Source organism: Niveispirillum sp. SYP-B3756 (assembly GCF_009495745.1).
Taxonomy (GTDB): Bacteria; Pseudomonadota; Alphaproteobacteria; order Azospirillales; family Azospirillaceae; genus Niveispirillum.
In genome coordinates, this window is record NZ_WIDQ01000017.1 from 1 (window position 1) to 95,773 (window position 95,773).

The 95,773-nt window shown below is 63.8% G+C and carries 91 protein-coding genes, 2 tRNA genes, 3 pseudogenes, 1 riboswitch and 1 other annotated feature; of the genes and pseudogenes, 42 read left to right on the top strand and 54 right to left on the bottom strand.

Annotation, left to right across the window (positions count from 1 at the left end; all coding sequences use genetic code 11):
- Positions 1-330 precede the first annotated feature (330 nt).
- Positions 331-525, bottom strand: a complete 195-nt coding sequence (locus GE253_RS21650) for a hypothetical protein (RefSeq protein ID WP_153206228.1) — start codon at positions 523-525, stop codon at positions 331-333.
- 14 nt (positions 526-539) lie between these two features.
- Between GE253_RS21650 and GE253_RS21655 the strand changes: the two genes are divergently transcribed.
- Entirely contained in the window at positions 540-1,679 is a 1,140-nt protein-coding gene (locus tag GE253_RS21655; RefSeq protein WP_153206229.1) for a glycerate kinase, read from the top strand.
- A gap of 13 nt (positions 1,680-1,692) precedes the next feature.
- Here GE253_RS21655 and hmpA read toward each other — a convergent pair whose 3' ends face one another.
- Positions 1,693-2,862 carry an NO-inducible flavohemoprotein gene (gene hmpA / locus GE253_RS21660; protein WP_153206230.1) on the bottom strand — a complete coding sequence of 390 codons (1,170 nt, stop codon included), beginning with the start codon at positions 2,860-2,862 and terminating at the stop codon, positions 1,693-1,695.
- A 231-nt stretch (positions 2,863-3,093) separates the two neighbouring features.
- Between hmpA and GE253_RS21665 the strand changes: the two genes are divergently transcribed.
- On the top strand, positions 3,094-3,525 hold the full coding sequence (locus GE253_RS21665) for an Rrf2 family transcriptional regulator (protein WP_348770926.1): 432 nt from the start codon (positions 3,094-3,096) through the stop codon (positions 3,523-3,525).
- A 14-nt stretch (positions 3,526-3,539) separates the two neighbouring features.
- On the opposite strand, the gene GE253_RS21670 is transcribed toward GE253_RS21665, so the two are convergent.
- Complete coding sequence (locus GE253_RS21670) at positions 3,540-4,448, bottom strand: LysR family transcriptional regulator (protein WP_348770927.1); 909 nt, start codon at positions 4,446-4,448, stop codon at positions 3,540-3,542.
- A gap of 278 nt (positions 4,449-4,726) precedes the next feature.
- Positions 4,727-4,811: transfer RNA gene (locus GE253_RS21675), tRNA-Leu, on the bottom strand.
- Positions 4,812-5,002: 191 nt separating this feature from the next.
- On the opposite strand from GE253_RS21675, the gene GE253_RS21680 reads away from it, so the two are divergent.
- Together GE253_RS21680 and GE253_RS21685 are read left to right on the top strand one after the other, a co-directional pair.
- The gene (locus GE253_RS21680) at positions 5,003-5,527 is read left to right on the top strand and encodes a disulfide bond formation protein B (protein ID WP_211101544.1); all 525 of its coding nucleotides are present in this window, start codon (positions 5,003-5,005) and stop codon (positions 5,525-5,527) included.
- Positions 5,524-6,159, top strand: coding sequence for a demethoxyubiquinone hydroxylase family protein (locus GE253_RS21685; protein ID WP_247878804.1), 636 nt, complete (start codon positions 5,524-5,526; stop codon positions 6,157-6,159). The genes GE253_RS21680 and GE253_RS21685 overlap by 4 nt, the downstream gene beginning before the upstream one ends.
- A gap of 23 nt (positions 6,160-6,182) precedes the next feature.
- Here the strand turns inward: GE253_RS21685 and GE253_RS21690 are convergent, their stop codons facing one another.
- The 7 genes from GE253_RS21690 to GE253_RS21720 form a co-directional block, all read right to left on the bottom strand.
- A complete protein-coding gene (locus GE253_RS21690; RefSeq protein ID WP_153206232.1) occupies positions 6,183-7,370 on the bottom strand; it encodes an ABC transporter permease in 1,188 nt (395 codons plus the stop codon).
- 13 nt (positions 7,371-7,383) lie between these two features.
- Positions 7,384-8,541, bottom strand: coding sequence for an FtsX-like permease family protein (locus GE253_RS21695; RefSeq protein WP_153206233.1), 1,158 nt, complete (start codon positions 8,539-8,541; stop codon positions 7,384-7,386).
- The gene (locus tag GE253_RS21700; RefSeq protein ID WP_153206234.1) at positions 8,538-9,227 is read right to left on the bottom strand and encodes an ABC transporter ATP-binding protein; all 690 of its coding nucleotides are present in this window, start codon (positions 9,225-9,227) and stop codon (positions 8,538-8,540) included. Before GE253_RS21700 ends, GE253_RS21695 begins: the two co-directional genes overlap by 4 nt.
- Before the next feature lie 52 nt (positions 9,228-9,279).
- Positions 9,280-10,308 (bottom strand): efflux RND transporter periplasmic adaptor subunit, encoded by a 1,029-nt coding sequence (locus tag GE253_RS21705; RefSeq protein WP_211101545.1) that lies wholly within the window; start codon positions 10,306-10,308, stop codon positions 9,280-9,282.
- 180 nt (positions 10,309-10,488) lie between these two features.
- The gene (locus tag GE253_RS26355) at positions 10,489-10,986 is read right to left on the bottom strand and encodes a GNAT family N-acetyltransferase (RefSeq protein ID WP_348770928.1); all 498 of its coding nucleotides are present in this window, start codon (positions 10,984-10,986) and stop codon (positions 10,489-10,491) included.
- A 121-nt stretch (positions 10,987-11,107) separates the two neighbouring features.
- Positions 11,108-12,712, bottom strand: coding sequence for an ABC transporter substrate-binding protein (locus tag GE253_RS21715; RefSeq protein ID WP_153206236.1), 1,605 nt, complete (start codon positions 12,710-12,712; stop codon positions 11,108-11,110).
- The gene (locus GE253_RS21720; RefSeq protein WP_153206237.1) at positions 12,709-13,173 is read right to left on the bottom strand and encodes a GNAT family N-acetyltransferase; all 465 of its coding nucleotides are present in this window, start codon (positions 13,171-13,173) and stop codon (positions 12,709-12,711) included. The genes GE253_RS21715 and GE253_RS21720 overlap by 4 nt, the downstream gene beginning before the upstream one ends.
- Before the next feature lie 213 nt (positions 13,174-13,386).
- Between GE253_RS21720 and GE253_RS21725 the strand changes: the two genes are divergently transcribed.
- Positions 13,387-14,055 (top strand): glutathione S-transferase family protein, encoded by a 669-nt coding sequence (locus tag GE253_RS21725; RefSeq protein ID WP_153206238.1) that lies wholly within the window; start codon positions 13,387-13,389, stop codon positions 14,053-14,055.
- A 15-nt stretch (positions 14,056-14,070) separates the two neighbouring features.
- On the opposite strand, the gene GE253_RS21730 is transcribed toward GE253_RS21725, so the two are convergent.
- The 3 genes from GE253_RS21730 to GE253_RS21740 form a co-directional block, all read right to left on the bottom strand.
- Positions 14,071-15,342 carry a DUF445 domain-containing protein gene (locus GE253_RS21730; protein WP_153206239.1) on the bottom strand — a complete coding sequence of 424 codons (1,272 nt, stop codon included), beginning with the start codon at positions 15,340-15,342 and terminating at the stop codon, positions 14,071-14,073.
- 183 nt (positions 15,343-15,525) lie between these two features.
- The gene (locus GE253_RS21735; RefSeq protein WP_153206240.1) at positions 15,526-17,340 is read right to left on the bottom strand and encodes a DUF885 domain-containing protein; all 1,815 of its coding nucleotides are present in this window, start codon (positions 17,338-17,340) and stop codon (positions 15,526-15,528) included.
- Positions 17,341-17,440: 100 nt separating this feature from the next.
- Positions 17,441-19,126, bottom strand: coding sequence for a HAMP domain-containing methyl-accepting chemotaxis protein (locus GE253_RS21740; RefSeq protein WP_153206241.1), 1,686 nt, complete (start codon positions 19,124-19,126; stop codon positions 17,441-17,443).
- A 791-nt stretch (positions 19,127-19,917) separates the two neighbouring features.
- Here GE253_RS21740 and GE253_RS21745 point away from each other — a divergent pair.
- Positions 19,918-20,460 carry a helix-turn-helix transcriptional regulator gene (locus GE253_RS21745; protein WP_153206242.1) on the top strand — a complete coding sequence of 181 codons (543 nt, stop codon included), beginning with the start codon at positions 19,918-19,920 and terminating at the stop codon, positions 20,458-20,460.
- 96 nt (positions 20,461-20,556) lie between these two features.
- On the opposite strand, the gene GE253_RS21750 is transcribed toward GE253_RS21745, so the two are convergent.
- The gene (locus GE253_RS21750) at positions 20,557-22,242 is read right to left on the bottom strand and encodes a methyl-accepting chemotaxis protein (protein ID WP_153206243.1); all 1,686 of its coding nucleotides are present in this window, start codon (positions 22,240-22,242) and stop codon (positions 20,557-20,559) included.
- Positions 22,243-22,562: 320 nt separating this feature from the next.
- On the opposite strand from GE253_RS21750, the gene GE253_RS21755 reads away from it, so the two are divergent.
- Positions 22,563-23,579, top strand: a complete 1,017-nt coding sequence (locus GE253_RS21755; protein WP_153206244.1) for an LLM class flavin-dependent oxidoreductase — start codon at positions 22,563-22,565, stop codon at positions 23,577-23,579.
- 4 nt (positions 23,580-23,583) lie between these two features.
- Here the strand turns inward: GE253_RS21755 and nadC are convergent, their stop codons facing one another.
- From nadC to GE253_RS21775, 4 genes are all read right to left on the bottom strand, one after another.
- The gene (nadC, locus tag GE253_RS21760) at positions 23,584-24,435 is read right to left on the bottom strand and encodes a carboxylating nicotinate-nucleotide diphosphorylase (protein ID WP_153206245.1); all 852 of its coding nucleotides are present in this window, start codon (positions 24,433-24,435) and stop codon (positions 23,584-23,586) included.
- A 24-nt stretch (positions 24,436-24,459) separates the two neighbouring features.
- Positions 24,460-26,085, bottom strand: a complete 1,626-nt coding sequence (locus GE253_RS21765; RefSeq protein ID WP_153206246.1) for an L-aspartate oxidase — start codon at positions 26,083-26,085, stop codon at positions 24,460-24,462.
- 208 nt (positions 26,086-26,293) lie between these two features.
- Entirely contained in the window at positions 26,294-27,307 is a 1,014-nt protein-coding gene (gene nadA, locus GE253_RS21770; protein ID WP_153206247.1) for a quinolinate synthase NadA, read from the bottom strand.
- A gap of 317 nt (positions 27,308-27,624) precedes the next feature.
- Positions 27,625-28,890 (bottom strand): Hsp70 family protein, encoded by a 1,266-nt coding sequence (locus GE253_RS21775; RefSeq protein WP_247878806.1) that lies wholly within the window; start codon positions 28,888-28,890, stop codon positions 27,625-27,627.
- A 202-nt stretch (positions 28,891-29,092) separates the two neighbouring features.
- Positions 29,093-29,171: riboswitch (SAM riboswitch) on the top strand.
- Between the two features lie 87 nt (positions 29,172-29,258).
- Here GE253_RS21775 and metZ point away from each other — a divergent pair.
- Positions 29,259-30,461 (top strand): O-succinylhomoserine sulfhydrylase, encoded by a 1,203-nt coding sequence (gene metZ, locus GE253_RS21780; protein WP_153206248.1) that lies wholly within the window; start codon positions 29,259-29,261, stop codon positions 30,459-30,461.
- 104 nt (positions 30,462-30,565) lie between these two features.
- Here the strand turns inward: metZ and GE253_RS21785 are convergent, their stop codons facing one another.
- From GE253_RS21785 to GE253_RS21820, 8 genes are all read right to left on the bottom strand, one after another.
- Positions 30,566-31,162, bottom strand: a complete 597-nt coding sequence (locus GE253_RS21785) for a hypothetical protein (protein WP_153206249.1) — start codon at positions 31,160-31,162, stop codon at positions 30,566-30,568.
- Positions 31,163-31,300: 138 nt separating this feature from the next.
- Positions 31,301-32,236 (bottom strand): hemolysin family protein, encoded by a 936-nt coding sequence (locus GE253_RS21790; RefSeq protein ID WP_153206250.1) that lies wholly within the window; start codon positions 32,234-32,236, stop codon positions 31,301-31,303.
- Between the two features lie 8 nt (positions 32,237-32,244).
- Complete coding sequence (ybeY, locus tag GE253_RS21795; RefSeq protein WP_153206251.1) at positions 32,245-32,946, bottom strand: rRNA maturation RNase YbeY; 702 nt, start codon at positions 32,944-32,946, stop codon at positions 32,245-32,247.
- Positions 32,943-33,971 (bottom strand): PhoH family protein, encoded by a 1,029-nt coding sequence (locus GE253_RS21800; RefSeq protein ID WP_173012771.1) that lies wholly within the window; start codon positions 33,969-33,971, stop codon positions 32,943-32,945. The genes ybeY and GE253_RS21800 overlap by 4 nt, the downstream gene beginning before the upstream one ends.
- Positions 33,968-35,353, bottom strand: coding sequence for a tRNA (N6-isopentenyl adenosine(37)-C2)-methylthiotransferase MiaB (miaB, locus tag GE253_RS21805; RefSeq protein WP_153206252.1), 1,386 nt, complete (start codon positions 35,351-35,353; stop codon positions 33,968-33,970). Before miaB ends, GE253_RS21800 begins: the two co-directional genes overlap by 4 nt.
- A gap of 152 nt (positions 35,354-35,505) precedes the next feature.
- Complete coding sequence (locus GE253_RS21810) at positions 35,506-36,111, bottom strand: hypothetical protein (RefSeq protein WP_153206253.1); 606 nt, start codon at positions 36,109-36,111, stop codon at positions 35,506-35,508.
- 113 nt (positions 36,112-36,224) lie between these two features.
- On the bottom strand, positions 36,225-36,455 hold the full coding sequence (locus tag GE253_RS21815; protein ID WP_153206254.1) for a hypothetical protein: 231 nt from the start codon (positions 36,453-36,455) through the stop codon (positions 36,225-36,227).
- Positions 36,456-36,602: 147 nt separating this feature from the next.
- A complete protein-coding gene (locus tag GE253_RS21820; RefSeq protein ID WP_153206255.1) occupies positions 36,603-37,133 on the bottom strand; it encodes an invasion associated locus B family protein in 531 nt (176 codons plus the stop codon).
- Positions 37,134-37,370: 237 nt separating this feature from the next.
- Between GE253_RS21820 and GE253_RS21825 the strand changes: the two genes are divergently transcribed.
- The 4 genes from GE253_RS21825 (at position 37,371) to thpR (ending at position 40,359) form a co-directional block, all read left to right on the top strand.
- Positions 37,371-37,946 carry a sigma-70 family RNA polymerase sigma factor gene (locus GE253_RS21825; RefSeq protein WP_247878807.1) on the top strand — a complete coding sequence of 192 codons (576 nt, stop codon included), beginning with the start codon at positions 37,371-37,373 and terminating at the stop codon, positions 37,944-37,946.
- Complete coding sequence (locus tag GE253_RS21830) at positions 37,943-38,650, top strand: ChrR family anti-sigma-E factor (protein WP_247878808.1); 708 nt, start codon at positions 37,943-37,945, stop codon at positions 38,648-38,650. Before GE253_RS21825 ends, GE253_RS21830 begins: the two co-directional genes overlap by 4 nt.
- A gap of 93 nt (positions 38,651-38,743) precedes the next feature.
- Positions 38,744-39,787, top strand: a complete 1,044-nt coding sequence (locus GE253_RS21835; protein WP_153206257.1) for an aldo/keto reductase — start codon at positions 38,744-38,746, stop codon at positions 39,785-39,787.
- A gap of 23 nt (positions 39,788-39,810) precedes the next feature.
- Positions 39,811-40,359 carry an RNA 2',3'-cyclic phosphodiesterase gene (gene thpR / locus GE253_RS21840; protein WP_153206258.1) on the top strand — a complete coding sequence of 183 codons (549 nt, stop codon included), beginning with the start codon at positions 39,811-39,813 and terminating at the stop codon, positions 40,357-40,359.
- A gap of 138 nt (positions 40,360-40,497) precedes the next feature.
- Here thpR and GE253_RS21845 read toward each other — a convergent pair whose 3' ends face one another.
- Positions 40,498-40,983: an Lrp/AsnC family transcriptional regulator gene (locus tag GE253_RS21845; RefSeq protein ID WP_153206259.1), complete on the bottom strand. Its 486-nt coding sequence runs from the start codon at positions 40,981-40,983 to the stop codon at positions 40,498-40,500.
- 141 nt (positions 40,984-41,124) lie between these two features.
- On the opposite strand from GE253_RS21845, the gene hppD reads away from it, so the two are divergent.
- Positions 41,125-42,243, top strand: a complete 1,119-nt coding sequence (gene hppD, locus GE253_RS21850) for a 4-hydroxyphenylpyruvate dioxygenase (protein WP_247878809.1) — start codon at positions 41,125-41,127, stop codon at positions 42,241-42,243.
- 108 nt (positions 42,244-42,351) lie between these two features.
- Here hppD and GE253_RS21855 read toward each other — a convergent pair whose 3' ends face one another.
- Positions 42,352-43,665: a UbiH/UbiF/VisC/COQ6 family ubiquinone biosynthesis hydroxylase gene (locus tag GE253_RS21855; RefSeq protein ID WP_153206260.1), complete on the bottom strand. Its 1,314-nt coding sequence runs from the start codon at positions 43,663-43,665 to the stop codon at positions 42,352-42,354.
- Between the two features lie 271 nt (positions 43,666-43,936).
- Between GE253_RS21855 and GE253_RS21860 the strand changes: the two genes are divergently transcribed.
- The 4 genes from GE253_RS21860 to GE253_RS21875 all read left to right on the top strand — a co-directional run bounded on the left by GE253_RS21860 (position 43,937) and on the right by GE253_RS21875 (position 49,404).
- A complete protein-coding gene (locus GE253_RS21860; RefSeq protein WP_153206261.1) occupies positions 43,937-44,275 on the top strand; it encodes a P-II family nitrogen regulator in 339 nt (112 codons plus the stop codon).
- Positions 44,276-45,035: 760 nt separating this feature from the next.
- Positions 45,036-46,247 (top strand): aminotransferase class I/II-fold pyridoxal phosphate-dependent enzyme, encoded by a 1,212-nt coding sequence (locus tag GE253_RS21865; protein ID WP_153206313.1) that lies wholly within the window; start codon positions 45,036-45,038, stop codon positions 46,245-46,247.
- A gap of 29 nt (positions 46,248-46,276) precedes the next feature.
- Positions 46,277-48,910 carry a DNA translocase FtsK gene (locus GE253_RS21870; protein WP_247878810.1) on the top strand — a complete coding sequence of 878 codons (2,634 nt, stop codon included), beginning with the start codon at positions 46,277-46,279 and terminating at the stop codon, positions 48,908-48,910.
- A 92-nt stretch (positions 48,911-49,002) separates the two neighbouring features.
- The gene (locus GE253_RS21875) at positions 49,003-49,404 is read left to right on the top strand and encodes a group II truncated hemoglobin (protein WP_153206262.1); all 402 of its coding nucleotides are present in this window, start codon (positions 49,003-49,005) and stop codon (positions 49,402-49,404) included.
- Positions 49,405-49,579: 175 nt separating this feature from the next.
- Here the strand turns inward: GE253_RS21875 and GE253_RS21880 are convergent, their stop codons facing one another.
- The 3 genes from GE253_RS21880 to GE253_RS21890 form a co-directional block, all read right to left on the bottom strand.
- On the bottom strand, positions 49,580-50,197 hold the full coding sequence (locus GE253_RS21880; protein ID WP_153206263.1) for a hypothetical protein: 618 nt from the start codon (positions 50,195-50,197) through the stop codon (positions 49,580-49,582).
- 135 nt (positions 50,198-50,332) lie between these two features.
- Positions 50,333-51,913 carry an MFS transporter gene (locus GE253_RS21885; protein WP_153206264.1) on the bottom strand — a complete coding sequence of 527 codons (1,581 nt, stop codon included), beginning with the start codon at positions 51,911-51,913 and terminating at the stop codon, positions 50,333-50,335.
- On the bottom strand, positions 51,910-53,103 hold the full coding sequence (locus GE253_RS21890; protein ID WP_153206265.1) for an HlyD family secretion protein: 1,194 nt from the start codon (positions 53,101-53,103) through the stop codon (positions 51,910-51,912). Before GE253_RS21890 ends, GE253_RS21885 begins: the two co-directional genes overlap by 4 nt.
- A gap of 161 nt (positions 53,104-53,264) precedes the next feature.
- On the opposite strand from GE253_RS21890, the gene GE253_RS21895 reads away from it, so the two are divergent.
- The 5 genes from GE253_RS21895 to GE253_RS21915 all read left to right on the top strand — a co-directional run bounded on the left by GE253_RS21895 (position 53,265) and on the right by GE253_RS21915 (position 56,758).
- Positions 53,265-53,729: a MarR family transcriptional regulator gene (locus GE253_RS21895; protein ID WP_153206266.1), complete on the top strand. Its 465-nt coding sequence runs from the start codon at positions 53,265-53,267 to the stop codon at positions 53,727-53,729.
- 41 nt (positions 53,730-53,770) lie between these two features.
- A complete protein-coding gene (locus GE253_RS21900) occupies positions 53,771-54,412 on the top strand; it encodes a LysE family translocator (RefSeq protein ID WP_153206267.1) in 642 nt (213 codons plus the stop codon).
- Positions 54,413-54,538: 126 nt separating this feature from the next.
- Positions 54,539-55,237 (top strand): carbonic anhydrase, encoded by a 699-nt coding sequence (locus GE253_RS21905; RefSeq protein WP_153206268.1) that lies wholly within the window; start codon positions 54,539-54,541, stop codon positions 55,235-55,237.
- A 53-nt stretch (positions 55,238-55,290) separates the two neighbouring features.
- Positions 55,291-55,932: an outer membrane lipoprotein carrier protein LolA gene (locus tag GE253_RS21910; protein WP_153206269.1), complete on the top strand. Its 642-nt coding sequence runs from the start codon at positions 55,291-55,293 to the stop codon at positions 55,930-55,932.
- A gap of 58 nt (positions 55,933-55,990) precedes the next feature.
- Positions 55,991-56,758, top strand: a complete 768-nt coding sequence (locus GE253_RS21915) for a gamma-glutamyl-gamma-aminobutyrate hydrolase family protein (protein WP_153206270.1) — start codon at positions 55,991-55,993, stop codon at positions 56,756-56,758.
- A gap of 56 nt (positions 56,759-56,814) precedes the next feature.
- Here the strand turns inward: GE253_RS21915 and GE253_RS21920 are convergent, their stop codons facing one another.
- From GE253_RS21920 to GE253_RS21935, 4 genes are read right to left on the bottom strand one after another with little or no spacing between them, the layout of a single operon-like run.
- Positions 56,815-58,908 (bottom strand): hypothetical protein, encoded by a 2,094-nt coding sequence (locus GE253_RS21920; protein ID WP_153206271.1) that lies wholly within the window; start codon positions 58,906-58,908, stop codon positions 56,815-56,817.
- Positions 58,905-61,673: a DUF4159 domain-containing protein gene (locus GE253_RS21925; RefSeq protein WP_153206272.1), complete on the bottom strand. Its 2,769-nt coding sequence runs from the start codon at positions 61,671-61,673 to the stop codon at positions 58,905-58,907. Before GE253_RS21925 ends, GE253_RS21920 begins: the two co-directional genes overlap by 4 nt.
- A 4-nt stretch (positions 61,674-61,677) precedes the next feature.
- The gene (locus GE253_RS21930) at positions 61,678-62,592 is read right to left on the bottom strand and encodes a DUF58 domain-containing protein (protein WP_153206273.1); all 915 of its coding nucleotides are present in this window, start codon (positions 62,590-62,592) and stop codon (positions 61,678-61,680) included.
- A gap of 13 nt (positions 62,593-62,605) precedes the next feature.
- Positions 62,606-63,622: a MoxR family ATPase gene (locus GE253_RS21935; RefSeq protein ID WP_247878811.1), complete on the bottom strand. Its 1,017-nt coding sequence runs from the start codon at positions 63,620-63,622 to the stop codon at positions 62,606-62,608.
- A gap of 149 nt (positions 63,623-63,771) precedes the next feature.
- On the opposite strand from GE253_RS21935, the gene GE253_RS21940 reads away from it, so the two are divergent.
- The 6 genes from GE253_RS21940 (at position 63,772) to GE253_RS21965 (ending at position 69,090) form a co-directional block, all read left to right on the top strand.
- Complete coding sequence (locus GE253_RS21940; protein ID WP_153206274.1) at positions 63,772-64,359, top strand: DUF1285 domain-containing protein; 588 nt, start codon at positions 63,772-63,774, stop codon at positions 64,357-64,359.
- Positions 64,311-64,979, top strand: a complete 669-nt coding sequence (locus GE253_RS21945; protein WP_153206275.1) for a CoA pyrophosphatase — start codon at positions 64,311-64,313, stop codon at positions 64,977-64,979. The genes GE253_RS21940 and GE253_RS21945 overlap by 49 nt, the downstream gene beginning before the upstream one ends.
- Before the next feature lie 77 nt (positions 64,980-65,056).
- A complete protein-coding gene (locus GE253_RS21950) occupies positions 65,057-66,754 on the top strand; it encodes an iron ABC transporter permease (RefSeq protein ID WP_153206276.1) in 1,698 nt (565 codons plus the stop codon).
- A gap of 152 nt (positions 66,755-66,906) precedes the next feature.
- Positions 66,907-67,797 carry an RluA family pseudouridine synthase gene (locus tag GE253_RS21955; protein WP_348770929.1) on the top strand — a complete coding sequence of 297 codons (891 nt, stop codon included), beginning with the start codon at positions 66,907-66,909 and terminating at the stop codon, positions 67,795-67,797.
- The gene (locus GE253_RS25940) at positions 67,754-68,164 is read left to right on the top strand and encodes a hypothetical protein (protein WP_173012769.1); all 411 of its coding nucleotides are present in this window, start codon (positions 67,754-67,756) and stop codon (positions 68,162-68,164) included. The genes GE253_RS21955 and GE253_RS25940 overlap by 44 nt, the downstream gene beginning before the upstream one ends.
- A complete protein-coding gene (locus GE253_RS21965; protein WP_153206278.1) occupies positions 68,158-69,090 on the top strand; it encodes an alpha/beta hydrolase in 933 nt (310 codons plus the stop codon). The genes GE253_RS25940 and GE253_RS21965 overlap by 7 nt, the downstream gene beginning before the upstream one ends.
- Here GE253_RS21965 and GE253_RS21970 read toward each other — a convergent pair whose 3' ends face one another.
- The 3 genes from GE253_RS21970 to secB all read right to left on the bottom strand — a co-directional run bounded on the left by GE253_RS21970 (position 69,091) and on the right by secB (position 71,526).
- Entirely contained in the window at positions 69,091-70,506 is a 1,416-nt protein-coding gene (locus tag GE253_RS21970) for a DegQ family serine endoprotease (protein ID WP_153206279.1), read from the bottom strand.
- Positions 70,507-70,574: 68 nt separating this feature from the next.
- Complete coding sequence (locus tag GE253_RS21975; protein ID WP_153206280.1) at positions 70,575-70,817, bottom strand: hypothetical protein; 243 nt, start codon at positions 70,815-70,817, stop codon at positions 70,575-70,577.
- A 208-nt stretch (positions 70,818-71,025) separates the two neighbouring features.
- The gene (secB, locus tag GE253_RS21980) at positions 71,026-71,526 is read right to left on the bottom strand and encodes a protein-export chaperone SecB (RefSeq protein ID WP_153206281.1); all 501 of its coding nucleotides are present in this window, start codon (positions 71,524-71,526) and stop codon (positions 71,026-71,028) included.
- 175 nt (positions 71,527-71,701) lie between these two features.
- Between secB and GE253_RS21985 the strand changes: the two genes are divergently transcribed.
- A complete protein-coding gene (locus tag GE253_RS21985) occupies positions 71,702-72,259 on the top strand; it encodes a hypothetical protein (RefSeq protein WP_153206282.1) in 558 nt (185 codons plus the stop codon).
- A gap of 54 nt (positions 72,260-72,313) precedes the next feature.
- Entirely contained in the window at positions 72,314-72,679 is a 366-nt protein-coding gene (locus GE253_RS21990) for a helix-turn-helix transcriptional regulator (protein WP_153206283.1), read from the top strand.
- Between the two features lie 179 nt (positions 72,680-72,858).
- On the opposite strand, the gene GE253_RS21995 is transcribed toward GE253_RS21990, so the two are convergent.
- Complete coding sequence (locus GE253_RS21995) at positions 72,859-73,941, bottom strand: porin (protein WP_153206284.1); 1,083 nt, start codon at positions 73,939-73,941, stop codon at positions 72,859-72,861.
- Positions 73,942-74,101: 160 nt separating this feature from the next.
- Between GE253_RS21995 and GE253_RS22000 the strand changes: the two genes are divergently transcribed.
- From GE253_RS22000 to GE253_RS22010, 3 genes are all read left to right on the top strand, one after another.
- Positions 74,102-74,830, top strand: coding sequence for a YggS family pyridoxal phosphate-dependent enzyme (locus GE253_RS22000; RefSeq protein WP_247878812.1), 729 nt, complete (start codon positions 74,102-74,104; stop codon positions 74,828-74,830).
- Complete coding sequence (locus tag GE253_RS22005; RefSeq protein WP_153206285.1) at positions 74,823-75,416, top strand: DUF4269 domain-containing protein; 594 nt, start codon at positions 74,823-74,825, stop codon at positions 75,414-75,416. Before GE253_RS22000 ends, GE253_RS22005 begins: the two co-directional genes overlap by 8 nt.
- Positions 75,417-75,479: 63 nt before the next feature.
- Positions 75,480-75,570 (top strand) — tRNA-Ser (locus tag GE253_RS22010).
- 81 nt (positions 75,571-75,651) lie between these two features.
- Here the strand turns inward: GE253_RS22010 and GE253_RS22015 are convergent.
- Entirely contained in the window at positions 75,652-75,951 is a 300-nt protein-coding gene (locus GE253_RS22015) for a tyrosine-type recombinase/integrase (protein WP_348770930.1), read from the bottom strand.
- Between the two features lie 53 nt (positions 75,952-76,004).
- Here GE253_RS22015 and GE253_RS22020 point away from each other — a divergent pair.
- The 7 genes and pseudogenes from GE253_RS22020 to GE253_RS22050 all read left to right on the top strand — a co-directional run.
- A pseudogene (locus tag GE253_RS22020) lies at positions 76,005-77,235 on the top strand (IS3 family transposase).
- Positions 76,286-76,404: a sequence feature (AL1L pseudoknot), on the top strand. (Overlaps the previous pseudogene by 119 nt.)
- A gap of 215 nt (positions 77,236-77,450) precedes the next feature.
- The gene (locus tag GE253_RS22025) at positions 77,451-77,879 is read left to right on the top strand and encodes a MerR family transcriptional regulator (RefSeq protein ID WP_153206287.1); all 429 of its coding nucleotides are present in this window, start codon (positions 77,451-77,453) and stop codon (positions 77,877-77,879) included.
- Positions 77,815-78,219 (top strand): carboxymuconolactone decarboxylase family protein, encoded by a 405-nt coding sequence (locus GE253_RS22030; protein WP_153206288.1) that lies wholly within the window; start codon positions 77,815-77,817, stop codon positions 78,217-78,219. Before GE253_RS22025 ends, GE253_RS22030 begins: the two co-directional genes overlap by 65 nt.
- Before the next feature lie 28 nt (positions 78,220-78,247).
- Positions 78,248-78,451, top strand: a complete 204-nt coding sequence (locus GE253_RS22035; RefSeq protein WP_173012770.1) for a hypothetical protein — start codon at positions 78,248-78,250, stop codon at positions 78,449-78,451.
- A gap of 78 nt (positions 78,452-78,529) precedes the next feature.
- Entirely contained in the window at positions 78,530-78,958 is a 429-nt protein-coding gene (locus GE253_RS22040) for a VOC family protein (RefSeq protein WP_153206290.1), read from the top strand.
- A gap of 77 nt (positions 78,959-79,035) precedes the next feature.
- Positions 79,036-79,563 carry a TetR/AcrR family transcriptional regulator gene (locus tag GE253_RS22045; protein WP_153206291.1) on the top strand — a complete coding sequence of 176 codons (528 nt, stop codon included), beginning with the start codon at positions 79,036-79,038 and terminating at the stop codon, positions 79,561-79,563.
- Positions 79,511-80,209: pseudogene (locus GE253_RS22050) on the top strand (IS3 family transposase); the annotation flags it as partial. The gene GE253_RS22045 and the pseudogene GE253_RS22050, both read left to right, overlap by 53 nt.
- A gap of 75 nt (positions 80,210-80,284) precedes the next feature.
- Here the strand turns inward: GE253_RS22050 and GE253_RS22055 are convergent.
- The 12 genes from GE253_RS22055 to GE253_RS22110 all read right to left on the bottom strand — a co-directional run bounded on the left by GE253_RS22055 (position 80,285) and on the right by GE253_RS22110 (position 92,424).
- Positions 80,285-81,973 (bottom strand): CHASE3 domain-containing protein, encoded by a 1,689-nt coding sequence (locus GE253_RS22055; protein WP_153206292.1) that lies wholly within the window; start codon positions 81,971-81,973, stop codon positions 80,285-80,287.
- Between the two features lie 406 nt (positions 81,974-82,379).
- On the bottom strand, positions 82,380-82,919 hold the full coding sequence (infC, locus tag GE253_RS22060; protein WP_348770931.1) for a translation initiation factor IF-3: 540 nt from the start codon (positions 82,917-82,919) through the stop codon (positions 82,380-82,382).
- Positions 82,920-83,059: 140 nt separating this feature from the next.
- The gene (thrS, locus tag GE253_RS22065) at positions 83,060-85,054 is read right to left on the bottom strand and encodes a threonine--tRNA ligase (protein ID WP_153206293.1); all 1,995 of its coding nucleotides are present in this window, start codon (positions 85,052-85,054) and stop codon (positions 83,060-83,062) included.
- Positions 85,055-85,309: 255 nt separating this feature from the next.
- Positions 85,310-85,759, bottom strand: coding sequence for a (deoxy)nucleoside triphosphate pyrophosphohydrolase (locus GE253_RS22070; RefSeq protein ID WP_269912460.1), 450 nt, complete (start codon positions 85,757-85,759; stop codon positions 85,310-85,312).
- Positions 85,756-87,000: a bifunctional glutamate N-acetyltransferase/amino-acid acetyltransferase ArgJ gene (gene argJ, locus GE253_RS22075; RefSeq protein WP_348770932.1), complete on the bottom strand. Its 1,245-nt coding sequence runs from the start codon at positions 86,998-87,000 to the stop codon at positions 85,756-85,758. The genes GE253_RS22070 and argJ overlap by 4 nt, the downstream gene beginning before the upstream one ends.
- A 108-nt stretch (positions 87,001-87,108) precedes the next feature.
- Complete coding sequence (locus tag GE253_RS22080; RefSeq protein WP_153206295.1) at positions 87,109-87,783, bottom strand: hypothetical protein; 675 nt, start codon at positions 87,781-87,783, stop codon at positions 87,109-87,111.
- On the bottom strand, positions 87,784-88,461 hold the full coding sequence (locus GE253_RS22085; protein ID WP_153206296.1) for a hypothetical protein: 678 nt from the start codon (positions 88,459-88,461) through the stop codon (positions 87,784-87,786).
- Positions 88,462-88,788, bottom strand: coding sequence for a hypothetical protein (locus GE253_RS22090; RefSeq protein ID WP_153206297.1), 327 nt, complete (start codon positions 88,786-88,788; stop codon positions 88,462-88,464). It abuts the gene before it with no gap.
- Between the two features lie 39 nt (positions 88,789-88,827).
- Complete coding sequence (locus tag GE253_RS22095) at positions 88,828-89,106, bottom strand: hypothetical protein (RefSeq protein ID WP_153206298.1); 279 nt, start codon at positions 89,104-89,106, stop codon at positions 88,828-88,830.
- A 33-nt stretch (positions 89,107-89,139) separates the two neighbouring features.
- On the bottom strand, positions 89,140-89,835 hold the full coding sequence (locus GE253_RS22100; protein ID WP_153206299.1) for a hypothetical protein: 696 nt from the start codon (positions 89,833-89,835) through the stop codon (positions 89,140-89,142).
- Positions 89,786-91,156, bottom strand: coding sequence for a glycosyl hydrolase 108 family protein (locus GE253_RS22105; RefSeq protein WP_153206300.1), 1,371 nt, complete (start codon positions 91,154-91,156; stop codon positions 89,786-89,788). Before GE253_RS22105 ends, GE253_RS22100 begins: the two co-directional genes overlap by 50 nt.
- A 248-nt stretch (positions 91,157-91,404) precedes the next feature.
- A complete protein-coding gene (locus tag GE253_RS22110; RefSeq protein ID WP_153206301.1) occupies positions 91,405-92,424 on the bottom strand; it encodes a hypothetical protein in 1,020 nt (339 codons plus the stop codon).
- 383 nt (positions 92,425-92,807) lie between these two features.
- Between GE253_RS22110 and aceA the strand changes: the two genes are divergently transcribed.
- Both aceA and GE253_RS22120 read left to right on the top strand, forming a co-directional pair.
- Positions 92,808-94,097 (top strand): isocitrate lyase, encoded by a 1,290-nt coding sequence (aceA, locus tag GE253_RS22115; protein WP_153206302.1) that lies wholly within the window; start codon positions 92,808-92,810, stop codon positions 94,095-94,097.
- Between the two features lie 570 nt (positions 94,098-94,667).
- The gene (locus GE253_RS22120; RefSeq protein ID WP_173012772.1) at positions 94,668-95,522 is read left to right on the top strand and encodes a sterol desaturase family protein; all 855 of its coding nucleotides are present in this window, start codon (positions 94,668-94,670) and stop codon (positions 95,520-95,522) included.
- Between the two features lie 138 nt (positions 95,523-95,660).
- Here the strand turns inward: GE253_RS22120 and GE253_RS22125 are convergent.
- Positions 95,661-95,773, bottom strand: a pseudogene (locus GE253_RS22125) (IS5/IS1182 family transposase); the annotation flags it as partial.

A 95,773-nucleotide genomic window follows, 5' to 3' on the forward strand; every position in this document is an offset into this window, starting at 1 on the left:
CATGCCACGCAGTCCAAAAGCCATCAGCTCAGAGACTGCAAATCCATCGTCGGCAGCGGCGCCGCCGTCGTTGGTGGAGCGCTTTCTAAACACCTCCAACCAACCCGTCAACCGTTTTTTTCACCGTTCTGAACTTTTTTCTCCGCAGCGCCCAAGCGCTACAAAAAGTACAGAACCAATCCGGCCAACGGACCATCAAGCAAAATACCCACCAGAACAAAGTCTGGCGAACACCTCACCCAACAGCACGATAGATCATTCCACTTGTCCGAAGGCCGAAGCCTTCAAAGAACCATGGATGATACTGGCCAAAACCACCACCACCCAACCTCACAACTGCCAAACCAACCGGCCCGACGTCGTGGGAGGCGCTGTATAGGCGTACACAAAATCAGATGCAATAGGTTTTTTGAGGAAAAATGCAGCAGCATTGCTGCCCGTATTTTCCTGCATCGAGCGACGCGGCGGGAAGCGGAAAGCTGCCGCGGCGCTGTCGGTGATATAAGAAGGTGAAGCCCCCATCAAGAAGGAACCCCTCAATGAAAATCCTGATTGCCCCGGATTCCTTCAAGGAAAGCCTGGCCGCACAGGCCGTGGCGGAGCAGATCGCGGCCGGCATCCGCGATGCCCTTCCCAGCGCCGACTGCCGGATCGCCCCCATGGCCGATGGGGGTGAAGGGACAGTGGCAGCCATGGTGGCGGCCATGGATGGGCAGATCCGCCAGATCAGTGTCACCGGCCCACTGGGGGAACCGGTCATGGCCTGTTATGGGCTGAGCGGCCAGACGGCCATCGTCGAAATGGCTGCCGCCGCCGGCTTGGCGCTGGTGCCACCGGCCCGGCGCGATCCTTCCCAGACCACCAGCTTTGGCGTCGGCCAGATGATCCGCGATGCACTGGACCAGGGAGCCCGGCACCTGATCATCGGGATCGGCGGCAGCGCCACCAATGATGGGGGCGCCGGTCTGGCGCAGGCACTGGGGATCAGGCTGCTGGATGCCGATGACAGGGATTTGCCGTTTGGCGGCGGTGCGCTGGCGCGACTGGTACGGATTGATATGGCGGGGCTGGATGCACGGCTGCAGGCGTGCCGGGTAGAGGTGGCCTGCGATGTGGATAATCCGTTGATCGGGCCACAAGGGGCATCGGCCATTTTCGCACCGCAGAAAGGGGCGGATGCCGCCATGGTGCGGCGGCTGGATAAGGCGCTGTCCCATCTGGCCGAGATTCTCCGGCGGCAGATGAGGCTGGATGTGGCGAATTTGCCCGGCGGTGGGGCCGCCGGCGGGCTGGGTGCGGGGCTGCACGCCTTCCTGGGCGCGACACTGCGGCCAGGGGTGGATATTATCAGCCAGGCCATCGGCCTGCCGGACCGGATCGCCTGGGCCGATCTGGTCATCACCGGCGAGGGAAGGCTGGACGGGCAAAGCCTGCATGGCAAGGTGCCCGTGGGCGTGGCCCGGCTGGCGGTGGCACAGGGCAAGCCGGTGATCGCCATCGCCGGCAGCCTGGGGGATGGGGCCGAGCGGCTGCGGGAAGCCGGCATCGGCGCCATGGTCAGTTGTGTGCCCGGCCCCTGCAGCCTGGAAAGTGCCTTGGACGGTGCGGCGGCCAATATCCGCCGCACCGCCCGCACCCTGGCCGAGCTGTTGCGCCTGGGGGCGAAGATCAAGCCGTGAGGCCCCTCACCGCTCAACCCAACGCTTCGGCGGGGCCGAAGAACTCGAAATGGCGGCGCTCCGCCGGCACGCCAATCGTGGCCAAAGCCTTGTTCACCAGGGCCATGAAGGGTTTCGGCCCCAGGAAATAGGCATCCGCCGTTGCCGGCACCCAGTTGCACAACTGCTCCAGGGTCGGCCGGCCAGCCGGGGCACCGGGGTTGCCCCCTTCCTCATGCACCAGATGGGCGGTGAAACGGCCATGGTCCCGCGCCCAGGTGGCCAGCAAGGGACCGAAGGCCTGAACGGCCGGATTGCGGGCATAATGGATGAACAACACATCCCGCCCACCGGCTGCCAGCGCCGCCTCTGCCATGGCCAGGGTAGGAGTGATGCCGACACCACCGCTGATCAGCACCAGCGGATCGCTTCCCGGCTGCAAGGTGAAGGCCCCGGCCGGCGGGAAGACATCCAGCACATCCCCCACCCCCAGCACCTGATGCAGATGGGTGGAGACGAGCCCGCCCGCTTCACGCTTCACGCTGATGCGCAGGTCACGCCCAGTGGCCGCCTGGGACAGGGAGTAATTGCGCCGCACCTCCTGCCCATCAATCACCAGCCGCAGGCCGAGATATTGGCCCGGCTGGTGGGCCAGCACCGGGCCGCCATCCACCGGCTCCAGGTAAAAGGAGGTGATCTCGGCACTTTCCGGCTGCTTACGGGCGATGCGGAAGGGCCGCGCCCCGCGCCAGCCGCCGGCCGCCTGGGCCAGCTTGTCATATTCGCCGGCCTCCGCGCCAATCAGCAGATCGGCCAATTGTCCATAGGCCGCCGCCCAGGCATCAATCACCGCGTCGGTGGCAATCTCTGCCCCCAGCACCTCCCGGATGGCGCGCAGCAGGCAGGAACCGACGATCGGGTAATGTTCGGCCTGGATCTGCAGCGCCACATGTTTCTGGATGATCTGGGCCGGCAACGCGCCCAGCGCGCCCAGATTGTCGATATGCCGGGCATATTGCAGCACCGCATTGGCCAGGGCGCGCGGCTGGGTGCCGCTGGCCTGATGCGCCTGGTTGAACAGCGGCCGCACCGCCGGATGTTCAGCCAGCATGATCTTATAGAAATGCGTGGTCAGCGCCTCCCCGCCGCTTTCCAGCAGCGGGACGGTGGCCTTGATAATGACGGTCTGTTCGGGGGTGAGCATGGGGGTCATCCTTGGATTACGGGCGCAAAAAGCCCGTTCCCGCCGGCGCAAGGCCGAGGGAATGAATGAAGCCAGGAAAAGCAGAAATGCCCGATCAGGGCGGATCGCGGCGGGCTGGTGGCGCGCCAATCATGACCGCCCGCTTCATCCACATTCCAAATCATGCATCTGGGATGCTATATATCAGGGAGCGGTATAAGATGCAATATAGATGCATGTTTAGGAGCGGCCGTGCGCCTGACCCGATTTTCCGATTACGCCGTGCGCGTCATGCTGTTTCTGGCGGCCCATCCCGACCGGCTCTGTTCCATCGGGGAGATCGCCAGCGCCTATGAGATTTCGCAGAACCACCTGATGAAGGTGGTGAGTGATCTGGCCGCCCATGGCTATATCCTGTCATCGCGCGGGCGCAGCGGCGGCATCCGGCTGGGAATGCCGGCCGGGGAGATCAATATCGGCAAGCTGATCCGCCATACCGAAGGCCAGATTGATCTGGTGGGCTGTGCGGAATGCAAACTGGCGGGGGCCTGCCGCCTGCCAGGGCCGCTGGATCTGGCGCTGGATGCGTTCTTCGCGGTGCTGGAACGCTATTCCCTGGCCGATGTGCTGGGGGATGATGCCGGGTCGCGGCTGCTGGGCCGGTTGGGGCCGCCGCATGATTAAGGGGAGGCCACCCCTTAAAAAGTACCGCCGCCTTCCACATGGCTGCGGGCAAAGCGCCGGGCCTCCGTCACCAGGGCGGCGGTCAGCGGCGTCATCGGTTCCCGGTTGGGCACGACCAGCCCGATCGTGTGCACGGCATCCGGCTCCACAATGGGGATAGCGCGAATCGGGTCGGTCAGGCCCAGAGTGCTGGCCAGCACCTCCGGCATCACGCTGGCCCATTTGCCGGTGCGCACATGGGAAAACAGCACGATCATCGAATTGCTTTCCAGCGTCGGTGCCGGGCGGGCCCCGGCGCCCAGCAGCAATCGGTCGATGATGCGGCGGTTTTGCATGTCCGGCGTCAGCAGGCAGAGCGGGATATGCCCCACCTCCGCCCAGGTGACCTGATCACGGTCGCCCAGCGGGCTGTCGCGGGAGGTGAGCAGGCGGTAATGTTCGCGGTAAAGCGGGATGGAACGCACCCGGCCCAGCGGTTCATTATCCAGATAGGTCAGGCCGGCATCGATCTCCAGATTCTCCAACATGCCCAGCACCTCCTGCGAGGTGCGCGACAGGATGGAGAAATGCACCCCCGGATGGCGTTCCCGGTAAGGCGTGGTCAGGGCGGACACCATGGCCAGCGCCGTGGGGATGGCGGCCAGCCGCAAATGCCCCATCAGACCATGGCGCAGGGCATGAACCTCCTGCCGCATGGCGCGGGTATCGCTGACGATGCGCCGCGCCCAATCCAGCACGCGGTCACCCTCCGGCGTCAGCCCCATGAAGCGGGCACCGCGATTGACCAGCAGCACGCCCAGCGTGTCTTCCAATTGCTTAATGCCGGCGGACAGGGTGGGCTGAGTGATGCCGCACACCTCTGCCGCCTTGCCGAAATGCTGTTCGCGGGCCAGCGCGATGAAGAATTCCAGCTTGTCGATCACCGCAAAACGGCTCCGGTCAGGGGCAGTTTGTCAGCGTGACATCGTTGGGGGGAGCGGGGCAAGCCTTGTAATACCAAGCCGCCTAAAGGTTGACCTTTAGGCGGCTTGGAGGCCGGCGACCGCCGGTCCGCCGCTTGGTAGCGGCGTCAAGCCAAGCCCGCGGATGCGGGCGCCCGACGCCTGAGGGAAATTGGTATAAGGGAATGCGGGGTGAAAACACCCATGGGCCAGCAGTCGCCGACCTCCAAGAGCCATGTTCCATGGCTCCGGGTATAAGATGGTGCGGGCGGTCGGAATCGAACCGACACTCCTTTCGGAACCGGATTTTGAGTCCGGCGCGTCTACCAGTTCCACCACGCCCGCGCGGCAACCCTTGTAGCCGAAGTGATTTGAAACCGAAAGATAAAAATCGACCTTCAATCTGAGTCTTCGGTCACCGCCTTTTGCATCGCTTCATGCTGGCGCTCATCTCCTTCAATATGCGGCCATCCGCCACCGATCCCACCGCAAGGGAAGTCTTTTCGGGAAGCGGTTCCGCCAGCTATATAAATAATATGATGCAGAATGACTCCACCGCCACCGCCACCGGCCTGCTGGGCCACCGCCACCTGCCGATGCTGGGGCTGATCGCCGCCAGCATGACGGCCCTGACCATTGCCTTCGGCTCACAATATCTGGGCGGGCTGGCCCCGTGCGAGATGTGCTGGTGGCAGCGATGGGCCTATTTCGCCGCCATCGCCCTGTTGCTGCCGGGCCTGGTGCCGGGCACGCCGGCACGGGCGCGGCGGCTGGTGTTGAATCTCGGCGGCACAGCCTTGCTCTGCGGGGCCGGGGTGGCCCTGTTCCATGCCGGGGTGGAACAGCATTGGTGGCAGGGCTTCACCGCCTGCACCGCCCCGATGGGCGGCAGCGGCGGGTTGGAGGATTTGCGCGCCGCCATCCTGACCGCCCCCGTCACCCGCTGCGACCAAATCCCCTGGTCGCTGTTCGGCATTTCCATCGCCGGTTTCAACGCCATCTTCAGTGGGGCGCTGGCCCTGTTCGCCTTTATCGCCGCCGGCGCGCAGAAGGGGGCATGATGAGCGATCCGCAGCAAAAGCCAACGCATGTACCGGCCGCATCCCTGTTGACGCCGCGCCCGCTGGGGCAAGGGACGGCAACGGCGGTGACAAGCACCCGCCCCCGCCGGCTGCCCGGCGACCCGGCCCCCACGCTGGACCGCATCATCCGGGTGGACCATGCCGGGGAATATGGCGCGGTGCGCATCTATCAGGGCCAGTTGGCCGTGCTGGGCAAAGGGCCGAAGGGCGACCTGATCCGCCATATGACGGAACAGGAGCAGGTGCATAAGCAGACCTTCGACCGGCTGATCGCCGAACAGCAGGTGCGACCGACCGGCTTGCAGCCCTTCTGGCATGTGGCCGGCTGGGTGCTGGGGGCCGGAACGGCCCTGCTGGGGGAACGGGCAGCCATGGCCTGCACCGTGGCGGTGGAAACCGTGATCGACCAGCATTATGCCGCCCAGGCCGAGGAGTTGGGGCCGGATCAGGCCCCGCTGAAGCAGACCATCGAACAGTTCCGCGCCGAGGAGCTGGAGCACCGCGATATCGGGCTGGCGCATGAGGCGGAGCTGGCGGCCGGCTATCCCGTGCTGTCCGGCCTGATCAAGGCCGGCGCACGCGCCGCCATCTGGCTGTCGGAACGGTTCTGAGGGGGCAAGCCGGCCCCCCTCCCCTACCCTTGGGCGTAAGCCGCAACGATGGGCAGGCGGGCCGCGCGCAGGGCGGGGAAGAAGCCGCCGATCAACCCCACCGCCAGCGCCAGCACCACCCCCTGCACCATCAGGGCCGGGGTCAGTGACAGGCTGAAAACAATCTGGGTGAAGCCCTGGCCCAGGGTGGAGGTGGTGAAACCATCGAACAGCAGCCAGACCACCAGCGTACCCAGCAGCCCGCCGATCAGGGAAAGCGCCAGGCTCTCCACCAGGGTGCCGACAAAGGCCGGAAACCCGCCAAAGCCCAGGCAGCGCAAGGTGGCAATCTCCCGCGAGCGCGAGGCGACCGAGCTATACATGGTGTTGAGCGCACCGGCCAGGGCCCCCACAGCCATGGCGATGGAAAGCGGCCAGCCGGCATATTGGATCAGCTTCACCGTGCCCGATGACTGGCCCGCGAAATATTCCTTTTCCGAGAAGGCCTTCAGCTTCAATCGGGGTTCATCGTCGCTATAGCGCTGCAGCCCGGCCAGCGCGTCCGCCCCGGTCAGGCGCAGCCGCACCGTCTGGGTGATGGAACCCCGACGGAACAGGCCCTGCACCACCGGCAGATCGGCCCATAGTTCCGATTCGAAGACCGATCCCTGCATGGCGAAGACGCCCACCACCTTCCAGGTGACGCCACCGATACGGGGTTCCTGGCCCAGATCGAAGCCGGCAAATTCCTTGGTCAAGGCCTGGCCAACAATGATTTCATTGCTGCCGGGCTGCAGCATCCGGCCCGCCACCAGAGTGAAACCATCGCGCAGGGCCGGCGCATCCTGCCCCACCCCACGCAGGGGGATGTTGGATTTCATCCCGCTGGCGCGCTTCACCGCATCGACAATGACATAAAGCTCCGCCGACATCAGGGCGCTGCCATCCGGCTTGCGCACAAGGCCCGGGGCCTCCGCAATCAGGCGGGTCTGTTCCAGGGTGATGGTGCTGTTCACTTCCTGCTGCGAGCCGTCGCGCAGCAGCAGGGCGACATTGGCCGAGCCGGTGCCGTTCAGCGTCTGCTGGAAACCGGCGGCCATGGCCAGAAAGGCCAGCAGCACCCCCACCACCAGCGCCACCGCCATCACGGTGGAGAGCGACAACCAGAAGCGTTGCGGCAGGCTTTTCAGGTTGATGGTGCAAACGGCGATGATCTGATTGAGGATTCGCATCCGCCCCTTCCCCCTATTGCCGGCCAAGCGCGGTGACGATATTGAGCCGCAGGGCCTTCCAGGCCGGGATCAGCCCGGTGATCAGGCCCAGCGCCAGCATGAACAGAAGGCCCAGCGCCAGATAGGGCGGAGAAAGTTCCAGCCCCGGCAGGGCGACAAGCTGGCGGATCATCCCCAGCATCACGGCTGCCAGCCCCAGCGCCGGCAATCCGCCCAACAGGGCCAGCAACAGCGATTCGCCCAGTACCAGCCGGAAGATGCGCCCATCGCGGAAGCCCAGCGTCTTCATCACCCCGATTTCCCGCGTGCGTTCGCGTACCGCCATCACCATGGTGTTGCCGACGATCATCAGGATGGTGAAGAAGGCCGAGCCCACCACCAGCAATATGATCAGGGTGATATTGCCCAACTGGCTGGCAAAGGCCTTGTTGAAGGCCTTTTCGGTATCGGTGGCGGTTTCGGCCGGGGAATTGGCGAACATGGCATCAATCTTTTCCGCCACCGCCGCATTGACCGATTTATCCACCGTGCGCAGCAGCGCATAGCCGGCCGTGTTCTGCCCGAAGGTCACCGATTCATTGAAGTATTTATGGTGGAACAGCACGAAATTCGGGTTCGCCTCTTCCTTCGCCGGTTCCAGCAACCCGACCAGGGTGAAGTCCCAGACGCGCTTGCCGGTGGATTTGTTGGTGAAGATGTTGGAATTCAGCGGGATCTTGTCCCCCACCTTCCAGCCATTCTTTTCCGCCAGCGTGGCCCCGGCCACCATGGCGGTGCGGTCGGCCAGAAAGGCGGCCTCTGCCGCCGGTGTCAGGGCAAAATCGCTGCGATAGATGTCGAGATAGGTTTCCGGCTCCACCGCAAAGGTCACCAGCACATTGCGCGGTTCCTGATAGAAGCCGCCGAACCAGTTGGCATAGGTGACCTTCTCCACCCCCTCCACCGCGCGGATGCGGTCAATATAGGAAATGGGCAGCGGCTGGGTGAAATTGATCTTGTTGGTGGTGACCAGCCGGTTGTCGGCCCCGCTATTGCCAATATTGTCCCAGCCATTCTGCACCCCGGCCAGCACACCGAAGATCAGGAAGGCGAAGAAGATGGCCACCAGCATCAAACTGGTGCGCAGCTTGGCCCGGAACAGGTTGGCCAGCACGATGGAAAAATCGTTCATGCCATGGCCCCCTGCTCAATGAAGCGGCCCTTGTCCAGATGCAGCACCCGGCTGGCATAGCGGGCCGCTTCCGGATCATGCGTCACCATGATGATGGTCTTGCCCATCTCCCGGTTCAGCAATTGCAGCATGGAGAGGATTTCATCGGCCGTCTTGCGGTCCAGGTCGCCCGTCGGCTCATCGCAGAGCAGCATCTTCGGGTCGGCGACGATGGCGCGGGCGATGGCCACGCGCTGCTGCTGCCCGCCAGACATTTCGCGCGGGAAATGTTTGGCTCGGTCACCCAGGCCAACAATTTCCAGGGCCGCCTGCACCCGGCGGGCCCGGTCGCCCTTGCCCAGCCGGGTCAACAGCAGGGGCAGTTCCACATTGCGGGCCGCGTTCAACATCGGCATCAGATTGTAGAACTGGAAGATGAAACCGACATTGGCCGCCCGCCAGCCGGAAAGCTTGCCTTCGGTCAACTGGTCCAGCCGGACGCCGCCAAAGCTGATCTCCCCCTCCGTCGCCCGGTCGATGCCGCCCAGCAGGTTCAGCAAGGTGGTCTTGCCCGATCCGCTGGGGCCCATGATGGCAACGAAATCGCCTTCATTGATCACCAGATCCAGCTTGTCGAAAATGGTGATGGTCTCGCGGCCCTTGACGAAGCGCTTGGAGGCCCGCCGGATGTCGATCAATGCGCCCATGAACTTCTCCCCCAACCCCAAATTCGTCCCCGGCCCGCCCGCATGGGCGGCGTCAGCTTTCGATAAATGTCACCTTCGCCCCCATTTCGGGCAGCACGCGCGGATCTTTCTCCGCCAGCCCGATCCGCACCTTGATGGTGGCCTTGTCGCGGTTGGCGGTGGGAATGATGGCGATGACGCTGGCCTTGATCTTCCAGTCGGGATAGGCGTCCAGCACGGCTTCCACCGGCTGGCCGGGACGGACGCGGCCGATATTGGCCTCGTTCACATCCACCTCCACCTCCAGGCTGTTCATATCCACCAGGGTACAGACGCCGGTACGGGTGAAGCCGCCCGAGGACATAGGCGAGATGATTTCCCCCGGCTGGGCATTCTTGTCGATCACCACCCCGTCAAAGGGCGCGCGGATAATATGGCGGTCCAGCGTTTCCGCCTGACGATCAACAGAGATGCGCACCACCTCCAGATCGGCCTTGGCACCCCGGATCTGTGCCCGCAGGGTTTCCGCCCGAGCCTGGGACCGTGTCAGGTCCGCCTCTGAGGCGTTAGCGGCACGGGAAAGGGAGGAGGTTCGCTGGACAATGCGTTCGGCATCTTTCAGATCGGCGTTCAAGGCATCAATCTGCGCGGCGGCAGAGGCCACCCGTGCCTTGGCCAGATCCAAATCGATGCGGGCCAGCCGGTCATCCAGGCGCGCCACCTCCTGCCCCTGGCGCACCACCATGCCGTCATCCACCAGCACATCCTGCACCCGGCCGGTGATTTCCGCCGAAACCGTGGCCGTCCGCCGGGCCACCACATAGCCCGAGGCGATCAGTCCGGAGGCGCGGGTTACCACCGGTGCGGATGGGGCGGACGCCGGAGCACCAGTGGTGGGGGACGATGGCCGGCTGGCCAGAGGGGCCGCCGGCTCCGGCGCAGAGGCCCGGCCCAGCATATAGGCACCCCCGCCCACCAGCAGCAACAGCAGCACGGAAACCAGCGTCAGCGGGCGGCGGCGGGGTGGTGCCGATGCTTCATCGCGGCGCTGGTCCGGTTCGATCCGCAAGGACCGCAGCAATTCCCGTTTATCGTTCATCATCCACCGTTCAGACCGTGGAGCGGCCAAACCCCGCAGCACCCAAGGAGAAAACCGGCTGAGAGTGTAGTGCGGAATGGATAAGCGGAAAGGGCCGGTCGGAAACAGGGCGGGACGTCCACTGGGAAACGTCCCAACTTACCATGGACCATAGCAGGGTGCGGCCCTTTTCAACCGATATCGTCAGCCGACATCGATGGCCGCTGTGGCCAGGGTACCGCGCTGCCGGTCCAGACGCAGCGTATAGCGGACCAGGGCGTCCGGTCCCCCGGTCAGCTGGTCATAAAGGGCGCGGGCCGGCTCGTTGTTGATGCGGGTCATCCAGTAAAGCCGGCTGAGCCCCATTTCCCGCACATGCTGAATCAACCGCAGCAACAGCGCCCGCGCCACACCCTGGCGGCGGGCCTCGGGTGCCACGAACATATCCTCCAGGTACAGCACGGGTTCGATGGTCCAGGTGATTTCATGCTGGATGGTGTGGCAAAACCCAATGCCCCGGCCATTCGCATCGCGGGCAATCAGCCCCTTGGTCGGGGAGAGCGGGTCCAGCAGCCGGCGCCAGACCATATCCGTCGTCGCCGGTGCCACCTCAACATCATAACGGGTCAGATAAAGGGCCCAGTTCTGCCGCCAGCCAGCTTCGTCTGAGGGAACCGGTGCTGAAATCGTGAAATCCGCCACGGCTGCGTATCCTCTGCTGCCGACAACGCCCCCCTGCAGGGCCCCCGATAGGATACGTCTTTTACGTGCAGATAGACAATAACGATACTCTCTACCAGATAGGGTTCGGCGGCCTGCGGGTTCAATTCCCTGTCGGCCGCACATCCGTGGCCAGTGTCAGCCCATCACGCCGGTGGGGAAAATCCAGGCTGGCGCGCATTGCCCATACACGCCCGGTATGGACCAGCGGAATCAGCGGCACATCGGCCTGCTCCAAAATGGAGACCCGGTGATAGATTTCTGCCAGGGCCGGGTCATCATCAGCCAGTTTCATGGCATCGGTCACCAACCCATCCATGACCGCACTATCATAGCCACCATAATTCAGCATGGCATAGCCGGCCCCCAGACGGACAGAGCCCAGCAGGGACCGCATCAAGCCGGTATAGTCGGTCGACAACATATTGACGGACACCAGCAGAAGCTGAAACGCCCCCGACTGCGCCCGATCATGATTGGCGGTCAGATTATTGACCCGGATGTCGGTGCGGATACCCAACTGGGAAAGCGACCGGGCCAGCACCTGGCCCAGCTTTTCCGCCATTTCCGGTACATCCAAGGTTATGGACAGGCCGGCCTGCAACCCGGCCTGACGCATCAGGGTCTGCGCGGCCGGCAAGTCGATATCCAGCCGGGGCAAATCGTGCTGAAAGTCGCTATGCCCGGACGGAACCAACTGCCAGGCTGGCTCCGCGCCGGGCATCATCAACCGTTCCGCCAGCATCGGCCGGTCGATCGCCAGCATGATCGCGCGGCGCACCCGAACATCGGCCAGCGGGTTGGCCTTGGCATCCGGGAAGGCACCCGGCCGCTGGTTCAGCAGCAGCAGCCAGCTGCGCTGCAACGGCCCATGGACCAGCTTGATATCGGACCGGTCGGCGAAATGGGCCAGACTTTGCGGCATCACCGCATTGACCAGATCAACCTCACCCGACAGCAGCGCCCGGTTACGGTCGGTTGGATCATCCATCCGCAGCAGTTCCACCTGCTGCCAATCCGGCTTTCTACCCCAATAGCCGTCGAAACGGCGCAAGGTCGCCCGCCTACCCGGACTGAAGGAGGTGAGGATATAGGGACCGGTGCCATTGGCGATGGTGAGATCATCGACCATGCCTGCCTTATCGGTCACCGGCTGATCACAGCTGCTGTCACGGTAATGACCGGCCCACCCGGTCGGGGCATCCAGGATGAAGATGGTTGACAGATTTTCCGCCAGCGCCGGGTCCGGCAGGGACAGCTGCAGCAGCAGGCTGTCCGCCGCCTCCACCTCCACCTCACGGACCCGCCCCACCAGCGGCACCCGCGCGGTGCCAATGGTGCTGAGCCGGCAGAAACTGTAGGCAACATCCCAGGCATCGAAACGGCCGCCACGATGGAATGTCACATCATGGCGCAGACGGAAGCGCCAGAGCGTGTCCGACAGTTTTTCCCACCCCGTCGCCAGGGCTGGCAGCGGCCGGTCTTCCGGGTCCAGTACCGTCAACGCTTCGAAAATATGGGCGGAAAGGGTGCGGCTGGTCAGGGTGAAAATGCGATGTGGATCGGCCGTGTCGGGAAGCGCCTCCAACCCGATCCGCAAGATGCCGGCAGGGGTACCGGCCCGCGCTTCCATTGCACCGGGCAGCAGGGTCAACAGGCAAAGCAGCAGCGGCAGCAGGCGGCGGCAATAAACCAGACACGCCATCATCGGTCCGCAGGCGTGACGCAATAGCGCACGAAACGGTCACGGCCGCCGGTCACCTTGTCATAAAGCCGGCGGGCGGTGCTGTTCCCCTCCTCCGTGTGCCAATAGACACGGCGCCAGCCGCCAGCTGCTGCCAGATCGCAGAGATGGTCGATCAGGGCCCGGCCGACCCCGGCCCCGCGCCGATCCTGCCGTGTGTAGAGGTCTTCCAGGTAACAGAGCAGATCCGGCGACCAGGTATGGGGGTGCAGCACATAATGGCAGATGCCGACAATCTCCCCGGCGGCATCGATGGCCACCAGCCCCTTGACAGGGCTGTTGGGATCGCCCAGGCGGCCCCATAGCAGATCGGAGGTGCTGGCCGGCACGTCAGTCTTGTAAAAAGCGCAATAGTTCGCCCACAAAACTTGCCAGTCAGCACGATCCACCGGCTGGACTTGCCGCACCACCACCTTGCCCGTCATCACCATCTATCCCGAATAGCGGGTGCCGCTTCTCCACCCTGCGGTTAGCATATCGCATTCTTTACCCGCGCTGTCCATGCGACCGCCGGTCCCGGCCGGGGCACTGCCGATGGGGTAGAAGGGTAGCTTTGCCTTGTCAGCGCCGGCTGGCCTGTGGCACAGCTTTGTATGATCCGCCGGGCCAGTTCCGGCGGTAGCGGAGCGTTTTCACGGATGCGGACACTTTTCCACCACCCGATTTCCCCCTTTGCCCGCAAGATCCGGCTGGCATTGGCGGAAAAGCGCCTGGATTTCGCGCTGGCGCTGGAGAAGCCCTGGGAGCGGCGGGAGGAATTCCTGGCCCTGAACCCCGCCGGCGAGGTGCCGGTGCTGGTGGAGGAAGATGGCGCCATCGTCGCCGATCAGGCCGCCATCACCGAATATCTGGAAGACGCCTATCCCTCCGTCCCGCTGCTGGGCCGCGACGTGTTGACACGGGCGGAGGTGCGCCGTCTGGTCGCCTGGTTCGACGTGAAATTCACCCGCGAGGTGACGGACCTGCTGGTGGGGGAAAAGCTGATCAAACGCTTTTCCGGTCAGGGCACACCGCACGCCCAGTCCATCCGCGCCGGCCATGCCAATATCCATTACCATCTGGATTATATCGGCTGGCTGACGGAACGGCGAACCTGGCTGGCCGGCGACGCCTTCTCCATGGCGGATATCGCAGCGGCAACCCAGCTCTCCTCGCTGGATTATCTGGGCGACGTGCCTTGGGACGATCATCCAGACGCCAAGGACTATTACGCCCGTATCAAAAGCCGGCCTACCTTCCGCGCGCTGCTGAGTGACCATCTGCCCGGGATGCCCCCACCCAAACATTACGCCGATCTGGATTTCTGACGCGGCCCCAGCCCCTCACCCCAGCCAGCCATTCAGGGCGAACAGCACACCGCCGATCATGGCCCCCAAAATGGTGCCGTTGATGCGGATGAATTGCAGGTCACGCCCGACACGGGTTTCCAGCCGGCGGGTAAATTCCCCCACATCCTGCGCCTTCAGCGTGCCGGTGATGAAACGGTGAATGCCCCGCCGCCAGCGGGGAATGGCTGCCTGGAAGGCCTGTTCGACACTATGGTTGACGCGCCCGCGTATCGTCGGGTCCGCCAGCTGCTGGCCCAGCGAGCCGACAAAACCCTGGACCAGTTCGCGGATGCGGCCATCATCGCGGGCCATGTCACTGAGAATGGCTTGCCGCAGCCCGCCCAGCAGATCGCCGATCAGCGGCCCGATACTGTCCGGCCCCAGCAGGCGGCGGGCGGCGGCGATCAACCGGTCGGCCAAGGGGCTGCCCTGCTCGATCTCCGCCGGCAAGGCCTCCAGCCAGCGGCGCAGATCCTGCCCGGCCGGGCTGTGCGGGCTGCGCAGATCATAAAGATGGCCCAGCAGTGCCTCTGTCATGGTGTTGGCCAGGGATTTATCCACCGATGATGGCATCCACCAGCGGGTGCGCCCGGCCACCACCTCCTCCAGCCAGCCGCGCCTTGTATGAACAAAATCAATCAGCCGGTCGGCCAGTTCGGTCAGCAGCGGTTCCAGATTGTCGCTGCGCAGCAGGGCACGCAGGGCCTGGGCCAGCACCGGCCGCAGGTCGGCCAGTTCCATACCGCGCGCCATGGCCGTCAGCAGCGTGTTGCGCACCGCCGCCTCATGGTCCGGGCGCAGCAGCCCCGGCAGGGCACCGATCAGCAGGGCCGTCAGCCGTTCGCGGGTCTGCGGATCATCCAGCAGGCGGCCGATGCGGGCAGCCGGGTCCATGCGGCGCACCTGTTCCACCAGCATGGTGGGTTCCAGAAATTCCCGGTCAATATAGGTGGCGATGCCGTCGGCGATGCGGTCGCGGTTGCGCGGCACCAGGGCCGTATGCGGGATGGGCAGGCCCAGCGGCCGGCGGAACAGGGCGGTGACGGCGAACCAGTCGGCCAGCCCGCCGACCATCCCCGCCTCCGCCACCGCCCGCAGGCCCGCCGCCACGCCGGGCGACAGCAGGCCGGCATGGCTCACCCCCCAGCCCGCCGCCGCCATGGCCAGACAGCCGCCGGCCACCCAGCGATAATGGCGCAGTTCCGCCACCAGGGCGGCATTGCCATCATCGGGCGGCAGCGTTACGGGAGCGGCAGGTTCGGCCATGGCGCATCGGCTCCGTTTGTTGGTCCTTCCATAACAGGTTAAGCGCCGATATGGGGGCGGCGGGCCGGATTTACCCGCCGGTTACATGATTTTTTCCGGGAAAGGGTGACGCCTTTCCCGGAAAGATGAGGCAAGACTCAATAAAATAGCGCATATCAGGCCACCTGAAGCCGATTTACTCACTCAAGCCTTGACCCAAGACTCAACCTGCTCGGCCAGCACATCCAGCGGCAGCCGGCCATGGCGCAGCACAATATCGTGGAAGCCCTTGATATTGAACCGGCTGCCCATCCGCTGCTTCGCCGCCTGTCGCAGCTCCAGAATCTTCATCATGCCGATCTTGTAGGTGGTGGCCTGTCCCGGCCAGCCGATATAGCGGTCAATTTCCCGCGTGGCCCCGTCCACATCCATCGGGGTGTTTCCCGTGAAATAATCGATGGCCTGCTGGCGATCCCATTTCTTGGCATGGATGCCGGTATCCACCACCAGCCGCACGGCACGCCACAGCTCCGCCACCAGCCGCCCATAATCGCTGTAGGGGTCTTGGAATCCGCCCATCTCCTTGGCCAGTTGCTCGGTATAAAGCGCCCAGCCCTCGCCATAGGCGGAATAGCCGCCGCCGAATTTCTGAAAATCCGGCACGCCCTCCAGCTCCTGGGAAATGGCGACCTGCATATGGTGGCCGGGAATGCCCTCGTGATAGGTCAGCGTCTCCAGCCCGAAGATCGGCCGGGCCCGCATGTTGGACAGGTTGGCATAGAAGATGCCGGGCCGTTTGCCATCGGGCGACGGGCCATTATAGAAGGCGCTGGGGGCTGACTTCTCCCGGAACGGCTCCACCGCCCGCACCTCCATCGGGGCCTTGGGCTGCAGGCCGAACCAGCCATCCAGCCGGGCGCGGATGAAGTCTGTATAGGCCTGCGCCTGTTTCAGATAGGCGGCCTTGCCCTCTGCCGTATCGGGAAAATAGAAACGGTCATCCTCGCGGGTATAGGTGAAAAAGGCCGTCAGATCACCCTGGAAGCCGACATTGGCCATGATGGCGCGGATTTCGCCCTGCACGCGGGCCACCTCCGCCAGCCCGATGCGGTGCACCGCCTCGGCGGTGAGCGGTAGCGATGTCCAGCGTTTCAGACAGGCGGCGTAATAGGCTTGGCCATCCGGCAGGCGCCAGACACCATGATCCGGGTTGGCGCGCGGGGCCGCCCCCTGCAGCCATTTGATCAGCGATTGATAGGCGGGCGCCACCGATCCGGTCAGTGCTGCCTCTGCTGCGGCCAGCAGGGCCGGGCGTTCGCCATCCGGCAGTTTGGCCAGCTTGGCCTTCAGGTCGGCATAAAGCGGGGCATCCACCGGGGACGAGGGTTCGAAGGGACGCCCGTCAATCTGGTTACGGCAGGCGCTGATCAGGTCGGGGAAGAAATAGCGCGGCGGCAGCACGCCCGCCTGATCGGCCAGCCGCAACCGTTCCTCCACCTGCCCGAAATAGCGGGGGAACTGGCTCAACCGGCTGAGATAGGCCTGGAAATCGGCCACGCTCTCCACCTTATGCTGGTTGATCAGTTGCACGGGCAGGTTGGTATGCGGCCCGCTGACCAGCGTCAGGGCATAATCATGGTGGCGCCAGGGGTAATCGGCACGCGCCTGTTCCAACCGCAAGCGCAGCAGCCGCGCATAGAGCCGTGCCTGGGGCGACAGGTCGGGCGTGGTCAGCCGGGCCAGTGCGGCCAGATCGGCCACGTCGCGTTCATGATCGGCGGCGCGCCGGGCGGCGCTGATATCATCCAGCTGGTCATAGCCGGTCTTGCGGCCCAGCTGCAGCGCCCGCAGCGGGCTGGCAGCGACGTCGCGTTCAAAGCTGGTCTGGAAGAAATCATAAAGATCCTTGTCCGCCGAACCGGGTGCGGCCTGGGCCAGGACGGCCAGCGGTAGGGCGGCAAGGCAGGCGCTGGCGGCGACAGCGCCACCAGCGGCCAGAAAATCACGGCGATGCAGCATTTTTTTTATCCCTGTCCGACGGTTTGTGCCGGCAAGGGTGCTGGAAAAGGGCCGGAAGCGTCAACCACCGGCAGTGCTACCCTTTTCCAGCCGGCAACGCTTATCCAGCGCGGATGCGCTGGATGAAGCCATCCACTTCACGCCGCAGCGTTTCCGCTTCCCGCGACAAGGTGCCGGCGGCATCCAGCACATTGCCGGCCGACTGGCTGGTGCTCTGCGCGGTTTCTTGAACCCCGCTGATATTGCTGCTGATTTCCTGGGTGCCCACGGCAGCCTGCTGCACATTGCGGGCAATCTCGCGGGTCGCCGCATCCTGTTCTTCCACCGCCGCCGCGATGGTGGTGGCGATCTCGTTGATCTCCGCGATGGTGCGGGTGATTTCCAGGGTGGCACTGACGGCGCTGTTGGTGGCCTGCTGGATGCTGTTGATACGGGCGGAGATATCCTCCGTCGCCTTGGCCGTCTGGCTGGCCAGGCTCTTCACTTCCGAGGCCACCACGGCGAAACCCTTGCCGGCATCGCCGGCGCGCGCCGCCTCAATCGTGGCATTCAGGGCCAGCAGGTTGGTCTGGCTGGCAATCTCGGCAATCAGCTTCACCACGGCGCCGATGGCATCGGCCTCCGTAGCCAGGTTCTGGATGGTCTGGTTGGTGCCCTGGGCCCGTTCGGCGGCCGTCCGGGCGATGCTGGCCGAGGTGCCGACCTGGCGGGTGATCTCCCCGATGGAGCTGGTCATCTCTTCTGCCGAGGCGGCAACTGTCTGCACATTGGCGGAGGTCTGTTCGGTGGCGGCAGAGACGATGCTGGTCTGGCTGCGGGCCTGCTCGGCCCCGGCGGCCAGCGATTGGGCATTGGCGTTCAGCTCGGTCGCGGCAGAGGCCACCAGCGACACCACCCCCATCACACTGGATTCGAAATTATCGGCCATCTGCAACATGGTGCGGCGGCGTTCTTCCGCCGCCCGTTCTTCGGCCCGCTGGGCCTCCGCCTCCAGTTCCCGCGTGCGGATGGCATTGGCCTTGAAGGTTTCCAGCGCCGCCGCCAGCCGGCCAATCTCATCCCCCCGGCCCAGGCCAGGCACGGTGATGGTCAGGTTGCCGCCGGCCACCCCGGTCATGGCATCCGTCAGCTTGCCGATGGGGCCGGAAATGGTGAAGCGGGCGATATAGAGCGCGATGCCGCCGCAGAGCAACAGCCCGACCAAAGTCACGCCATAGACAAGGTTGCGCGTATCCACCGCCATGCCTGACAACCGCTTAGATTGGGCAAACATGGCATCCCGGATGCCATCCGCCACCTGCCGGCTGTTGTCACGCAGCGTATCAAGCTGGGGGTCGAACTGGCTGATGATCAGGGGCAATGCCTCTGCATCCTTATCGGCCAGCAGCAAGGGGGCGATGGCGCGATATGTCTCCACCACCTGATCAAATTCCCCCTCCAGCTTGCTGATCTGGGCGGTGAATTGCGGTGCCACCTCCCGGGTGCGGCGAAAGGCTTCGCGCTGGTTGGTGATGTTCTGTTCCGCCCGGTCCGCGATCTGTTTGATGGCATCGGCATCAGTGCGGGCCATCATGCGGTAAACCTGCCGCCCCAGCCCGGTCACCTCCCGGTTGCCGCGCGCCAGTTCGACAGCTGCCGATGCCTCCTCACGGGTCAGACCGGAATATTCAGCATCTGCCTGAATCAACCGCATGTTGGCAAAGATACAGATCGCCAATACCAGCACGCCCAAAAGCGCGATGATCGAAAGTATCCTGACGGAAATGCTGAAGTCTGAGAGTTTCATCGCCCCGCTCCTTAAGCAAGATGCGCGTTAAACTGGGCTTGTTTCTTGTTTGGAAAACAAACATCAGTTAAACCCTACCGAATTAGCCTATTCTATGTTCCGAACCGAAAAATAGAAATAGTGTGGTAGTTCCAATAATTAAAGTTATAGATAGACTGATCCATTAACCCGTTTGTCCTATGCCGGTCGACATTGTGGGGCCCCTATCCATAGCTGAACAGGTAGGACACCCCATGCTCTGGCGACGTGTGCAGTCATGAAGAGCCGCCGCCCCCTGTATCGCCGGCGCCATGGGCCGTGACTGATAAAGCAGCAGGCAATTCTTTCGTGGGCGCTGTGCTATCTTTTCAGCTCAAAGGGGGCCGGCACAGCCCTTCTTGAGCCCCTGCCAGCCGAATGGAGTTGAAAAGCAGTACAACCGCCCTTCCCACCTTCCAAAGGAAAGGGAGGCATCCCCATTTAATGCTGGGCAGCATACATCAATGCTGCCCGACAGAAAGCGGACCTAAACACGTGGCCAGCGGCCCCTGCATTAGGACGGCGGAGAGGTTTTTGCGTCTTCAGGGTTCCATGGGGAAATGTCCAGAAATGCTGACGAAGCTAGAGATGCATCAAAAATTATTCGATTTCAACCATAAAAATTTCCAAAAAGCATCGAAAATTGGACTATCCAAAACTGGAATTTTCCAAAATCCCCCCCCCGGTCCTTCCGGAAAAAATGGCTTATATGACGGATTTTACTACATAAATAAAATATCTCATCGCCATGTGGCGCCGGGGAGGGGAACGATATGACCGTCTCCAATCGTTTCCGTTCATTGCGCGAAAAATGGTGCCTTAGCCAAACAGATATGGCTAGTCGGGTTGGGGTGACGCGCAACAGCTGGCAGCGTTACGAGAAGGGGGAACTGCCGAATGGGGAGACCTTGCTGCGGCTGGCGGAACTGGGCGGCAATGTGCAATGGCTGTTGACCGGCCAGGGGCCGATGCTGGTGGAAACTGTTGCCCCCCCGGATGTGGCTGGTATCCCCGAAAATGGGGATGCCAGAGCTGTGCTGTCCTATCTGCAGACGGAGAATGCGCGCCTGATTGTCGCCCTGTCACAGGCACAGGGCGCCCTGCTGGCGGAACGGACCCGACGACAGCAAGGGCTGGCGGAGATGCGCCCCCTGCTGGTGGCCTGCGTGACGGCGGTGGATCAGCTGAAACAGCAGCCGCATGTGCAGATGAATGCGCAGCAGACGGCCGATCTGATATTGATAATGCTCAAACAGATGCAGCTGACACCCGGCGATACGCCGGTGGGCCCGGATGCCCCGCTGGCCACCCTATAAATAAAGCCCGGCCGGCATTGGGGGTGCCACCCAATGCCGGCCGGGCCGGAGCAGATTGTTGCCCCCTTCCCGACAGGAAAGGGGGCGATCTTGTGATCAGGCGGCGCGAACGCGCTGGATGAAGTTCACCACCTGCGCCCGCAGGGTTTCTGCTTCGCGTGACAGGCTGCCAGCAGCACCCAGCACGCTGCCGGCCGACTGGCTGGTTTCGTGCGATGTCTGCTGCACGCCGGTGATGTTGTTGGCGATTTCCTGGGTACCCACGGCGGCCTGCTGCACATTGCGGGCAATCTCGCGGGTCGCCGCATCCTGTTCTTCCACCGCTGCCGCGATGGCGGTGGCAATCTGGTTGATTTCCGCGATGGTGCGGGTGATTTCCAGCGTCGCGGTCACGGCATTGTTGGTGGCCTGCTGGATGCTGTTGATACGGGCCGAGATATCCTCCGTCGCCTTGGCCGTCTGGCTGGCCAGGCTCTTCACTTCCGAGGCCACCACGGCGAAACCCTTGCCGGCATCGCCGGCGCGCGCCGCCTCGATCGTGGCATTCAGGGCCAGCAGGTTGGTCTGGCTGGCAATCTCGGCAATCAGCTTCACCACGGCCCCGATGGCATCGGCCTCCGTAGCCAGGTTCTGGATGGTCTGGTTGGTGCCCTGGGCCCGTTCGGCCGCCGTCCGGGCGATGCTGGCCGAGGTGCCGACCTGGCGGGTGATCTCCCCGATGGAGCTGGTCATTTCTTCGGCTGAGGCGGCAACCGTCTGCACATTGGCGGAGGTCTGTTCGGTGGCGGCAGAGACGATGTTGGTCTGGCTACGGGCCTGTTCAGCCCCGGCAGCCAGCGACTGGGCATTGGCGTTCAGTTCGGTGGCGGCAGAGGCCACCAGAGAGACGACGCCCATCACGCTGGATTCGAAATTATCGGCCAGGGTCATCATGGCGCTGCGGCGCTCCTCTGCCGCTCGCAGCTCGGCCCGCTTGGCCTCTTCTTCCAGTTCCTGGGCACGAACGGCATTCGCCTTAAAGGTTTCCAGACCCGCAGCCAGCTTACCAATCTCGTCCCCCCGGTTCAGGCCGGGAACGGTGACAACCAAGTTGCCGCCTGCCACCTCTGCCACCGCCGCTGTCAACTGACCAATCGGGCCAGCGATGGTGAAGCGGGCAATGTAGAAGGCCAGACCACCGAACAGAACCAGGCCCAGGCCGGAAAGCGACAGGATAAGGTTGCGGGAAAAAACGGAGTCGGCGGTGAGATCATCGGAAATATCATCCATGTTCTTGCGAACCATGTCGGTCAGCTTGACATTGTCATCGCGCAAGTCGTCCAGCTTCGGATCGAACTTCTCATTCAGAATGGCCAGGGCCTCTTCATTTCTGTTGGCCAGTGCCAGGGGCTTAATCTGATCGTAATCCTGCATCAGATTTTCAAACCGGCTCCGCAACTGGGTAATGTCCTGGGCATGTTCAGGCACTGATTTGGAGACACTATCATAGGCGGCCAGCACGGCGTCGCGGTTGCGACCGACATTCTCGACTGCCGCCTGCATCCGGGTGGCATCTGTCTGCGCAATGAGCTTGTAGGTCTGACGACCGACGGCGGCGATGGCCCGGTTGGCGCGGGCTAGTTCAACCGTGGCCGACACGTCGCTGGACAGCAGATCGCTATACGCATCGTTCACCTTCATCAGGCGCTGGCTGGCAAAGATCGACACGAATATTGTCAGCAGTCCCAGCAGGACGATGACGCCGAGAATGCGGGCAGCAATACTGAACCGCGAGAGATCCATGGTGACACCTTAGGGAGAAGTGAATTGACCTGCCACCAATCTAAACATCTTAGAAAATTAGTCATGAACGAAACAGGTTACATATACATTCGAATAGGTTAAGATGAATTGTTAGCGTAAACAAAATCTATATTACCAAAATAAACATACATTCCGGCAATGATAAGAAGAGAAAACCTTATTTTATTTCCTCTGACGTAAAATTTCGTATAAGGGCTGCCGTGAAACTATCCCCGTTTAAGCCCGTGTTCCCCATCACATCCGGAGCAGGCAACCGGACCTATGCTGAAAGGCTCTTGCTGAGTCGGAACACCGCCGCCATGAATGCCATCCCCTTTTCCGTGCTGGACCTGTCGCCCGTGCCGCGCGGGGCCGATATCGCCCAGGCGCTGCGCAACAGCGCCGATCTGGCCCGCCATGCCGAGGCGCTGGGGTACCGGCGCTATTGGCTGGCGGAGCATCACGCCATGCCCGGCATCGCCAGTGCCGCCACCGCTGTGGTGATTGGCCATGTCGCCGCCGCCACCAGCCGTATCCGCGTGGGCGCAGGCGGCATCATGCTGCCCAACCATGCACCGCTGCAGGTGGCTGAACAGTTTGGCACGCTGGAAGCGCTGTTCCCCGACCGGATCGATCTGGGGCTGGGCCGCGCCCCGGGCACCGATGGGGCGACGGCGGCCGCCCTGCGCCGCACCCTGGCCGGGTCGGGTGACAGTTTCCCGCGCGATGTGGTGGAACTGTTGGGATATTTCGGCCCGGTGGATGCGCTGGCGCGGGTGCGCGCCGTGCCGGGGGAAGGGATGGACATTCCGGTCTGGATTCTGGGATCGTCCCTGTTCGGGGCGGAACTGGCGGCGGAACTCGGGCTGCCCTATGGTTTCGCCTCCCATTTCGCGCCGGATTATGTGGTGGAGGCGCTGGAACTGTACCGGTCACGCTTCCGCCCCTCGGCCCGGCTGGCCAAGCCCTATGCCATGGTGGGCTTGAATGTTTATGCCGCCGATGATGATGAAACGGCCCGGCTGCTGTTCACCTCCATCCAGCAGCAGTTCCTGGCCCTGCGCCGGGGCAACCCCGGCCTGCTGCCCCCACCCGACGCCAATGTGGAAGCCGGCATGGCCCCGCATGAGCTGGCAGGCATCCGCCGTGCCCTGGGCTTTGGCGCGGTGGGCGGGCCGGAAACGGTGCGCGACCGGCTGACGGGCCTGCTGGCCCTGACCCGACCGGATGAGGTCATCGTCGCCGCCCAGATTTACGACCATCAGGCTCGCATCCGGTCTTATGAAATCCTGGCCGGGGTGCTGCGCGACAGCGGGTTGGGGCGGTTGGAGGCGTAACCCTTTAAACCGGCTCGAAATCAAGGCCGATATCGAAATTCTTCACCGAATGGGTCAACCAGCCCAACGAGATCAGGGTAACGCCGGTCTCCGCAATGGCGCGGATACTATCCGGCGTCACCCCCCCCGATGCCTCGGTGATCATGCGGCCGGCCACCATGGCAACCGCCCGTTTCAGGGTGGGCACATCCATATTGTCCAGCAGCACGGCATCGACCTTCAACTCGATCAGCTCGGCCAGCTGGTCCAGATTATCCACCTCCACCTCGATCTTCACCATATGGCCAACGCGCGCGCGCGCGCGTTCCACCGCCGCGCGCAGGCCGCCGGCGGCCACCAGATGGTTATCCTTGATCAGCACGGCATCATGGAGCGCGAAGCGGTGGTTGCCGCCACCGCCCACCCGCACCGCGTATTTTTCCAGCGCACGCAGGCCGGGGGTGGTTTTGCGGGTGCAGACGATCTGCGCGCCGGTCCCCTCCACCTTGTCCACCAGCCGCCGGGTCTCGCTGGCAATGCCGCAGAGCCGGCCCAGCAGGTTCAGCGCCACCCGTTCCGCCGACAGGATGGGCCGCGCCGCCCCTTCCACCACCGCCAGCACCGTGCCGGGGCCGATGCGCTGGCCATCCGCCGCGTGGCGGGTGATGCGCAGGGCCGGGTCCAGCACGGTGAAGGCGTGCAGGGCTGCATCCAGCCCCGCCACCACCCCATCATGCCGGGCGCGGAACAGGGCCTTGGCCTGCGCCTCGGCGGGGACACAGGCATCCGTCGTCAGGTCGCCCGCCAGCCCCAGATCCTCCGTCAGCGCGTTGCGGATCAGGGCGTCATACATCAGCGGGTAAAGCGGCAGGCTCATCACAACACCGGTTGTCAGGGAAATTCAGGGATGGGGCAGGTGGCTGTTCTGGTTCTGCCGGCCCGGCTTGGCGGCATCATCCAGCAATCCTGCCAGGGTCTGGCGCAGGCGGCGGCGCCAGTCGGCCCGCGTCTCGGGCCAGTCGGCCCGCTGGTGCGCGCCCCGGCTTTCCTGCCGGGCCACGGCACCGCGCAGCACCAGCCGCGACACCAGCAACTGGTTGCGCAAGGCACCGGCCAGCATAACCGTGTCATGCCCCGTGCTGGCGATGGGGATGGCGGCGATGCGGGCTTCCAGCGCATCCAGCCCTTGCTGGGTGCGGGCAAGGCCGGCCGCATCACGCAACAGCCCCACCCCTTCCGCCATCAGGCTGGCCGCATCGGCCATGGCTTCCTGTGCGGCGGCGGGGCCGGGGGCGATGGCGGGCACATCCGGCAGGGCCACCGGCAAGGCCGGGCTGGCGGGGCTGGCCAAAATCGCCTCCGCCGCGCGTTCGGCGAAAACCAGCGCCTCCAGCAGGGAGTTGCTGGCCAGCCGGTTGGCCCCATGCACCCCGGTGCAGGCCACCTCACCCGCCGCATAAAGGCCGGGGATGCTGGTGCGGCCATCCGCATCGGTCAGCACGCCGCCCATATGGTAATGCGCCGCCGGGGCCACCGGGACGGGGGTGGTGGCCGGATCGATCCCGGCCGCCGCACAGATGCCGGCCACGGTGGGGAACTGCACCGCCCCGCCGCGCGCCCAGATGGCCCGCAGGTCCAGGAACACGCGTTCCCCGGCGGCAATGCGTCGGCCGATGGCCTTGGCCACCACATCACGCGGCGCCAGTTCGGCCCCCACATGCTCATCGCGCATGAAGCGGCGGCCCGCCCCATCCAGCAGATGGGCCCCGGCACCGCGCAGCGCCTCTGTCAGCAATGGCACCTGACCGGCCGTGCCGGCGGCCAGCGCCGTGGGGTGGAACTGCACGAATTCCATATCGGCCAACACCGCCCCGGCGCGGGCCGCCATGGCCTGGCCGTCGCCCGTCGCTTCCACCGGGTTGGTGGTGTGGCGGTAAAGCTGGCCGATGCCGCCGCTGGCCAGCAGCAGGGCGGGCGCGCGATGGAACACCCAGCCAGCATCGCCATGATGGGCCAGCACGCCCGCCAGCGCCCCCTTGCGATCCAGCACCAGATCCCAGGCGAAGGCATCCACCTGCACATCAATATGCGCCGCCCCCCGCACGCGGGCCGCCAGATCGGCCACCAGGGTGCGGCCGGTGGCATCGCCGCCGGCGTGCAGCACACGGGCCACGCCATGCGCCGCCTCCCGCCCCAAACAGAGCTTGCCGGCCGGGGTACGGTCAAACGGCATCCCCTCGGCGATCCAGCGGCTTAACCGGCTTGCCCCTTCCCGGGCCAGCAGATCGGCCATATCGGCATCGGTCAGCCCGGCCCCGGCCACCACCGTGTCGGCCGCATGGTCGGTGGGGTTATCGGCGGGATCAACCGCCGCCGCCACCCCACCCTGCGCCCAATGGCTGGACCCACCCGGCAGATCGCCTGTCTTGGTCAACAGCGTCACCCGGCGTGGCGCCAGACGCAGCGCCGCCACCAGCCCGGCCATCCCGGACCCGATGACAATCACATCGCTCTGCCGCATCTCCATGATGGTACTGTTCCTTATGAATGGGTGCCGGGTGGCGCCTTTTTGTTGGTTTCCCCCAAAACGGAGGGGGACCACCTTCTGCCCCCATACCGTCACCCCGGCGTAGGCCGGGGTCCAGGGGCCACAGGCGCTTTGCTATACGATACTGGACCCCGGCCTGCGCCGGGGTGACGGGAGAGAGGGTTTATCAAGGGTAGCGCCGCCCCCCTTACTTCTTCCCCACCGCCAGCATCCGTTCCACCGCCAGCCGGGCGCGGCCGGCGATGGCGGGGTCGACATGCACCTGGGGCTGCATGGTCTGCAGGCTCTCCAGAATGTTGGACAGGGTAATCCGGCGCATGTGCGGGCACAGGTTGCAGGGGCGGACAAATTCCACCGCCGGATTGGTGGCCGCCAGATTGTCGGCCATCGAACATTCGGTGATCAGCAGCACGCGCTTGGGCTGCTGGCCTTCCACATAATCCTGCATCTTGGCGGTGGAGCCGACGAAATCCGCCTCCGCCAGCACATCTGGCGGACATTCCGGGTGCGCAATGATGGTGATATCGCCCTTGAACTGGGTGCGATAGGCCTTCAACTGGTCGCCGCTGAAGCGTTCATGCACCTCGCAATGGCCCTTCCAGGCGATCACTTTTTTGGTCGTCTGGGTCGCCACCCACTTGGCCAGATATTCATCGGGGATGCACAGCACCTCGTCACCGGGCAGGGAGTTGATCACCTCCACCGCATTGCCGGACGTGATGCAAACATCGCTTTCCGCCTTCACCGCCGCCGAGGTGTTGACATATGTCGCAATCGGAACACCTGGGTAACGTTCGCGCAGCAGCCGCACGTCGGCGGCCGTGATGCTGTCGGCCAGCGAACAGCCGGCATCCATGGCCGGCATCAGCACCACCTTTTCAGGCGAGAGAATCTTGGCCGTTTCGGCCATGAAATGAACGCCGGCCAGCACGATGACATCGGCGTCCGTCTCCGCGGCCTTGCGGGCCAGCAGCAAACTGTCGCCCACAATATCCGCCACGGTGTGGAAGATTTCCGGTGCCTGGTAATTATGCGCCAGCACCACGGCGTTGCGTTCCCGCTTCAGCTTGTTGATGGCGTGGACCAGGGGGGCATGGAAGGGCCATTCCACAGCCGGAATGACATCGCGCACCCGATCATAGATCGGCCGCGTCGCCTCGGCGATCTCAGGTGTATAGGCCAGATCGGCAGCAGCGTGCATCAACCCAACTCCAACGGGCCATCCCGGTAAAGCGGTCGGGAAGGCGCTTTGTGACGAACCGGACGCTCGCCGCGAACATGCAGGGTGCCTGTCAGTACCCCTTATGCTCGAATTGAGCATTACTCCCCCTTATGCTCGCGCAGAGTATAAGGGGTGTCAAGCCCCAGCACCCACCCTGTCACGCGCCTGTCACAGTGCGGTCAGAACCCAATCGCATATGTGCAGCGCAACATTATTGCGGATTTCGCTTTACGCAATCATCAGGCGCTGCCGTCAAACTGCCAGATTGACCTGTACAGGGGGTGCTGAGCCGGCCGTCAGCCGGCAACCCCATACCGCCGTTTCGCCTCAATCGTCAGGCCCAGGCCGACGGCACCGAACTTGTCGCCTTCCACGATGCGGGCACCCGGCATGGCCCCGATGATGGCACCGCGCACGGCGGGCAGCAGGGTGGAACCGCCGGTCAGGAACACGGCACCCACCTGATCGGCCCGCAACCCCGCCTGGGTCAGGCAGTCGCGCGTCTGGGTGGCCAGCCGCTGCACCGGGTCGGCAACGGCCACGGCCAGCCGGTCGCGCGTGGTGGGGGCGGTCAGGCCGGCTTCCACCAGCGCCAGATCAATCTCCACCCGTTCATGGTCGGACAGGGCAATCTTGCCCTCCTCCACCCGCATGGCCAGGGCGTGGCCCAGATGCTGTTCCAGCACAATGGCCAGCCGTTCCAGCAGATCCGGCTGGCGGGCCTCCCGCATCAACCGGCGCACATCGGCCAGCACGCCCGGCGTATAGAGGAAGTTGATCTTGGCCCAGGTGGCCAGATCGACGAACAGATGGTTGGGCGTCAGCAGCCCGTTGCGCAGCAGAGGGGAACGATAGCCCAGATGCGGCATCACCGCTTCCAGTGACAGCAGCCGGTCGAAATCCGTCCCGCCGATGCGCAAGCCCTCGTTGGCCAGGATATCCCCGGCCCGATCGGGCTTGGCGGCGTGATCGGGGCCGATGCGGACGATGGAAAAGTCCGAGGTACCGCCGCCAATATCGGCGATCAGGGCGATTTCCTCCCGCGCCACCTGCGCTTCATAGGCAAGCGCGGCGGCGATGGGTTCATACTGAAAACTGACCTCCGCAAAGCCGCTGGCCCGTGCGATATCGGCCAACGCGTCTTCGGCGCGCGCATCGGCGGCGTCATCACCATCCACGAAATGCACCGGGCGGCCATGCACCACGCGGGTCAGTTCCACGCCCGTCGCAGCCTCTGCCGTGGTCTTTATGTGCCTAATCACCAGGCCGATCACCTCCCGGAAGCCGACGCGGCGGCGGCCCAGCAGGGTCTCCTCATCAATCAGGCTGGTGCCCAGCACCGATTTGATCGACCGCATCAACCGCCCCTCGCCGCCAGCCACATAGGCATTGATGGCGGCACGGCCGAAGGCGGGGTGATGCGTCTCAAAATCAAAGAAAATGGCGCTGGGCAGCGTCTCATGCCGGCCCTCCAGCGCAATCATCCGCGCCCCCTGCGCCCCGGCAATGCCAAGGGTGGAATTGGACGTGCCGAAATCAAGACCGCAGGCCGTCATCTTCATCACCTTCGAAGGGGGCCAACCGAGCGGCCGGAAAAAAAGGGGGCGGGGTGTTTAAGCGATATGCAGGGTATGCGTCAAGATGCCGACATCGCCGGCAACGCGCATGAGGCCACGATCCTGCGCCCCGGAACCGTTTCACCCTGGCCCCACCAGCCTGATCCAGACAGCCGCCACCTTGACAGGCGGCGGCTGAGGGGCTTTAAAAGTGGGACGTGGTGATTTGTGACCGGATTGCAGGCCACGTTGAAAAGAAACTGCTAAAAGGTCGAAGCCATTGCCGCCGGATTCCCCGGCCTAAAGGGCCTCGATCGGTCGGTCGGGGCCTGTTTCATTTCAGGCCCGTGCTTGCATGAAGGGCCCTGGAAACGATGGCACATGATCCGTCTGACAATCTGAACCCCGCCACCCTGCTGGTGCATGGCGGCACCCGCCGCAGCCAGTTTGAGGAGACGAGCGAGGCGATCTTCATGACCTCCGGCTATGTCTATGACAGTGCCGAGGCTGCGGAGGCCGCCTTCATCAATGACGGTTCGCGCTTCGTCTATAGCCGCTTCCGCAACCCCACCGTGGCGATGTTTGAGGATCGGCTGGCCCTGTACGAAGGGTTCCCGCGCTGCTTTGGCACCGGGTCTGGCATGGCCGCCGTTCATGCCGCCGTGTTCAGCCTGCTGAAGGCGGGCGACCGGCTGGTGGCCAGCCGCGCCCTGTTCGGCTCCTGCCTTTATATCGTGAATGATCTAGCCCGGCGCTTCGGCATTGAAAGCGTAATCATCGACGGCACCAAGCCGGAGGAATGGGAAAAGGCCCTGTCCGTTCCCACCAACCTGGTGTTCCTGGAAACCCCCAGCAACCCGTGCCTGGAGGTAGTGGACCTGTCCCATGTGGTGCCGCTGGCGCACAAGGCCGGGGCCAAGGTGGTGGTGGATAATGTGTTCGCCACGCCAGTGCTGCAAAAGCCGCGTGATTTCGGCGTGGATGTCGTCGTCTATTCCGCCACCAAGCATATTGATGGCCAGGGCCGCTGCCTGGGCGGTGCCATCCTGTGCGATGATGAGGTGGCGGCCCTGCTGGCCCCCTATCTGCGCCATACCGGCCCGGCGCTGAGCCCCTTCAATGCCTGGCTGCTGCTGAAGGGTCTGGAAACGCTGGAACTGCGCGTGCGCGCCCAGTCCGCCAGCGCCCTGAAGGTGGCGCAGTTCCTGGAAAGCCACCCGGCGGTGGAGCGGGTGCTTTATGCCGGGCTGGACAGCCACCCGCAGCGGGAATTGCTGAAGCGGCAGATGGATGGCGGCAGCAACCTGATCTGCTTCCATCTGAAACCGTTCCAGGGCGATGCCAAGGCCGCCGCCTTCACCACCCTGAACAATCTGCGCGTCATCAAGATTTCCAACAATCTGGGCGACAGCAAGAGCCTGGCCACCCACCCTTTCACCACCACGCATCAGCGTTTGACGGTGGAAGAAAAGGCGACGCTGGGCATTGGTGCCGGCACCATCCGCCTGTCGGTGGGGCTGGAAAATGCCGATGACCTGATCACCGACCTGAAGCGCGGGCTTGATCAATTGGTGTGACGATGAATACCTGGAGCCATCTCCCATGGCTCCAGGTATTTTCATAGGCCCTCAATAGCCGGGTGGCGGATCGCGGTGCCCCGCGAAGGCAGGGGCCCCAACGCTTATCGCACCAGCCGCAGCGGGGGCACGGGCTGCCCCTGCGCAGCCCCAGGGGCACGGGCACGCAGGGGCAGCAGCAAGCCCCCCATCGCAAAGATGATCGCCACCGCACGCAAGGTTGTAATCAGTTCCAGCCGCATTCCCGGCGTGGCCAGCCGGGCCAGCAACAGGTCACCTACCACCAGCCGGGGCCGCTGCAGCCCCGCCACCAGGGTCAGCAGGGCCCGTTCATCCTGGCTCAACGTGGTGATGCAGCCATTGCCGATTTCCGGCCGGCTGCTGGGATAGTGGTGCAGCTGTTCCAGCGCATCCTCCCATCCCAAAATAGCATCGGCCCAGCCGCCCGGCAGCAGCCGTTTGAACTCCGCTTCCACCTGATCCCAGCGGAAACGGCCATGGCGCCAGCGCCGCGCCGACCAGAGCAGCAATTGTTCCGGCCGGGAAAGCGAGAAGACGGTGGTGCCGTCGATCCGGTCGGCCAGATGGCGGACGCGCCGCACATGGCTTTCCGTACCGTCACCACCCTCCGTTGTCGCACCGAGCCCCGCTGCCGGGCCGACCGCGACAAGATCCGGCCACCATGCCACCTGCTCGTTCATCGCCTGCCTCCTTCGGATTGGCTGGAGATAATCTATTGCGAATCATTCTTAGTTACAATGGAGGAATTCAGGGCAGCGGCGACAAAAGACGGATAAGGCTGTTTCTGCTTGCAGCAGGATACCAGCACCTGCCCGCTATCAGGCGCTTTTCGGCAACAGGTCCGGCTCTTCTGCTTGCTGGTCGGGAACGCGCAGGTTGCGCACCTTCAACAGTTTGATGCGGCGGGGGTCGGCCTCGACAATCTCAAACACCAGACCAGATTCATGCTGGAAGGTTTCCCCCGGCAAGGGCACACGACCCGCCATGGAGAAGACCAGCCCGCCCAGCGTGTCGACATCCACCAGCTCATCAGCATCGAAGAAGCGGCCCAGCTGTTCTTCGAACGTTTCCACCGGGATGCGGGCATCCACCAGCAGGGTGCCGTCGGGGCGGGGCACCAGGCGATTCTGTTCCGCCTCGTCATGTTCGTCCTCAATCTCCCCGACGATCTCTTCCACCAGATCCTCGATGGAGATCAGCCCGTCAATGCCGCCAAACTCATCCACCACCAGGGCCAGATGCTGGCGGGCCAGGCGCATTTTCAGCAGCAGGTCCAGCACCGGCATGTTGGGGGTGACGATCAGCACGTCGCGGGTGATGGCCTGCAGCTCGAACGGCTTGCCGACGGCGACACAGGCCAGCACATCCTTGATATGGACCATGCCGACCACATCGTCCAATTCCTCCCGAAAAACCGGCATCCGGCTATGGGCTTCATCGGAAAAGCGCCGGATCAGATCGGGCAGGGAAATATCCAGCGGCACGCCGACAATGTCGGCGCGTGGCACCATGGCATCCATCACCTTGCGGTGCCGCAGTTTCAGGATATTGGCAAGCAGGGCGCGTTCACCGTCAGCCATGGAAGGCTCGGTGTCGCCCGTCTCCTCGATCAGCTCCTCAATGGTGCCGCGCAGCGTATCGCCGCCGCGTACACCCAGGATGGAGCGCAGCCAGCCGCGCAGCTGCTGGCTGAAGGAGGGTTGTTCTTCGGCCCCGTCCTCGCGGGGCGATCGACTGTCGCTAAGGTCGGCCATCTTCTTTATCAGTGGGTTGCTGGGGTGGTCCCGGCATCGCCAGGATCATCATCATCCGGGGCGTGACCGCCGTCGGCATAGGGATCGGCGATGCCGAACCCTGAAAGTATCTGCGTTTCCAGCCGTTCCATCTGCTCGGCCTCACCATCCTCAATATGGTCGTAGCCCAGCAGATGCAGCACGCCATGGGTGACGAGGTGGGTCAGATGGTCGGCAAACGCCTTGTTCTGCTCCCGCGCCTCGCGTTCCACGGTTTCGAACGCCAGGATCACATCGCCCAACAATACAGGAACCGCCGGGCCGGGCGACAGGAAATCATCATCATCCGCATCTTCCGGGGCATCTTCCTCCCCGTCAGGCTCATCTTCATATTCATCATCGGCGAAGTCATCGTCGCCGTCGCTGCCATCTTCGCCATCGGCGTGCAGCGCGAAGGACAGCACATTGGTCGGCTTGTCCTTGCCGCGATAGGTGCGGTTCAGTTCATGCACCGTGTCATCATCGGCCAGCACCAGCGACATTTCCGCCGGCCCTTCGGGCAGCAGGCCGGGTTCGACGGCGAGTGCTGCGGCCAGGGCGGCATGGGCCGCCCGCTGACACAAAGCCTCGATATCACCGATCCGGTCTTCCCAGCGCGGCTCCTCGATGCTGATCAGAATTTCCACGCGGTCGGCGCTGGCATCGGGGGACGGGGGGGAAGCGATGGTCATTGCGGGTTGTCCGGTTTGCTGGCGCGGGCCGCGGCATCATAGGCGCGTACAATACGGCCAACCATCGGGTGGCGCACGACATCCTGGTCGCCGAATTCCACGAACGAAACACCTTCCACCCCCTTCAGGATGGTCAACGCCTCCTTCATGCCGGATTTGGTGCCCGATGGCAGGTCGATCTGGGTAACGTCGCCCGTCACCACCATGCGGCTGCCTTCCCCCATGCGGGTCAGGAACATTTTCATCTGCATGGGCGTGGTGTTCTGCGCCTCGTCCAGAATGACAAAAGCGTGTGCAAGTGTGCGCCCGCGCATGAAGGCGAGCGGTGCCACCTCAATCACGCCGGTTTCGATACGCTTGGCCACCTGATCGGGCGGCAGCATGTCGTTCAGCGCGTCATAGAGCGGGCGTAGGTACGGATCGACCTTGTCCTTCATGTCACCGGGCAGGAAGCCCAGCCGTTCGCCGGCCTCCACCGCCGGGCGGGACAGCACGATGCGGTCCACCTTGCCCTGCAGCAGCAGGCTGACCGCCTGGGCGACGGCCAGATAGGTCTTGCCGGTGCCGGCGGGGCCCAGGCCGAACACCAGCTCATTCTCGTTCAGCGCCTCCAGATACCGGGCCTGGGTGGCGCTGCGCGGGGTGATGACACGGCGCTTGGTGCGGATGGCGCCATTGGGGTCGGACAGCTGCGCCAGCCCCTGGCCGGCCGACGGCAGATCGGCGCTGATCGCCATGCGGGCGGCGGCATCCACCTCCGCCGGGCCGACGGGCAGGCCGGCGCGCAACCGCTCCCACAGGGCCAGAAAGACGGTGCGCGCCGCATCCATGCCCTGCTGATTGCCAGCAATGGTCAGCACATTGCCGCGCGTCACCAGCTTAACAGCCAGCTGGCGTTCCACGCGGGCCAGATATTGCTCATGCTCCCCAAACAGCAGGGGCAGCAGACGGTTATCGCCAAAGGCCAGTTCGATACGGCCATCGCCATGCCCGGTCACCACCGGGGCGGGATTCTGGGCGCTCAAGCCACCGCCTCCGCCGCAACGGGGGCGGCGTGTTGCAAGATCGGGTTGGCCAGATCGCCGGCCAGGCTGTTGGCATGGGCACCATGGAGGCGCACATCGACGATGCGTCCCATCAGATGGGCCGGTGCGAAGGCATGGACCGACTGCATGAAGGGGCTGCGGCCCAGCAACTGGCCCTCCAGCTTGCCCACCCGGTCGAACAGCACCCCGATGGTGCGACCGACCAGCGACTGGTTGAAGGCCACCTGCTGCGCGTTCAGCAATTGCTGAACCGCCTGCAGCCGGTCATCCTTTACCATCTCTTCCACCTGCCGATCCCCCATGGAGGCGGCGGGCGTGCCGGGGCGGGCGGAATATTTGAAGCTATAGGCCTGGGCGAAACCAACATCGTTGATCAGGCGCAGCGTGTCGGCGAAATCCTGGTCCGTCTCACCGGGGAAACCGGTGATGAAATCCGACGACAGGGCCAGATCGGGCTGGCGGCTGCGCAGCCGGTCAATCAGGCGGCGATAATCATCGGATGTGTGCTTGCGGTTCATCGCCGCCAAAATGCGGTCGCTGCCCGATTGCACCGGCAGGTGCAGGAAAGGCATCAATTGCGGCACGCTGCCATGGGCGTCGATCAGATCGTCATCCATGTCGCGCGGGTGGCTGGTGGTGTAGCGGATGCGGGCCAGCCCGTCGATTTCCGCCAGCGCCCGGATCAGCCGACCCAGACCCCAGACCTTGCCATCCGGCCCCTCGCCATGGAAGGCGTTGACGTTCTGGCCCAGCAGGGTGATTTCCACCGTGCCGCCGGCCACCATGCGCCGCGCTTCGGCCAGCACCTGGGCGACCGGGCGGCTATATTCTGATCCGCGCGTATAGGGCACGACACAGAAGGTGCAGAACTTGTCACAGCCTTCCTGCACCGACAGGAAGGCGGCGGCCCCGTGCTGGCGCGCGCCTTCTTCCGGCAACAGGTCGAATTTGCTTTCAACCGGGAAGTCGGTATTCACCACCCCGCCGGCCCCGCGCACGGCGCGCGTCACCATTTCCGGCAGTTGGTGATAGGTCTGCGGCCCGAACACCATATCCACATGCGGGGCCCGCATGATGATCTCAGCGCCCTCGGCCTGGGCGACACAGCCGGCCACGGCCAGCACCATGCGCCCACCCTCGGCGGCCTTGTCATTCTGCATCAGGCGCAGGCGGCCCAGCTCGGAATAAACCTTTTCCGATGCCTTTTCGCGGATATGGCAGGTGTTGAGGATGACCATGTCAGCGCCTTCCGGCGTGTCGGTCGGCTCATACCCCAGGGGTGCCAGGACATCGACCATGCGGTCGCTGTCATAGACGTTCATCTGGCAGCCATAGGTCTTGATGAACAGCTTCTTCTTCAACAACGCCCCCCGCCCTTGCCGACGGGGCCTTCCGGCAAAAGATGCACCATGGGTCCGGATACACTACCCGCCCCTTAACCCGCCCAAAATAGGCAAGCTGCTGCCTTAGTCAATAAGGCAGCTTCTGTGCAGAGGGGGTGGGTGGGATGCGCCTAGCCCAGAAGGGGGATCAGGCCGACGATAAAGCCCGCGATACCGACCAGCGTACCGATGGCACCGACGATCAGGCCGATGCGGGCTTCGCGTTCCGCCTTGGCGGCCCGCGCCTCCATATCCTGATAGAGCTTCAGGCGTTTGGACGAACCGGTCTGCAAGCGGTCCTTGGCCTCATCCAGTTCGGTGGCCAGATTGACCAGCTCTTCCAGATGATCGCGGATGATGATCTGATAGGTTTCATCGCGCGCTTCCCGGTTCTCGCGTGAGCTGACGATCAGTTCATCGATCATCCGCTTGCGCTGGAAATAGCCCCGCAGGCTGGGACAGCTTTCATTCAACAAATCCCGATCATAAAGCCGATCATATTCCTTGGTGATCTGGTGGACATAGAGGGCGATGGCATCCACGCAATCATGTTCCGCCCGCATACAGAAAAGATGGGCCTCCTTCAGAAACGTCCGGGCTTGCTCCTCTCCCACCGCACCGGCAGCCTCATCGCTCATGATGGCCAGCGCGTCGGCGATGCGGCGACCGGCGTAGCGCAGCTCATTAATGGCCGGAAGGTTGACCTCACCCCTGAGCCGCTCACTTATTTTCAGCAACCCTTCACACCGGTTCCATCGGTGGGTGATATCAACCAGTAAAATTCTCATCGGCAATTCCGGCCAAAATAAAACCCGGTCCAGGGGACCGGGCTGTTCTGGAAATCCAAGGATCAGGACAGCTGCATATCCCGACGCAACTGTTCGCGTTCCTGTTCCAGCCTGCTGGCGGTCAGGATACGCCCATGTTGGGCAGCGACATTGCCACGCGCAAAACGGCGGGCAACCGCAAGGGCGGCCCGTTCAATAATCGCGGCATTGTCGGCAGCAAGCGGGGATGCCAGAGAAGCATCGACAGCCGACGCGGCATCGTCCCGCCGCCAGGGCCGGATCAGGGACAACATTTGACAACTCCATGAACGCAGATCACTGCCTGTTTCATCATCATATAGGAACAGGCGAGGTGCGAATCATCCTCCACCCACGCTGCACGGGAATGCAGGTAGTTTTTTCGACACTGACGGATCGTTATAATCCTGTCAAGCGGACCCCTACCGCCCTTCCGGCACCCCGCAAGCGGCGTTGATGGCCTGATAGGCGGCGGTGGCGCCGGCCAGGCTGAACGTGTCGGTGACACGGCTGCCGCGTGCGCTGGTGCCGCGCGCCGTCATCAGGGTCCCATTGCGCAAGGCCTGGCTGATGCTGTGGTCCAAGGCGGCATCGCGGGCCCAGGCGCCCTCCCCCTCCACGAACAATTTATAGCTTTTGCCGGCGATCTGCAGCAGCGCCTCGCTGCGTTCTTCAAACGGATATCCTGCGATGTAATTCACCACATCCAGGCTGTTTTCCGCCGGGCGATGGATGATCAGCAAGAAGACGTCACCGCGCTTGGTGAAATCCCCCTCCTGCCGCTTGGGTCGGCTGACCATCCAACAGACGGGGCCGGCGGCCTCCTGCAGCATGAAGGCGTTCCAGTCACGGAAACTGCCCAGCAGGCGCGGTTCCGCCGCCTGGACGGCGCCTGCCGCCAGCAGGGCCAGGATGGACAGGGTGAGCCATTTCTTCCAGCGTGCCGCGCGCATCGGACCTTTCTGCCTGGGTGACGGATCGGGAAGCCCTTCCGGTGTAACGGAAATCTGCGTCCAAACGAAGGCGTAAAAATAAATCCGTCTGTGGGTGATCCAACGGATAGGTCCATCCGTATCAACGTTGTGATGAAACAAAGCGGCCATTATAGTCCGTGGCCACGCGGACCGCTGGACCGGAACACCGACAAGGTTGTTCCGCATCGGCGCATGGACAGGATGACCGCCCCCGACATGGCCCAAAGCGCAGAAATTGACCGGACCAACGGCCTTTTGCTGCGCGTCGCGCGGGAACATGACCGCCAGGCCTTTGTCGACCTGTTTCATCATTTCGCCCCCCGGCTGAAATCCTTCCTGTTAAAGGGTGGGGCCGATGCCGGATTGGCGGAGGAGATTGTCCAGGATGTCATGGTGACGGTCTGGCGCCGGGCCGGCAGTTTCGACCCCGCCCTTTCTGCCGCCGGCACCTGGATTTTCACCATCGCCCGCAACCGCCGCATCGACCGGCTGCGCCAGGAAAGGCGGCCGGAGATTGATCCGGACGATCCGGCCCTGGTGCCGGCCCCGGTGAATGCGGCGGATGAAGGGATGATGATTGAGGAACAGTCGGTCAGGCTGCACCGGGCAATCCGGGAACTGCCGGCCGAACAGGCGGAATTATTGAAGATGGCCTATTTCCAGGATAAGGCGCACAGCGCCATCGCGCAGGAAAGCAACCTGCCGCTGGGGACGGTGAAGTCCCGGCTGCGGCTGGCGCTGGCCCGCCTGCGCAAGGCGCTGGACCCGGCGGAACTGGGCGGGGGTGCATGATGGAACCGTTGGATCATTTCCTCCAGGCCGCCACGATGGCCCCTTCCCATCACCCGACAGAGGATCTGCTGCTGGCTTATGCCGCCGGCGGGCTGGATGAGGCCATGTCGCTGGTGGTCGCCACCCATCTGGCGCTCTGCCCCCGCTGCCGGGCGGAGGTGACGCGGCTGGAAGCGGTGGGCGGTGCCCTGATCGACGATCTGGCCCCGGCAGCCCTGGGGGCCGGCACGCTGGAGGCCGTGCTGGCCCGGCTGGATGAACCCAGCCACGACCCGATCCCCCTGCCCGTGGCACGGCGTCGCCCGGCCGGGCCGGCCCCGGTGCTGCCGGAACCACTGCGATCCTATGTTGGCGGCGATATTGACCGTATCGGCTGGTCGCGCACCATTCCCGGCCTGGAAGAGGCGGATATCGTCTGTGGCGATCGTCGCCGCAGCCGGGTGCGGATGATGCGTATCCGCGGCGGCATGGGGATGCCGCGCCATACCCATCATGGTAATGAGCTGACCCTGGTGCTGGCCGGCGGTTTCGCCGATGAGACGGGGCATTTCCTGCGCGGCGATCTGGCCGTCACCGACCCCAGCATCGACCATCGCCCGGTGGCCGATGATGATGGCGACTGCATCTGTCTGGCGGTGACGGATGCGCCGCTGCGCCTGACCGGGCGGTTCCTGCGGCTGCTGAACCCGTTTCTGCGCCTGTGATGGCGGTCGCCGTACCGGCTGAAAATAAAGGTTAAAAGACCGGCCTTCTTGCCCCTATGGTGGGGCAATTTCATTCGTGCAGGGAATTGGCCGATGGATCATCGCACGCTGGGCCGCACCGATCTGCGGGTGCCGTCAATCTGCCTGGGCACCATGACCTGGGGCCGCCAGAACACAGAGGCTGAAGGCTTCGCCCAGATGGATCTGGCACTGGATCATGGGCTGACATTCTGGGATACGGCGGAAATGTATTCCGCCCCGCCATCGCCGGAAACCTATGGCCGGACGGAAGAAATCATCGGCAATTGGTTTGCCCGCACCGGCCGGCGCAAGGATGTGGTGCTGGCCAGCAAGGTGGTGGGCAATACCGACGGCGGCTTCCCCTATCTGCGCGGCGGCAAGGCGCGTGCTGACCGCGCCAACATCAATGCCGCCATCGAGGCCAGCCTGAAGCGGCTGCGCACCGATTATCTGGACCTGTACCAGCTGCATTGGCCCGACCGGAAGGCCGACAGGTTCGGCCGCATCGTTGAACATCCAGCAGCCGAACCGGGTGAGGTGCCGATTGAGGAGACGCTGGCCGCCCTGTCCGATCTGGTGCGCCAGGGCAAGGTGCGCCATATCGGCCTGTCGAATGAGACGCCCTGGGGCGTAATGCGCTTCATCATGGCGGCCGAACGGCTGGGGCTGGAACGCGTCGTCTCCATCCAGAACCCCTATAGCCTGCTGAACCGCAGTTTCGAATCGGGCCTCAGCGAAGTGGCCTTGCGAGAGGATGTGGGGCTGCTGGCCTATTCGCCTCTGGCCGGTGGCACGCTGACGGGCAAATATGTGAATGGTGCCATCCCGCCCGGTTCCCGCCGCTCCATCGATAATCGCGGCTCCCGCTATGATAATCCGCGTGGGGAGGCAGCGACGCTGGCCTATCTGGATATTGCCCGCCGCCATGGGCTGGACCCGGCGCAGATGGCCATTGCCTTCACCCTGACCAAGCGGTTCGTCACCAGCAGCATCATCGGCGCCACCAGCATCGACCAGTTGCGCATCGCCATCGGGGCAGGCGACATCACCCTGTCGGCGGAACTGCTGGCGGAGCTGGATCAGGTCCAGGCCGCCAACCCCAACCCCTGTCTGTAATCGTCCGGGCCGGGGGCATTCACATGCTGCGCCTGTTTGTCGGCATTGCGATGCCGGAAACCATCTGTGACGGGTTGGCCCGGCGGGCCGCCGGGCTGCCCGGTGCGCGCTGGGTAGCGCCGGAGAATTATCACCTCACCCTGCGCTATATCGGGGAGGTGGATGAAGGTACGGCGCAGGATGTGGATGCCGCTCTTGATCTGGTGGTGGCCCCGGATTTCAGCCTGACGCTGGGTGGTGTCGGCAGTTTCGGCCAGGGCCACCGCCAGCACGCGCTCTGGGCCGGGGTGGCCCCCTGCGACCCGCTGCTGCACCTGCAGGCCAAGGTGGAATCCGCCCTGGTCCGCGCCGGGCTGCCGCCGGAAGAGCGCAAGTTCAGCCCCCATGTCACCCTGGCCTATCTGAAGGAAACCCCGGCCACCCGGCTGGGGCTTTACATGGAAACCCATGGGCTGTTGCGGGAAGGGCCGTTCCCGGTGGACCGCTTCACGCTCTATGAAAGTGTGCGGGGTTCATCGGGGGTGGCATATCACCCGTTACAGGATTACCCGCTGGGCGGTTGGCGGCCTTGAGAGGGCGTTCCGGAAATTTTCCTTTATTTCCAGCGCTATAACCGTCATTCCCGCGAAGGCGGGAATGACGGTACTGGAACGCCCAGGCGTCGAAAGAAAAAAGGCGTTCCGAACTGGCGTTTGCGCCTGACCAGTTCTTCAAGCGCCCGCACCAGGGCGCGGCAAGGGCAGGTTGGTGGAATGCTTCACCACATCCAGCACGAAGCTGGATTTCACCTCCTTCACCCCCTTGATCGACAGAAGCTTGCGCATGGAGAGATCGGCGAACGCGTCCAGATCCTCCACCACCACCTGCAGCAGGTAATCCATCGTCCCCGTCATCACGAAGCAGGACACCACCTCCGGCAGCAGCAGAATGCCGCGCCGGAAATCGGCGTCGCCTTCGGCATTCTGGTCGATCTTCACCTCGACAAAGGCCACCACCCCCATGCCCAGCTTCCGCCGGTCCAGGATGGCGGTATAGCCCTGGATGAAGCCTTTCTCCTCCAGATCGCGCACCCGGCGCAGGCAAGGGCTGGGTGACAGGCCCACCTGTTCGGCCAGATCAACATTGGAAAGCCGGCCATTGCGCTGCAACGCAAAAAGTATGCGGATATCTGCCGCGTCCAATCCACTTTCCTTCATCTTCCACCCCATTTGAAAGTTTTTGCGCAATTTGTCACCGCAGAATGCGCCTTTCCGCCCACACTTCGCAAGGACATGCCCCGCGACTTATCGTATCATCTGAAACAATTCCAGGAGCAAACCAGATAGCGGGAGGCGGCGATGGTGGATGGCGGCATGAGTGCGCGGGTGGAGAACGGTAAGCTGGTGGGTAACCTGTGGGACAACCCCATGGGCACCGACGGGTTTGAGTTTGTTGAATATACCGCCCCCGATGTGGCGGCGCTGGAAGCGCTGTTCGTCACGCTGGGCTTCACCAAGGTGGCCACCCACCGGTCCAAGAAGGTCAGCCTGTTCCGCCAGGGCGATATTAACTTCATCGTCAATGGGGAGCCGGAAAGCCTGGCCCAGCAATTCGCCCGCGCCCATGGGCCCAGCGCCTGTGCCATGGCTTTCCGGGTCAAGGATGCCGCCTTCGCCCATCGCCGCGCCCTGGAACTGGGGGCGCAGGATGTGAAGGGCACCGTCGGCCCGATGGAACTGAACATCCCTGCCATCGAAGGGATCGGCGGCAGCCTGATCTATCTGGTGGATCGCACGCAAAGCCCGGCATCGATCTATGATATCGACTTCGTGCCGGTGGAAGGGGCCGAACAGCACCCCACCGGTTGCGGCCTGACGCTGGTGGACCATCTGACCCACAATGTCCATCGCGGCCGCATGGACCATTGGTTCGATTTCTACAACAAGCTCTTCAATTTCCAGCAGATTCGCTATTTCGACATTGAAGGCAAGCTGACCGGCCTGAAGAGCCGGGCGCTGACCGCACCCTGCGGCAAGATCCGCATCCCGATCAACGAAAGTGCCGGCGTCGAAGGCCGCGTCGACCAGATCGAGGAATATTTGCGCGAGTACAAGGGCGAAGGCATCCAGCATATCGCGCTGGCCACCGACGATATCATCAAGACCTATGATGCGCTGAAGGCAAACGGCATCACATTCATGACCCCGCCGCCGGCCGCCTACTACGACATGCTGGCAGAACGGCTGCCCGGCCATGGCCAGCCGACGGAAGAATTGCGCCAGCGCGGCATCCTGCTGGATGGCGCGCCGGGCGGCGGGCTGCTGCTGCAGATCTTCACCGCCACGGTGATCGGCCCGATCTTCTTTGAGATCATCCAGCGCAAGGGGGATGATGGCTTTGGTGAGGGCAATTTCCGCGCCCTGTTCGAGAGCATCGAACGCGACCAGTTGGAACGCGGCGTGCTGAAGGCGGAATAAAAAGCGGCAGAGGGCGTCAACAGGGACACATTATGCCCGCCCGGCAATTGAGGTTTCGTGGAACCATTGGCCAATGGCCATTGGTTCCACGACATGTGCCAAACCCTGTTAAAGCGCCTCCCCCCGCACCAGCCGGGGCAATTCGCCGACAATGCCCATGGCGTGGCGCATGAGCAGCTTTTTCATCGGCTGCAGCGGCGGCAGCCGGTCAATCGCCGCCATGCCCAGCCGGCGGGCATGGGCCAGCGGGGCGATATCATTGCTGAACAGGCGGGTCAGCGTGTCGGTGGTGGCCAGCAGCGACACGGTGTCGAACCGCCGCCAGCGCTGATAGCGTTCCAGCACATCCGCTGCACCGGGGTCCAGCCCGACGCGGATGGCATCCACCACCACTTCGGCCAGGGCCGCCACATCGCGGATGCCGACATTCAGCCCCTGGCCGGCGATCGGGTGCATCCCATGCGCGCTCTCACTCACCAGCGCCAGCCGCGTGTCGGTATAGCGTTCGGCATGGGACAGGCCCAGCGGCCAGGACCAGCGGCCGGGCACCGGCGTCACCCGGCCCAGCCAGTCGCCGACGCGGGCCTGCAGCTCCGCCTGGAAGCGGGGTTCGGGCAGGTTCATGTAGAAATCCACCATCCGCGACCGTTCGGTCCAGACGATGCTGGTATGGTGCCCGCCGGCCAGCGGCAGCATGGCAAAGGGGCCGGCCGGCAGGAACAGCTCCACCGCCACCCCGCCATGATCAATCTCATGCTGCAACGTGCAGACAATGGCGTGCTGCTGATAGGACCAGCCGATCTGGCGGATGCCGGCATGGTCGCGGCAGAAGCTTTTTTTGCCATCCGCCCCCACCACCAGCCGGCCGGCCACGCGCCGCCCATCGGCCAGCGTGACCAAAACACCGCCGCCATCGCGCACCATGCCGGTCACCGCCATCGGGGCCAGATGGGTGACGGTACCCGCCAGCTCCGTCAGCCGGCGGAACAGGGCGCGGCGCATATGCCGATTCTCAATGATCCAGCCGAAGGGCTGGTCCCCCACCTCCCGGTGGTCATAATGCAGGAACAGCGGCGAATTCTGGTCCGTCACCCGGATATCCAGCATCGGCCCGACCTGGCCCTCCAGATGCTGCCAGATGCCCGCCCCTTCCAGCACCATGCCCGATCCATAGGCGATGGCCGTGGTGCGCCCGTCAAAATCAGGCAGCAACTGGTCATCCGGTGCGTCCTTGTCGATGACAATACAGGGCACGCCCGCCGTGCCCAGGGCACAAGCCAGCGTCAACCCGGCCAGACCACCGCCGACAATGATGATGTCAGCCTGCAGGTCGGCCCCGGTCGCCAGGGCCGGGGACGGGCGGTGACCGGCGGTGCCGCTGGCGGGGGCGTCGGTCGGGCGGGATGTGTCATGCGTCGTCATAAGGCGCAGAATTAGGCACTTGTCGCAGCTTGTCCAGGCCGCCATCGGTCACATCTGACAAACAGCACTGACATGCCCAAATTTTAGCCATGTCAGTGCGACATCTGCGCCCATTAAGGGCAGTGTCCCGTTATTTTTGCCCGTCTATGGCGGAAAATGGCTGCGGCACGTTTCTTGTAAGTTATCATCGGTACGCGCCGGGGCCACAGCAAGGGCCAGCGCCGGGAACCAGTGGTTGATACCTGTTCACGCCAGAGGAAGGGAGAGCGCAATGAAGCTCGTCATGGCCATCATCAAGCCGTTCAAGCTGGACGAGGTGCGCGAGGCCCTGACGGCGCTCGGCATCCAGGGCCTCACCGTGTCGGAGGTCAAGGGCTTTGGCCGTCAGAAAGGGCAGACCGAGATTTACCGTGGTGCGGAATATTCCGTCAGCTTCCTGCCCAAAGTGAAGGTGGAAGTGGCCGTCACGGATGAGCTGGTGGACAGCGTCGTCGAGGCCATTCAGAAGGCCGCCAATACCGGCCGCATCGGCGACGGCAAGATCTTCGTGCTGGACGTGGTGCAGACCGTGCGTATCCGCACCGGCGAGCAGAACGCCGACGCGTTGTAAAAGTCTGCCCGGAAAATTATGGTGCGCTTTGAAAGCGCACCATTTCAGCACCGTCATTTCCGCGCAGGCGGGAATCCAAAATCCGTGCTGTCGTATGGATTCCCGCCTGCGCGGGAATGACGGTTAAATGGCCGGAAAAGCGTAAGAAGTTTGTAGACGGACTCTAATACCAACCCGCCTAAAGGTTGACCTTTAGGCGGGTCGGAGGCCGGCGACCGCCGGCCCGCCGCACGTGCGGCGCAAGCCAAGGGCGCGGATGCGCCCGCCCGGCGCCTGAGGGAACAAAAATCTCCCTGGATCGGTCACGATCAAGGGAGATTGGTATAAGATCATATCCAACGGGCCGCGCCAAGCGGTCCGCTGGGTGCCTAAACCGGCCGGGCGATCCCATCGCCCGGCCGTCTCCATTTCAGCATCCCACCATTAACCTGTTCAAACTTCCCCTTCCATACCAAGGGGATAAGCTGTGGATAACCCTGTTCGCGGAAGGTTCCATGAACGGTTTTTCCTGATTCGTTCACCAAAATTTCCGAATCAGATCAATGGTTTAGAAAAGTTTTCAACGTTTTTCTCAGTTTTTATCCACAAGCCTTTGGAATCACGGGACTCTCCACCCCTTTTGGTGGGGTGGCACCCGGCTTGTGCCGCGCAAGGCCGGCGGGTTACAATCAGCGCGGCCAGATGCCGGTGGTAAACCGGCATCACGAAGCGGTTCCAGATCCATAGGCATGTGATGCGTGAAGCGGACACGGGTGCTGTGATGCCCGCCCTCAATGACAGGCTGGGTGGGCTCAGCGAATATCCTTTCCCCCGGCTGGCGGCTTTGCTGGCCGATGTAAAGCCGCGCGCCAATACGCCCCCCACCATCCTGACGATTGGGGAGCCGCAGAACCAGCCGCCCGCCCTGATGCTGGAAGCGATGGCGGCGGCGTCCACCCTGTGGGGCAAATATCCACCCGTGGCCGGCACACCGGAATTCCGCGCCGCCGTCTCCACCTGGCTGAACCGGCGTTACCAACTGCCCCCCGGCATGGTGGAAGCCGACAGTGCCATCCTGCCGGTCAGCGGCACGCGTGAAGCGCTCTATCTGCTGGCCCAGATGGTGGTGCCGGCGGAAAAGGCCGGCAAGAAGCCGGTGGTGCTGATCCCCAACCCGTTCTACGCCGTCTATCAGGGGGCGGCCGTGATGGCGGGGGCCGAACCGGTCTTCCTGAATGGCACACGCGAAACCGGCTTCCTGCCCGATCTGGATGCAGTGCCGGAAGAAACCTGGGCCCGCACCAGCCTGTTCTATCTCTGCACCCCCGCCAACCCGCAAGGGGCCGTGGCCAGCCTGGATTATCTGAAGCGCGCCATCACCCTGGCGCGGACCTTCGGATTCGTGCTGGCCATCGATGAATGCTATGCGGAGCTGTGGGACAAGGCGCCGCCGCCGGGCGGGCTGGAAGCGGCCCTGGCCCTGGGGGCGGGGCTTTCCAACCTGCTGGTTTTCCATTCGCTGTCGAAACGGTCCAGTGCGGCTGGGCTTCGTTCCGGTTTCGTGGCAGGTGACCCGGCTTTAATCCGCACATTTACCCGCTTGCGTAACTATTCCCTACCGGGGGTGCCGCTGCCGTCCATGGCGGCGGCCACCGCTCTTTGGCAGGATGAAACGCATGTGGAACTGAACCGGCGGCTTTACCGTGCCAATATTGATGCGGCAGAAGCCGCCCTGGCCGGCCGGCTGGGCTTTTACCGCCCCGATGGCGGCTTCTTCCTCTGGCTGGATGTCGGCGATGCCTGCGGCAGCGGGGAGGAAGCGGCCCGGCGTCTGTGGCAGGAAGGGGCGATCCGGGTGCTGCCCGGCGCCTATCTGACCCAGCCGGACGCCACCGGCTATAATCACGGGCACCGCTATATCCGTGTTGCCCTGGTGCATGATACCGAAACCATGGCCCGGTCGCTGGACCAGTTGGGCCGCATCCTGGCCTGACCCATCCGGTTTGGAAGCAGCAAGAGAGCATGATGTCGAGCCGCCCCGCCCCCCGTTCCCCCCAGACCGGCCGTCCCACCGGGCCACGCGGTGCGGCCCCCGGTCCGGCTGCCGCCCCCGCACCGGCACGCGGCGTTTCCAAGGGGCGGCTGCTGCCGGAAGGCACCCTGGTGTTTTTGAAGCGCCGGCTGCGGGAAGCCGGGGGGCTTGGCATTCTCGGGCTCGCCCTGGCCCTGTCGGCCGCCCTGGCCAGCTATAACTCACGCGACCCCTCCTTCAGCACGGCGGTGCCCAACGAGGCGGCGCTGGTGCGCAACATGCTGGGCCTGCCCGGTGCCTATACGGCTGATCTGTTGTGGCAGACGCTGGGGTTTGCCGCTTTCAGCATCGTTTTCATTGCCGGGGGCTGGGGCCTGTCGCTGTTGCGGCACCGGTCAATCCGGCAATGGCCATTGCGGATTCTGGCCGCCATGCTGGCAGTGCTGCTGTCGGCCATGCTGCTGATCGCCATCACCGGGGCGCCGGCAGCCGGGGGCAGCGCCGGGCTGATGCTGATCAACCCGCTGGCCCGGCTGGCGGGCGATCTGCTGGGGGTGCTAGCCCTGCCCGTGCTGGCGCTGACGCTGCTGCTGCCCTTTATGCTGGCGCTGCTGGCCGCCCTGGGCATCCGCCTGTCCACCGCACGGGAATCGCTGGGCGATCTGCGCCGCTGGTGGAAGGCGCGCAAGGCGGCGGCTTCGGCGGCCCCCATCCCCACCACCCGCTGGACCGATGCCCCGGCCGACGATCATCCCGCCGAAGCGCCGGCCGGCCTGCTGGCCCGAGGGCTGGCCGGATTGAAGGCCCGCCTGCCCGGTCGGCGTGCATCCCCCCCGGCAGCGGCACCCATCGCCAGCGGCACCCGTGCCGTCCCCAGCTTTGGCAATACCCCACCCGCCCCCACCGATGAACTGCCGCTGGCAGCCCCCCCGCCGCCGCCGGCTCCGACCGCCCCCGCCCCGAGCGGGGCGGAGGAACGCCGCCGTCCGGCCCCGGTGGTGGAACGCGGGCCCAAGCCCATCCTGCCGGACGTGGCCCGCAAGATGGAGAAGGCCCGCCAGCCCGGCCTGCCGATGGAAACGGAAATCCGCGGCGATCATGAATTGCCGCCCGTCGATATCATGCAATTGCCGCCCCCCGGCATCGGCCCCGCCATGGATGAAGCGGCGATCCAGCGCAATGCGGAGATGCTGGAGACGGTACTGGATGATTTCGGCGTGCGCGGGCAGATCGTCAAGGTCAGCCCCGGCCCGGTGGTGACCTTGTATGAGCTGGAACCGGCCCCCGGCGTGAAATCCGCCCGCGTCATCGGCCTGGCCGATGATATTGCCCGGTCGATGAGTGCCGTTTCCGTGCGTGTGGCCGTGGTGCCGGGCCGCAATGTCATCGGCATTGAAATGCCCAACCAGCGGCGTGAGACGGTGTACCTGCGCGAATTGCTGATGTCGGACGCCTATGAGAAGAGCCAGCAGAAACTGGCCCTGATCCTGGGCAAGGATATTGGCGGCGGGCCGATCATCGCCGATCTGGCCCGGATGCCGCACCTGCTGGTGGCCGGTACCACCGGTTCGGGCAAGTCGGTGGCCATCAACACCATGATCCTGTCGCTGCTCTACCGGCTGCCGCCGGACAAGTGCCGCTTCATCATGGTCGATCCCAAGATGCTGGAACTGTCCATCTATGAAGGCATTCCGCACCTGCTGGCCCCCGTCGTCACCGATCCGAAAAAGGCGGTGGTGGCGCTGAAATGGGCGGTGCGGGAGATGGAGGACCGTTACCGCAACATGTCCAAGCTGCAGGTGCGCAATATTGATGGCTATAATGCCCGCCTGCGCGAAGCCCGGCAGAATGGCGAAATTCTCACGCGCCGGGTGCAGACCGGCTTTGACCCCGATACCGGCAAGCCGATTTTCGAGGAACATCCGCTCGACCTGACGGAACTGCCCTATATCGTTGTCATTGTCGACGAAATGGCCGACCTGATGCTGGTGGCCGGCAAGGATATTGAGGCCGCCATCCAGCGTCTAGCCCAGATGGCGCGCGCCGCCGGCATCCACCTGATCATGGCCACCCAGCGCCCGTCGGTGGATGTGATCACCGGCACCATCAAGGCCAATTTCCCCACCCGCATCAGCTTCCAGGTGACGTCAAAAATCGACAGCCGCACCATCCTGGGCGAACAGGGGGCCGAACAATTGCTGGGCCAGGGCGACATGCTCTATATGGCCGGCGGCGGCCGCATCACCCGCGTGCATGGTCCCTTCGTCCGGGATGAGGAGGTGGAACAGGTGGTGCGCTTCCTGAAGGCCCAGGGTGAGCCCGCCTATGTCGATGCCGTCACCGAGGAAGAGGATGAGGAAGCCGGCGGCGGGGACGATGGCGGCAGTGGCAGCGGCAATGCCATGGCATCCGGCGATGATCTCTATGATCAGGCCGTGGCGGTGGTGACGAAGGAGGGCAAGGCCTCCACCAGCTTCATCCAGCGCCATCTGCGCATCGGCTATAACTCCGCCGCCCGCCTGATTGAACGGATGGAGAAGGAAGGCGTGATCAGCAAGGCCAACCATGCCGGCAAGCGCGAAGTGCTGGCCCGCAATATCGATGATAATGAACGGGTGAATTGAGGCTGGGGCCTGGGGCGGTGTGCCACATAGGGGCCCCTCCCCCCGGCTGCTATGCAACCTTCCCCCATCCAGCCGATGACCGGAATACAGGCATGAGCAGCGAGACCGAAGGCGCCGTCAGCATTTTTGACCATATTGGCGGGCAGCCGGTGGTCGACCGGCTGGTCGATTGTTTTTACGACCTGATGGACACGCTGCCGGAGGCGCGGGAGCTGCGCGCCATCCATGCCGCCGATCTGACGGAGACGCGGCGGGTGCTGAAGCTTTATCTGGCGCAATGGATGGGCGGACCGGGGGATTATTCGGCCGAACGCGGCCATCCCAGGCTGCGCGCCCGCCATATGGGCTTCCGGGTCAACCTGTCCGACCGCGATGCCTGGCTTTTATGCATGAAGCGCGCGCTGGACCAGACGGTGCCGGACGAGAAGGCCCGGCTGGTCATCCTGCGCGCGCTGGCCCCGCTGGCCGACTGGATGCGCAATGTGGAGGAATAATACCAAGCCGCCTAAAGCTTGACCTTTAGGCGGCTTGGAGGCCGGCGACCGCCGGCCCGCCGCTTGGTAGCGGCGCAAGCCAAGGGCGCGGAAGCGCCCGCCCGGCGCCTGAGGGAACAAAAAATCTCCCTTGATCGGTCACGATCAAGGGAGATTGGAATAGGATCAGGCAACCTTACGGTGCCGCCTTCGCCTGCGGGCAATTATTTCCATAGGCTGTGGCATAGGGTGCATCAAAGCAGCGGATCAACCCATCGAGAATATTGAGATTGGCCGGCCATTTAATGGAAGGGGCTTCCTTGAACTCCTCCTTGAACCAGTCAGGTTCCGGCAGAGCCGCCAGCCGTTGCCGCGCCGCCCGCAATCCCGCCAGATCGCGGTTCAGAAAGGCGATGGTTCCCTGGGCATATTCGTGAAAGCCCATTTCCTGGGTTCTTTGGGTGGGGGCCACGCCGGCCATCATCAGCGGGATCGCCAGCCGATAATCCCCCGCTCGCGCTTCCATCTGCCCGGCGTGCCAATACATGAGATGAATAAGTCCCTGCGGAATCCGCCCCCAATTCCGTTCAATGTAGCTATTGATCAGGTTGGCGCTGGCCTTCTCGCAGCCTGGGCGGGCGGCAAGGGGACGCCAACCGTCTTCCGTATCCTGATCGAACGCCTCCGGCGCCAATTGCATCATCTTTTCGGTATCGACAGCACAGGCGGCGGCCCCACCCGATCCGCCCCCTGGCTGGGCAACGGCAGCGGTCACGGCCATGAGCGTCACAGCAGCGGAGAGCAGAAAGCGCATGAGCAATCCCTTCAGATAAAGCGTGGATGGCAGTCCGGCAGAAGAGTGATCGCGTTTAAATATGAATGCAATAGCACCAAGAAAGCGAACCCCTGGAAAAAAACCGGCGGCCCGGCCCGGCGCTTCCCCCTCCCCTCACCGCCCCCGCGCCGGGGTGAAGGGGCTGACCGGGGCACGGCCGATCAGGGCGGTCAGCAGAATGGCCACCAGCGCCACCCAGAAGCAGAGCCAGAACCCGTCAATGTAAGACAGCACCGTCGCCTCCCGCTGCACAAAGCCGGACAGGGTGGAAAGCGCCTTGGCCCCAGCATCCCCGGCACTGCCGGCGAAACGGTGGGTCAATTGGCTTAACAGGGCGGTCACGCCGGGATCGCCCTGTTCCACATGCAGGCCGATCAGGTTGGAATGCACCTGTTCGGACTGGCGCAGCCAAGTGCTGGTCAAGGCACCGGCCAGCGCCACCCCATCCACCCGCAGCACCTGGATATAGGCGGAAATGGCCGTGGCGCGGGCCGGGTTGACATTGGCCAACGACAGCAACACCACCGGCAGGAAGGTGAAGCAATGGCCCAGCGACTGGATCAGCACCATGCCGGTGAAATCCCCCGGCCCCCAATCATGGGTCAGCCGCGTCCCCATCCAGGCGGCCAGGGCAAAGGCCGCCAGCCCGATGGTGATCATCAGCCGCCCATCAATGCGGCCCAGCAGCCAGACGGAAAGCGGCATCACCACGAACAGCGGCAGGGCCCCGTAATGCAGCAGCAGCGGCCCCGTCTGTTCGGGCCGCAGATGCGCCACGCTGGTCAGGAAATTGGGGATCAGGGTGGAATTGGAGATGGAAGTGACGGTGTAGAGCGTGGCCACCAGCAGCAACAGCCCGATATTGCGCGACAGCACCACGCTGGCGCTGGCCCAAGGCTGTGGCACCAGCGCCTCATTCACGCAGAACAGCAGCAGCAACAACACGCCACCGGCCAGCAGCCCCACCACCAGACCCGATGACAACCAGTCCAGCCGATTGCCCTGATCCAGCCCGATATAGAGCATGGCCAGCCCGGCCCCGAACAGCAACATGCCGCCCCAATCGGCCTCTGCCAGCAATTCCCGGTTGGCCGGTTCGCGCGGCGCACCATAATAAGCGCAGAGCGCCAGCAGCGGGGCCAGCACGACATCCTGCCAATAGAGCCATTGCCAGCCCCATTGCCCGACATAGAGCCCCACCAGCTCCACGCCCGAATTGATGGCAAAGGCCTGACGGAACACATAGATGGCAATGGCCGGCGCCCACCATTTCATCGGCAGGTTCCGCAGAATGATGCTGATGGTGGCCGGCACGAACAGGCCCAGCAGCAGGCCCTGCAGCACATGCAGCACCAGCACCATGCCGGGGTCGCGCAGCAAAGGGATCGCCAGGCAGAGCAAGGCATAGAGAAAGGCCGGCACCACCAACACCCGGCGTACGCCAAACACCACCACCAGCCAGGCGACACAAGGCGCGATGAAAATCTGCGGCGCCATGGCGACACTGTTCAGCCACGATCCTTCATCCATGCCCAGGCCAAAGGCACCGCGCAGATCGGCCAGCCCGGTGGAAAACAGCCTTGAGTGGAAATTGGTCATGTAAGCGCCCAGCAGCACCGCCACCACCGCCAGCAGCGGATGGTGGGAGCGGCGGCCGACGGAAATCGGCCCGGCGCTGATCGGCTGGCTGGTCATGATGCGCGCTCTGCCACCTGGGCCGCCTTGTCATCCAATGGCAGGGGCGTGCTGTCCGTATGGATGCGGGTTTCCACCGACATGCCGGGGCGCAGGCGCTCCAGAAGCTTTTGTCCGGGTTCCAGTTCGATCCGCACGGAAATGCGCTGCACCACCTTGGTGAAATTGCCCGTGGCATTATCCGGCGGCAGCAGGGCAAAGGTGGCACCGCTGGCCGGCGACAGAAGGGCGACATGGCCGCGCAGCACCTGACCGGGGAACATGTCCACCGCCACTTCCACCGCCTGACCGGGGGCGACGCGGGTCAGCTGGGTTTCCTTGTAATTGGCCACCACATGCACATCGGGCAGCGGCACCAGGCTGATCAGGCTGCTGCCGGCGCTGACATAATCGCCTTCATGCACCTGCGCTTCCCCCACCACCCCATCCACAGGCGCGGTGACGCGGGTATAGGCCAGTTTCAGCCGGGCGGCCTGCAGGGTTGCCTCTGCCGCGCGCAGTTCCGCCGTGCGTTGCGTCTGCTGGCCGGCCAGCACATCCAGTTGGCGGCGCTGCGCCTGGGCGCTGGCCTCTGCCGCGCGGGCATTGGCGGCCGCCTTGTCATGGTCGGCGCTGGCCTGTTCCACCTTCTGCCGCGTGCCGGCCAGCCCCCGGTGCAGCAGATCATCCTGGCGGGTGGATTCCAGCCCGGCCTGCCGCTGCGTGGCCCGTGCGGCCTGCCACTGGGCCTCTGCCTGGGCGATGGTCGCCTGTTGCAGGGCGATCTGGTTGGCCAGATTGTCCAGCGTCGCCTGGGCCGAGGCGACGCCCGCCTCCGCCTTGGCCAGATCGGCCTGATAATCGGCCGGGTCGATTTCCAGCAGCAGGTCGCCTTTGTGAACCCGTTGGTAATCCGTCACCGCGACATGGCGCACGGCACCGGCCACCCGCGCGCCCAGCCGGGTGACATCGGCGCGGATGCTGGCATTGTCCGTCACCTGCACATCCGCCCCGCCGACCCAGCCATCCCAGCGGGCCGACACCACCAGCACCAGCGCCATCACGGTGGCCACCGCGAACAATGGCACGGCCAGCCGCCCCACCGCCCCGGTCAGGGCCGAGCGCATATGCGCGCCCAGCGCCCCCGATTTGGGTTCATGGCGGGAAGGGTGCGGGGAAAAGGGCGGGAGGGACGGATTGTCGCTGGACATGGGGCTTCACCTTCGGCCAAAGCAGGGCCACTTATTTTCTGTGTACTGATATTCAGTGTGCTGAATAATGGTGGCCATGATATGATTCGGGGAAAAGCGCGCTTCATGCATGGCGGGGTTCCCACGCCCGCAGGCGCGGCCGCCCATGGGGAGTTAAAGTGATGATGAAGCCCGACCCGACGCTGGAGGAGATGCCTGGATATCTGATCCGGCGCCTGGGGCAGATCTCCACCGCCCTGTTCCTGGAGGAAACGCAGGGGCTGGACCTGACGCCGCCGCAATTCGGCATGTTGCTGCTGATCGTGGAAAATCCGGGCCGGGATCAGACCTGGCTGGGCTGCCGTTCCGCCCTGGACCGCACGACGGTGACCGGCGTGCTGGACCGGCTGGAAGGGCGTGACCTGATCCGGCGGGAGGTTGATCCCGGCAACCGGCGCGCCCGCCTGCTCTATCCCAGTGCCGCGGGGGAGGCCCTGCTGACCCAGGCACAGCGGCCGGTGGCACAAGCCCATGAAAAGTTGCTAGAACCGTTACCACCCGCAGAAAGGACAGTGTTTCTGTCCTTGTTGCTGCGGCTGGTCAATGCCAATAATTCGCAGAGCCGCGCGCCACTGCGTCACCCCTGACGGATAACAGGCGGCTGCCGATCCCTTTCCGGATGTGCCTGATGAATTCCCACACGCTGGGCCTGTTCCTGTTCACCTGTTTCTTCCTGTCCGCCACACCAGGGCCGAACATGCTGTCGGCGCTGGCCATGGGGGTGCGTCATGGGCTGGCCGGCGCCGCCTGGGGTGGGCTTGGCATGTGCCTGTCGCTGGGGCTGATGGCGGCCCTGTCAGCCCTGGGGTTGGGCGTGCTGCTGAAGGCATCGCCGCTGGCCTTCATGATCTTCAAATGGGTGGGCGTTGCCTATCTGGTCTGGCTGGGGGTGCAGGCGATCCGGGCGCCGGTGCCGGACACCGATACACAGGGCGATCTGCCGGCAGATGCGGCCACCGGTCGCAGCAACCGCCCGCTGGGCCTGTTGCTGCAGGGCGGGCTGATCACCGCCAGCAACCCCAAGGCGTTGATCTTCATGGCCGCCTTCTTCCCGCAATTCATCGATATGACCAGCCCGCTGGGCCCGCAACTGGGCATTCTGGTGGGCACCATGCTGGTGATCGAGTTCGGCTGGATCATGACCTATGCGGCCGGCGGGCGCAGCCTGGCCCGCCGGCTGTCCGGTCCGCGTGCCACCTTGTGGCTGAACCGGGGCACCGGCCTGCTGCTGATCGCAGCGGGGGGCCTGTTGGCACTGGCTTCGCTGTAACTATTCTGTCACCGACCCCTGCATTGACGTAGGGGGAAACCATACAGGTGCGGTCTGGACAAGAACCGCCTGTCCTGCGCATGGTGCGGTGCCATAAGGATATCGAACGGTCACAGGGGTGAGCGCATGTTGAAGGATCTGATCGACGGTTTCCGGGAATTCCGCCGCACCAATTTCCGTCAACAGCGCGGCCTGTTCCGCACCCTGGCCTGGGCCGGACAGAAGCCGAAGGCGGCCTTGATCACCTGCTGCGACAGCCGGGTCGATCCCACCCTGATCTTCGCCACCCAGCCGGGCGACCTGTTCGTCATCCGCAACGTGGCCAATCTGGTGCCCCCCTACCGGCCCAGCGAGGATTATCACGGCACCTCCGCCGCGCTGGAATTCGCCGTGCGCGAGTTGGGGGTGGAATCGGTGGTGGTGATGGGCCATTCGCTCTGCGGCGGTGTCGCCGCGCTGACCCATGATCGCAGCCAGTCCAAGGCCGACTTCATCAGCCAGTGGGTCTCCATCGCCGATCCGGCGCTGGCCACCGTACGCCAGGGGCTGGAACCCGGCCAATCCGTGGACCTGCCCCTGCTGGAACGCGCCGTGGTGAAATTGTCGCTGGAAAATCTCCGCACCTTCCCCTGGATCGCCGAGCTGGAACGCGCGGGCAAGCTGGAGCTGGAAGGGCTGCTGTTCGACGTGGGCGGGGCCGAGCTGCAGGTGCTGGACAAGGTGACGGGCAATTTCAACCCGGTGCCGCAAATCCGCCCCCGGCTGCGCCCGCGCGGCGGCCTGGCGGCCGCCGCCGCTGCCCTGGTGGATGCCGGGCGGGACTGACCCCGCAAGCCCCCTCCCTAAATCCGCCATGATCGGCGTCTATCAAGGCTTTCATGCGCAAAATCCTTCTGGCCCTGCTGGCCGCCGCCCCGCTGTTTTCCCTGCCCGTTGCCCTGCCGGCCCCGGTGCAGGCCGCCACCGCCGTCGCCACGGCGGATCAGCCTGCCCTGCTGGCCAAGGCGGAAACCTATCTGAATGGCATCACCAGCCTGAAATCGGATTTCATCCAGACCGCCGATAATGGGCAGAGCGCGCGCGGCACCTTCACCCTGCTGCGGCCGGGCCGGATGCGCATCAGTTACGCCCCCCCGGTGGAGAACTTCATCGTTGCCGATGGCAAGTTCGTCTATTTCTGGGATGCCGAGGTGAAGGAGCAGCAAAATGCCCCCATCGGCAGCACGCTGGCGGATTTCCTGCTGCGCGACAAGATCACCCTGTCGGGCGATGTCAAGATCACCCAGGTGGCGCGTGATGACGGGTTGCTGGAAATCACCCTGGTGCAGGCAAAAGATCCCGGCCTGGGCAGCCTGACCCTGGTGTTTGAAGAAGCGCCCTTTGGCCTGCGCAAATGGCGCGTGCTGGATGCCCAGGGCAAACTGACCGAGGTGGCCCTGCAGAACCCGGAATTCGGCGTGAAGCTGGACCGCGACCAGTTCTATTTCCGCAATCCCACGCGCGGGCGGGAGCGGGATTGACGGATGCTGCCGGGCGGGTACCATCCTGAATGACCGCCACCACCGGAAGCCCCGCATCATGACCATTGCCACCACCCCCGTCCATCGCCCCCTGGTCGGCCTTTCCTGCGATGCGCGGGAACTGGGACAACACCCGTTCCATGTGGTGGGTGACAAATATATCCGGGGTGTCAGCCACGGTGCCGGCTGCCAGCCCGTGCTGATCCCGGCCCTGGGTGACTGGTGGGATGTGGAGGGGTTGCTGGACCGGCTGGACGGGTTGCTGCTGACCGGCAGCCCCAGCAACCTGCACCCCTCCCATTACGGCCTGCCGGATGAGATGGTGACCCCGCCGCTGGACCCGCACCGCGACGCCACCACCCTGCCGTTGCTGAAAGGTGCGCTGGCGCGGGGACTGCCCGTTTTCGCCATTTGCCGGGGCTTTCAGGAACTGAATGTCGCCCTGGGCGGCACCCTGCACCCGCGCGTGCAGGAAGTGCCGGGCCTGATGGATCACCGCGACCCCGAACATGAACCGGTGGAGGTGCAATATGCCCCGATCCACAAGGTGGCACTGACCCCGGACGGGGCCTTTGCCCGCATCACCGGTCAGACGGAAATCATGGTCAATTCCCTGCACCAGCAGGGCATCAACCGGCTGGCCCCCGGGCTGGCGGTGGAAGCGACGGCCCCGGACGGGCTGATCGAGGGGGTGCGGGTGGAAGGGGCCGGCTTTGCCATCGGCGTGCAATGGCACCCGGAATGGCGTTTCTGGGAGAACCCGCCCTATGCCGCCCTGCTGGCTGCCTTTGGCGATGCCGTGCGGGATTATGCCGCCCGGCGGTGAACGCCCCCCTTTTTTCGCCGGCACCAACATGCCAACGGCTTGGCTTCACGTTGATATTACCCGCCCCGCCCTTCGCGTCGCCAGGCCGCCAGCAGCAGGCCCAGCACGCCGGCCAGCACCAGCAGGCCGGGCAGCAGCGGCACCTGGGTGACACCCGTCACCGTGTAATCCCCATTGGCGCGCAGGCCCAGCCAGCCCGAGCCGGCCTGATCCCGGTCAGGCCGGGTGCGGCGCACGCTGGGGATCTCCCCCGCCCCACCATCGGGCGCCAGCCAGAAGAAACCGCCGCCCGTGGCCTTGGCCACCGGGGCCAGTTTCTCCGTGGTGGCGCGCATATCCGCCAGTTCGGGCGGGTTGAGGGTGCCGACCACGGCCAGCGCCGTGCGCTCCCCATCCGTTACCCGCCAGATGCCGGGTTCCGTGGCGGCCAGGCTGGCACTGGCCAGCCCATCGCCCGCCTCCCGCATCGCCACCTCACGTTCCACATCGGAAGGCGAGGTGACGCGCACCGGCCGCGTATCCGGTTCCAGCGAACGGCGGCTGATGGTGATGCGGCTGCCATCCACGGCGGTGCGCAGGTCGTTTTCCTCCAGCTCCGGCTCTTTCATCAGCCAATGGGCCAGCCGGCGCAGCAGTTCGGCCTGGGGCCCGCCACCTTCATAACCGCGTGACCAGAGCCAGATCTGATCCGACGCCAGTTGCGCCACCCGCCCCTGTCCCACCCGGTTCAGGATCAGCAGCGGGCGGCCATCGGCACCGGCCATCACCGTCGCCCCCCGGTCGGCGGTCACGTCGATCTGGCGGAACCAGCGGCCCCACTGCCCCACCCCGTCCGCCGCATCGGTCAAACCAGCCGTCACCGGATGGCGGCGGCCCAGGTCGGTGACGCTGGGCGTGAAGGGCTTTTCAATCACCTGCCCCGTCGGTTCCCCCGGCAGCACGGTGCCCAGCGGCGAACGATAGAGCGACAATGGTGTCGCAAAGGTCGGGCCGCTGGCTTCCAGGAAGGCCCCGCCCTTTTCCACATATTCGGCGATATTCGCCAGATACATGTTGTTGATCACACCGCGCTTTTTATAGCGATCGAAGATGATCAGGTCGAATTCCGACAGCTTCATCTCAAACAGCTCGCGGATCGGGAAGGCGATCAGCGACAATTCGCGGATGGGGGTGCCATCATTCTTTTCCGGCGGGCGCAGAATGGTGAAATGCACCAGATCGACCGAGGGATCGGCCTTCAGCAGGTTGCGCCAGGTGCGCTCCCCGGCATGGGGCTCACCGGAGACCAGCAGCACCCGCAGCCGGTCGCGCACCCCGTTCACCACGATGGCCGCCTTGTTATTGGCCAGGGTCAGTTCCTGCGGCCCCGCCGCCACGGTCAGTTCAAAGACATTCACCCCGCCATGCGACAGCGGCAGGGTCAGCGACACCTCCTGCCCCACCGGCACGGTCAGTTCCTCTGTCGGCTGCCCATCGCGGCGCAACTGCACGGCGGCGGCCCCGTCACCGCCGCCCGGCAGATCGTCCACCCGGATGGTGACGGAGACATCCTTGCCGACAATGCCGAAGCTGGGGGCCTGCACGATGGTCAGGCGGCGGTCGCCCTCATCCTTCTGCCCCGTCAGCAGCGTATGCACCGGGCCGAAACCGGCCAGCCCCGGCAGGGATGTGGCCACATCATGCACCTGCCCGTCGGTGATCAGCACGGCCCCGGCGATGCGGCGGCGCGGCACATCGGCCACGGCGCGGGTCATCGCCTCCATCAACCTTGTTTCATCGACAGTGGCCCCGTCCGGCCCATCGGCGGACTGGCTGCGCACCACGCGCACATCCAGATCGGTATAGCGTTCCAGGCGCTGCTGTAAGTCGGCCAGGGCCTTTTCCCCGCGCGCCATACGGTCGCCGATCTTCTGGCTTGGCGACTGGTCCAGCACGATGACGGCGACATCCTTGATCGGTTCGCGCTTTTCTTCCACCCAGGCGGGGTTCAGCAGGGCCAGCAGGATGACGGTGAAACCGCCCAGCCGCAACCAGGCCCCGCGCGCGCGCCGCCACAGCGCATAGGCGGACAGGATCAGGGCGATGGCGGCCAGCCCCAGCAGCAGGCCCAGCGGGATCAGCGGATCAAGCGCGATGGCGGCCCCGTTCATTGCCCCAGCCTTTCCAGGATCGCCGGCACATGCACCTGATCAGCCTTGTAATTGCCGGTCATGGCATACATCACGAAATTGATGCCGGTACGGATGGCCATTTCCCGCTGCCGTTCGGACCCCGATGCCATGGCGTTCAGCGGTCGCCCGGCTTCATCCACCGCCCAGGCCGACGCCCAGTCATTGGCCCCGATGATGATGCCGGAAACCCCGTCATTCATCTGGTCTTCCTGCGCCTCCGCCCAGAGTTCCCCACCGGCATAGCGGCCCGGAAAATCATTCAGCAGATAGAAGGCGCGGGTCAAAACATGCTCCGGCCCCACCGGGGCCAGTGGCGGTATATCCAGCCCCTTCAGCAGCGCTTCCAGCGCCGTACCACCGGGGCCGGTGCCATTGCTACCGTTGCCGGCGCGGGTATCCACCAGCACCATGCCGCCCTGGCGCATATAGCGGTTCAGCTTTTCCCGCACATGGTCGGACAGGCTGGTCTGCCCGTCGGTCAACGGCCAATAGATCAGGGTGTAGAAGGCCAGCTCATCCGTTTCCAGGTCGAGCGGCATGGCCCCCGCCACCTCAATCGCGGTGCGCTCATCCAGGGCGCGGCCCAGCCCTTCCAGCCCGGCCCGGCTGGTATTATCCACCAGATTGTCACCGGTGTGGACATAGGCCAGCCAATTGGCATTGGCCGCCTGCACCGCCTTTTCATCCGGCGGGCTGGCGGGCTGGGCGGATGGCTGGGCATCCGCCGGCGGCACCGGCAGGGCCAGCGACACGCCCAGCAGCAGCAGGGCCAGCGGGGCCACCCGGCGCAGGCCGGACGCACGCGGCAACAGCCCGCGCAACCACAGGCCGGCCAGCAGGTCGATCAGGCCCAGGATCAGCGCCAGGGTCAGCAGGGTCGGCATCAAATCTCTCTCACCCCCGCCCGCGTAGAGCGTGCGCGGCAGCCCCGCCAGCAACGGGTCGATGGCGGTCAGCGCGGGCACGGCGGGCGACAGGTTCAGCACCTGCCTTGTATCGGCGGTGCCATAAAAACCGGGCGGATGCGACGGGCCGGGCAGCCCGCCCGCCGGGGCCGCCGCCAGCGCCTTGGCGGCAATGGGGAAAGCGGTGGCGGGCGGCGGGGTCAGATGGCCGAAACCATCCAGAATTTGTTGCGGCGGCAAGGTGCCCACCTGTTCGCCGCCGGCCACCCCGGCGGACAGCGCCACCAGCCGGCGCAGCATATCGACATAAAGACCGGACAGCGCCAGATTGGACCATTCCGGCCCGGCACTGGTATGCACCAGCACCAGCGCGCCCCGGCCCTTGCGTTCCCCTGTCACCAGCGGCGTGCCATCGGCCAGCCGGGCCCAGGTGCGCCCGGCCAGATCGACCGAGGGTTCAGCCAGAACCTGCCGCTTCACCGTCACATCATCGGGCACGGGCAGGCCGGCAAAGGGGCTGTCTTCGGCAAAGGGGGCCAGCCGCGCCGGCTCCTCCCACGACAAAGCCCCGCCCAGCGCGCGGTCACCGGCGCGCAGGAAAACGGGCACCAGCCGGTCGGCATTCTGGGCCAGACGCGGGCCGGCAAAGCGCAGCAATACGCCGCCCTGTTGCATCCAGGCCTCCAGCCGGGCCGATTCGGATTCCGACAGGTTGCCGACATCGGCCAGGATCAGCACCGCCAGATCGCGGTCCAGCAGCTTGGCAATATCGCCGCGCCGCACCTCGGCAAAGGGCGACAGCGCCTTGTCCAGATAATAGAGATCAGACAGCAGCGGCGTTTCCCCCGCCGCATTGCCGGACACCAGCCCCACCGGGCGGCGGCGCCAGCGTTCATCCAGCAGCACCACGGCCCCCGCCGTTTCCTGGCCTTCCAGGCGCAGGCTGGAAAGCTGGTTGCGCAGTTCGGTGGGCAGGTCCAGCTTCACCTGCTTGCGCTGTTCGCCGGCGGCAAACAGGATATCCACGCTGTTGAGCAGCCGCCCATCCTCGCCCAGCGCGCGCAGCAAAACCGGCTGCGGCAGGTCCGCCTGGGAGCGTTCAACCGTCACCACCAGCCCGGTGCCATCATCCTGCGGCGGGCGCAGCAGCAGGGCCGGGCGTTCGGCCCCATCCGCCAGCACCGCCATGCTGCCAAACTGGCGTAGCCGAGCCAGCAGCCCCGCCGTGGCCGCATCATTGCCCGATGCGACAATGCCATCGCTGAGATAGGCGATATAGGGCGAACCATCGGGGCGGAATGCATCCAGCGCCTTGGTGGCGGCCGCGCGGTCGGTGGCCCAGGGGCTGGGCCGCAGCGACTGGGCCAGCGCGCGCGCATCGCCCACCGCCAGCGGCCCGCGCAGGACGGGCGCATCGCCATTGGCGGCTTGGGCGGTCGTCAGGATCGCCACGCTGCGGCCCTGGCGGTCGGCCTGGGCCAGCAACCGTTCCATGCCCTGCTGCCGCGCCGGCCAGTCGCGCGCTGCCGCCCAGCCATCATCCACCACCAGCAATAGTGGCCCGCCGCCCGGCAGGTCGGCGGCGGGGTTCAGCAGCGGGCGGGCCAGCGCCAAAATCACCAGCGCCGCCAGCAGCAGCCGCAGGATCAACAGCCAGAGCGGCGTGCGCGATGGCGTCTCCTCCCGCGCGGACAGGTCCAGCAGCAGGCGCAGGGCCGGGAAGCTGACCGAACGCGGGTTGGGCGGGGTGACACGCAGCAGCCAGTACAGCAGCGGTAAGCCCGCCAGCAGAACCAGCAGCCAGGGGGCGGCAAAGGCGAGGGTTCCGAAACTCAGCATCGCATCAATCCAGCCCCGTCGCCGCCGACAGCGACGACCAGAGCGACAACAGGGCCGTCTGCGGCGGCTTGTCGGTACGGTGCAGGGTCAGCGTCCAGCCGGCGGCCCGCGCAATGGCGGCCAGTCCGTCGCGCTGGGCCGCCAGCTTTTCCCGATAGGCTTTGCGCACCGCCTGCACATTGGGCACCAGCAGGCGGCCTTCGCCTTCCAGGCCGCGGAATTCCACCCGCCCGTCAAAAGGCAGGGTTTCTTCCGCCGGGTCCAGCACCTGCACCAGATGGCCACGCACACCCCGCCCGGCCAGCCGCGACACAGAGGCGCGCACCTGTTCCAGCGGGGACAAGAGATCGCCAATCAGCACGGCCCGGGCATGGCGCGGCAAAGGTTCATCGGGCGGCAGGCCACTGCCCTGGTGGTATGCGCTCTGCCCCGTCAGCCACAGGGCCAGCCGGGGCATGATGCTGCGCGCGGCAGAGGCCGGCACATCGCTGCCGGCCAGCGCCACCCGTTCCCCGCCGCGCACCAGCAGCACCGACAGGGCCAAGGCCAGCAGGTCGGCCCGTTCCCGCTTGGTGGGCAGCGCTTTACTGGAACGCCAATGCATGGACGGGCTGTCATCGCGCCACAGCCAGACGGTCTGCGCCGCCTCCCACTCATTCTCCCGCACGAAAATATGGGCGGTCTTGGCAGATTGCCGCCAATCCACCCGTGTCAGCGCGTCACCGGGCTGATAGCGGCGGAACTGCCAGAAGGTCTCGCCCGTACCCACCCGGCGGCGGCCATGCGCCCCCTGGGCCACGCTGGCCGCCACCCGTTCGGCAGCCAGCAGCAGCGGCGGCAGGGCCAGCGCCAGATCCTCGGCCCGGTGTTGCGCGCGCAGCGCCTGGGCGCCGAGATCATAGGGCAGGCGGGGGGCCATGGGCAAACCGCCGTCAGCGCAGCGGCGCGCAGAGCTGGTCGATCACATCGTCCAGCGTCACCCCGTCGGCGCGGGCGGAGAAATTCAGCGCCATGCGGTGGCGCAGCACCGGCCCCGCCAGTTCCACCACATCATCCAGCGAGGGCGTCAGCCGCCCATCCAGCAGGGCACGGGCGCGGGCCGCCAGCATCAGCGCCTGAGAGGCACGCGGGCCAGGCCCCCACGCCACATGCTGGCGCACGGCGGCCAGACTGCTGTCACCGGGACGGGCATTGCGCACCATGTCCAGAATGCCATCGACCACGCTGTCCCCCACCGGGATGCGGCGGACCAGGGCCTGCGCGGCCATCAAATCCACCGGGGTCAGCACCGTGGGTGCCGTTGCGGCATCGGCGCCGGTGGTGGCGATCATCATGCGGCGTTCGGCATCACGGTCCGGGTAATCCACATCCACCTGAATCAGGAACCGGTCCAGCTGCGCCTCTGGCAGCGGGTATGTCCCTTCCTGTTCCAGCGGGTTCTGGGTGGCCAGCACATGGAAGGGGCGGGGCAGCGGGTGGTAATGCCCAGCGACGGAGACGCGCCCTTCCTGCATCGCCTGCAGCAGGGCCGACTGGGTGCGCGGGCTGGCGCGGTTGATTTCATCGGCCATCAGCAACTGGCTGAAGACCGGGCCGGGGATGAAGCGGAAGGAACGCCGGCCATCCTGGCCTTCCTCCAGCACTTCGGAGCCCAGAATATCGGCCGGCATCAGGTCGGGCGTGCATTGGATGCGGCGTTCATCCAGCCCCATCACCGTGCCTAGCGTTTCCACCAGCCGCGTCTTGGCCAGCCCCGGCACGCCGATCAGCAGCAGATGCCCACCAGCCAGCAGCGTGACCAATGACAGGTCGATCGCCTGCTGCTGACCATAGATCACCCGGCCGATGGCGTCGCGCGCCGCCGCCAGCTTCACGCCCAGCGCCTCCACCTCCCGCAGCAGGGCCTGGGGGTCGGTCGAACGGCTGAAATCCAGGGTGTCTACCATCATCTTCCCTTGAAACCGGAAATGGGGCGGCAGGCCGGCGGCCCTTTATCCACTTAAGTGCAGTGGGTACCAGAACCAAGCCGTCACGACTATGTTATCAATAGGGCAGTGCAGTCGCCTGCCCATCCTCTACCACATGGTTTGATGCCGCCATGCCGGAAAGCAAGCAGAATAAGGCCCCCGTCTCCCTTTCCGCCGATCAGGCCGCCGGCCTGCTGGCCGGTGCCCGCAAGGGGCCAAGCGCGGAAGATGAGGCCTATGATATCCGCATCGCCCGCGACGGTACCTGGTACTATCACGGCAGCCCCATCGGCCGCCCAGCGATGGTGAAACTGTTTTCCACCGTGCTGCGCCGGGATGAGGCGGGTGATTTCTGGCTGATCACCCCGGCCGAACGCGGGCGCATTGTGGTGGAGGATGCGCCCTTTGTCGCAGTGGCAGTGGAAGCGACCGGTCAGGGCCGTGATCAGTCCCTGGTTTTCCGCACCAATCTGGATGAACAGGTGACTGCCGGAAAGGATCATCCCATCCGGGTATCAACGGACCCCGCGACAGGGGAGCCGAACCCCTATATCCTGATCCGTGGGCCGCAGGCGACCCCGTTGGAAGCACGCATCAACCGTGCGGTTTTCTACGAGCTGGTCGAACGGGCCGAAACGGTTGAGACGGAGCGCGGGGTCGAGATCGGGTTATGGAGCGAGGGGGAATTTTTTCCACTGGGGCCGATGCCGGAAGGCTGAGTATCGGCGAAAATGATATCCGCTCGGTTTTTCAGCGCCGTCGGCACCAGCCCTCGCGCCTGATTGATGTGCGCGGCGATGGGGATGGCAATCCCGACCTGTTGATTCCGGGGGAACTGCGCGAAGCCGCCGTGCTGGTGCCGCTGGTCGACCGGCCGGAAGGTTTTACCATCCTGTTCACCCAGCGCACCGCCCATCTGGCCAGCCATGCCGGCCAGATCAGCTTTCCCGGCGGCGGGGTGGAGCCGGAGGATGAAGATCCCCAGGCCACCGCCCTGCGGGAGACGGAGGAGGAGGTGGGCCTGCCCCGCCACCATATTGAGCTGCTGGGCAATCTGGACACCTATATCACCCGCACCGGCTATCGCGTGGTGCCGGTGGTGGGGCTGGTGCGTCCCCCCTTCATCCTGAACCCCGATCCCTATGAGGTGGATACGGTGTTCGAGGTGCCGCTTTCCTTCATCCTGAACCCCGCCAACCGCAAACGGGAAGGCCGCGAATTCAAAGGGGCCATCCGGCATTTCTGGGCCTTCCCCTATGGTGATCGCTATATCTGGGGTGCCACGGCGGGAATGCTGGTGAATCTGTGCGAGGTGCTGGCCGAGGTGATGGAGGGGTAACCGGGTTGGTGACGGGAAACCTCCCCCTACCCCCAAAATCCATTGCGACCCGTTCGCAAGAATGGGACAAGAAGGGCATGAGCGACCATTCCATGCCCCACCCCACCCCCGCCCGTCTGCCAATGCTGCGCCTGCCATCCGGCTGGGCCGTCACACTGAGCCTGATCGCCCTGCTGGTGGCGCTGCCGGTGTTGATTGTCGGCAGCCGCATCTTCCTGCCCAGCAATGGCGTATGGGAACATCTGGCCGGCACAGTGCTGGGCACATATCTGGTCAACACGCTGACCCTGGCGCTGGGCACGGCCGGCGGGGTGCTGGTGATCGGGGTGGGCACGGCCTGGCTGGTCACCATGTGCCGTTTTCCCGGCCAGCGCTGGCTTGAATGGGCGCTGCTGCTACCCATGGCCATGCCGGCCTATGTGATGGCCTATGTCTATACCGATCTGCTGCAATTTATCGGCCCGGTGCAGACGGCCCTGCGCGACACGTTCGGCTGGACCCGGCACGATTACTGGTTCCCCAATATCCGCTCCCTGGGCGGGGCGGTGGCGGTGCTGTCCTTCGTGCTGTACCCCTATGTCTATCTGCTGGCCCGCGCCGCCTTTCTGGAACAGTCGGTCTGTGTGCTGGAGGTGGCGCGCACGCTGGGGGCGGGGCCGTGGCGCAGCTTTGCCCGCGTGGCGCTGCCGCTGGCCCGCCCCGCCATCGCTGCTGGCCTTGCTTTGTCGATGATGGAAGTACTGGCCGATTTCGGCACCGTGCAATATTTCGCCGTCGATACCTTCACCACCGGCATCTATCGCACCTGGTTCGCCCTGGGGGAGCCGGTGGCCGCCGCGCAATTGGCCTCTGTGCTGATGCTGTTCGTCATGGCGCTGGTGGTGATGGAACGCTACAGCCGGGGCCGGGCGCGTTATTTCCATTCGACCGGGCGATACCGCGCCCTGCCCAGTTACCGGCTGCGCGGCTTGCGCGGGGGCCTGGCGCTGCTGGCCTGCCTGTTGCCGCTGGCGCTGGGTTTCATCATTCCGCTGGGTGTGCTGGCCCGGATGGCGGTGGCGGAGGGGGATTCCCTGTTCGGCCCCACCTTCATGAAACTGGCCGGCAATTCCTTTACGCTGGCCGGTATCACCGCCCTGCTGGCCGTGGGGCTGGCCAGCCTGATGGCCTATGGGCTGCGGCTGCAGCCCACGCCCTGGCTGAAGGGGGCGGCACGGGTGGCCGCCATGGGCTATGCCGTACCCGGATCGGTGATTGCCGTCGGCATCCTGATCCCGGCGGCACGGCTGGATAATGCCCTGGATGGTTTCATGCGGGCGCAGTTCGGCCTGTCCACCGGGCTTCTGCTGTCCGGCACGGTGACGGCGCTGATCTATGCCTATCTGGTGCGCTTCCTGGCCGTGTCCTTCAACACGGTGGAAGCCAGCCTGGGCAAGATCCGCCCCAGCCTGGATCAGGCGGCCCGTGTGCTGGGCCGCACGCCGGGTGCCACGCTGGCCCGCGTGCATATGCCCATCATGAAGGGCAGCCTGCTGACGGCGGGGCTGCTGGTCTTTGTCGATGTGATGAAGGAATTGCCGGCCACCATGATCGTACGGCCGTTCAATTTCGACACGCTGGCCGTGCGGGTCTATACGCTGGCCAGCGATGAGCGGCTGGGGGAGGCCAGCACCGCCGCCCTGATCATCGTGCTGGTGGGCATCATCCCGGTGGTGCTGCTGTCGCGCGCCATCACCAAAAGCCGGCCGGGTTCCAGCAGCGAGCAGGGTTTATAGCAAGGGTCATGGGCAATGACCGATGGAGGCAGCCCCGCCCCGCGTGCTAGAGCTGTCTTCGGTCTGCCTGCGAGCGGATTCACGCCAGGAGGTGATTTCACCTTTTGGCGATCCGCCCTGGACGAAAATGCTCCCCCTGCCAACCCCGCCGGATGATGATGACCGAGGAAGAATTGCTGGCCCGCCTGCTCTACCGCGACGGGTTGATGCTGGTGCTGGACAAGCCCGCCGGCATTCCCGTCCATGCCGGGCCAGGGGGTGGGGATAATCTGGAAAGCCATTTCGATGGCCTGCGCTTCGGCTTTCCCAACCCGCCTTCCCTGGCCCACCGGCTGGACCGGGATACCGCCGGCTGTCTGGTGCTGGGCCGCCACCCCAAGGCGCTGCGCCGGCTGGGTATCCTGTTCCAGGAAGGGCGGGTGGCCAAGACCTATTGGGCGGTGGTGGCCGGCCAGCCGGCGGATAATAGCGGCAAGATTGATCTGCCCCTGCACAAGATCAGCGATGCCAGGCGTGGTTGGCGCATGGTGGTCGACCGCGACAACGGCCAGCCCAGCGTCACCCTCTGGCGGGTGCGCGGGCGCGGCGAATTGCCGGGGATCGGCCCCATCGCCTGGCTGGAACTGAACCCGAAGACCGGCCGCACGCACCAGATCCGCGTGCATACCCAGTCGCTGGGTTGCCCGGTGCTGGGTGACCCGATCTATGGCGGGCAGCCCGACGGGACGGGCTTGCCGTTGCACCTATTGTCACGCGCCATCACCGTGCCCATCCAGGCCACCAAAGACCCGGTGACAGTGACGGCCCCGGTCCCACCGCATATGCGCGCCGCCCTGCTGGCCTGCGGCTGGGGCGATGAAGACCCAAGCACACTGAACCCGCCACCCCCGCCCCGACCGGAACCAGTCAGTCCCGTAGCAGGGGCTGCGTCACCAGCCGGCGCACCGCAATCCGCCCGGCCTGCTGCTGGCCCTCCAGCCAGATCCGGAAAGCCTGGAAATGCGCCGTCCCGTGGTGGTGGGCGAAGGCGCCCTCACCCCTGAATTCCTCCCACAGATAGAACACGGCCTGGTCATCTGGTCCCGCTTCCTCTTCCGGGCTGCGGGCCAGGCCGAAGGTGATGTTCTGCGGTTCCTGGCGGCTGCCCGCGACATTGGCGGAGACCCGTTCCAGGAATTCCGCCACCAGATCGGGCGCCACGGCCAGCCGTACCAGCCTGCCTTCGAAAGCCATCCTGCCATCCCTTCCATATCCACAACGGAAATTCCAGCCAGCATAAGCTCAGGACAGCCTCGAAGCCAATTTTCATGGTTGCATCGTCAACCTGAACACTTATTCACCTTCCATCTTCACGCCTTCGCCCGTACCCTGGCGGGCAATCAGGAAAGCCATGGGGGGATGCGATGCTGAAGCGGATTTTGCTGGGGTTGCTGGCACTGGTTCTGCTGGTGCTGGGCGGGTTTGTTGACTGGCTTTATACGCCCGACCGGTCACGCGGGGCGGCAGAGGCGCGGTTCAGCCGGGGGCCGCAGGATTTTGTCACCGTTGGCGATCTGCGCTTCCATGTCCGCCAGGAAGGGCCGGCGGGCGCGCCGGTGCTGGTGATGATCCATGGCAATGCCTCGCAACTGCAAAGCTGGGACGGCTGGGCCGCCGACCTGTCGCGCGATTACCGGGTCATCCGCTATGATCTGGCCGGCCATGGGCTGACCGGGCCAGACCCCGCCGGCACCTATGGGCCGGAACGCGATGCTGCCCAGTTGCTGGCCCTGCTGGATACGCTGGGCGTGCAGCGGGCCAGCCTGATCGGCAATTCGCTGGGCGGCCAGATCGCCTGGATTTTCGCCGCCGCCCATCCGGACCGGGTGGAAAAGCTGGTGCTGGTGGCACCCGGCGGCTATCCGCTGCCCGGCATCGGTTTCGGCCAGACAGTGGAGCCACCCGCCGCCGCCAAGCTGCGCCCCTATATCCTGAACAAGCAGACGGTGCGGCTGACCCTGTCGCCGCTTTACGGCGATCCCGCCCGCTTCGGGCCGGAAGCGGTGGACCGTTACTATGAAAGCTGGCTTTCGCCCGGCGTCCGCAAGGCCGGGCTGGACCGTCTCCGCGCCTATCGCATCGAAGATCCGACCGACCGGCTGCGCAGCATCCAGGCGCCGACCCTGCTGGTCTGGGGCGAAAAGGACTGGCTGGTCGCCTTCGCCACCACGCCGGCCAAGTTCCAGGCCGCCCTGCCCAACAGCCGGCTGGTCAGCTTCCCCGGCCTGGGCCACATGCCACAAGAGGAAGACCCGGCCACCACCGTGCCGGCGGTACGGGCCTTCCTGGCGGAATAGTTACCCCCCAACCGTGGTGGTCAGCGTCTGGTCACCGCGCCGGACGCTGATGGTCCAGCGGCGGGCTTGGCCATTCACCGCACCGGTCAGGTCACGCACGCTGTTGATGTCCTGATCATTGACCCGCAGCAGCAGGTCACCCGGCCGCAGGCCCAGCCCGGCGGCGGACGAACCGCGCGCCACATCCAGCACCACCACCCCATCGGATGCGCCTTCGAAGCGGATTTCCTCCACCAGGGCGGGGTTCAGGTTGGCAACCTTGGCACCGGCCAGCGGGTTGCGGCCGGTCACCACCGTTTCATCCCGCGCCGGGGTTTCCGGCGGGCCGATCAAGCGCAGGCTGAGGCTTTGTTCCTTACCCTGGCGCAGCACGGTCAGGCTGGTATTGCCGCCCACCGCCAGGGTGGCGACGCGATAGCGCATGGAATCCGGGTCATCCACGGCGCGGCCATTCACCGCCGTCACCACATCGCCCACCTTCAACCCGGACTGGTCGGCCGGGCCGCCCTTGCGCACCTGATTGATCAGCACGCCGGCCGGGCGGGAAAGCCCCAGGCTGGCGGCGATATCGCTGGTGACGGCCTGCCCGCCGGCCCCGATCCAGGGCCGCACCAGCTTGCCGCCGCCGCGTACGGCATCCACCACCGTGCGCACCATATTGGCGGGAATGGCAAAGCCGATGCCGATGGAACCGCCCGACCGGCTGTAGATGGCGGAATTGATGCCGACCAGCTTGCCATCCATGGAGATCAGCGCCCCGCCGGAATTGCCGGGATTGATGGCCGCATCGGTCTGGATGAAGAAATTATAGTCGGAGATGCCCACGGCCGTGCGCGCCACGGCTGAGACGATGCCGCTGGTCACCGTCTGGCCGACGCCGAACGGGTTGCCGATGGCCAGCACCAGATCGCCCACCTCCAGATCGTCGCTGTCATGCATGGCCAGCACGGGCAGCTTTTCCTTGCCCGGATCAATGCGCAGCACGGCCAGATCAACCTTTTCGTCTGAGGCCACGATCTTGGCCGGGAATTCCCGGCGATCAGCCAGCACCACGGTGATCTCATCGCTGCCCTGGATGACATGGGCATTGGTGACGATCAACCCGTCGGATTCCAGAATGACGCCCGACCCTAGCGAGCTTTCCACCCGTTCCCGCGGGATGCCGCGAAACGCCTCCCCGAAGAAGCGCTGGAACAGCGGGTCTTGCAGCAGGGGCGATACCTGCGTCTGCACCCGACGCTTGGTGTAAATATTCACCACGGCCGGGCTGGCCTGTTTTACCAGCGGGGCAAAGGACAGGGTGATTTCCGACCGGCTGGCGGGCGGGGTGCGATCCTGTGCCCAAGCCTGGGCCGGCAGGGACAAGGACAGGGCCAGCAGCGGCAGGGCGGCCAGACGAAGGGCTTTATGGGTCATGATGCGCGTCGAATTCCCAAAGATCCGCACCCGTGGCGACGGGGGTTAAGGGGCCGGGACAATCCCGCTCAGCAACGGGCGAGGCACCCCTGCAGCTCCGCGCTGCAGGTAGCCCCCATGCCGAAATCCGTCTTCCGGCTCTGGGCCGATTGCTGATCCATGCAGACATTGTTATCGCGGTTGCATTGCGCAATACAGGCGCGGCGCGGATCGAGGCCGTTGGAGACCTCCCGCTTGGCGGGGGCGGCCATGCAGCCGGCCAGCAGCGACAGGGCGGCCAACGCGACAACGGACTTCAGCAACGCATTCATCTTTGTTTTCCCGTCAGGAAAGAAGGCCTCTATCCTAGGCCCGCTTGCGCATCGCCGCCAAGCGACATGCAGCACCGGGCCCTGCGAGGGACGGGGACCACCCAGGGCATTCAGGAGCAACCAAGCCCACACTCATGCAGAGAATGACTGTGGGCTTGGGTTTGAGCACCGTTTGACCGCCCGCATCAGCAGGCGGCCGGGACTATCTTCACGCATTGCCCTGGGTCTGCGGCATTCCCTGGCCCAGCACCTGACGGCGGTACAGGTCGACAAAATCCAGCGGCTGCAGCAGCAGCGGCGGGAAGCCACCCTGGGAGGTCATGTCGGCGATGATCTGGCGGGCGAACGGGAACAGCAGGCGCGGCCCTTCGATCAGCAGCACGGCGCGCTGCTGGTCCTGCGGCAGCGGCGGCAGGGTGAAGACGCCGCAATAAACCAGCTCGGCGATGAAGGCGGTCATCTCGCCCATCGTCGCTTCCACACGCAGGCGCAACTGCACCTCCGCCACATTCTCACCCAGGGCCTGGCCCTGCAGATCGACCTGCAGGTCGATCTTCGGCTGCTCGGTGGCGGCCATCAGGCTGCGCGGGGCGTTGGGATTCTCGAAGGAAAGATCCTTGACATACTGCACATTGACGACGAGCGGCATGATCGGCGCGCTGTTGTCCTCGGCGGTATCGATGCCGTTGGCGTTCGTCTCGTCGGTCATGAAAAGGCCTGCTCCGGTTTGAAGGCGTGAACGTTAGGGATTGCCGGCGGGACTAGCACGGATAGGGTTTTCCGGCAATGGCGGCATCGTCCGCCACGTGCCGGAAGAGAGGTTTTGGCACGAGCCTGCACTTGCGTTAAGGTTGTGTAACCATCGGGGTGAGGATTGTCACTATATGTTATCCGGCGAATATTTCGATGAGATCGTGACCTTCTTGCGGCACATTGGCCTGCCCCTGGAAGTGGGGCCGTTCGGCGCGGAGGGGTTTCTGCCCGGTATCACCATTATCGACGGCGTGCTGCGGGTGGACCCGGCGCATCTTTATGTGTCCGGCGATCTGCTGCATGAGGCGGGGCATATGGCCATTGTGCCGGCACGGCTTCGCGGCAAGTTGGGCACCAACCTGGAAGAAAGCCTGCGCGATCTGATCACAGGCGATGATGACCCGCTGGCTGCCCTGGCCCTGCGGCACACGGAAACCATGGCGATTGCCTGGTCCTATGCGGGCTTGCGGGCCCTGAACCTGCCACCCTCGGTGATTTTCTTCGCCGGTGGCTATCGAATGGAGCCGGAACGACAACAGCGTTTCGTCAGCCTGCTGGACAGTGGCAATTTTTTCGGCATCGGTCACCTGGCCGCCATCGGATTGACCGGTCCATGCGGCATCATGGCGATCATGCAGCAGAACGGACTGGCCCCTTATCCGCAGATGACGAAATGGCTGCAGGATTGACGCACGCGCGCTATCTGTCGGGTGTGACCGTTCCTGCATTCCCAGCAAGGCCCCATGACCCCGTTTGGTGACCGAATCCGCAGCCTGCGCACCCGCAAAGGCGTCAGCCTGAAAGAGATGGCGGCGGAACTGGAAATCAGTTCCGCCTATCTGTCGGCTCTGGAACATGGGCGCAAGGGTCTGCCCTCGCCCATGCTGCTGCGCCAGATCTGCACCTATTTTGGCCTGATCTGGGACGAGGCGGAGGAGATGGAGCGGCTGGCCGCCATCAGCGATCCGCGTGTGGTGGTGGATACCGGCGGCCTGTCACCCGACCATACGCTGGCGGCCAACCTGATGGCCCGCCATATCAACCTGCTGACCCCGCATGAACTGGCCAGCCTGCTGGCCATCCTGCGCCGGCATGAGAAGAAGGGGTAAGGGGGCGCACCCTTAGCATTCGTCCATAAGTTTCTTAAGAATTTACAATCACTTAACCGGCATTCCCGCGAAGGCGGGAATCCAAAATCCGCGCTGTTGTATCGATTCCCGCCTTCGCGGGAATGACGGTGGAGAGGTGGCAAGACTCCGGAAAACTCAATAACGTTCCGGACAGACACTTAAACCCGCATCTGCAGGGTCAAGGCACCCGTCCAGCCCTTGGCGCTGACCCCGAAGCCGGGCAGCCGGTCGGCGTCATAGCGCACCAGATCGAAGCCCAGCGAGGTCTGTTTGTAGAAGCGCCAGGACAGGCCCATGCCATAGGCGGTGTAATCCTCCACCTGCCCGCGCTCGCTGGCCTGTCGCCAGATGGACAGCGCATAGGGCCCGTTCTCATAGCCGCCAGTCAGCGTATAGCCCCGGCTGGAGGCGATACCGACGGGCTGGCCGCTCTTGCCATCATCGGTCCAGACGAGCCCGGCGGAGAAGCCGCCATAGAGCAGCAGGCCGGCCAGCTTCAGGCTTTCCGTATCATGGATGCCGGCGGCCCCGGCATCGCCGCGCACATAGCCAGCCGCCAGCTCATAGGAGAAGGCCTGCCAGTCGCCCTGGTAATTCAGGCCGAATTCCCACATGTCGCGCTCGGGCGCGATGGCGGAGGGCTTCTTGATATCCTCCACCAGGCTCTGGCGCTTCCAGGCATAGGAGACGCCGGCCCGCAGGCCCATCACCCGTGGCGTCTCATACAGCACCTTGGTGGCATCGTCGCTGTCGCGGCCCAGATGGCTCCAATAGGGGGCGGCACCCGCCGTATGGTTCCAGAATCCATCCACCTGCCCGCCAGGCAGCAGGGGCAGCAGGTCCACCGCCCGCTTGGCGGCCCCATCCTCATCCCCCAGGCGCAGGCGGCCCCAGGCAGACGTGACATGCAGATAGGCTTCGTTGACCGTCAGGTCGGCATTATTGCCCACCCGGTCCTGGCTTTTCTCGTAATCGCCGGAACCGATGGTGGCGGACAGCCCATAGGACAGGCCGCTGTCGGTGGTGACAGTGCCGTTGCCGGTCAGGGCATAACCGCCATAGGCGTTCCAGCCATCACCGCTGCCGCGCGGGGCGTTGCTGGCCCGCACCCCCGTCACCTCTGCCACGCCATGCCAGTCGAACTGGATGCCATCGGCGGCAGCGGCCGGCAAACAACCCCCGATCAGGGCGGCGGCGAGCAGTGCAAGGCGGGCGGCACGGCGGGGCGTCGTCTGGGTCAAGGTTCTGCTTCCGGTGATTTTGACGGGCTTGGTTGTAACGGACTAGGTGGCCGATCCGGCAGGAATATGGCAGAGGTGGCGTATCCGGGCCGGATTGGCAACCCCGCAAGGCGGGGGGCCGGCCGTACCCGCCCCATCCGGCACCAGCAGGTTTCAGCAGATGAGCCAGAATTCCGCCCTCCCCGACATGCAGCAGGATATCGCCGCCAACCTGTCTGCCATCCGCAGCGCCATTGCTGCCCAGGCGGAAAGCGTCGGCCGCCGGCCGGATGCCGTCACCCTGATCGCCGTCTCCAAGGTGCAACCGCTGGAAAGGCTGGAAGCAGCCCTGGCGGCCAGCCAGCGCGTCTTCGGCGAAAACCGGGTGCAGGAGGCCAAGGCCAAGTTCCCTTCCCTGCGGGAACGTTATGCGGATATCGAACTGCACCTGATCGGCCCGCTGCAGACCAACAAGGTGAAGGAAGCCGTCGCCCTGTTCGACGTGATCCAGACCCTGGACCGACCCAAGCTGGCGGCGGCCCTGGCCGAGGAGGGCCGCCGCCAGGGCCGCCTGCCGCGCCTGTTTGTGGAGGTGAATACGGGGGAGGAACCGCAGAAGGCCGGGGTCACCCCGGCGGAACTGCCCGCCTTCCTGGCCGAATGCCGCGATCAGCATGGGTTGACCATATCCGGCCTGATGTGCATCCCGCCGGTGGAGGAGGAAGCATCGCTGCATTTCGCCCTGCTGGCGGAACTGGCCCGGCGCAACAATATCCCGGAAATCTCCATGGGGATGAGCGGGGATTACGAGTTGGCGACCCGGCTGGGCGCCACCTATGTCCGTGTCGGCACCGCCATTTTTGGCGAGCGGGTGAAACCGCACCGCGACTCTGAAGAGGCGCATGGCTGACGCCGCCCTGCCCGATTTCCGCCGGCTGGATTATCTGGCCCAGGGCAGCGAAGACCAGCGCCGCGCCCGTGCGGTGCTGGTTCGCCATGATCTGTTGGGCCGGCTGGCCCCGCTGGATGCGGCGCTGGCCGGTACCGTGCCGCTGGATATCCAGGGGCCGGGCTCTGATCTGGATATCCTGGTTACCGCCCCCGCCGAGCCTGCGGCCCTGATCCCCCGGCTGGACGCGATGTTCGGCACCCTGCCGGATTATCGCCGCCGGCTGGCTGATTTCATTGACGGCCCCGCCCTGGTGGCGGGTTTCACCCTGGAAGGCGGACCGGTGGAAATCTTCGCCCAGGCCCTGCCGGTGGAACGCCAGATGGCTTGGCGGCATATGCGGGTGGAGGCGCGTTTGCTGGCCCTGTTCCCGGCGGCGAAGGCGGCGATCCGCAGCTTAAAGGCCGCCGGCCTGAAGACCGAACCCGCCTTCGCCGCCCTGTTCAACCTGCCCGGCGACCCATATCAGGCGCTGCTGGGGCTGGAAAACCGCTTGGAAGTGGAGCTTAAAGCGTTGGAATTAAACGATATACAGAAATTTTTCTGATTTTCGCAACAGAATGCTTGCGTGGGGGGGCGGAGATCAGTATGTTCCGCGCCGCTCCAGTGCGGAGGGGTGGCCGAGTGGTTGAAGGCGCTCGCCTGGAAAGCGGGTATACGTCAAAAGCGTATCGTGAGTTCGAATCTCATCCCCTCCGCCATTTTCCCCAACGGGGCCTTGATAAATCATCACATTTCCTCCGTTTGTGACTAACCGGCTGAACCGGTTAGTCAATCGGTGTTCACTCTTTGCCCCCGATGGATGCTATTGCCACCTCGGCAAGCTGCTCTCGGTTCGCTTCCTGCGTGTAGCGTTCGACCTCTTTCATAGTTTTGTGCCCGGTGACGGCGGCAATCTGGTGCGTCGTGCATCCGGCTTCCGCCAAACGCCGGGCAACCGCCTTGCGCAGTCCATGGGCACTCAAACCATCGGGCAAGCCGGCTTCCTTGCAGGTGCTACGGAACCAGTTGCCCATGCTCTCAGCGGTGAAGGGCTTCCCGTATTTGGTTGTCAGGAACGCCAACTGTTCACGAGGTGTCACTGAACTGCGCCGAGTTTGCCGGAGGCTCCAACTCCTGAGTAGGATGGAGCATCATGAGCAAGACGACGAACAAGTTTTCCCCTGAGGTGCGCGAACGCGCGGTGCGGCTGGTTCTGAACAATGAGGGCCAGCATGGCTCGCGTTGGCAGGCGATCCTGTCGATTGCGGCCAAGATCGGCTGTTCTGCGCCGACCCTGAACGATTGGGTCAAGAAGGCCGAGGTGGACAGCGGCCGGCGTGCTGGCATTCCGACGGAGATGGCTGAGCGGATGAAGGCGCTGGAGCGGGAGAACCGTGAGCTGCGCCAGGCGAACGAGATTCTGCGTAAGGCGTCAGCATATTTTGCGATGGCGGAGCTCGACCGCCGGTCGAAATGATGGTGTCGTTCATCGATGCGCATCGCGATGCGCACGGGGTCGAGCCGATCTTGCCGAGGTGCTGCCAATCGCCCCATCCACATACTACAATCATCCTGCCGGACGGTCCGATCCAGAAAAACTATCGGACCGGGCGCGCCGGGACGCGGCGTTGCGACCGGAGATCCGCCGTGTCTACAAGGAGAACTGGCGGGTCTATGGCGTACGGAAGGTCTGGCGGCAACTGGGGCGCGAGGGGTTCGATGTCGCCCGCTGCACGGTCGCCCGGCTGATGAAGGGCATGGGTATCCAGGGCATCATCCGTGGCAAGCCGCACAGGACGACGATCCCCGACAAGAAAGCACCGTGCCTGTTGGACAAGGTGAACCGGCCGTTCCGGGCACCCGCGCCTAACAGGCTGCGGGTGTCGGATTTCACCTATGTCGCCACCTGGAAAGGGTTCGTCTATGTGGCTTTCGTCATCGATGCCTATGCCCGCAAAATCGTGGGCTGGCGCGTCAGCACCTCGGCGCAGGCTGGGTTCGTGCTCGACGCCTTGGAACAGGCCGTCCATGACCGCTGCCCCGCCAAAGCCATGGGCCTGGTTCATCAGAGCGACCGCGGGTCTCAATATCTGTCCATCCGCTACACCGAGCGACTGGCGGAAGCCGGCATCGAACCCTCGGTTGGCAGCGTAGGAGACAGCTACGACAGTGCCCTGGCGGAAACGATCAACGGGCTATTCAAGGCAGAGGTCATACATCGTCGCGGCCCCTGGCGCAGCGCCGAGGCCGTGGAATATGCCACCCTGGAATGGGTCGACTGGTTCAACAACCGACGCCGGCTCAAGCCAATCGGAAACATTCCGCCCGCAGAAGCCGAAGCCAACTTCTACGCAGCTCTGGAAACTAAAGCCATGGTCGCATAACTATTGAATTCAAGCCTCCGGCAAACTCGGACCGGTTCAGTCGGCCCGTCCACCTGAAACCGCGCATGCTGATCGCGGTGTTGCCACACAACTGGTGGCGGCCAAGGCCATGACGATGCCCCGCTCGGCTGCGCGGGGCATTATCAGAAACACCCTTGACTTAGAGTGCGCTCTAACTCGTATCTGTTTCTGCGTCGTGACGAGAACAGGTGCTCATGAAGATTGGCGAACTGGCGAAGCGTTCGGGATTGTCGGCCCATACCATCCGTTATTACGAGCGGATCGGGCTGCTTCCCTACGCGGACAGGGACCGATCGAGCCAACGGGACTACGACGCATCAATCCTGATCTGGATCGAATTTCTTGGGCGTCTGCGAACGACCGGGATGCCGATCCGGGACATGCTGCGTTATGCAGCTTTACGGGAGCGCGGCGTCGGCACGGAGACGGAGCGACGCGAGATGCTGGAACAGCATCGCGAGCGCGTCCGCTTCCACGCAACCGAACTGCAAGCCTCTCTTCTCGTCCTCGACACCAAGATCGCCGGCTACGCCGGCCAGGAACAGAGGATGAAGGACTATGACGCAACACCACCAGAGCGTCAGCGAAAGCCGGCTGGAACGCGGGCGGCGCGCGCTCGCTGAGATCGACGGCCAGGCCGGAGAGAAGGTCGTCGCCGCGCTGGCGGATATCGCGCCGGACTTTGCCACCTATCTGATCGAGTTTCCGTTCGGCGACATCTACAGCCGCCCCGGCCTTGATCTGCGCGCCCGCGAGATCGCCACCATTGCCGCGCTGACGGCCATGGGCAACGCGGCCCCGCAATTGAAGGTCCATATCGAGGCCGGTCTGAATGTCGGGCTGTCGCGGGACGAAATCACCGAGATCATCATGCAGATGGCCGTCTATGCCGGTTTCCCGGCCGCGCTCAACGGGCTGTTCGCCGCCAAGGAGGTGTTCGCGCATCCTGCTCGAACAAAATGACGAATGGGCGGTCCGGCGCGCCCGATACATGACACCGGAAACCATCGACCAGATGAGCGATGATCCCACCGTCAGCCTGCTGGCAATGGCCGCCCGATCAATCCGGCTAATGCCGGAGATCGCCGGATCGTACCGGCGAAGCTACCCCGCTCAGTGGGACATGATCGACAATTGCGGGACACCGGCAAAGGCTCGCATCGACCCGATTCCAGTCGTTTATATTCTTCGTTGAGAATGGCGGTTTTGAAATTGCCGGTCACGCCCGATTGCGCGAAGGTCTGTCCGCCCCTCATTCGACGGAAGAAAGAACATGGAAGCAAACCGACTGCACCGTGGACGCTTGATCGATCATATCCAGCTTGTAGTGCGCGACCTTGACGCGAGCGAAATCTTCTACAAGGCGGTCATGTCTGTGTTGGATATACCGGTGCTCAGCACGGACAACGGCTACTTGTTAGCCGATGAACTCATTATATCCTCGACAAACAGCCCCACAGCAGCAGGCGAATTGACCGGGCGGCATCACCTGGCGTTCCAGGCGAAAGATCGCGCGATTGTCGATGCCTTCTATAGCGCGGCCTTGGCCAACGGAGGGCGCGACAACGGCGCACCCGGAGTGCGAGCCTATCATCCGGGATACTATGCCGCTTTCGTCCTTGATCCCGATGGGAATAACATCGAGGCCGTTTACCAAGGCGAGGCGAAGCGCAACGCGCCGTCGGTCATAATCGAGTTTTAGCGTCCCTGCCCGAAGGACCGGCTCGCCTGCATGGCTGGACACACTTAGACCGGTGGTCTAAGTGTGGGTAAGCGACCATGATTGCTATTGTGGGCTACACCGTGGATCAGCGACTTCAGGCACGTTTGCGACTGCGGCAACTTCCCGATCAACAGCGTGCCGCCTGGCTCGATGTGGCAGAAGAGGAATTCAGGGCGTTCGGGTTCGAGGGCGCATCGCTGAACCGAATTCTAACGCGCGCCTCGCTCAGCAAGGGGCAAGCCTATTATTATTTCGCGGACAAGGGCAAACTTTATCGCGCCGTGATTGAGCACGCCATCACTGAACTTGCCTGCTTGATCGACGCAAAACCGGTCCAGCCAGAGTCCGTTGCTGACTACTGGCGACAGACTGCCGCGCTCTTTGGTCATGTGACGGCGGTCCTCAAGCGGAATGACCGCTTGGCTGAATTGGGACGTGGCATCTACCAGGACGCGGCGGCGCAGGCCGCCATCGCGGATCTGCTCGAAGCGCTTCACGCCCGGTTCGAGCGGCTGATCGAAGCCGGACAGCAGTCGGCAGATGACCCGCCATCTGCGGCGCCAGGGTCACGTCGTCAATCGTAAACGGGTGCGCCGGCTTGATGGGCCGGATGGGGCTTGCAGCCATCTACCAACGGCCAAAGACCAGCGTTCCCCATCCGGAACACAAGATCTGGCCCTACCTGCTGCGGGATCTGACCATTGACCGGCCGGACCATGTCTGGTGTACGGACATCACCTACATTCCCATGCGGTGGGGTTTCCTGTACCTGATCGCCGTGATGGACTGGGCATCGCGTAAGAGCCTGCCCCGGACTTGATCCGGGGTGCTGGCCTGGAAACTGTCCAATTGCATGGATATCGATTTCTGCCTGGAGGCCCTTGCCAAGATGCCATGGCTCGCCACGATAAGCCCGAAATCTTCAACACCGACCAGGGCGGCCAATTCACCAGCCCGAGGTTCACCGGCATCTTGACCGATGCCGGTATCAAGGTTTCCATGGATGGAAGGGGCCGCTAGATGGACAATGTGTTCATCGAACGGCTCTGGCGGTCGCTGAAATATGAATGCGTCTATCTCCACGCCTTCGAAACCGGTAGCGAGGCCAGGGCCGGGATCGGACGCTGGGTCGATTACGACAATAACCAGCGCCCTCATTCCGCGCTCGGGGGACAAACACCCGACGAGGCATACAGGCAAAGGGCGGACAGACTGTGTTTGGCGGCGTGAACTGATCAGAACCAAGCTTAACGCCGAACAAAAACTGTCCGCTCATGGGGGACCAGCTCTGGGTGGCAGGGGCGATCAGGCAGCCCGGATGCCGGACAGGAAGCCTTCCACCTGATGCTTCATCCGATCGGCTTGCCGACCCAACTCGCGGGCCGCCCCCAGCACCTGGGTCGCTGCCTTGCCGGTTTCGCCTGCCGCCTCGGTCACATGCACGATATTGGCCGAGACCTCACGCGTCCCCAGGGCCGCCTGCTGCACATTGCGGCTGATTTCCAGCGTGGTGGCATTCTGCTGTTCCACCGCTGCGGCGATCATGGCCATGGCTTCATTGATGTCGCTGATGGTGCCGGTGATGGTGCGAATGGTCCCCACGGCATCGCCGGTGACATTCTGAATGGCTTGAATCTGCTTGCCGATCTCCTCCGTAGCTCTGGCGGTCTGGGTGGCCAGGCTTTTCACTTCTGATGCCACCACGGCAAAGCCCTTGCCGGCATCGCCGGCCCTGGCGGCTTCGATGGTGGCATTCAGGGCCAGCAGGTTGGTCTGGCCGGCAATATCGGCAATCAATTGCACCACGGTGCCGATGCGCTGGGCCGCTTCCGCCAACCCCTGCACTGTCTCATTGGTGCGTGCCGCCTCGGCGGCGGCCTGGTCGCTCACCTGGCTGGAATGGGTGATCTGGCGGGAAATCTCCTGGATGGAACCGGCCATCTCCTCCGCGGCGGCTGCTACGGTCTGTACATTGCCGGCGGTCTGTTCGGCTGCACCCGCCGTGGCGGTGGCCTGGGATCGGGCTTCCTCCGCAATGCCGGACATGCCCTGGGCCGTGCTGTCCAGCTGGCCGGTGGCGCTGCCGATGGTGTTGAGTACCTCGGCGATATTGCTGTCAAAATCGGCGATCAGGGTTTCAATGGTGGCGGTGCGCTTGGCCTTGGCCGCGTGTTCGGCGGCCTGTTCGGCGGCCAGCCGGTCTGCTTCGATGGTGTTCTGGCGGAACACCTCCAGCGCCTGGGCCATGCCCCCCACCTCGTCCCTGCGCTCCAGCCCCTCGATGCGGATGGCTGTGTCGCCGCCGGCCAGACGGCGCATCAGGCCGGTCATGGCATTGATGGGTTTGGCGATGCTGCCCACCAGCCCCCAGCCGGCGATCAGGGCGATCAGCAGTGACAGCAGCACGCCGCCGATGGTGACCCCGGCGGCGGTGCTTAAGGCGTGTTCCAGATCATCACTGCGCCGGGTCAGCAGGCTGCGCTCCACATTCTGCACCTCGTCCACCTCGTCCCGGATAAGGTCCATCTGGCGGCGGCCATCGGTGGCGGTGAAGGCGGCCAGGGCGGCGGCCCGGCTCTCTTCCTTCTGCATCCCCGCCAGCAGCGGTTCAGCGACGGTCCGGTTCCATTCCCCGGACGCCGCGGCGATCTGATCCAGGCGCGTCAGCTGTGCCGGGTTATCTTGGACCAGATCGCGCAAGTCCTTCAGCCGGTCTGCAAATTGCTGCTGCCCGGCGGTGTAGGGTTGCAGGTAGCTGGGATTGGCTGTCAGGGCATAGCCGCGCAGGCCGGTTTCCTGGTCCACCTTCGCCGTCAGGAGGGTTCGCAGATTGCGGATGACCTCATAGGTGTGAATGGTCATCTCATTCCCGCTGCGGATTGCAGCAAGCTGAGCCCGATTCACCCCACCAACGATCAGAACGGTGAGGATTAAGGCAGCAAAGGCGATGAACAGCTTTCTGCCGATGGAAAGGTCACGGATTTTGGCGATCATCGACTATTCTCCGGGGTTAGAGTTGGTCTCGATCAGCGAGGTCAGAAAAACAATTTGGTTTCGAAAAATACATAAATTCGTAATACAATTATTAAAATTGTATATTTCACGGATTTTCAAATTTTTCACGAAGCTGATATAACTATTTCGACCAAAACCAGCGATCGCAAGTCGACTATTCGTCCTATAACGGACTATATCTCTGTTAGTGGTAACTCGAACGGGTGCGTTCATTTGTGTGCAGCGCAGCATATAAATGGCGCATTTCTGCGGGCTGAACACTGACGGGGTCTCAGACGAAAGTCATAAGCCATAGTCTGGGCGGGACCGGAAAAACAAACAGGCCGTCCGGTTGCCCGGACGGCCTGTTCATTACGTCGCACCAGCAAGCTGGATCAGTGGGGTCTCAGCGCGGGGCCAGAACCATGATCATCTGCTTGCCTTCCAGCTTCGGCATCTGTTCGACCTTGCCCAGGTCTTCCAGCGTGTCACGAACCTTTACCAGCACATTCATGCCGATATCCTGGTGGGCCATTTCACGGCCACGGAAGCGCATGGTGACCTTCACCTTGTCGCCTTCTTCCAGGAAGCGGCGCATGGCCTTCATCTTGATGTCGTAATCATGCTCGTCGATATTCGGACGCAGCTTGATTTCCTTGACCTCGATGATCTTCTGCTTCTTGCGGGCCTCGTTGGCCTTCTTCTGCGCCTCGTACTTGTATTTGCCATAGTCGAGGATTTTGCAGACGGGCGGCTCAGCGTTCGGGCTCACCTCGACCAGATCGAGGCCAGCTTCCTCCGCGGCGAAGAGCGCGTCACGCAGGCTGACAACGCCAACCATCTCGCCTTCGGCATCGACGAGGCGCACGGAACGAACATTGATTTCGCGGTTGATGCGGGGACCGTCGCGTTGCGGTTCGCGGTCCTGAGAGGTAGGCCTGGCTATGGAAACTTCTCCTATTCACAAAGGGTGGCCCTTGCGGCGTTGGGATCAGCAAGCCCGTTCCCCATCAGAAAACCCCTGACAGGGAACGGTGCCGGACGGCAAGGGCGCACCTTGTTGGTACGCTTGGGTGGCAGATTATATCAAAACGCGGATTCGGTCGAGTCGCTGCTGGCAGGCGGCAGCGCCTCTGCCAGAAGTGTAGCAATTGCCTCGTCAAGGGCAAGGAATTCCTGCGCATTGGAGCCAAGACGACGCACGGCAACGGTGCCCTGCTCCGCCTCACGCGCACCCACAACGAACATGACCGGCACCTTCTGGAGCGAATGTTCGCGGACCTTCAGGTTGATCTTTTCGTTGCGGGTATCCAGTTCCACCCGGATTCCGGCCTTCTTCAGCCGTGCTGCCACCTTTTCGGCATAGGCATCGGCATCCGAGATGATGGTGGCCACGGTCACCTGGGTGGGGGCCAGCCAGAGCGGGAACTTGCCGGCATAATGTTCGATCATCATGCCGATAAACCGTTCCAGGCTGCCCAGGATGGCCCGGTGCAGCATGACCGGCCGGTGCTTGGCCCCATCCTGGCCGATATAGCTGGCATCCAGCCGTTCCGGCAGCTGGAAATCCAGCTGCAAGGTGCCGCACTGCCAGGAACGGCCGATGGCGTCGGTCAGGTGGAATTCCACCTTCGGGCCATAGAAAGCACCTTCGCCCGGCAATTCCTCGAATTCCAGCCCATTGGCGCGCAGCGCCACGCGCAGGCTTTCTTCGGCCTTGTCCCAGGTATCGTCGGTGCCCAGACGCACATCGGGGCGCAGTGCCAACTTCACCGCGATCTTGTCGAAGCCCAGATCCTTGTAGACGCCCAGCTGCAGGGCGAAATATTCCTTCGCCTCGTCGCCGACCTGATCTTCGGTGCAGAAGATATGCGCGTCATCCTGGGTGAAATTGCGCACGCGCAGGATACCGTGCAGGGCGCCCGACGGCTCATTGCGGTGGCAATTGCCGAACTCGGCCATGCGCAGCGGCAGGTCGCGGTAGCTCTTCAGCCCCTGGCGGAAAATCTGCACATGGGCCGGGCAGTTCATCGGCTTCACGCCTAAGAACTTCTCCGTGCCGTCTTCTGCCACCGACTCGCGGATCTTGAACATGTTGTCGCCATACATGTCCCAGTGGCCCGACGCCTTGAACAGGCTGCTGTCATAGAGCTGCGGGGTGCGCACCTCCACATAGCCGGCCACCTTCAGCTTGGCACGAATATATTCCTCCAGCGCCCGATAGAGCGCCCAGCCCTTCGGGTGCCAGAAGACGGAGCCTGTCGCCTCTTCCTGCACATGGAACAGGTCCATCTCGCGGCCCAGCTTGCGATGGTCGCGCTTTTCGGCCTCTTCAATCTGGTGCAGATGTTCGGCCAGTTCCTTTTCGGTCCGCCATGCGGTGCCATAGATACGCTGCAGCATGGCGTTCTTGGCATCGCCGCGCCAATAGGCGCCGGCCACCTTCATCAGCTTGAAGGCATGGCCAACCCGGCCCGTGGCGGGCAGGTGCGGGCCACGGCACAGGTCGTACCACTTGCCCTGGCGATAGATGGTGATCGTCTCGGACGTCGGCAGATCTTCAATGATCTGGGCCTTGTACTTTTCCCCGATCGACTTGAAATGCTCAATCGCCTCGGCCCGGTCCCATTCTTCACGCGTGAAGGGGCGGTTCTCGTCCACGATCTCGTGCATCCGCTTTTCGATCTTCACCAGATCGTCGGGCGTGAACGGTATGTCGCGGGCGAAATCGTAATAGAAGCCGGTGGCGATGGCGGGGCCGATCGTCACCTGCGTGCCGGGATAAAGCTCCTGCACGGCTTCCGCCATGATGTGGGCGCAGTCATGCCGGATCAGGTCCAGCATGTCGGCCTCGTTCTTGTCCGTCACGATTTCGAGACGGCAATCCCCCGTCAGTGGCGTCGCCAAATCCTTCACCTCGCCATTGATCTTGACCGCAACGGCGGCCTTGGCGAGCGACTTGGCGATGGAGGCGGCCACATCGGCCCCGGTAGTTGTGCCCTGCGCATAGGTCCGCACACTGCCATCGGGCAGCGTAATGGCAACCTGGGCGCTGGAAACGGGCACTTCAGCCGAAGACATGGCTTTCCCCTAGCTTGTAAGGAGTTGCAAAAGTTGGTGAGGCGACTTTTCACCCGTCGGCCCCCGCCGGTCAAGCGCGGGAGATGGGCGAATTTCACATGGAAGCACAGGCTCCAGAGCGGATCGCCAAAAGGTGCAATCACCTTTTGGCGTGAATCTGCTCGCCGGCAGACTCATCTGGAGCCACCTGCGTTCGACTTAACGCAGGTGGCTCCAGGGCGGGGACGGGATCAAGGACAGGGGCACTGTCGGCCGCTACAACAAATCCCGCAGCAGCGGCACCAGCGGGATATCGGCCGGCGGCATCGGGTAATCCCCCATGCGGGCCGGCTTCACCCAGGCCAGTTGCTGGCCTTCCAGCGGGGTGGGCGTGCCTTTCCAGACCCGCGCGGCGAAGACCGGCATCAGCAGGTGGAAATCCGGATAGGAATGGCTGGCAAAGGCGATGGGGGAGAGACAGCTTTCCGCCGTCTCAATCCCCAGTTCTTCCCGCAATTCCCGCACCAGGGCTGCTTCGGGTGTTTCGCCTGCATCGACCTTGCCGCCGGGAAATTCCCACAGGCCCGCCATGGATTTGCCCGGCGGGCGCTGCGCCAGCAGCACCCGCCCGTCCACATCCACCAGGGCCACCGCCGCCACCAGCACGATGCGGCTGGGACGGTGGGAAGGCGGTTCCTGCCAACAGGGCGTGTCGTTCTGGCTCACGAGCGGTAGCTGCCATTAATGTCGATATAGCCGTGGGTCAGGTCGCAGGTCCACACCGTGGCGCTGCCGGAACCCAGACCGATATCCACCTCGATCAGGATTTCCTGGCCCTTCATATGGGCGGCTACCGGGGCTTCATCATAGCCCGGCACTTCCATCCCATTGGCGCAGATCTGCACGCCACCGACGGAGATCACCAGCAGGTCGCGGTCGGCCCGCTCTCCCGACCGGCCCACGGCGGCGACGATACGGCCCCAATTGGCATCTTCCCCGGCCACGGCGGTCTTCACCAGCGGGGAATTCGCCACCGTCATGGCGATGCGCTTGGCGGCTTCGTCGCTGTCGGCCCCCTTGACGCGGAGTTCGACGAACTTGGTTGCTCCCTCGCCATCGCGGATGATCTGCTGGGCCAGATCCAGGCAGACGGCATCCAAGGCGGCCTGGAAGGCGGCAAAGCGCGGATCATCGGCGCTTTCAATGGCCCCATGCGCCGCCTTGCGGGTGGCGCACAGCACCAGCGTGTCGGAGGTGGAGGTGTCGCCATCCACGGTGATGGAATTGAAGCTGCGGTCGGTGGTGGCAGACAGCGCCGCCTGCAGCGGCGCGTGGGCGATATTGGCGTCGGTGAAGACATAGGCCAGCATGGTGGCCATGTCGGGGGCGATCATGCCGCTGCCCTTGGCAAAGCCGGCCACGGTGACGGTGACACCATCAATGGTGGCCGTGGCCGCAGCGCCCTTGGGGAAGGTGTCGGTGGTCATGATGGCGCGGGCGGCCACTTCCCAGGCCTCCCCCTCGGCCGGTGCCAGCTTGGTGAAGGCTTCCGGCAATGATTTGGCAATCAGGTCGGCCGGCATGGGCTGGCCGATCACGCCGGTGGAGGCGGGGAAGATTTCGCTGGTCTTACAGCCGGCCAGTGCGGCGGCGGCGTCCAGCGTGGCATCCACGAACGCTTCCCCGGCCTTGCCGGTAAAGGCGTTGGAATTGCCGGCATTCACCACCAGCGCCCGCACAACCCCACCCTTCAGATGGTCGCGGCAGCGATGCACCGGGGCGCTGGCGGTCAGCGAGCGGGTCAGCACGGCGGCAACGCTGGAGCCTTCATCCAGCACCGCCACCATCACATCATTGCGCGGCGTCTTGTATCGGATGCCGGCACGGTGCCCGGCCAGACGCAGGCCGGCGATGGGCGGCAGCGACGGGAAGGAAGCGGGGGCAAGCGGAGACACGGCCATGGCGATACTCGCGGGCTGGGCGGTTGAGACAGTCCGCGCATCAAGCCGATGTGGGGCCGGATGGTCAAGTGTGGCTTGTGTGACAGGCGCGCGCGGAGTGGCCGGGCTGTCGGCCTACCGTTCGTCCTTGGGATCGGTGGTCAGCGTCGTCCGCCGATAGATACCCTCAAAAGTGGCAACGCCAACGCAATAGGATGTGGTTTCCGCCAAAATCAAGCCATTGATTAAACGAAGGGTGACAATGCATTGCCCGCCAAAACTTCTATCAATAACTTGATTTCCCTTGATGGATTTATCGAATTCAAATTTTGACAGCCCAAACTCTGATGAGTTTATAGCCACCCCTTCGAAGTGAAGTTTTCCGTCTTTCCTCTCATCAATCACAATCGAATTCTCGGCAAGCTCCCAGCGCCCTGTCCAATCCTGCTTCCGGGTCGTTGCTGGCGGATTATCGATTTTCAGGGCCGCTCGCGGCAACCAGCCGAAAGTACCCCGCTTGGGGCCTTGGAAATAGACACAGAGCCACGCCTTTCCCGTATCGTCCAGCACCACCTTGTCGCCCGGCACCAGATAGGCCTTGGCTTTGCAGGTATCGCCACCGGGGCAGCCATCCGCCACCCGCTGGAAATACAGGCGCGGACCCTGATCGGCCTTTACGGTCCCCGCTTTCGGCGTGCTGGTGGTGGAAAGGCTGAAGTCGTCGCATTTTTCCGCCATGGCTTCAGACGGAAGCGATATTGCCCCCAGGATGAACAATATAGCCCTGGCGAGATGCAATGAGCAGCGCATTCAATGTTCATCCATGGGATCAGTCGTCAGGGCGGTACGCCGATAGACGCCAATAAAAGAGTTACCAAGAACTGCACAATCTATGGTGTTATTCACCAGCAATAATTCAGCGATCCAGTAAATCGTCACCACGCATCTACCGCCACCACTTTTATCAATAACCTTGTTGCTGTTAGGGGATTTGTTGAATTCAAACTTTGTTAAGGAGAATGTGGCCATACGACTTGCCCATCCCTCGAAGTGCAGCTTTGGCCCTTGCGTATCGTCAATCAGAATTAAGTTCTCACCGACGCGCCAGCGGCCCACCCAATCCTGTTTCTTGGGTACCGGCGGCTTGTCCTCTATTGTCAAGGCGGTGCGGGGCAACCAACCGAAGGTGCCCCGCTTTGGTCCCTGGAAATAGGCGCAAATCCAGGCCTCGCCGGTGTCATCCAGGATCACCTTGTCCCCCGGAACCAGATAGGCTTTGGCCTTGCAGGTGTCGCCACCGGGGCACCCAGCCTCCACCCGCTGGAAATGCAGACGCGGCCCTTGGTCAGCTTTGACAGTTCCGGCTTTGGGAGCCTTGGACCAAGAAAGGCTATAGTCGTCACACACAGCGGCGGCGGCAGCGAACGGAAACAGCCCTGCGATCAGGATGACCAAGGCTGCCCTGGCGGGAGGGGATGAACAGCGCATTCAATGTTCATCCTCGGGATCAGTCGTCAGGGCGGTGCGGTGATATACGCCGATAAAAGAGTTGGCAGCACCCATGCAGTCTTGAGTGCTATTGACCAGTAAGAACCCGGCCAACCAGTAAATCGTCACCACGCATCTACCACCTCCGCTTTTATCGACAACCTTATTACCGTTCGGTGATTTGGTGAATTCAAAATTCGATAGGGAGAAGGTGGCCATATGCCTTGCCCATCCTTCGAACTGCAGCTTTGCTCCTTGTGTGTCATCAATCAGAATTGTGTTTTCACGGACCTGCCAGCGGCCCACCCAATCCTGCTTCTTGGGCACGGGCGGCTTGTCCTCTATCGCCAGGGCGGTGCGGGGCAACTAGCCGAGGGTGCCCCGCTTTGGTCCCTGGAAATGGGCACAAATCCAGGCCTCGCCAGTGTCATCCAGGATCACTTTGTCACCCGGCACCAGATAGGCTTTGGCTTTACAGGTGTCGCTGCCAGGGCAGCCAGCCTCCACCCGCTGGAAATAAAGGCGAGGCCCTTGCTCAGGCTTCACCATGCCCGCCTTGGGAGCCTTGGACCAAGCAAGGCTGTAGCTGTCGCACTCAGCGGCGGTGGCGGCGAACGGAAATAGCCCTGCGATCAGGATGACCAAGGCTGCCCTGGCGGGAGGGGATGAACAGCGCATTCAATGTTCATCCTTGGGATCAGTCGTCAGGGCGGTACGCCGATAGACGCCATCAAACGAGTTGGCAGCCCCCACGCAATATTGCGTGCTATTTACCAGCAGTAATGTGGCAACCCATCGGATGGTAACGACGCACTCCCCTCCAGCACTTTTATCGACCACTTTATTGCCCTTTGGCAGGGTAAAGAATTCGAAATCTGATAGCGAAAAGGTGGCCATGTGCCTGGCCCAACCCTTAAAGCGCAGATTTTCCCGATTCCGATCATCAATAAGTACTGTGTTCTCGCCCACGCGCCAGCGCCCCACCCAGTCCTGTTTCTTTGGTGCTGGCGGCTTATTATCAATTTCCAAGGCGGTGCGGGGCAACCAACCGAAGGTGCCCCGCTTTGGTCCCTGGAAATAGGCACAAATCCAAGCTTCTCCAGTATCATCCAGTACTACTGTGTCGCCCGGTACCAGATAAGCTTTAGCCGTGCAGGTATCGCCACCGGGGCAGCCATCCTCCACCCGCTGGAAATGCAGACGTGGCCCTTGGTCGGCTTTGACGGTTCCCGCTTTGGGGGTCTTGGACCAAGAAAGGCTGTGGTCGTCACAGCTTGCGGCAGAAGCTAAGGAAGGGGCAGTTAAAAGCGCCAGAACAGCATATCTAAACCTGTCTAACCGCATTACTGCGTGAAATTTTTTTTGAAACATCATTTATGGCCCTCAGACGAATTAACCACCCTTTTTCAAATACCTTCTGATCTGGATTTTCTTTAATATCTTCATCCACATAATTTACTCTCTGTGAGTGATTTTCATCAAGCAAGGATTCGATCTTACTTAAAGGAATTTCATTTATTGCTTGAATGGTTTTAGAACCACCATTTCCATCTTCTAATAGGTTTTTCTCATTGTCAACCGCATTGACAGATTTTTGGAACAACCTCCAACCACGCTTTGGGCCGTGCATGACAAAGGAGTCGATTAACGAAGAGGCTACTCCCAAGTTAGAAATTTCATTCAAACGTTGTCCATAGAAGAATTCATTTCGGTATATTTCCTTAGCTTGATCCCGCGTAATTTCTTCAGGTTTCAAAAATATACCATCCTTTCCCATGCCGCCGTGAATTTTTTGATAGTTTTCAAGTGTATATTGAGTAACTCCATAGTTCGTTTTGCCACCACGATCATTCTCATGATCCGAATATCCACCCTCTTTCTCAAAAATATTCTTCACCAGTTCTTCAAACATGGCTTCGCTCTTCCAATCGGGTTCCTTGAACAGCCGGCGGCCGGGGGCGAGTTTTACCGGGGGCGGCTGGTCGGGGCGGGACGGGTCGCTGCTGGTCGGGGCGGTTGTGCCGCCAGAAGCGGCGGGTGGGGTGGGGGCCTTGTTTGCCGGTTGTACCGTGGCCGCCTCCTGCCCGGCACTGGCGGGTGCCGGCTTCGGCTTCTGCGCCAGAAGTTTTTCCAGGGCCTGGATCGTCTCCCCGCCGGGGGAGAGTTTGCCGTCGACGCGCAGCTTGTTGTCCCGCTGGAACCGGCGGACATCCTGGTCCAGCTTGGTGCTGTGATAGCCGCTGGGGCCATCTTCCGGTATCACATCATGGTATCCGGCCTTGTTCAGCAGCACCTGAACCTTAGCCACATCGGGACGCCAATTATCGCCGCCATTGCCGGCGACCTTGGCCTTCAGGCCGAACGGATTGTCGCCCAGCAAGTCTTCCACCGGCTTGCCTTCTCGCCAGGCCTGCTGAAAGGCCGGGAAGCGGGGATCGTCCGCTTCCTCCACCAGGGTGGGATGGCGCACCACATATTGTGTGCCGGCAAGCGGGGAGCCATAGACCGGCACCTTCTCCGGCTCGTCATTGAACAGGCTGCGGTAATCGACGGGCGGCGGGGCCGGATCGGCCGTAGGCGGGGCGGCAGCCTCCTCATCATCATCAAACAGACCGCCTATATTGCGATCGACAAAATCCTTCACGTCGTGGAGCGTGGAGGAAAAGCGATTGAAAAGGTTGAATGATTCGGACATCGGCTCGCTCCATAGGGGCGTGCGCCGTCGCCGGGTCGGCTGATCCGTCGGCGCCACGCAGCGGGTTGTGAAAAAGAAAAAGCCCGGTCCGCAGGGAGCGGCCGGGCGTGGTTTTGGTATTTATTCCTATATACTGGCGACTTATCCTGTCGCCGTCAACCCCTGATGCGGTGACGCGCGGGGACAGGGCGGGCCGGCGGTCGCCGGCCTCCAATCCGCCTAAAGGTCAGCCTTTAAGCGGGGTGGTGTCAGACATGCGCCCCCTGCTGATAGGCGTTGCGGGCCACCAGGGCCGGTACCAGCCGTTCGGGTCGATGCAACCCATGATAGGCCGCGATATCCAGCACCCAATCCAGATACATCTCAATCATGCCAGATACATGGAAGGCGGGGCAGCCGGTGTAAAGCCGGTCATGGCCGGTGCTGAAGGGCTTGATCGGCCGGCTGTCCAGCCGCAACCGCACGCCTTCCGCCCCCTGCTCCAGCCGGAAGGCGCAGGCATCGCCGCTGGTTGGGTTCACCGCACTTTCGCCCTCGGGCTCCAGGTGGGAGGCGTGCAGGAAGGTGACGATCATGCCCAGGCTGCCGGCGGCCAGGGTCTTCAATTCCTTGCGGCTGCGCCACAGGGCGGCGCGCCATTCATTGGCCGGCAGGTCCAGCCCCAGATGCAGTGCTGCTTCCACCAGGCTGAAACACATGTGCAAGGCGGTGTTGCTGCCCGTCTTGGAGATGCTGACCATGTCATGGTCAGCCCGGGCGTACAGCGCAGATCCCTTGAAGAAGCCCTTGGCAAAACGGGCCATGCGGGCAAAGGGGCAGGCAGGGGCGGAGCGGCTGCCAAGATCGGTGGCCCAGGCCTCCAGCACCTGGTTCAGGCTGACACAGCTTTGCGCCCGCAACCGGTTCAGTTTCTGCGCCTGGGGCAGGCCCGGCGGCAGCGGGGCAAAGGGGCCGGTGCCGGCACGTTTGGCCGCCTGCATATGGGCATCCAGCTTGTGTCGCAGATCATGGAACAGGAAGGCCAGGAAGACATTGCCCTTCACCCGGTCCAGATTGTCACCGCTGACGGGCTGGCCTTGGCTGATCAGGCTGTCGATGCCGCTGGAATCACCGCCGCGCCCGGTCAGCCAATCCAGCAGGGCCGCGACGGGCAGCCGGGACAGGCCCGCCTTGGCGTGGGCCTGACGATAAAGCTGGGCGAAGCTGCCCTCTGCTTCCATCGTATTTTCGCTGGCCGGGCTGAACCGGAAATGCGTACCGCCATCCATCTTATGTCTCCGGGTCGATGATCCGAAGGAACCAAAGCAAGCAGCTTGCCAACAAAAATCCGTTTTATTTCAATGAAATGAATCAAGATACCCGCTGCACGCCCCGTCTGTCGGCAGTTCTTGCCGGGTCGAGCCTGCCGGGCCCCCCAGCCCCGCCATCATTTCGTATCAGCGTTCAGCAACCCGCGATATTTACAAAGTTTACAACATCACAGAATTCAACGTTACAAGAGTTTACAGCAACACTATTTTACGAAACGCGCCGTATTGAACATTTTCTTTCGCGTTGTCATTCTCTCCTCATGAACGTTGCACCGCACAAGCAGACAGGTGCAGCGCCCACAAACAGAAGCTCCAAGGCTTCGATCTTGAGGAGTGACACCATGGCCCCGCTGGATAATCCTTCTTCCCCCATCGACCTGAGCGCCATCCATGCCAAGCGTTTCGAAGGTATCAAGCGCGACTTTACGGCGGAAGATGTGCGGCGTCTGGCCGGTTCGGTGAAGATCGAATACACGCTGGCCGAAATGGGCGCCCGCCGCCTGTGGGAATTGCTGCACACCCGCCCCTATGTCCATACGCTGGGTGCCTTCACCGGCAATCAGGCCCTCCAGCACGTCAAGGCCGGCCTGGAAGCGATTTACCTGTCCGGCTGGCAGGTGGCGGCCGATGCCAATCTGGCCGGCCAGATGTACCCGGATCAGTCGCTCTATCCCGCCAATTCCGTGCCCGCTGTGGTGAAGCGCATCAACAATGCCTTCCAGCGCGCCGACCAGATCCAGACGGCGGAAGGCAAGGGCGACACCTATTGGTTCGCGCCGATCATCGCCGATGCCGAAGCCGGTTTCGGCGGCCCGTTGAACGCCTTTGAACTGATGAAGGGCATGATCGAGGCCGGTGCGGCCGCCGTGCATTTCGAAGATCAGCTGGCATCGGAGAAGAAGTGCGGCCATCTGGGTGGCAAGGTGCTGATCCCGATCCAGCAATTCATCCGTACCCTGAATGCCGGCCGTCTGGCCGCCGATGTCTGCGGCACCAGCACCCTGGTGGTGGCCCGCACCGATGCGGAAAGCGCCCAGCTGATCACGTCCGATGTGGATGAACGCGACCATCCCTTCATCGACCGCAATGACCGCACGCCGGAAGGCTTCTTCCGCATCAAGAAGGGGGTGGGCGTGGATTACTGCATCGCCCGTGCCCTGGAATATGCCCCCTATTCCGACCTGATGTGGTGGGAAACCAGCAAGCCGAACCTGGACGATGCCCGCCGCTTCGCCGAGGCCGTGCACAAGAAATTCCCCGGCAAGATGCTGGCCTATAATTGCTCGCCCTCCTTCAACTGGAAGGCCAACCTGGACGATGCCACCATCGCCAAGTACCAGGCCGAACTGGGGGCCATGGGCTACAAGTACCAGTTCGTCACGCTGGCCGGCTTCCACAGCCTCAACCTCGCTACCTTCGAACTGGCCAAGGGCTACAAGGAACGCGGCATGGCGGCCTATTCGGAGATGCAGCAGCGTGAATTCGCTGCCGTCGAACAGGGCTTCACGGCGGTGAAGCACCAGCGCGAAGTCGGCACCGGCTATTTTGATGCGGTGGCCGTGGCCATCTCTGGCGGTACCTCTTCCACCACCGCCATGAAGGACAGCACGGAAACCGATCAGTTCCACTGATCGGGACCGACCAGAACCTGATCGGCGTCCGCACCGGCTGAACGGGCGGACGCCCCCGGGAGGGGGGAGGCTGCATTCCCCCATCCCCTGGCCCCCTGTCGGGACCAATCCTACCCCCTTCGCGCTGGATGGGAGGGGGGCAGGATACCGGATGGCCGGCGCGATGGATCGCCGATATCACCGGACCTGATTTGGGGCTCCTTTCCTGCTTTCGACAGCTTCTCTGCTTTCTCCGTGAAAATGCTGATGGCGCCACCCCGTTGCGACAGGGGGTGGCGCCTTTTTTCTTTCAGGGACTGCAGGTGCCGCATTTTTTTATATCGGCCCGACCCAATTTCGCGGCAACTTGGGAAACTGTGCTAATGTCCAGATACGGCCCGTGCCAACGGCCGTTACGGCCAGAGTCCCTGGAATGAATACCTTTCCCTTCATTGCAATAGGAACAGCTTCCGCGATGAAGGCGTACCCGATCATGCGTCCAGTTTTCATAAATGTAGAAATTCATTTAATTTCCCCCTTATGGCCTGGGTCAAGCCTTCAACGCAGAAGGGTAGGGAGAACAACCAAGGCGTGCAAGAATTTCTGAATGAGCCCTCTCTGGCCTTCGACTCCTGGACGCAATCCATGGGTCAATTGCTGGATGGACCATCCTCGGTCTTCTGGTGGCCGGGCCTGCTGATCGCGGGGCTGGCAGCCCTGTTCTTTTGGCCACATGGGCGGGTGCCGGGAACGTGGCTGGATTATCTGCGGCAATTGCCGCTGGATGCCGGCTGCTTTCTCGCCAACTCCACCCTGCCGTTTCTGCTGGCCCCCTTCTTTTTCTGGCTGAGCGTCAAGGGTAGCCATCTTGGCATCGCGCTGACCGCCGGTATCCATGGCGGATGGGATACGGTGCCCGGCTGGCCAGCCCTGGCCGGCTGCGCCGCCTTCGCCTTCGTGGCGGGGGATTTCGCGCTTTACTGGACGCACCGGGCCTTCCACCATTTCCCGCCGCTCTGGCGGGCGCACCGGCTGCACCATGCCCCGCCGGTGCTGACGCCGCTGACGGCCTTCCGTTTCTGGCCATGGGAACAGGCGTTGCATATGTCCGCCAACATACTGGCCCAGGGGGTGGGGCTGGGGCTGGCAGTGGGAGTGTTTGGCGGGGCGGTGACGCCACTCACCGTGCTGGGCGTCAATATCTTCTCCCTGGCCTGGGGTCTGGGGTTCGCCCATCTGCGGCACAGCCCGGTGCCGCTGCGCTATCCGCGCTGGCTGTCTTTCCTGCTGGTGTCGCCGCATATGCACCAGTTGCACCATTCCGACGCAGAAGAACACCGAGACCGCAACTTCGCCACGGTGTTTGCCCTGTGGGACTGGATATTTGGCACACTGACCCTGACAGAGCAGGGCCAACGCTTCCGGTTCGGGCTGATGCGGGAATAGGGCGATGTCGAGGGTGCGACACCGGCTGCGGGTACCGTGCCCGCGTAAGCCAAGCTGCCGGAGGCAGCGCCCGGCACTTGAGGGAACAGGCACATACCCAGAGCCATGATCCATGGCGCTGGGTATTAGGCCGTAGACTCATAACGACTGACACCATAGCCTGACGGCGACGAGCTTTACGGCAGCTAGGAAGTTCTCGGGTTGTTTGTCGTATCGGGTGGCGATACCTCTGAACTGTTTGATCTTGTTGA

Bases quoted from the DNA above. Each gene is read 5' to 3' on its own strand.
- GE253_RS21900 (WP_153206267.1), top strand. From the start codon at position 53,771: ATGAATTCCCACACGCTGGGCCTGTTCCTGTTCACCTGTTTCTTCCTG.
- GE253_RS21820 (WP_153206255.1), bottom strand. From the start codon at position 37,133: ATGCGCGCGGCACGCTGGAAGAAATGGCTCACCCTGTCCATCCTGGCC.
- GE253_RS21950 (WP_153206276.1), top strand. From the start codon at position 65,057: ATGAGCGACCATTCCATGCCCCACCCCACCCCCGCCCGTCTGCCAATG.
- GE253_RS22100 (WP_153206299.1), bottom strand. From the start codon at position 89,835: ATGATGTTTCAAAAAAAATTTCACGCAGTAATGCGGTTAGACAGGTTT.
- GE253_RS21785 (WP_153206249.1), bottom strand. From the start codon at position 31,162: ATGAACGAGCAGGTGGCATGGTGGCCGGATCTTGTCGCGGTCGGCCCG.
- GE253_RS21940 (WP_153206274.1), top strand. From the start codon at position 63,772: ATGCCGGAAAGCAAGCAGAATAAGGCCCCCGTCTCCCTTTCCGCCGAT.
- GE253_RS21910 (WP_153206269.1), top strand. From the start codon at position 55,291: ATGCGCAAAATCCTTCTGGCCCTGCTGGCCGCCGCCCCGCTGTTTTCC.
- GE253_RS21895 (WP_153206266.1), top strand. From the start codon at position 53,265: ATGATGAAGCCCGACCCGACGCTGGAGGAGATGCCTGGATATCTGATC.
- GE253_RS22000 (WP_247878812.1), top strand. From the start codon at position 74,102: ATGAGCCAGAATTCCGCCCTCCCCGACATGCAGCAGGATATCGCCGCC.
- GE253_RS22030 (WP_153206288.1), top strand. From the start codon at position 77,815: ATGACGCAACACCACCAGAGCGTCAGCGAAAGCCGGCTGGAACGCGGG.
- GE253_RS21705 (WP_211101545.1), bottom strand. From the start codon at position 10,308: ATGATGAACGATAAACGGGAATTGCTGCGGTCCTTGCGGATCGAACCG.
- GE253_RS21870 (WP_247878810.1), top strand. From the start codon at position 46,277: ATGATGTCGAGCCGCCCCGCCCCCCGTTCCCCCCAGACCGGCCGTCCC.
- GE253_RS21745 (WP_153206242.1), top strand. From the start codon at position 19,918: ATGACCGTCTCCAATCGTTTCCGTTCATTGCGCGAAAAATGGTGCCTT.
- GE253_RS21955 (WP_348770929.1), top strand. From the start codon at position 66,907: ATGATGATGACCGAGGAAGAATTGCTGGCCCGCCTGCTCTACCGCGAC.
- GE253_RS22005 (WP_153206285.1), top strand. From the start codon at position 74,823: ATGGCTGACGCCGCCCTGCCCGATTTCCGCCGGCTGGATTATCTGGCC.
- GE253_RS21855 (WP_153206260.1), bottom strand. From the start codon at position 43,665: ATGACGACGCATGACACATCCCGCCCGACCGACGCCCCCGCCAGCGGC.
- GE253_RS21755 (WP_153206244.1), top strand. From the start codon at position 22,563: ATGAATGCCATCCCCTTTTCCGTGCTGGACCTGTCGCCCGTGCCGCGC.
- GE253_RS22105 (WP_153206300.1), bottom strand. From the start codon at position 91,156: ATGTCCGAATCATTCAACCTTTTCAATCGCTTTTCCTCCACGCTCCAC.
- GE253_RS21885 (WP_153206264.1), bottom strand. From the start codon at position 51,913: ATGACCAGCCAGCCGATCAGCGCCGGGCCGATTTCCGTCGGCCGCCGC.
- GE253_RS21880 (WP_153206263.1), bottom strand. From the start codon at position 50,197: ATGCGCTTTCTGCTCTCCGCTGCTGTGACGCTCATGGCCGTGACCGCT.
- ybeY (WP_153206251.1), bottom strand. From the start codon at position 32,946: ATGACCATCGCTTCCCCCCCGTCCCCCGATGCCAGCGCCGACCGCGTG.
- GE253_RS21985 (WP_153206282.1), top strand. From the start codon at position 71,702: ATGTTATCCGGCGAATATTTCGATGAGATCGTGACCTTCTTGCGGCAC.
- GE253_RS21990 (WP_153206283.1), top strand. From the start codon at position 72,314: ATGACCCCGTTTGGTGACCGAATCCGCAGCCTGCGCACCCGCAAAGGC.
- GE253_RS21830 (WP_247878808.1), top strand. From the start codon at position 37,943: ATGATGGAACCGTTGGATCATTTCCTCCAGGCCGCCACGATGGCCCCT.
- GE253_RS21685 (WP_247878804.1), top strand. From the start codon at position 5,524: ATGATGAGCGATCCGCAGCAAAAGCCAACGCATGTACCGGCCGCATCC.
- GE253_RS21690 (WP_153206232.1), bottom strand. From the start codon at position 7,370: ATGCGAATCCTCAATCAGATCATCGCCGTTTGCACCATCAACCTGAAA.
- GE253_RS22110 (WP_153206301.1), bottom strand. From the start codon at position 92,424: ATGGATGGCGGTACGCATTTCCGGTTCAGCCCGGCCAGCGAAAATACG.
- GE253_RS22045 (WP_153206291.1), top strand. From the start codon at position 79,036: ATGATTGCTATTGTGGGCTACACCGTGGATCAGCGACTTCAGGCACGT.
- GE253_RS21965 (WP_153206278.1), top strand. From the start codon at position 68,158: ATGCTGAAGCGGATTTTGCTGGGGTTGCTGGCACTGGTTCTGCTGGTG.
- GE253_RS21890 (WP_153206265.1), bottom strand. From the start codon at position 53,103: ATGTCCAGCGACAATCCGTCCCTCCCGCCCTTTTCCCCGCACCCTTCC.
- GE253_RS21860 (WP_153206261.1), top strand. From the start codon at position 43,937: ATGAAGCTCGTCATGGCCATCATCAAGCCGTTCAAGCTGGACGAGGTG.
- GE253_RS21775 (WP_247878806.1), bottom strand. From the start codon at position 28,890: ATGAAGATGACGGCCTGCGGTCTTGATTTCGGCACGTCCAATTCCACC.
- thrS (WP_153206293.1), bottom strand. From the start codon at position 85,054: ATGTCTTCGGCTGAAGTGCCCGTTTCCAGCGCCCAGGTTGCCATTACG.
- GE253_RS22055 (WP_153206292.1), bottom strand. From the start codon at position 81,973: ATGATCGCCAAAATCCGTGACCTTTCCATCGGCAGAAAGCTGTTCATC.
- metZ (WP_153206248.1), top strand. From the start codon at position 29,259: ATGGCACATGATCCGTCTGACAATCTGAACCCCGCCACCCTGCTGGTG.
- GE253_RS21765 (WP_153206246.1), bottom strand. From the start codon at position 26,085: ATGGAGATGCGGCAGAGCGATGTGATTGTCATCGGGTCCGGGATGGCC.
- GE253_RS21865 (WP_153206313.1), top strand. From the start codon at position 45,036: ATGCCCGCCCTCAATGACAGGCTGGGTGGGCTCAGCGAATATCCTTTC.
- hppD (WP_247878809.1), top strand. From the start codon at position 41,125: ATGGTGGATGGCGGCATGAGTGCGCGGGTGGAGAACGGTAAGCTGGTG.
- GE253_RS21655 (WP_153206229.1), top strand. From the start codon at position 540: ATGAAAATCCTGATTGCCCCGGATTCCTTCAAGGAAAGCCTGGCCGCA.
- GE253_RS22035 (WP_173012770.1), top strand. From the start codon at position 78,248: ATGACACCGGAAACCATCGACCAGATGAGCGATGATCCCACCGTCAGC.
- GE253_RS21920 (WP_153206271.1), bottom strand. From the start codon at position 58,908: ATGAACGGGGCCGCCATCGCGCTTGATCCGCTGATCCCGCTGGGCCTG.
- GE253_RS21930 (WP_153206273.1), bottom strand. From the start codon at position 62,592: ATGGCCCCCCGCCTGCCCTATGATCTCGGCGCCCAGGCGCTGCGCGCG.
- GE253_RS22080 (WP_153206295.1), bottom strand. From the start codon at position 87,783: ATGCGCTGCTCATTGCATCTCGCCAGGGCTATATTGTTCATCCTGGGG.
- GE253_RS21750 (WP_153206243.1), bottom strand. From the start codon at position 22,242: ATGGATCTCTCGCGGTTCAGTATTGCTGCCCGCATTCTCGGCGTCATC.
- GE253_RS22085 (WP_153206296.1), bottom strand. From the start codon at position 88,461: ATGCGCTGTTCATCCCCTCCCGCCAGGGCAGCCTTGGTCATCCTGATC.
- GE253_RS21905 (WP_153206268.1), top strand. From the start codon at position 54,539: ATGTTGAAGGATCTGATCGACGGTTTCCGGGAATTCCGCCGCACCAAT.
- GE253_RS21970 (WP_153206279.1), bottom strand. From the start codon at position 70,506: ATGACCCATAAAGCCCTTCGTCTGGCCGCCCTGCCGCTGCTGGCCCTG.
- hmpA (WP_153206230.1), bottom strand. From the start codon at position 2,862: ATGCTCACCCCCGAACAGACCGTCATTATCAAGGCCACCGTCCCGCTG.
- GE253_RS21935 (WP_247878811.1), bottom strand. From the start codon at position 63,622: ATGATGGTAGACACCCTGGATTTCAGCCGTTCGACCGACCCCCAGGCC.
- GE253_RS21915 (WP_153206270.1), top strand. From the start codon at position 55,991: ATGACCATTGCCACCACCCCCGTCCATCGCCCCCTGGTCGGCCTTTCC.
- GE253_RS21720 (WP_153206237.1), bottom strand. From the start codon at position 13,173: ATGACGGGCAAGGTGGTGGTGCGGCAAGTCCAGCCGGTGGATCGTGCT.
- GE253_RS21740 (WP_153206241.1), bottom strand. From the start codon at position 19,126: ATGAAACTCTCAGACTTCAGCATTTCCGTCAGGATACTTTCGATCATC.
- aceA (WP_153206302.1), top strand. From the start codon at position 92,808: ATGGCCCCGCTGGATAATCCTTCTTCCCCCATCGACCTGAGCGCCATC.
- nadA (WP_153206247.1), bottom strand. From the start codon at position 27,307: ATGCACGCTGCTGCCGATCTGGCCTATACACCTGAGATCGCCGAGGCG.
- GE253_RS21815 (WP_153206254.1), bottom strand. From the start codon at position 36,455: ATGTTGTCCCTGATCCGGCCCTGGCGGCGGGACGATGCCGCGTCGGCT.
- GE253_RS21725 (WP_153206238.1), top strand. From the start codon at position 13,387: ATGCGGACACTTTTCCACCACCCGATTTCCCCCTTTGCCCGCAAGATC.
- GE253_RS21945 (WP_153206275.1), top strand. From the start codon at position 64,311: ATGGAGCGAGGGGGAATTTTTTCCACTGGGGCCGATGCCGGAAGGCTG.
- thpR (WP_153206258.1), top strand. From the start codon at position 39,811: ATGCTGCGCCTGTTTGTCGGCATTGCGATGCCGGAAACCATCTGTGAC.
- GE253_RS21825 (WP_247878807.1), top strand. From the start codon at position 37,371: ATGGCCCAAAGCGCAGAAATTGACCGGACCAACGGCCTTTTGCTGCGC.
- GE253_RS21680 (WP_211101544.1), top strand. From the start codon at position 5,003: ATGATGCAGAATGACTCCACCGCCACCGCCACCGGCCTGCTGGGCCAC.
- GE253_RS25940 (WP_173012769.1), top strand. From the start codon at position 67,754: ATGCGCCGTCCCGTGGTGGTGGGCGAAGGCGCCCTCACCCCTGAATTC.
- nadC (WP_153206245.1), bottom strand. From the start codon at position 24,435: ATGAGCCTGCCGCTTTACCCGCTGATGTATGACGCCCTGATCCGCAAC.
- GE253_RS21925 (WP_153206272.1), bottom strand. From the start codon at position 61,673: ATGCTGAGTTTCGGAACCCTCGCCTTTGCCGCCCCCTGGCTGCTGGTT.
- GE253_RS21875 (WP_153206262.1), top strand. From the start codon at position 49,003: ATGAGCAGCGAGACCGAAGGCGCCGTCAGCATTTTTGACCATATTGGC.
- GE253_RS22025 (WP_153206287.1), top strand. From the start codon at position 77,451: ATGAAGATTGGCGAACTGGCGAAGCGTTCGGGATTGTCGGCCCATACC.
- GE253_RS21700 (WP_153206234.1), bottom strand. From the start codon at position 9,227: ATGGGCGCATTGATCGACATCCGGCGGGCCTCCAAGCGCTTCGTCAAG.
- GE253_RS21730 (WP_153206239.1), bottom strand. From the start codon at position 15,342: ATGGCCGAACCTGCCGCTCCCGTAACGCTGCCGCCCGATGATGGCAAT.
- GE253_RS21975 (WP_153206280.1), bottom strand. From the start codon at position 70,817: ATGAATGCGTTGCTGAAGTCCGTTGTCGCGTTGGCCGCCCTGTCGCTG.
- secB (WP_153206281.1), bottom strand. From the start codon at position 71,526: ATGACCGACGAGACGAACGCCAACGGCATCGATACCGCCGAGGACAAC.
- GE253_RS21715 (WP_153206236.1), bottom strand. From the start codon at position 12,712: ATGATGGCGTGTCTGGTTTATTGCCGCCGCCTGCTGCCGCTGCTGCTT.
- GE253_RS21845 (WP_153206259.1), bottom strand. From the start codon at position 40,983: ATGAAGGAAAGTGGATTGGACGCGGCAGATATCCGCATACTTTTTGCG.
- GE253_RS22040 (WP_153206290.1), top strand. From the start codon at position 78,530: ATGGAAGCAAACCGACTGCACCGTGGACGCTTGATCGATCATATCCAG.
- GE253_RS21735 (WP_153206240.1), bottom strand. From the start codon at position 17,340: ATGCTGCATCGCCGTGATTTTCTGGCCGCTGGTGGCGCTGTCGCCGCC.
- GE253_RS21695 (WP_153206233.1), bottom strand. From the start codon at position 8,541: ATGAACGATTTTTCCATCGTGCTGGCCAACCTGTTCCGGGCCAAGCTG.
- GE253_RS21835 (WP_153206257.1), top strand. From the start codon at position 38,744: ATGGATCATCGCACGCTGGGCCGCACCGATCTGCGGGTGCCGTCAATC.
- GE253_RS21790 (WP_153206250.1), bottom strand. From the start codon at position 32,236: ATGGCCGACCTTAGCGACAGTCGATCGCCCCGCGAGGACGGGGCCGAA.